General features: G+C 70.2%; 88 protein-coding genes, 1 other RNA gene and 6 pseudogenes. 34 read left to right on the plus strand and 61 right to left on the minus strand.

What is annotated here, in order from left to right; genetic code table 11:
* Positions 1–118: 118 nt before the first annotated feature.
* The 4 genes and pseudogenes from eda to KUM44_RS26115 all read right to left on the minus strand — a co-directional run.
* Entirely contained in the window at positions 119–754 is a 636-nt protein-coding gene (eda, locus tag KUM44_RS26100; RefSeq protein WP_217211623.1) for a bifunctional 4-hydroxy-2-oxoglutarate aldolase/2-dehydro-3-deoxy-phosphogluconate aldolase, read from the minus strand.
* An 85-nt stretch (positions 755–839) separates the two neighbouring features.
* Positions 840–1,622 carry a peroxide stress protein YaaA gene (yaaA, locus tag KUM44_RS26105; protein WP_217211625.1) on the minus strand — a complete coding sequence of 261 codons (783 nt, stop codon included), beginning with the start codon at positions 1,620–1,622 and terminating at the stop codon, positions 840–842.
* Positions 1,623–1,733: 111 nt separating this feature from the next.
* A pseudogene (locus KUM44_RS26110) lies at positions 1,734–2,111 on the minus strand (hypothetical protein); the annotation flags it as partial.
* Positions 2,102–2,296 (minus strand): annotated as a pseudogene (locus KUM44_RS26115) (MerR family transcriptional regulator); the annotation flags it as partial. The pseudogenes KUM44_RS26110 and KUM44_RS26115, both read right to left, overlap by 10 nt.
* A gap of 173 nt (positions 2,297–2,469) precedes the next feature.
* Here KUM44_RS26115 and KUM44_RS47270 point away from each other — a divergent pair.
* From KUM44_RS47270 to KUM44_RS26130, 3 genes and pseudogenes are all read left to right on the plus strand, one after another.
* Positions 2,470–2,529: pseudogene (locus tag KUM44_RS47270) on the plus strand (hypothetical protein); the annotation flags it as partial.
* Positions 2,530–2,643: 114 nt separating this feature from the next.
* An RNA gene (gene rnpB, locus KUM44_RS26125) (RNase P RNA component class A) lies at positions 2,644–3,046 on the plus strand.
* Between the two features lie 72 nt (positions 3,047–3,118).
* Positions 3,119–3,817 carry a DUF429 domain-containing protein gene (locus KUM44_RS26130; protein WP_217211626.1) on the plus strand — a complete coding sequence of 233 codons (699 nt, stop codon included), beginning with the start codon at positions 3,119–3,121 and terminating at the stop codon, positions 3,815–3,817.
* 51 nt (positions 3,818–3,868) lie between these two features.
* Here KUM44_RS26130 and KUM44_RS26135 read toward each other — a convergent pair whose 3' ends face one another.
* The 12 genes and pseudogenes from KUM44_RS26135 to KUM44_RS26190 all read right to left on the minus strand — a co-directional run bounded on the left by KUM44_RS26135 (position 3,869) and on the right by KUM44_RS26190 (position 15,959).
* Positions 3,869–4,585: a hypothetical protein gene (locus KUM44_RS26135; RefSeq protein WP_217211627.1), complete on the minus strand. Its 717-nt coding sequence runs from the start codon at positions 4,583–4,585 to the stop codon at positions 3,869–3,871.
* 40 nt (positions 4,586–4,625) lie between these two features.
* Complete coding sequence (locus tag KUM44_RS26140) at positions 4,626–5,132, minus strand: DotI/IcmL family type IV secretion protein (RefSeq protein WP_217211628.1); 507 nt, start codon at positions 5,130–5,132, stop codon at positions 4,626–4,628.
* An 11-nt stretch (positions 5,133–5,143) separates the two neighbouring features.
* Complete coding sequence (locus KUM44_RS26145) at positions 5,144–6,421, minus strand: MCE family protein (protein ID WP_217211629.1); 1,278 nt, start codon at positions 6,419–6,421, stop codon at positions 5,144–5,146.
* A pseudogene (locus KUM44_RS26150) lies at positions 6,418–7,727 on the minus strand (MCE family protein). The gene KUM44_RS26145 and the pseudogene KUM44_RS26150 overlap by 4 nt, the downstream one beginning before the upstream one ends.
* Positions 7,724–8,851 (minus strand): MCE family protein, encoded by a 1,128-nt coding sequence (locus KUM44_RS26155; protein WP_217211630.1) that lies wholly within the window; start codon positions 8,849–8,851, stop codon positions 7,724–7,726. Before KUM44_RS26155 ends, KUM44_RS26150 begins: the two are co-directional and overlap by 4 nt.
* Positions 8,848–9,936: an MCE family protein gene (locus KUM44_RS26160; RefSeq protein WP_254390131.1), complete on the minus strand. Its 1,089-nt coding sequence runs from the start codon at positions 9,934–9,936 to the stop codon at positions 8,848–8,850. The genes KUM44_RS26155 and KUM44_RS26160 overlap by 4 nt, the downstream gene beginning before the upstream one ends.
* Positions 9,933–10,985, minus strand: coding sequence for an MCE family protein (locus tag KUM44_RS26165; RefSeq protein ID WP_217211632.1), 1,053 nt, complete (start codon positions 10,983–10,985; stop codon positions 9,933–9,935). The genes KUM44_RS26160 and KUM44_RS26165 overlap by 4 nt, the downstream gene beginning before the upstream one ends.
* A complete protein-coding gene (locus KUM44_RS26170) occupies positions 10,982–12,247 on the minus strand; it encodes an MCE family protein (protein WP_217211633.1) in 1,266 nt (421 codons plus the stop codon). The genes KUM44_RS26165 and KUM44_RS26170 overlap by 4 nt, the downstream gene beginning before the upstream one ends.
* A gap of 8 nt (positions 12,248–12,255) precedes the next feature.
* Entirely contained in the window at positions 12,256–13,071 is an 816-nt protein-coding gene (locus tag KUM44_RS26175) for an ABC transporter permease (protein ID WP_048584423.1), read from the minus strand.
* Between the two features lie 11 nt (positions 13,072–13,082).
* On the minus strand, positions 13,083–13,853 hold the full coding sequence (locus tag KUM44_RS26180) for an ABC transporter permease (protein ID WP_217211634.1): 771 nt from the start codon (positions 13,851–13,853) through the stop codon (positions 13,083–13,085).
* Positions 13,850–14,797, minus strand: coding sequence for an ABC transporter ATP-binding protein (locus KUM44_RS26185; protein WP_217211635.1), 948 nt, complete (start codon positions 14,795–14,797; stop codon positions 13,850–13,852). Before KUM44_RS26185 ends, KUM44_RS26180 begins: the two co-directional genes overlap by 4 nt.
* 94 nt (positions 14,798–14,891) lie before the next feature.
* Complete coding sequence (locus KUM44_RS26190; RefSeq protein WP_254390132.1) at positions 14,892–15,959, minus strand: RNA polymerase sigma factor; 1,068 nt, start codon at positions 15,957–15,959, stop codon at positions 14,892–14,894.
* 357 nt (positions 15,960–16,316) lie between these two features.
* On the opposite strand from KUM44_RS26190, the gene KUM44_RS26195 reads away from it, so the two are divergent.
* Both KUM44_RS26195 and KUM44_RS26200 read left to right on the plus strand, forming a co-directional pair.
* Positions 16,317–17,837, plus strand: a complete 1,521-nt coding sequence (locus KUM44_RS26195; RefSeq protein ID WP_217211636.1) for a triacylglycerol lipase — start codon at positions 16,317–16,319, stop codon at positions 17,835–17,837.
* An 80-nt stretch (positions 17,838–17,917) separates the two neighbouring features.
* The gene (locus KUM44_RS26200) at positions 17,918–18,466 is read left to right on the plus strand and encodes a YciI family protein (protein WP_217211637.1); all 549 of its coding nucleotides are present in this window, start codon (positions 17,918–17,920) and stop codon (positions 18,464–18,466) included.
* 77 nt (positions 18,467–18,543) lie between these two features.
* On the opposite strand, the gene KUM44_RS26205 is transcribed toward KUM44_RS26200, so the two are convergent.
* Positions 18,544–19,110 carry a DoxX family membrane protein gene (locus KUM44_RS26205; protein ID WP_217211639.1) on the minus strand — a complete coding sequence of 189 codons (567 nt, stop codon included), beginning with the start codon at positions 19,108–19,110 and terminating at the stop codon, positions 18,544–18,546.
* Between the two features lie 146 nt (positions 19,111–19,256).
* Between KUM44_RS26205 and KUM44_RS26210 the strand changes: the two genes are divergently transcribed.
* Together KUM44_RS26210 and KUM44_RS26215 are read left to right on the plus strand one after the other, a co-directional pair.
* Positions 19,257–19,583 carry a nuclear transport factor 2 family protein gene (locus KUM44_RS26210; protein WP_217211641.1) on the plus strand — a complete coding sequence of 109 codons (327 nt, stop codon included), beginning with the start codon at positions 19,257–19,259 and terminating at the stop codon, positions 19,581–19,583.
* Positions 19,584–19,854: 271 nt separating this feature from the next.
* Complete coding sequence (locus tag KUM44_RS26215) at positions 19,855–20,841, plus strand: aldo/keto reductase (RefSeq protein WP_217211643.1); 987 nt, start codon at positions 19,855–19,857, stop codon at positions 20,839–20,841.
* 230 nt (positions 20,842–21,071) lie between these two features.
* Here the strand turns inward: KUM44_RS26215 and KUM44_RS26220 are convergent, their stop codons facing one another.
* On the minus strand, positions 21,072–21,869 hold the full coding sequence (locus tag KUM44_RS26220) for an SDR family oxidoreductase (protein ID WP_254390133.1): 798 nt from the start codon (positions 21,867–21,869) through the stop codon (positions 21,072–21,074).
* A gap of 193 nt (positions 21,870–22,062) precedes the next feature.
* Here KUM44_RS26220 and KUM44_RS26225 point away from each other — a divergent pair, with 193 nt between their 5' ends.
* Positions 22,063–23,703: an alkaline phosphatase gene (locus KUM44_RS26225; RefSeq protein WP_217211648.1), complete on the plus strand. Its 1,641-nt coding sequence runs from the start codon at positions 22,063–22,065 to the stop codon at positions 23,701–23,703.
* Here the strand turns inward: KUM44_RS26225 and KUM44_RS26230 are convergent.
* On the minus strand, positions 23,690–24,721 hold the full coding sequence (locus KUM44_RS26230) for a Gfo/Idh/MocA family oxidoreductase (RefSeq protein WP_308402723.1): 1,032 nt from the start codon (positions 24,719–24,721) through the stop codon (positions 23,690–23,692). The genes KUM44_RS26225 and KUM44_RS26230 overlap by 14 nt on opposite strands.
* A gap of 102 nt (positions 24,722–24,823) precedes the next feature.
* On the opposite strand from KUM44_RS26230, the gene KUM44_RS26235 reads away from it, so the two are divergent.
* The 3 genes from KUM44_RS26235 to KUM44_RS26245 all read left to right on the plus strand — a co-directional run bounded on the left by KUM44_RS26235 (position 24,824) and on the right by KUM44_RS26245 (position 28,501).
* Entirely contained in the window at positions 24,824–26,122 is a 1,299-nt protein-coding gene (locus tag KUM44_RS26235; RefSeq protein ID WP_217211652.1) for a multidrug effflux MFS transporter, read from the plus strand.
* Entirely contained in the window at positions 26,074–27,252 is a 1,179-nt protein-coding gene (locus tag KUM44_RS26240; RefSeq protein ID WP_217211653.1) for a serine hydrolase, read from the plus strand. Before KUM44_RS26235 ends, KUM44_RS26240 begins: the two co-directional genes overlap by 49 nt.
* Before the next feature lie 244 nt (positions 27,253–27,496).
* Positions 27,497–28,501, plus strand: a complete 1,005-nt coding sequence (locus KUM44_RS26245; RefSeq protein WP_217211655.1) for a small ribosomal subunit Rsm22 family protein — start codon at positions 27,497–27,499, stop codon at positions 28,499–28,501.
* Between the two features lie 106 nt (positions 28,502–28,607).
* Here the strand turns inward: KUM44_RS26245 and KUM44_RS26250 are convergent, their stop codons facing one another.
* Positions 28,608–28,802 (minus strand): DUF6243 family protein, encoded by a 195-nt coding sequence (locus tag KUM44_RS26250; RefSeq protein ID WP_217211759.1) that lies wholly within the window; start codon positions 28,800–28,802, stop codon positions 28,608–28,610.
* A 110-nt stretch (positions 28,803–28,912) separates the two neighbouring features.
* Between KUM44_RS26250 and KUM44_RS26255 the strand changes: the two genes are divergently transcribed.
* Positions 28,913–29,551, plus strand: a complete 639-nt coding sequence (locus KUM44_RS26255; RefSeq protein ID WP_217211656.1) for a TetR/AcrR family transcriptional regulator — start codon at positions 28,913–28,915, stop codon at positions 29,549–29,551.
* Positions 29,552–29,707: 156 nt separating this feature from the next.
* Positions 29,708–30,442, plus strand: a complete 735-nt coding sequence (locus tag KUM44_RS26260; RefSeq protein ID WP_217211658.1) for a bifunctional DNA primase/polymerase — start codon at positions 29,708–29,710, stop codon at positions 30,440–30,442.
* A gap of 147 nt (positions 30,443–30,589) precedes the next feature.
* Here the strand turns inward: KUM44_RS26260 and KUM44_RS26265 are convergent, their stop codons facing one another.
* From KUM44_RS26265 to efeO, 4 genes are read right to left on the minus strand one after another with little or no spacing between them, the layout of a single operon-like run.
* Positions 30,590–31,582 (minus strand): hypothetical protein, encoded by a 993-nt coding sequence (locus KUM44_RS26265; RefSeq protein WP_217211660.1) that lies wholly within the window; start codon positions 31,580–31,582, stop codon positions 30,590–30,592.
* On the minus strand, positions 31,542–32,414 hold the full coding sequence (gene efeU / locus KUM44_RS26270; protein WP_217211663.1) for an iron uptake transporter permease EfeU: 873 nt from the start codon (positions 32,412–32,414) through the stop codon (positions 31,542–31,544). Before efeU ends, KUM44_RS26265 begins: the two co-directional genes overlap by 41 nt.
* A 6-nt stretch (positions 32,415–32,420) precedes the next feature.
* On the minus strand, positions 32,421–33,695 hold the full coding sequence (gene efeB / locus KUM44_RS26275; RefSeq protein WP_217211665.1) for an iron uptake transporter deferrochelatase/peroxidase subunit: 1,275 nt from the start codon (positions 33,693–33,695) through the stop codon (positions 32,421–32,423).
* A gap of 9 nt (positions 33,696–33,704) precedes the next feature.
* Complete coding sequence (gene efeO, locus KUM44_RS26280) at positions 33,705–34,850, minus strand: iron uptake system protein EfeO (protein WP_217211667.1); 1,146 nt, start codon at positions 34,848–34,850, stop codon at positions 33,705–33,707.
* 242 nt (positions 34,851–35,092) lie between these two features.
* Between efeO and KUM44_RS26285 the strand changes: the two genes are divergently transcribed.
* Positions 35,093–35,737 (plus strand): PhzF family phenazine biosynthesis protein, encoded by a 645-nt coding sequence (locus KUM44_RS26285; protein WP_217211669.1) that lies wholly within the window; start codon positions 35,093–35,095, stop codon positions 35,735–35,737.
* Positions 35,738–35,747: 10 nt separating this feature from the next.
* On the opposite strand, the gene KUM44_RS26290 is transcribed toward KUM44_RS26285, so the two are convergent.
* Positions 35,748–36,395 (minus strand): heme oxygenase (biliverdin-producing), encoded by a 648-nt coding sequence (locus KUM44_RS26290; protein ID WP_217211671.1) that lies wholly within the window; start codon positions 36,393–36,395, stop codon positions 35,748–35,750.
* A gap of 117 nt (positions 36,396–36,512) precedes the next feature.
* Entirely contained in the window at positions 36,513–37,370 is an 858-nt protein-coding gene (map, locus tag KUM44_RS26295) for a type I methionyl aminopeptidase (RefSeq protein WP_217211673.1), read from the minus strand.
* Between the two features lie 58 nt (positions 37,371–37,428).
* On the opposite strand from map, the gene KUM44_RS26300 reads away from it, so the two are divergent.
* Positions 37,429–37,659 carry a hypothetical protein gene (locus KUM44_RS26300; protein ID WP_217211675.1) on the plus strand — a complete coding sequence of 77 codons (231 nt, stop codon included), beginning with the start codon at positions 37,429–37,431 and terminating at the stop codon, positions 37,657–37,659.
* Between the two features lie 12 nt (positions 37,660–37,671).
* Here the strand turns inward: KUM44_RS26300 and KUM44_RS26305 are convergent, their stop codons facing one another.
* Together KUM44_RS26305 and KUM44_RS26310 are read right to left on the minus strand one after the other, a co-directional pair.
* Positions 37,672–38,964, minus strand: a complete 1,293-nt coding sequence (locus KUM44_RS26305; RefSeq protein ID WP_217211678.1) for an MFS transporter — start codon at positions 38,962–38,964, stop codon at positions 37,672–37,674.
* Positions 38,965–39,151: 187 nt separating this feature from the next.
* Positions 39,152–39,754 (minus strand): hypothetical protein, encoded by a 603-nt coding sequence (locus KUM44_RS26310; RefSeq protein WP_217211680.1) that lies wholly within the window; start codon positions 39,752–39,754, stop codon positions 39,152–39,154.
* Positions 39,755–39,944: 190 nt separating this feature from the next.
* Here KUM44_RS26310 and KUM44_RS26315 point away from each other — a divergent pair, with 190 nt between their 5' ends.
* The 3 genes from KUM44_RS26315 to KUM44_RS26325 are packed head-to-tail and all read left to right on the plus strand — an operon-like array spanning position 39,945 to position 42,035.
* Positions 39,945–41,018, plus strand: coding sequence for an exo-alpha-sialidase (locus KUM44_RS26315; RefSeq protein WP_217211683.1), 1,074 nt, complete (start codon positions 39,945–39,947; stop codon positions 41,016–41,018).
* Between the two features lie 52 nt (positions 41,019–41,070).
* Positions 41,071–41,796 carry an NADPH-dependent F420 reductase gene (npdG, locus tag KUM44_RS26320; protein WP_217211685.1) on the plus strand — a complete coding sequence of 242 codons (726 nt, stop codon included), beginning with the start codon at positions 41,071–41,073 and terminating at the stop codon, positions 41,794–41,796.
* A 53-nt stretch (positions 41,797–41,849) separates the two neighbouring features.
* On the plus strand, positions 41,850–42,035 hold the full coding sequence (locus tag KUM44_RS26325; protein WP_217211686.1) for a hypothetical protein: 186 nt from the start codon (positions 41,850–41,852) through the stop codon (positions 42,033–42,035).
* A 6-nt stretch (positions 42,036–42,041) separates the two neighbouring features.
* On the opposite strand, the gene KUM44_RS26330 is transcribed toward KUM44_RS26325, so the two are convergent.
* A complete protein-coding gene (locus KUM44_RS26330; RefSeq protein WP_217211687.1) occupies positions 42,042–42,842 on the minus strand; it encodes a site-2 protease family protein in 801 nt (266 codons plus the stop codon).
* A 133-nt stretch (positions 42,843–42,975) separates the two neighbouring features.
* On the opposite strand from KUM44_RS26330, the gene KUM44_RS26335 reads away from it, so the two are divergent.
* The gene (locus KUM44_RS26335) at positions 42,976–43,662 is read left to right on the plus strand and encodes a DUF6578 domain-containing protein (protein ID WP_217211688.1); all 687 of its coding nucleotides are present in this window, start codon (positions 42,976–42,978) and stop codon (positions 43,660–43,662) included.
* An 8-nt stretch (positions 43,663–43,670) separates the two neighbouring features.
* On the opposite strand, the pseudogene KUM44_RS45695 reads toward KUM44_RS26335, so the two are convergent.
* The 6 genes and pseudogenes from KUM44_RS45695 to KUM44_RS26360 form a co-directional block, all read right to left on the minus strand.
* Positions 43,671–43,930 (minus strand): annotated as a pseudogene (locus KUM44_RS45695) (IS481 family transposase); the annotation flags it as partial.
* A 296-nt stretch (positions 43,931–44,226) separates the two neighbouring features.
* Complete coding sequence (locus tag KUM44_RS26340) at positions 44,227–44,613, minus strand: hypothetical protein (RefSeq protein WP_217211689.1); 387 nt, start codon at positions 44,611–44,613, stop codon at positions 44,227–44,229.
* Between the two features lie 791 nt (positions 44,614–45,404).
* Positions 45,405–46,631, minus strand: coding sequence for an MFS transporter (locus KUM44_RS26345; protein WP_217211690.1), 1,227 nt, complete (start codon positions 46,629–46,631; stop codon positions 45,405–45,407).
* A 179-nt stretch (positions 46,632–46,810) separates the two neighbouring features.
* Positions 46,811–47,872, minus strand: coding sequence for an endonuclease/exonuclease/phosphatase family protein (locus KUM44_RS26350; protein ID WP_217211691.1), 1,062 nt, complete (start codon positions 47,870–47,872; stop codon positions 46,811–46,813).
* A 188-nt stretch (positions 47,873–48,060) separates the two neighbouring features.
* Positions 48,061–48,690 (minus strand): TetR/AcrR family transcriptional regulator, encoded by a 630-nt coding sequence (locus KUM44_RS26355; protein WP_217211693.1) that lies wholly within the window; start codon positions 48,688–48,690, stop codon positions 48,061–48,063.
* Between the two features lie 111 nt (positions 48,691–48,801).
* Positions 48,802–50,388: an MFS transporter gene (locus tag KUM44_RS26360; RefSeq protein WP_217211696.1), complete on the minus strand. Its 1,587-nt coding sequence runs from the start codon at positions 50,386–50,388 to the stop codon at positions 48,802–48,804.
* 196 nt (positions 50,389–50,584) lie between these two features.
* On the opposite strand from KUM44_RS26360, the gene panB reads away from it, so the two are divergent.
* Positions 50,585–51,460 carry a 3-methyl-2-oxobutanoate hydroxymethyltransferase gene (gene panB, locus KUM44_RS26365; protein ID WP_217211698.1) on the plus strand — a complete coding sequence of 292 codons (876 nt, stop codon included), beginning with the start codon at positions 50,585–50,587 and terminating at the stop codon, positions 51,458–51,460.
* A 296-nt stretch (positions 51,461–51,756) separates the two neighbouring features.
* Here panB and KUM44_RS26370 read toward each other — a convergent pair whose 3' ends face one another.
* From KUM44_RS26370 to KUM44_RS26385, 4 genes are all read right to left on the minus strand, one after another.
* Entirely contained in the window at positions 51,757–52,488 is a 732-nt protein-coding gene (locus KUM44_RS26370; RefSeq protein ID WP_217211700.1) for an SDR family NAD(P)-dependent oxidoreductase, read from the minus strand.
* Between the two features lie 377 nt (positions 52,489–52,865).
* The gene (locus KUM44_RS26375; protein ID WP_217211702.1) at positions 52,866–54,806 is read right to left on the minus strand and encodes a protease pro-enzyme activation domain-containing protein; all 1,941 of its coding nucleotides are present in this window, start codon (positions 54,804–54,806) and stop codon (positions 52,866–52,868) included.
* A gap of 140 nt (positions 54,807–54,946) precedes the next feature.
* Positions 54,947–55,570, minus strand: a complete 624-nt coding sequence (locus KUM44_RS26380) for a DUF305 domain-containing protein (protein WP_217211704.1) — start codon at positions 55,568–55,570, stop codon at positions 54,947–54,949.
* Positions 55,567–56,229: a DUF3105 domain-containing protein gene (locus tag KUM44_RS26385; RefSeq protein WP_217211705.1), complete on the minus strand. Its 663-nt coding sequence runs from the start codon at positions 56,227–56,229 to the stop codon at positions 55,567–55,569. The genes KUM44_RS26380 and KUM44_RS26385 overlap by 4 nt, the downstream gene beginning before the upstream one ends.
* A gap of 165 nt (positions 56,230–56,394) precedes the next feature.
* On the opposite strand from KUM44_RS26385, the gene KUM44_RS26390 reads away from it, so the two are divergent.
* Positions 56,395–56,829 carry an Rrf2 family transcriptional regulator gene (locus tag KUM44_RS26390; RefSeq protein ID WP_217211707.1) on the plus strand — a complete coding sequence of 145 codons (435 nt, stop codon included), beginning with the start codon at positions 56,395–56,397 and terminating at the stop codon, positions 56,827–56,829.
* A gap of 18 nt (positions 56,830–56,847) precedes the next feature.
* Here KUM44_RS26390 and KUM44_RS26395 read toward each other — a convergent pair whose 3' ends face one another.
* Complete coding sequence (locus tag KUM44_RS26395) at positions 56,848–58,047, minus strand: globin domain-containing protein (RefSeq protein WP_217211709.1); 1,200 nt, start codon at positions 58,045–58,047, stop codon at positions 56,848–56,850.
* A gap of 319 nt (positions 58,048–58,366) precedes the next feature.
* Here KUM44_RS26395 and glnA point away from each other — a divergent pair, with 319 nt between their 5' ends.
* Entirely contained in the window at positions 58,367–59,728 is a 1,362-nt protein-coding gene (gene glnA, locus KUM44_RS26400; protein WP_062719336.1) for a type I glutamate--ammonia ligase, read from the plus strand.
* Positions 59,729–59,825: 97 nt separating this feature from the next.
* Here the strand turns inward: glnA and KUM44_RS26405 are convergent, their stop codons facing one another.
* The 4 genes from KUM44_RS26405 to KUM44_RS26420 all read right to left on the minus strand — a co-directional run bounded on the left by KUM44_RS26405 (position 59,826) and on the right by KUM44_RS26420 (position 63,162).
* Complete coding sequence (locus tag KUM44_RS26405) at positions 59,826–61,127, minus strand: hypothetical protein (protein WP_217211711.1); 1,302 nt, start codon at positions 61,125–61,127, stop codon at positions 59,826–59,828.
* A 179-nt stretch (positions 61,128–61,306) separates the two neighbouring features.
* On the minus strand, positions 61,307–62,047 hold the full coding sequence (locus KUM44_RS26410) for a VOC family protein (RefSeq protein ID WP_217211713.1): 741 nt from the start codon (positions 62,045–62,047) through the stop codon (positions 61,307–61,309).
* A gap of 132 nt (positions 62,048–62,179) precedes the next feature.
* Entirely contained in the window at positions 62,180–62,638 is a 459-nt protein-coding gene (locus KUM44_RS26415; RefSeq protein WP_217211714.1) for a VOC family protein, read from the minus strand.
* 2 nt (positions 62,639–62,640) lie between these two features.
* On the minus strand, positions 62,641–63,162 hold the full coding sequence (locus KUM44_RS26420; protein ID WP_217211715.1) for a pyridoxamine 5'-phosphate oxidase family protein: 522 nt from the start codon (positions 63,160–63,162) through the stop codon (positions 62,641–62,643).
* Positions 63,163–63,321: 159 nt separating this feature from the next.
* Here KUM44_RS26420 and KUM44_RS26425 point away from each other — a divergent pair, with 159 nt between their 5' ends.
* Complete coding sequence (locus tag KUM44_RS26425) at positions 63,322–66,321, plus strand: bifunctional [glutamine synthetase] adenylyltransferase/[glutamine synthetase]-adenylyl-L-tyrosine phosphorylase (protein ID WP_217211716.1); 3,000 nt, start codon at positions 63,322–63,324, stop codon at positions 66,319–66,321.
* 162 nt (positions 66,322–66,483) lie between these two features.
* Here the strand turns inward: KUM44_RS26425 and KUM44_RS26430 are convergent, their stop codons facing one another.
* A complete protein-coding gene (locus KUM44_RS26430) occupies positions 66,484–67,467 on the minus strand; it encodes a phosphatase PAP2 family protein (RefSeq protein ID WP_217211717.1) in 984 nt (327 codons plus the stop codon).
* A gap of 84 nt (positions 67,468–67,551) precedes the next feature.
* Complete coding sequence (locus tag KUM44_RS26435) at positions 67,552–68,586, minus strand: LacI family DNA-binding transcriptional regulator (RefSeq protein ID WP_308402724.1); 1,035 nt, start codon at positions 68,584–68,586, stop codon at positions 67,552–67,554.
* Positions 68,587–68,966: 380 nt separating this feature from the next.
* Between KUM44_RS26435 and KUM44_RS26440 the strand changes: the two genes are divergently transcribed.
* From KUM44_RS26440 to KUM44_RS26465, 6 genes are all read left to right on the plus strand, one after another.
* Positions 68,967–70,235 carry an extracellular solute-binding protein gene (locus KUM44_RS26440; protein WP_217211719.1) on the plus strand — a complete coding sequence of 423 codons (1,269 nt, stop codon included), beginning with the start codon at positions 68,967–68,969 and terminating at the stop codon, positions 70,233–70,235.
* Between the two features lie 109 nt (positions 70,236–70,344).
* Positions 70,345–71,349 carry a carbohydrate ABC transporter permease gene (locus tag KUM44_RS26445; protein ID WP_217211721.1) on the plus strand — a complete coding sequence of 335 codons (1,005 nt, stop codon included), beginning with the start codon at positions 70,345–70,347 and terminating at the stop codon, positions 71,347–71,349.
* Between the two features lie 13 nt (positions 71,350–71,362).
* The gene (locus tag KUM44_RS26450; protein WP_217211722.1) at positions 71,363–72,256 is read left to right on the plus strand and encodes a sugar ABC transporter permease; all 894 of its coding nucleotides are present in this window, start codon (positions 71,363–71,365) and stop codon (positions 72,254–72,256) included.
* 233 nt (positions 72,257–72,489) lie between these two features.
* A complete protein-coding gene (locus tag KUM44_RS26455; RefSeq protein WP_217211723.1) occupies positions 72,490–74,151 on the plus strand; it encodes a glycoside hydrolase family 13 protein in 1,662 nt (553 codons plus the stop codon).
* A gap of 137 nt (positions 74,152–74,288) precedes the next feature.
* Positions 74,289–74,843: a SigE family RNA polymerase sigma factor gene (locus tag KUM44_RS26460; RefSeq protein ID WP_308402725.1), complete on the plus strand. Its 555-nt coding sequence runs from the start codon at positions 74,289–74,291 to the stop codon at positions 74,841–74,843.
* Positions 74,836–75,504: a hypothetical protein gene (locus tag KUM44_RS26465; protein WP_217211724.1), complete on the plus strand. Its 669-nt coding sequence runs from the start codon at positions 74,836–74,838 to the stop codon at positions 75,502–75,504. The genes KUM44_RS26460 and KUM44_RS26465 overlap by 8 nt, the downstream gene beginning before the upstream one ends.
* Positions 75,505–75,534: 30 nt before the next feature.
* On the opposite strand, the gene KUM44_RS26470 is transcribed toward KUM44_RS26465, so the two are convergent.
* Entirely contained in the window at positions 75,535–75,678 is a 144-nt protein-coding gene (locus tag KUM44_RS26470; protein ID WP_217211725.1) for a hypothetical protein, read from the minus strand.
* Between the two features lie 237 nt (positions 75,679–75,915).
* Here KUM44_RS26470 and KUM44_RS26475 point away from each other — a divergent pair, with 237 nt between their 5' ends.
* From KUM44_RS26475 to KUM44_RS26485, 3 genes are all read left to right on the plus strand, one after another.
* Positions 75,916–77,343, plus strand: coding sequence for an alpha-amylase family protein (locus KUM44_RS26475; RefSeq protein WP_374202077.1), 1,428 nt, complete (start codon positions 75,916–75,918; stop codon positions 77,341–77,343).
* A 330-nt stretch (positions 77,344–77,673) separates the two neighbouring features.
* Complete coding sequence (gene pulA, locus KUM44_RS26480; RefSeq protein ID WP_217211726.1) at positions 77,674–83,100, plus strand: pullulanase-type alpha-1,6-glucosidase; 5,427 nt, start codon at positions 77,674–77,676, stop codon at positions 83,098–83,100.
* Between the two features lie 98 nt (positions 83,101–83,198).
* Entirely contained in the window at positions 83,199–83,555 is a 357-nt protein-coding gene (locus KUM44_RS26485; RefSeq protein ID WP_217211728.1) for a 5-carboxymethyl-2-hydroxymuconate Delta-isomerase, read from the plus strand.
* A gap of 104 nt (positions 83,556–83,659) precedes the next feature.
* Here the strand turns inward: KUM44_RS26485 and KUM44_RS26490 are convergent, their stop codons facing one another.
* The 5 genes from KUM44_RS26490 to KUM44_RS26510 form a co-directional block, all read right to left on the minus strand.
* Complete coding sequence (locus tag KUM44_RS26490; RefSeq protein WP_217211729.1) at positions 83,660–84,349, minus strand: TetR/AcrR family transcriptional regulator; 690 nt, start codon at positions 84,347–84,349, stop codon at positions 83,660–83,662.
* An 80-nt stretch (positions 84,350–84,429) separates the two neighbouring features.
* A complete protein-coding gene (locus tag KUM44_RS26495; RefSeq protein ID WP_217211730.1) occupies positions 84,430–85,452 on the minus strand; it encodes a PDR/VanB family oxidoreductase in 1,023 nt (340 codons plus the stop codon).
* Positions 85,452–86,348 carry a metal-dependent hydrolase gene (locus tag KUM44_RS26500; RefSeq protein WP_217211731.1) on the minus strand — a complete coding sequence of 299 codons (897 nt, stop codon included), beginning with the start codon at positions 86,346–86,348 and terminating at the stop codon, positions 85,452–85,454. The genes KUM44_RS26495 and KUM44_RS26500 overlap by 1 nt, the downstream gene beginning before the upstream one ends.
* 83 nt (positions 86,349–86,431) lie before the next feature.
* Complete coding sequence (locus tag KUM44_RS26505) at positions 86,432–88,357, minus strand: hypothetical protein (protein WP_217211732.1); 1,926 nt, start codon at positions 88,355–88,357, stop codon at positions 86,432–86,434.
* Between the two features lie 70 nt (positions 88,358–88,427).
* A complete protein-coding gene (locus KUM44_RS26510) occupies positions 88,428–88,937 on the minus strand; it encodes a tetratricopeptide repeat protein (RefSeq protein WP_217211733.1) in 510 nt (169 codons plus the stop codon).
* 100 nt (positions 88,938–89,037) lie between these two features.
* Here KUM44_RS26510 and KUM44_RS26515 point away from each other — a divergent pair, with 100 nt between their 5' ends.
* Positions 89,038–89,466, plus strand: coding sequence for a hypothetical protein (locus tag KUM44_RS26515; protein WP_217211734.1), 429 nt, complete (start codon positions 89,038–89,040; stop codon positions 89,464–89,466).
* Between the two features lie 68 nt (positions 89,467–89,534).
* Here the strand turns inward: KUM44_RS26515 and KUM44_RS26520 are convergent, their stop codons facing one another.
* The 8 genes from KUM44_RS26520 to KUM44_RS26555 form a co-directional block, all read right to left on the minus strand.
* Positions 89,535–91,091, minus strand: coding sequence for a DUF1996 domain-containing protein (locus KUM44_RS26520; protein WP_217211735.1), 1,557 nt, complete (start codon positions 91,089–91,091; stop codon positions 89,535–89,537).
* Between the two features lie 203 nt (positions 91,092–91,294).
* Positions 91,295–91,948 (minus strand): response regulator transcription factor, encoded by a 654-nt coding sequence (locus KUM44_RS26525; RefSeq protein WP_217211736.1) that lies wholly within the window; start codon positions 91,946–91,948, stop codon positions 91,295–91,297.
* On the minus strand, positions 91,933–93,225 hold the full coding sequence (locus tag KUM44_RS26530; protein WP_217211738.1) for a sensor histidine kinase: 1,293 nt from the start codon (positions 93,223–93,225) through the stop codon (positions 91,933–91,935). The genes KUM44_RS26525 and KUM44_RS26530 overlap by 16 nt, the downstream gene beginning before the upstream one ends.
* 53 nt (positions 93,226–93,278) lie before the next feature.
* Complete coding sequence (locus KUM44_RS26535) at positions 93,279–94,301, minus strand: SDR family oxidoreductase (protein ID WP_217211740.1); 1,023 nt, start codon at positions 94,299–94,301, stop codon at positions 93,279–93,281.
* A gap of 65 nt (positions 94,302–94,366) precedes the next feature.
* Positions 94,367–94,912: a winged helix-turn-helix domain-containing protein gene (locus tag KUM44_RS26540; protein WP_217211742.1), complete on the minus strand. Its 546-nt coding sequence runs from the start codon at positions 94,910–94,912 to the stop codon at positions 94,367–94,369.
* 340 nt (positions 94,913–95,252) lie between these two features.
* The gene (gene glnII, locus KUM44_RS26545; RefSeq protein WP_217211744.1) at positions 95,253–96,284 is read right to left on the minus strand and encodes a glutamine synthetase; all 1,032 of its coding nucleotides are present in this window, start codon (positions 96,282–96,284) and stop codon (positions 95,253–95,255) included.
* A 247-nt stretch (positions 96,285–96,531) separates the two neighbouring features.
* Positions 96,532–97,224, minus strand: coding sequence for a septal ring lytic transglycosylase RlpA family protein (locus tag KUM44_RS26550; protein WP_217211746.1), 693 nt, complete (start codon positions 97,222–97,224; stop codon positions 96,532–96,534).
* A 120-nt stretch (positions 97,225–97,344) separates the two neighbouring features.
* Positions 97,345–97,713 (minus strand): arsenate reductase family protein, encoded by a 369-nt coding sequence (locus tag KUM44_RS26555; RefSeq protein WP_217211748.1) that lies wholly within the window; start codon positions 97,711–97,713, stop codon positions 97,345–97,347.
* Between the two features lie 267 nt (positions 97,714–97,980).
* On the opposite strand from KUM44_RS26555, the gene KUM44_RS26560 reads away from it, so the two are divergent.
* Positions 97,981–98,307, plus strand: a complete 327-nt coding sequence (locus KUM44_RS26560; protein WP_217211750.1) for a hypothetical protein — start codon at positions 97,981–97,983, stop codon at positions 98,305–98,307.
* Between the two features lie 51 nt (positions 98,308–98,358).
* On the opposite strand, the pseudogene KUM44_RS26565 reads toward KUM44_RS26560, so the two are convergent.
* Positions 98,359–98,566 (minus strand): annotated as a pseudogene (locus KUM44_RS26565) (winged helix DNA-binding domain-containing protein); the annotation flags it as partial.

Below are 98,566 nucleotides of genomic sequence, written 5' to 3' on the forward strand. Positions count from 1 at the left end.
TCCTGCACACCTACAACCACCACCGCTGCCACACCGCACTCGGCGGCCACCCACCCATCACCCGCGTGAACAACCCTGCGGGTCAATACACCTAGGTCGTGTCCGCGACGTCCCGTCGTCAGACAGGCCCCAGCCCGGCGGCCTCGCGGGCCAGCGCCGTCACCCGGTCCCAGTCCCGCGCCGCCACGGCGTCCGCCGGGAGCATCCAACTCCCGCCCACGCAGCCGACGTTGGGAAGTGCGAGATAGTCGGGCGCCGTCGCCGGGCCGATCCCGCCCGTCGGGCAGAACCGGGCCTGCGGCAAGGGTCCGGCCAGCGACTTCAGATACGCCGTACCGCCCGCCGCCTCGGCCGGGAAGAACTTCATCTCCCGCACGCCGCGCTCAAGCAGCGCCACGACCTCCGACGTGGTGGACACCCCGGGCAGGAACGGCACCCCGGACGCCCGCATCGCCGCCAGCAGTACGTCCGTCCAGCCCGGGCTCACCAGAAAGCGAGCCCCGGCGGCTACGGAGGCGTTCACCTGGTCCGGCGTGATGACCGTGCCGGCCCCGACCACCGCGTCCGGCACCGCGGCGGCGATCTCCCGGATCGCGGCCGGCGCGGCGGGCGTCCGCAGCGTCACCTCGATCGCGCGGAGCCCGCCGGCGACGAGTGCCCGCGCGAGCGGTACGGCGTCGGAGACGTCCTCGATGACGACGACGGGCACCACGGGCGCGAGATCCAGCACGGAGGCGGGCAGGGGAGAAGCCATGGGCTCATCCTGCCGACGGTGAGCACTGTGCGCAAAGGTCGTTGCGCATGCTGCAATGTATGCCTCCCCCGGATCCCCGGTCCCGCTAGTGGATCTCCGTCACCAGCACGTCCAGCGTCCACGCCTTCCCGGCCCTGGCCGGTGCCTCCACCTCCACCTCGTACCCGAGGTCCCGCAACGCCTCCACCAGCGCGGCCGGATCCTCGGGCGCCGTCCCGGCCGTCAGCAGGCTCCGTACGATCCGCCCCTTCGTGGCCTTGTTGAAGTGGCTGACGACCTTCCGGGTCGGCGCGTGCAGCACCCGTACCGTCGCAGTCCGCCCGGCCACCTCGCCCTTCGGCTTCCACGCCGTCGCGTACGCCGACGACCGCAGATCCAGCACCAGCCCGTCCCCGGCAGCCTCGGGCAGCACCCGAGCCATCGGCTCCCGCCAGTGTGCGCCGAGCGCCCCGAGGCCCGGCAGCTTCACGCCCATCGAGCAACGGTAGGACGGGATGCGGTCGTTGACGCGCACCGCGCCCCACAGTCCCGAGAACACCAGCAGCGACCGGGCCGCCCGCCGCTTCGCCGCCGCGTCCAGCGACGCCAGGTCCAGCGCGTCGTACAGCACCCCGGTGTAGATCTCCCCGGCCGGCCGCGCGCCCGCCGTGAGCAGTTCGACGTTCTTCGCGACCTCCCCGCGCAGCCCCTCGCTCAGCCCGAGGACGTCCCGCGCCTTGTCCTCGTCGCCGCCGCACAGCGCGACCAGCTCACCCAGCACGGCCTGCCGGGCTTCGGTCAGTCCCGGCAGGGACAGCGACTCCAGCTTCAGCGAGGCACCCCGACCGGACGAGGCCTTCCCCTCGGAAGGCGGCAGCAGGACAAGCACACGTACTCCTTCGATCGAACTCCGACACAGAGGGTACGGCGTGATCCCAGGCATCCTTCTGGGGCTCCGCCCCAGACCCCGCTTCCCAAACGCCGGAGAGGCTGAGTTCTTTCAGCCCGTCCGGCGTTCGAGGACGAGGCCCGAAGGGACGACAGCGGGGGTCGGCGAAGGCGCGGTTCGAGCCCGCTTGACCGCTTCTACGAGGTCGGCGGCCTCGTCGGCGTGGAGGCGCACGAGGCGGACGTCCCGCCGGCGGCCCAGGAAGGTGAAGTGGGCGACGGGTTCGGTGAGTTCGAGCGTCACGGTCGTCTGCGCGCCGACGGCGAGGTCGAGCTCACCGTCGGCCCGCTCATGGGTGGTGCGCAGCTCGCGGCGTACGTGCGCGATGCTCGCCAGCGGTATGCGCAGATCGACGTACGCGGCGCGCCGGACGCGCAGGGAACCGGCGTCGAGGACGTGGGGCCGTACGACGGAGCGGCCTCCCGCACCTCCGCGAGCCCCAGTCCCAGCTCGGTCAGCCGCCGGATCCGCGCGAGCACGACCGCGTGTCGCAGCGTGTACTCCCGATAGCCGTTCGGCCGCCGCTCCGGTTCGGGCAGCAGACCCTGATGGTGGTAGTGCCGCACGGTCCGCGTGGTGACGCCGACGGTGGCGGCGAGTTCTCCGATCGGCATGGGATCAGTAGAGACGTTGACGTTGCGGCAGGGTCAAGCGGACGGCTCGCCGCCTGACGGCGGCGTCTGCCGTGTGCCACGATCGAGGAAACGGTTCCCGATCTCACGGACAGGTGATCGCCTTCGTCGCCTTCCTGGAACTGATCAAGGAGGCGGGCCCGACGCGGGCGACGGTGATCACATACGTCAACCCGGCGGTTGTGGTGGCGGCGGGCGCGCTCTTCCTGGACGAGCGGCTGCCACCGACGATCGCCGTGGCCTTCGCCCTGATCCTGACCGGCTCGGTGCTCGCCACAGCCGCGGCACCGAAGGGCCCGCCCGCCCGGTACCATGGTCGACACGGCAGACGAGCCGGGCGGACGGCCGCGTGGAGTCCCCCTAGGGGGCTTCCCGAGGAACGTCCGGGCTCCACAGGGCAGGGTGGTGGCTAACGGCCACCCGGGGTGACCCGCGGGACAGTGCCACAGAAAGCAGACCGCCGGGGACCTCGGTCCTCGGTAAGGGTGAAACGGTGGTGTAAGAGACCACCAGTGCTCAGGGTGACCTGAGCAGCTAGGTAAACCCCACCCGGAGCAAGGTCAAGAGGAGACATTCCGGTGTCTCTGCGCGGACGTTCGAGGGCTGCCCGCCCGAGTCCGCGGGTAGACCGCAGGAGGCCGGCGGCAACGCCGGTCGTAGATGGATGGCCGTCGCCCAGGGCTCCGCGAGGAACCCTGGGAACAGAACCCGGCGTACAGCCCGACTCGTCTGCCCTCACAGTGGCTCTCCCGCCCCTGCTTACGATGAACTTCCGCACCGGTCCTGCGCGAGAGGCGAAGCGGCATGGACGTCCTGGGGATCGATGCCTGTGGCAAGCAGGGGTGGGCAGGGATCAGGCTCGCGGACGGCGCGTACGCGGGCAGCCTGGTCGACCTCCGGCTCGATGCGTTGATCGAGCGTGCCGCCGGGGTGGTGGTGATCGCGGTGGACATGCCGCTCGGCCTGGTCGAGAAGGGCTGGCGAGCCGCGGATCTCGGGGCGAGGGCGGTCCTGCGAGTGCGGCGCAGCAGTGTCTTCCTTGTGGCTCCGCGGTCGGCCTGGCGGGAGCGGGACTACGTGGCGGCCGGCGATCGGTGCCATGAGCTCACCGGCCGTCGGCTCAGCCGGCAGGCGTGGGCGCTGGCTCCGAAGCTTCTTGAGGCCCGGGCCTGCTGGCTTGCCGATGCGCGGATCCATGAGGTGCACCCGGAGGTGTCCTTCCGTGCGCTGGCCGGCGGCGTGCCGTTGGCCTACACCAAGAAGACCTGGCGCGGCCAGAACGAACGCCGCTGCCTGCTGTCCGCGGCCGGGCTCACGCTGCCCGACGAACTCGGCGAGGCGGATCGTGTTCCCGCCGACGACGTTCTCGACGCCGCCGTCGCGGCGTGGTCGGCACACCGGATCGCGCTGGGCGTGGCGGGCCGGATTCCCGAGGTGCCCGAGGTGCCCGAGATGGCCGAGGTGGATGCGGAGGGCGGACGCGCGATCGAGATCCGGTACTGACCATCCGGTACGTATCGCGTATCGCGTATCACGTATCGCGTATAGGGGACCTCAGAGCGCGTCCACCGCGCTCACCTTCCAGCCGTCGTCCGTGTCGGCCATCGTCACCCGCACCCGGTTCAGGTCCACCCTGGATCCCGAAACCTGCGTGCTCTGCGTGACCTGGTTGATGAACAGCAGGACCACGACCTTGTCCGGGGACGCCGAGACCACGGAGGCCGCCGGGGAGCCGCCGGAGGCAGGGGCGGCGATCGTTGCCTTCACCACGCCGCGGTACTTCCTCGCCGTCGGCGCCACCACGGTCTTCGTGGTCTTGCCGTACTCGTCGCGGAAGTCGCCGGTCAGGTGGGCCCGGGCGCGGGTGAAGTCCCGGTCCAGGTGGCGGTAGTCGTACGACAGGACGATTGGGGCCGCCTCGCGTGCTGCCGCGACCGCCTCGGTGCGGGCCGTCTCGGTTCGTCGGGCCTCCCAGGAGTGCCAACCCAGTACGGCCACCGCGACCAGGCCCGCCACGAGCAGGACGGCGAGCAGGGCCGTGAGCACCCTTCGGCGGCGGGCCGTGCCTGGAGCCGTCGGCGCGTCATCGTCCTCGAAGGCCTCCGGGGACGGCTCCGGTGGGTCCTGCCAGCCGTTCTTCGGGGCCTCGATGAGAACGGTGCGTCCCGCGACGGTGGCCACCGGGTCCGGTTCGCGGTGGCTGCGTTCGGCTCGCTTGGCCGCCGCGCGGGCCGCTGCCGTCATCGTGCGGCGTGTGGTTGTCTTCGGCATCGTCGTACTCCTGAATGATGTTGCCCGGCGGTGGCGTGCGTCAGCCGACGAACTCGACATCCGACGTCAGCCAGCGTCCGTCCTTGTGGACCAGGTCCAGCTGGAGGCGGTATGTGCGCGCCTCTCCCTGAGGCACCGCCGTGTTCGTCACCTTGCTGTCCGCCACCACCAGGACGCGGGCCGAGTCCTCGTCGGAGCGGACGATGCCCGCCTCCAGGACCTGGCCTTCCGAGACCGACTTGTTCTGGTCCACCAACTGCGTCAGCTGCTTCGTCTGCGCCGCGAACTGCTTCTTGAAGTCGCCGGTCGCGCCCGACAGGACGTTCGCGCTGTCGCGGGCGTAGTGGCGGTAGTCGAGCGAGGTGAAGTTCAGCGCCGACTGGCGGGCCGCGGCCAGGATGTTCTGGCGGCGGTGGTCCGCCTCGCGCTGGTCCAGGATGCCGAGGCTGAGCCAGATCGTGAGCGCGGTGGTAACGACGGTCGCCGTTGCCAACCCCACCGACAGAACTCTTCTCATGCCATCGGGCCTCATGCCATCGGATCTCATGCCATCGGGTCTCATGCCATCGGACCAACGAGCAGCCATTGCCACGACTCCTTTCCGAACACGGCCCGCTGGCCGCCCGTCGAGCCGATCTCGACGCTTCTTCCGTCCGGGCCGGTGGTGGTGCCGGTCTCCGGGGCGTACGGGGTCACGTACGCGGCCCGGTCGGCGCCGCCGACCCCGGCCGACGCACCCGGCGCGTTCTGCGCGCCCCTCACCGACGACTCACTCCCGCGCGGCAGCGTGCAGCGGGCCTGCGTGTTCGCCTCGCGGGCGCTGGTGTCCGCGGGGTCGCGGCGCGCCGTGCCGTAGCCCTGGGTGCAGGCCGGCGGGTCGTCGGCGTTCACGACCAGGCCGAAGTGGGTCGTGCCGTCGCCCGGGACCACCGTGTAGCTGCCCGCGACCATCACCGGGAAGGTGACCAGCGCCTGTTCCACGCCGGGCAGGCGGGCCAGCGTCACCTGGCCGCCGCTGATCAGGTTCGCCAACAGGACCGACAGCTCGGGCCCGGCCGACTTCAGCAGCGAGTTCACCTCCTGCGCCGCCGGCCGCGCGTTGCCGATCAGCCGGCGCAGGTCACCGTCGCTCGCCTTCAACTGGGCGGTGAGGGCCGCCAGGTCGTGGGCGAAGGACTTGATCGACGAACCCTGGTCGGCCTGCGTCTTCAAGACTGTTCTCGAGTCCTCGATCAACGCGATCGTCTCCGGCAGCGCGTCGGACGCCGACTCGACCAGCTCGTTTCCCGAGTCCACCAGACGGCTCAGGTTCGGGCCGGTTCCCGCGAAGGCGTCACCCAACTCGTCGACCGTCACCCGGAGGTCCTCCTTGCCGACCGAGTTCACCAGGCGGTCCAGGCTCAGGACCAGGTCCGTCGCCGGCAGCGGTACGCGGGTGTTCCGACGCGGGATGCCGCTGCCGTCCAGCAGGTAGGGGCCGCGGGACGTGCGCGGTTGCAGGTCGACGTACTGCTCGCCCACCGCCGAGCGGTTCGCCACCACGGCCAGCGTGTCCGCGGGGATGCGAGCCGCGTCGTCCTCGATGTCGAGGGCGATCGAGACCCCGTCCCCGCCCGTCAGGTGCAGCGCTCCGACCCTGCCCACCGGAACCCCGCGATACGTCACCTCCGCGCCGGGGAAGACGCCCCCGGAGTCGGCGAAGTCCGCGCGCACGGTGTAACCGCGGTCCAGGACTTCGTCCACCAACCCCGTGTACTCGGCGCCCACGTACGACACCCCCACCGCGGTGATCGTGGCGAAGGCCAGCAGTTGGACCTTGACCGTACGGGTGATCACGGCTGGACCCCCTTCAGCATCAGCTCGGCGAGTTCGAGGTCGATCCCCTCGGGCCAGTCGCCCTCGGCCGCATGGGCGGCCGTGCACACCGGCGGGCACAGCGGGTCGCCGCCGCCCCCGGACGGGGCCGAAGGAGACGGCACGCTCGGACGGCTCGGCAACCCCGTGGGCGTCGGCACGCCCGGTACATCGGGCACATCCGGGAGATCCGGGAGATCCGGCACGTCCGGCAGGCCAGGGATCTCGGGAAGCCCGGGCCCCTGGGGCGGCCCGTCGCCGCCCCGGCCGCCGCCCGGCTCGTCCGTCAGGTTGCCGTAGATCCCGGCCAGATCGAGGTCCGCGGTGATGTGGAGGTTGACGTAGTCGCCCTTGATGGCATCCACCGCGTTGCGCGGGAACGGGTAAGTCGTCAGCAGCTCGAGGGAGTTGGGCAGGTCGGGTCGCTTCCCGCCTTGTTGAGCTGTTGCAGGATCGGGCGCAGCCGCTTGAGGTTGGCGACCGTGTCGTCGTGCGAGGCGTTGACCACCTTGGTACCCGTCGTCCCGAGCTTCGACAACGCGGTGAGCATGCGCGTCAGGTCGCGCCGCTGGTCGGCCAGGACCTTCAGGGCCGGTGGCATCGTGTCGACCGCATCGGCGATGGTCTCCTTCTCCTTGCCGAGCCGCTTGGCCAGCCGGTCCACGGCCTTCAGGGCCCGGACGATGTCCTGCCGCTGCTCGTCCAGGCCGCCCAGGAACACGTTGAGCTCCTTGAGCAGGGACTTCACCCGGTTCTCGCGTCCCTCCAGCGCCTTGTTCAGCTCCACGGTGATCGTCTTCAGCTGGGCCACTCCGCCGCCGTTGAGCAGGGCGGACAGCGCGGACAGCACCTCCTCGATCTCCGGGTTGCGGCCGCTGCGGGACAGCGGGATCACATCGCCGTCGGCGAGGCGGCCGACCGGTGCCGTGCCCACCGGCTTGGACAGCGCCACGTACTTCTCGCCGAGCATGCTGGTCTGGCGCAGGCCGGCGGTCGCGTTGCCGGGCAGCTTCACCGAGTCGGCGACACGGAGGCGTACGCGCGCGTGCCAGCCGACCAGCTCCACCTTCTCGACCGTGCCGACCGTGACGTTGTTGACCTTCACCGCCGACTGCGGCACCAGGTCCAGTACGTCACGGAACTCGACGGTGACGTGGTACGCGTCGCCGTCCGCTGCCGCACCGCCCGGCAGCGGGACGTCGTACCAGCCGTTGAACTCGCAGCCGGACAGGAGCACGGCCCCGACGGCCGCCCACGCGGCCGCCCCGCCCTTGCGCAGTATCCTCATGCGCTCGCCCCCAGGATTCCGCCGAGCGTCCGGTCGACCGTGCCCGTGGCCGCCGGGCCCTGCGGCACCTGAGGCAGGGAGTCGAACAGCTCTCGCAACTCCTCGCAGTCGGGGTTCTTGCCGCCCTCGTCGCCTGTCGTCCTGAGCACCGAGCACAGCATCGACGCCGGATCCTGCGCCTGATCGGCGTTGTTGCGGGTGTCGAGGGTGCCGGCCGAGGGGTTGTAGGCGTTGTTGAGGTTCGACATGCCGGTCGGGGCCACCTCCAACAGCTCCTCCAGCGCGGCCCGTTGGGTGACGAGGACCTTGGTCACCTTGCTGAGACCCTCCACGTTCGAGGTCAGCGACTTCTTGTTCTTCTTCACGAAGGCCGACACGTCGCCGAGCGCCGTGCCCAGGTTCTTCAGCGCCGCCGCCAGGTCCCCCCGCTCGCCCGCCAGCTGCTCGGCGACCTTCGCGAGGCTGCTGTTGAACGACCGCACGCTCTTGTCGTCGGCCGCCAGTGCCGCCGTGAAGACCTGGAGGTTCCGGATGGTGCCGAACAGGTCCGTGCGGCCGTCGGACAGGGTCGTGACCGCCTCCGAGAGGTCCTCGACCGTCTGGTGGAGATTCCTGCCCTGGCCGTCGAGGTTGTCCGCGCTCACTCCGAGCAGGCGGGACAGGGATCCGTCCTTGCCGGCGCCCTCGGGGCCGAGCGCCTCGGCCGTGGTGTGCAGGCTGTCGAAGACGCGGTCGAGTTCGACGGGGACGGCCGTACGCGACTCGGGGATCTCGTCCCCGTCCCGCATCACCGGGCCCTTCCGGTACACCGGCAGCAGCTGCACGTAACGGTCGCTGACCACCGAGGAGTTGATGATCGCGGCCTGTGCGTCCGCGGGGACCTTCCGGCCGGCCTCGTACTCCAGCTGGACCCGCACCCGGCCGCCCTCCGGCGTGATCTTCTTGACCTCGCCGATGCGGACGCCGAGCACACGGACGTCCGAGCCGGGGTAGATGCCGACCGTGCGCGGGAAGTACGCGGTGACACGGACCGGCTCGGGGCGCGGCCACAGGACGTAGGTGAGCGCAGCGACCAGGGTCAGCGCGGTCAGCAGGGCCGCGCGCTTCTTCCACCGGTTGCTCACTGCGCACCTCCGGTCCGTGTCCGCGGCACCACCGGAGCCGCGACCAGGTTCTGGACGTAGGAGTCGAACCAGCGGCCGTTGCCGAGGGTGTTGGTGAAGAGCCGGACATAGGGGGCCAGGAGCTTGATGCTCCGGTCCAGGCTGGACTGGTTCCGTTCGAGCATCCGCACCACGCCGTTCAGGCCCTTGAGCGCGGGCCCGATCTCCTTGTCGTTGTCCTGGACGAGGCCGGAGAGCTGGATGCCGAGGGCGGCGGAGCTCTTCAGCAGTTTGTGGATCGCCTCGCGCCGCTTGCTGATCTCCTTGAACAGCTTGTCGCCGTCCTTGACCAGCGTGGTGAAGTCCCCTGAGCGGTCGGCCAGGACGTCCGTGACGCCGTTCGCGTGGTCGAGCAGTTCGCGCAGCGCCTTGTCGCGGGAGGCCACCGTCCGGGAGATCTGCGACAGGCCCTTGATGGACGCCCGTACCTCTTCCGGCGAGTCCTCGAAGGTGGCGGAGATCGTGTCCAGGGCCTTCGCCACGCGGTCGGTGTCGACCTTCTCCGTCGTGGTGGTGAGGTCGCTGAAGGCCTGTACGACGTCGTACGCGGGAACCGTTCGCCTGAGCGGTATCTCGCTGCCGGGCGCCAGCCGGCCCCCTCCCTCGGGGTGCAGGGCCATGTACTTGGCGCCCAGGATCGTCTTGACCCGGATGGACGCGCCGGTCTCGGTGCCGAAGGCCGGCTCGCCCTTGATCTTGAAGGTGACCCTGACGTGGTCGCCGTCCAGGTCGACCTCCTCGACCTTGCCGACCTTGACCCCGGCGATGCGCACCTCGTCGCCCGGCTTGAGGCCGCCCGCCTCCGCGAAGGCCGCGCTGTACGTCTCGCCGTCGCCGATCAGCGGGAGCCGGTCGGCGTTGAACGCGGCCACCGTCAGCAGTGCGAGGACGGTGAGGCCGACGGCGCCGATGAGAACGGGACTGCGCTCGCGGAAGGGGCCGATGCGGGGGCGGCGGATGCGGGGGAGTCTGATCCGGGGGAGCCTGATCCGGGGCGGCTCCACGCGCACCTTGAACAGCGGCTCCGGGCGATGCTTGCGGCTCATGCCCCGCACCTCGCCCTCGCCACATGCAGATCGGGTGTGAGCACCTGCTGGGACCCGGACTTCGTCTTCGGCAGCACGATCCGGCCGTCGAAGTCACACAGGTAGAAGTTGAACCACGAGCCGTAGGACGCCGTCCCCGTCAGCTCGCCCAGCTTGTTCGGCAGCCGCTTCAGCACGCCCTCCACGGTCTTCTCGTTGTCGTTCAGCGTTCCGGTGAGCTCGGTCAGCTCGGCGATGTCGTCCTTCAGCGGCGGCCGCGCGTCCTGCAACAGCCCTGAGGTGGCCTCCGTCAGATCGCCGATGCTCACCAAGGACTGCCCGATGGGCTTGCGGTCGGCGGACAGGCCCGAGATGACCCGGCGCAGCTGCTGGAGCAGCTGGGAGAAACGGGCACCGCGCTTGTCCAGCGTCCCCAGCACGGTGTTGAGGTTGTCGATCACCGAGCCGATCAGCTTGTCGCGGCCGGCCAGCGTCGAGGTGAGCGACGCCGTGTGGACGAGCAGGCTGTGTACGGTGCCGCCCTCGCCCTGGAGCGTGCGAATGATCTCGGTGGCGAGCTGGTTGACGTCCTTCGGGCTGAGCGCGGCGAACAGCGGCTTGAAGCCGTTCAGCAGGGCGTTGAGGTCCAACGCCGGTTGCGTGCGGGACAGCGGGATCGTCGCGCCGGGCCGCAGCGGCCGGGTGCCGTCGCCCGCGCCCTCGGTGAGCGCGACGTACCGCTGTCCGACCAGGTTGCGGTACCGGATGACCGCGCCCGTGCCGGTGAGCAGCGGCCGGTCCTCACTGACCGTGAAGGTCACCTCGGCCAGGGTCCGGTCCTTGATCCGGATGCCCTCGACCTCGCCGACCCGCACCCCGGCCACCCGGATGTCGTCGCCCTCCTCCAGGCCGGTGACGTCGCTGAACACCGCGCGATAGCGATGCTCCGGGGTGAAGGAGATGTTCACGATGGTGGCGGCGAGCAGAGCCGTCGCCAGGATGGTCACCAGCGCGAAGAGGCTGAACTTGATGAGGGGAGCGGCGGTCTGCCGTGCGCCTGCGGTTCTCATGCGACGGTCACCGCCGTCCCGCGCGCCAGCGGTCCGAACAGCAGCGTCGCCACCGGCGGCACCTCGTCGGCGGGCACGCCCAGGACCGGGGCCACGAGCGAGCTGACCGCCCGCTGCTCGGCCCGGGTCGCGGAGACGCCCAGCGGGCCGCCCGCAGACGAACCCCCGGACTTCGAACCGTCGTCGAGGTGGGCGCCCGGTGCCGGTACCGGCGGATGCGGCAGATCACGGCAGTTGGGCCCCGACCGCTCGCCGTAGCGCGGCTCTTCGCCCGGTTCGTACGCCCCCTGCGGCCGTACGACCTCCAGCGTGATGTGCATCTTGCCGCCCCGGAACGCCTCCTCCGAGGCCTTCTCCTGCCGGACCAGACCGGCCAGCAGGCAGGGGTACTCGGGGGAGTAACGGGCGAACAGGTCCAGCGTCGGGCGGGAGACCCGGCCGAGGGTGATGAGCCGGTCGCCGTTCGCGTCGAGGAAGTCCTCGGCGGTTCCCGCGACCGTGGCCGTGGTCCTCAGCGCCGCTGCCAGCCGGTCCTTCTGCTGGACGATGGTGCGGCTGGTGGTGACGGTGTTGCGCAGGATCTCCATCAGGTCGGGCGCCGCGTCGCCGTAGATCCGGGCGACCTCGGCGAATCGGGCGATGTCCTCGGTGAGGGAGGGCAGATGGGGGTTGAGGCGGCGCAGGTAGGCCTCCAGGCGGGTGAGGTTGTCGCCGATGCGGTCGCCGCGGCCTTCGAGGGCGGTGGCGAACGCGGAGAGGGTGGCGTTGAGCTTGCCGGGCTGGACGGTTCGCAGCAGGGGCAGCAGGTCGTTCATCAGCTGCTGGACCTCGATGCCGGCCCTGGTGCGGTCCTGGGTGATGACGTCACCGGCGCGGATCGGGCGAGCCGACGAGGACTTGGAGTGCGCAGGCGGCACCAGGTCGACGTACTTCTCGCCGAACAGCGTCTTGGGCAGCAGCCGCGCGTGGACGTCGGACGGGATGTACTGGACGTGCTCCGGCTTGAGCGCGATGTCGAGCGTCGCCTTCGTCCCGTCGGCCCGCACCTCGCGCACCTCGCCGACCAGCAGGCCGCGCAGCTTGACGTCGGCCCGTGGGTCCAGCTGGTTGCCGAGGCTGTCGGCCTCCAGCGTGATCCGTACGACCGGCGTGAACGCCTGCCGGTAGACGGCCACGGACAACGACAGCAGCAACGCGAGTACGGCGAGAAACACGACGCCGTACAACCGCAGTCTCCACACCCTCGTGCGACGCACCCTCATCCGGCGGCTCACCCCGCGATCCGTACAGTCGTGTTGGCGCCCCAGATCGCCAGGGACAGGAAGAAGTCGAGAACGTTGATGGCCACGATCGAGGTCCGCACCGCGCGGCCCACCGCCACGCCGACGCCCGCCGGGCCGCCGCTCGCGTAGTAGCCGTAGAAGCAGTGCACCAGGATGATCAGCACGGCGAAGACGAGCACCTTGCCGAAGGACCACAGCACGTCGACCGGGGGCAGGTACTGCTGGAAGTAGTGGTCGTAGGTGCCGGCCGACTGGCCGTAGTAGCCGGTGGTGATGGTGCGGGCGGCGAGGTACGAGGACAGCAGGCCGATCACGTACAGCGGGATCACGGCGACGAACCCGGCGATCATCCTCGTAGTCACCAGGAACGGCAGCGAGGGCACGCCCATGACCTCCAGCGCGTCGGTCTCCTCGCTGATCCGCATCGCGCCGAGCTGGGCCGTGAAGCCCGCGCCGACGGTCGCGGACAGGGCGAGTCCGGCCACCAGCGGGGCGATCTCCCGGGTGTTGAAGTACGCCGAGAGGAACGCCACGAAGTTGGAGGTGCCGAGCTGGTTGAGGGCGGCGTAGCCCTGGAGGCCGACCTCGGTGCCGGTGAAGAAGGACAGGAAGGCGATCACGCCGACCGTGCCGCCGACGACGGCGAGCGCGCCGCGACCGAAGCTGACCTCCGCGAGCAGCCGCAGGATCTCCTTCTTGTAGCGGCGCAGGGTGCGGCCCGTCCAGGCCAATGAGCGGCCGTAGAAGGAGAGTTGGGTGCCCAGCGCTTCCAGCGAGCGCAGAGGGCGATCAAGAAGTCTCATCGGTTGGCCCCTCAACCCCTCTGCGGGACGACCTGGAAGTACACCGCGGTCATCACGAAGTTGGTCACGAACAGCAACATGAAGGTGATCACCACCGACTGGTTCACGGCGTCGCCCACACCCTTCGGACCACCCTTCGCGGTGAGTCCCTTGTAGGAGGCGACGATCCCCGAGATCGCGCCGAAGACCAGTGCCTTGACCTCGGCCGCCCACAGGTCGGAGAGCTGGGCGAGGGTGGTGAAGGAGGCGAGGTAGGCGCCGGGCGTGCCGTTCTGGAGGATGACGTTGAAGAAATAGCCGCCCGCGACGCCGACCACGGAAACCAGGCCGTTGAGCAGGACGGCCACCAGCATCGATGCGAGCACCCGCGGGACGACCAGCCGGTGGATCGGGTCGATGCCCAGCACCTGCATCGCGTCGATCTCGTCGCGGATCTTCCGGGCCCCGAGGTCGGCGCAGATCGCCGTGCCGCCGGCGCCCGCGATCAGCAGCGCGGTGACGATCGGCGAGGCCTCGCGCAGCACTGCCAGCACGGAGGCGGCTCCGGAGAAGGACTGGGCGCCGAGCTGCCGGGTCAGGCTGCCGATCTGCAACGCGATGACCGCGCCGAAGGGGATGGAGACGAGGGCCGTCGGCAGGATCGTCACGCTCGCGACGAACCACGCCTGCTGGATGAACTCCCTTGCCTGGAAGGGCCGCCGCGGGATCGTCCGCACGACGTCGAGCGCCATCGCGAACAGGCTGCCCGAGTGCCGCAGCGCTCCGATCGGTGACAGGCTCACGCGTCCACCACCGTCTCCTCGTGCAGCGCGGCCTCGCGCCGGGCGATGGCCTCCCAGCGCGGTGGCCGCGGGATGCCCGGCCCCGGCAGCAGGCGGGGAGTCAGAGTCCGACCGCCGGGGGACTGTGTGCCCTTGCCGTCGTCTCCGAGGGCGGCGAGCTCCTGCTCGACCTGGGCGGCGTCCTTCTCCTCCGCCATGCCGATCGGGCCCTGCATCCGGCCGTTCAGGAACTGCCGTACGACCGGCTCGCCGCTGGTCAGCAGCTCCTCGCGCGGCCCGAACATCACCAGCTCGCGGCGGAACAGCAGCCCGATGTTGTCCGGTACCTGACGGGCTGAGGCGATGTCGTGCGTGACGATCAGGAAGGTCGCGTCGATCTGGGCGTTGAGGTCGACGATGAGCTGGTTGAGGTAGGCCACGCGGACCGGGTCGAGGCCGGAGTCCGGCTCGTCGAAGAGGATGATCTCCGGGTCGAGCACGAGCGCCCGGGCGAGCCCCGCCCGCTTCCGCATCCCGCCGGAGATCTCGCCGGGCAGCTTCCCCTCGGCGCCGATCAGCCCGACCATGTCCATCTTCTCCAGCACGATGCGCCGGATCTCGCTCTCGGACTTACGGGTGTGCTCGCGCAGCGGGAAGGCGATGTTGTCGTACAGGTTCATCGAGCCGAACAGCGCGCCGTCCTGGAACAGCACGCCGAAGAGCTTCCGTACCTCGTAGAGGTCGTGCTCGCGCAGCCGCGTGATGTCCCGGCCCTGGATCGTGATCGAGCCGCGCTCCGGCTTCAGCAGTCCGACGAGCGTCTTGAGGAACACCGACTTGCCCGTGCCCGAAGGGCCGAGCATGACCGAGACCTCCCCGGCGGGCAGCGTCAGCGAGACGTCCTGCCAGATGACCTGGTGACCGAAGGACTTGGTCAGCCCTTCCACACAGATCTCGACACCCATCCGGGTCCACCCTTCAGCCCATGCCCGTGGAGAAGCTCTGACATCTGCTCTACGGGGAGGGGCGGGGTGTCCGTCGCTCGGGTCGCGGATTTTTTTACGGCAGTGAGGCCGCCGTCGGCAGGGGGAGTGCGGCGGACGGTGCCGCTGAGGGCTCGAGGGGCAGGTCAGGGGACTCGGACAGGTCAGCAGGGGGCGTCGTCAGTTCGGGGGTCCCGGGCAGCTCCGGGGTGCCGGGCAGTGCCGGGAGCTCCGTCACCTGCGGGACGTCCGGCGCGGACAGGACCGGCAGGGGGGACACCGGGAGCGGCGGCACCGGCACGTCCGGAAGCGGCGGCACGGACAGGGGCCGCAGCGATTCCGCCGCCGGCGACCCCGTTGCCGCCCTGCGCTCGGCCGTCGTCGCCGTGGGCTTGTTCGCCCGCGGAGTACGCCCCCCGTCAGCACTGTCGGGCTGCGGCGCCTCCGCGCCACCGGGCGAGGCGACGGCGGGCGGACGGGCCGGACCGCCGCCGTCGCCGCTGCCATCGAGGGCGTACGGCAGCACGAACCCCGCCACCGCCAGCGTCGCCGCCGTCGAAGCGACCGCCGCCGCCTGCACCTTGCCACCGCCCCGCGGCCGGCCCCACCCGACGAGGAACAGCGCGAACCCGAGGGTCGCGGCCAGCGACTGCCGCAGCGTCCGCCGAGCCCGGGCCAGCAGCGACTCGACGGTCCGGTAGCTCAGCCCCATCCGGACGGCGACCTGCCCGACGTCGAGGTCCTGCGACTTCAGCCGCAGCGCCTCGGCCTGCCGCTCGGGCAGCTCGTCGCTGCGCACCGCCAGCCACTTCGCCTCGGCCCGGTCGCACACCGCCTCCTCGACGGGCACGGGACCGGGGGCGACGAGGGTGGGACTGGTGCGCACCTCGGCCTCACGGTTCACCTGCCGATACCGGTCGACACACAGCCGCATCGTCACCGTCGTCAGCCACGCGGCCAGCCGCTGGTCGTCCAGATCGGGGCGTTCGGCGGCGCGCAGCATCGCCTCGTGCACCGCGTCCTCGGCGTCCTCCGCACTCATCGACCTGCGCCGGGCCACCTTGAGCAGTTGCTCGCGGTGGCTCCACATGCGCTGCCAACGGTCGTCGGACGCTTCCATCTCCGCAGCCGTGTCCGTCGCCATGAGGGGCCCCTTCGCGCTCACCCGCCGGTTTCGTTCCGTCCGGCGGGGCGCGACATTACCGCCGAGTATCAGCGGTTGTGGAGGGGGTGGCGGTCATCGAGTCCGCGCTGTTACTGGTCAGACGTGCTGCTACGGCGGTTTCCGGTCCCGCCCAGCGCCTCCTGCGCCCGCTGTCGCCGGAATCCTCCTCTTGTCCCGCACCACCGGACAAGCCGCTCCCCATGGGGGACGCGCCGACCGGCCGAGGGCTCTTCCGTCCCGCACGCCACCATTCGGCCTACCCCTGGAGGCCAGAGCCCCGGTCTTCATCTACTCAGGACTCAGGAGGAGTGAATCCAGGACAAACGGAGGCAAGCCGTGGACGACCCCCGCAGACTCCCCCTCGTCTACGTCCGCGGCTTCGCCGGCGGAACCCGAGGGATCGACAAGGCCGTGGACGACCCCTTCTACGGCTTCAACGAGGGCTCCGTGCACATCCGCGTCGGCGCGCACAATCAGCCGCACTTCCACCAGTTCGAGAGCCCGCTGCTCCGCCTCCTGCGCGAGGAGGGCTACGAGCTGCTCGTGAAGGGAAACCAGTCGGCCTATCTCTCCCAGCACGACGAGATCCCCGCCAACACCGTCTGGATCCACCGCTTCTACGACCGTTCGGCCACCACCTGGGGTGGCAGCCCCCAGGAGTACCGGCTGGAGACCGCTGCCGCTGACCTGCTCGATCTGATCGATCTGATCCTCGACAAGACCGGGGCGCCCGCGGTCATCCTCGTCGCCCACTCCATGGGCGGGCTGATCTGCCGGTGTCTGCTGCACAAGGTCCTGCCGGAACGGGGGCGGGACGCCGCCGGCTGTGTCGCGAAGTTCTTCACCTACGGCACCCCGCACGGAGGCATCACCTTCGACCTCGGCGGCGGGCTGCTGGAGCGGCTCCGGGACATGACCGGGGTTCAGGGTGCGGACATCTTCGGGCCCCGGCGGATGTACGAGTACCTCACCCCGCAGGCCGACTTCGACCCCGACGGGCCGCCCGAGGGGTGGGACGCCCGTCGGATGCCGAGCGGGCCGGGGGCGTTGCCCGTCGAGCGGGTCTTCTGTCTGGTCGGCACCGATCCGGGCGACTACGACGTCGCCTTCGGGCTGTCCTCCGCCGCCGTCGGGCCGCACAGTGACGGGCTCGTGCAGATCGAGCGGGCGTATGTGCCGGGGGCGCATCGGGCGTTCGTGCACAGGAGTCACAGTGGGCGCTACGGGATGGTCAACTCCGAGGAGGGGTACCAGAACCTGCGGCGGTTTCTCTTCGGGGACACCCGGATCGAGGCCTCGCTCGTCGACTACCGACTGCGCCGGGACGGTGAGCTCGTGTGGCAGGCCGAGACGCGGTTGTCGGTGCGTGGGCTGCCCGTCGTGATGCATCAGCGGCTCGCGGCCCACTGGTGTCCCATCCAGCTCGACGTTGGACCGGACGGGCAGGACGCGTCGACGACGGCCACGGCTGACGTGTCGCTCGCGACCACCTTTCTCAACAGTGGCCTGAGGCAGTCCGAAGGCGAGCCCATGCGGTTCATCCTCGATCTGCGGCTCATCTCCCTGCGCGAGCGGCACGGCATTCTCAGCCTCGGTGACCACCTGGAGCAGACCGCCGACTTCTCCGACACCCTCGTCATCGACGTGGGCACACCCGAGGCGGGCCCCGGTATCTGGGCCGCCTGGAACTCGGACATCGAGGGTGCCATCCGAGACCACGGCGTCGCCGGAGAACCCCGCGTCGACGAGGACCCCACCCCCGCCCGCTGGGTCGCCCACATTCCGCTCCCCACCACCGCCGCACCCCTCGTCGGCCCCGACGCGCGGATCCGGCTCGTCGCCACGCCCTGGACGTGAGCCGGCAGCTGGGTACGGGGTCACCCGGGGACGGGAAAGTCCGTTGAGTTGCCGCCCTGCGTCGGGAAGGCTCTGGTGGCATGGAGTACTTCTGCTACCACCGCGATCGGCCCGGCTCGGTCACCTCGCGCGGGGAACTGCTGGAGGCGCACTGGTCCTACATGGACCGGTACGCGAAGGAGCTGATCGCGCGCGGCCCCACCTTCGCGGATGACGGCGAGACGCCCACCGGCAGTGTGCACATCGTCGACCTGCCCGATCCCGCCGCCGCCCGCGCGTTCGCCTTCGACGAGCCGAACTACCAGGCGGGCGTGTACCGGGACGTGCTGCTGCGCCGGTGGTGCAATCTGCTGGGGCGCACCATGTGGGACTTCCCCGGTGGCCGCACCGGCGGCAACCGGTACCTGGTGCTCGGTCTCGGCGCGGGCGCGGCCGCCGACCTCGCCGTGCCGGCCGACCGGGACGAACTGATCGCGTACGGGCCCCTGCTGTCCGACGACGGCGCCACCTGGCTGGGTACGGCCGTGCTGCTGCGGGCCCCGGACCCGGACTCGGCACGTGCTGTACTGACTCCGGAGCGGTATGCCGACATCGAGGTCCATGACTGGGAGTTCGGCGGGCGGCGGTGACGGACCCACCTGCCTCCGCTTCCCGGCCGCCTGCTCCCTGAACGCCTGCTTCCCGAACCGCCTACTCGCCGAACCGCCTACTCCCCGAACAGTGCCTCCTGTTCGTCGAACAGCCCCGCCTGCTCCTCCTTCTCCGCCCGGTCCAGCCGCCGGTTCCGTGCCCCCACCACCAGCGCCGTCACAGCCGCCGTCGCCCCGAGCGCCGTCGGCACCATCCAGCCGCGGTCGAAGACATGGCCGAGGGCGTGGTCGAGGGAGAGGCGGCCGGGGCCGGCGATGGCGAGGCCGGTCGCGGCGAGGGCGAGGGTGGCGGCGTACTCGTAGCCGCCCTCCTGGTTGAAGAAGCCGTTCGGGGCGTGCACGGCGGCCGCGCCCGCCATGCCGCCGGCCGCCGCCGCACCCGCCGCCGGTGTCGCCAGGCCCAGCGCCAGCAGGGTGCCGCCGCCCGTTTCCGCGAGGCCCGCCGCCGTCGCGCTCGCCCTGCCCGGCTTGTAGCCGACCGACTCCATGAACTGGCCGGTCCCCTCGATGCCGTGCCCGCCGAACCAGCCGAACAACTTCTGCGCGCCGTGCGCGGCCAGCACCCCGCCGGCCCCCAGCCGGAGCAGCAGCAGGCCCAGATCACGTCGGTCGTAAGCACTCACGGTGACTCCCGGAACAGACAGCACGGTAGATGGCACGGGCAGGACGACCTCCCGTATATCCACCGTCGCACCGCCGACACCCACCCGGCCCGCTCTCGCCGCTGTTCGGGTGGCGGGCCGACGGAGGCGGTGTGAGTCTGACCGGTATGACGATTCAGACGTCCAAACTCAGCGACCCCGCCGTCCGTGCCTTCGTCACCGCCGTCAACGCCCATGACCGCGAGGGCTTCCTGAGCATCCTCGCGCCGGGCGCGACCATGGCGGACGACGGCACCGACCGCGACCTCGCCGACTGGATCGAGCGGGAGATCTTCGCCTCCAACGGCCACATGGAAGTCGACAACGAGTCGAACCGGGGCCGCGACCTTCTCACCCACTACCGCAACGACACCTGGGGCGAGATGCGCACCCGCTGGCACTTCGAGGTCGAGGACGACGGCAGGATCTCCCGCTTCGAGACCGGCCAGGCCTAGGCCCTGTCGTTTGGATCAGCCCGGCTGTGAGGCGCGGCTCCTTTCAGCCGACCCGAGCGGGGCCTGGTGCGTGCAGCTGCAAGGCGGAGGAGGGCGCCAACGCGGAGCGTTGGCAACCGACGACAACGCCGCAGATGCGCGTGCCAGGCCCCGCGACGCCGGGGTGATCCAAACGACAGGGCCGAGCTGACCGCCCGCATGGCCCGCATCCCGAAGAAGGCCTCACAAGCGCTTGCCCTCGTGTGCACTCCAACTCCTAATGTCCTCCCTCATGGAGACCAAGAGGACTTTGGGACGTACGGGCATCGAGGTCAGCGCCCTCGGCTTCGGATGCTGGGCCATCGGCGGTGAGTGGCAGTCCGTCGACGGGCAGCCGCTCGGCTGGGGCAAGGTCGACGACGAGGAGACCGTACGGGCCGTCCGGCGCGCCCTCGATCTGGGCGTCACCTTCTTCGACACCGCGGACACCTACGGCGCCGGCCACAGCGAACGCGTCCTCGGCCGTGCCCTCGGCAAACGCCGCGCCGATGTCGTCGTCGCCACCAAGTGGGGCAACGTCTTCGACGAGGACAGCCGCACCCTCACCGGCGCCGACGACAGCGTGCCGTACGCCCGCCGTGCGCTGACCGCGTCCCTGAAGCGCCTGGACACCGACTACGTCGACCTCTACCAGCTGCACCTCTCCGATGCCGACCCGGAGCGTGCCGCCGAGCTGCGTGAGGTGTGCGAGGAGTTCGTGCGGGAGGGGCTGATCCGCGCCTACGCGTGGAGCACCGACGACCCGGCCCGCGCCGCCGTGTTCGCGCGCGGGGAGCACTGTGCGGCCGTACAGCACATGGCGAATGTGCTCCAGGACGCGCCGGAGATGTTCGCGCTGTGCGAGGAGCTGCGGCTGGCCAGCATCAACCGCAGCCCGCTGGCGATGGGTCTGCTGACCGGCAAGCGCCGGACGGGGCAGGCCCTGGAAGCCGGGGACATCCGCAGCCGGCCGCCTCAGTGGCTGAAGGGCTTCGAGGACGGATCCGGCGCCGACCCGGACTGGCTGGCCCGAGTCGACGCGCTGAAGGACGTCCTCACCAGCGGCGACCGTACCCTCGGCCAGGGCGCTCTGGCCTGGCTGTGGGCCCGCAGCCCGCGCACCGTGCCGATCCCGGGGTTCCGTTCGGTCGCCCAGGCCGAGCAGAACGCCGGCGCGCTGGCGAAGGGGCCGCTCACGGCCGAGCAGGTGGCGGAGGTCGACCGGATCCTCGGACGGTGAGCGAGAGACGTAGGCGGCAGCCGTTCCACGCACCGGTGCGTACCTCGCGGTCCCACGCGAGGTCCACCCCCACCCGGTGTCATGGAACGGCTGCCGCATCCCCCCCTCGGAGTGGTCAGCGGAAGCTTTGTGCGTCAAGTGTGAAGCTATTGTGGAGGAGAGTCGAGCATATGCTCCTCACCGGTCGCAATGCACCGGACGGCAGAATTCCGCTTGTATAGGTTGACCGTTCAGCCGCGTCCCACGTACGGCATCGCCGTCGCCAGGACCGTCGCGAACTGCACGTTCGCCTCCAACGGCAGCTCCGCCATGTGCCGCACGGTCCGTGCCACGTCGGCCACGTCCATCACGGGCTCGGGCACCACCGACCCGTCGGCCTGGAGGGCGCCGGTCCGCATCCGCGCGGTCATATCGGTCGCCGCGTTGCCGATGTCGATCTGGCCGACCGCGATGTTGTGGGGGCGGCCGTCCAGGGACAGGGACTTGGTCAGTCCGGTCAGCGCGTGCTTGGTCGCCGTGTAGGCGACGGAGTGTGGCCGGGGTGTATGTGCGGAAATAGACCCGTTGTTGATGATCCGGCCGCCCTGTGGGTCCTGCTCCTTCATCTGCCGGTACGCCGCCTGTGCGCACAGGAACGCCCCGTTGAGGTTCGTGTCCACCACGTGCCGCCAGGCGTCGTACGACAGCTCCTCGACCGGCACCCCGCCCGGCCCGAACGTCCCCGCGTTGTTGAACAGCAGGTCGACCCGCCCGAACCGCTCCACGGTGGCGGCGAACAGCGCGGCCACGTCCTCCTGCCGTGAGACGTCCGTCCGTACGGCGAGAGCGGCCCCGTCCGGCACCAGTGCCGCCGTCTCCTCCAGCGTCTCGACGCGCCGTCCGGCCAGCGCCACCGACCAGCCCGCGTGCAGCAGCTCCGCCGCGACGGCGCGGCCGATGCCGGAGCCCGCGCCGGTCACCACGGCGATCCTCGCGTCCGTTTGCCTGTCATTCACTGGGGTTCGCCTCGCGATGTTCGCGCCGGTCATGCCGACCGACCTGCCTTTCTGCCGGGGGTCCGGGGGTTGTCCCCCGGGAAATGCAGCATGGGGCCGCAGCGTACGGGAGGGTCCGCCATCCGGAACTCATCCATCCGCCATCCGAGTGTTGTGTACGCGCCAAGCGAGTGTCGTCCCCGGCCACTCCAATGCCTCATGCATCCATCAGGCAGGGGAGGACCGGATGACCACCACCAGACACGCGCCCCAGCACGCCCCCGAACTGCGTGCGGCCGCCCGCCACATCGGCCGCCGCCGCTTCCTGACCGTCACCGGCGCGGCCGCCGCGCTCGCCTTCGCAGTGAACCTGCCGGCGGCCGGCGCGGCGAGTGCCGCCGAGCTCGACGCCCGCAGGATCGACAACGACCCCTTCACCCTCGGCGTCGCCTCCGGCGACCCGCTGCCCGACTCGGTCCTGCTGTGGACCCGTCTCGCCCCCGCCCCCTACCAGCCCGACGGCGGACTGCCGGCCCAACGGATCACCGTGCACTGGGAGTTGGCCCACGACGAGAAGTTCACCAGGATCGCCAGACGCGGCGCCGCCATCGCGTACCCGGAGTTCCACCACACGGTCCACGTCGAGGTCGGCGCGCTCGGCGCGGACCGCGTCTACTACTACCGCTTCCGCGCGGGCACCTGGATCAGCGAGACCGGCCGTACCCGCACCGCGCCCGCGACGACCGGCGCGGCGAGCTCACTGACCCTCGCGGCCGTCTCCTGCCAGGCGTACAGCGACGGCTACTACACGGCGTACCGCCATCTCGCGCAGGACGACGTGGACGTCGTCCTCCACCTCGGCGACTACCTGTACGAGTACGCGGTCAACTCCGTCGGCGGCTACCGCAACTACACCGACCGCACGCTCCCCGCCCTGTACAACCGGGAGACCGTGACGCTGGAGGACTACCGGCTGCGTTACGCCCTCTTCAAGTCCGACCCCGACCTCAGGGCCGCGCACGCCGCGCACCCCTTCGTCGTCACCTGGGACGACCACGAGACCGAGAACAACTACGCCGACGACACCCCGGAGAACAGCGTCCCGCCGGAGGAGTTCCTGCTGCGCCGGGCCTCCGCCTACCGGGCCTACTGGGAGAACCAGCCCCTGCGCCGCCCGCAGCGTCCCGTCGGCCCCGACATGCAGCTCTACCGGCGTCTGACGTGGGGCCGGCTCGCCCAGTTCGACGTGCTGGACACCCGGCAGTACCGCTCCAACCAGGTGTACGGCGACGGCGCCCAGATCCCCGGCCCGGACGTCGACGACCCGGCCCGCACGATGACCGGCGCGACACAGGAACGCTGGCTGCTCGACGGCTGGCGCGACTCGGCGGCGCTGTGGAACGTCGTACCGCAGCAGGTCACCTTCTCCCAGCGGAAGTTCGACCTGACCGCGCCCTCCCGGGTGTCGATGGACGCCTGGGACGGCTACCGCGCCTCCCGGCGCCGGGTGCTGGACGGGGCCCAGGCCGCCGGGATCGAGAACCTGATGGTCCTGACCGGTGACGTCCATGTCGGGTACGGCTTCGACATCAAGGACGACTTCGACGACCCCGACTCCGCCACGCTCGGCACGGAGATCGTCGCCACGTCGATCGCCAGCGGCCGCGACGGCACCGACAGGCCCGCCAACTGGGACACGTACATGCGGGCCAACCCGCACATGAAGTTCTACAACGGGCGCCGCGGATACGTGACCGTCGCGCTCGGACAGCAGCTCGCGCGGACCGAGTTCAAGACGGTGCCGTACGTGACCACGCCCGGGGCGCCGGTCACGACGGCCGCGTCCTTCGTCACGGAGGTGGGGGAGCCGGGGCTCACGCCGGCGTGAGCGCGGGCGCGAGGTCCTCGCCGGAACCCTCCTCGGGGGCCTCGCCCGGGTAGCGGACGCCGACCCGGTCCCGGATCGCGTCGAGCGTCCGCATCACGGCGAGCGTGCCGTCCAGCGGCACCAGCGGGGACTCCGTCTCGCCGGCCCGCAGGGCACGCATCACCTCGGCGGCCTCGTGCCGCAGGCTGTTGCGCGGCCCGTCCGCCGGGTCGGCCGTGAACTCCTCGGGGTCACGGCCGTCGCGGTGCAGGACGAAGCGGTCCGGGAAGAAGAAGCCGTTCGGCACGTCGATACGGCCGCCCGAGCCGGTCACCGACGCGGAGTTCGCCGTACCGCCCACGATGGAGCAGTGCAGCGAGGCCAGCGCCCCGCTGTCCCAGGAGAGCAGGGCACCCGTCTGGAGGTCGACGCCCTCGGGCGACAGCATCGCGCGCGCGGCGACGTCCGACGGCTCGCCGAGCAGCAGCTGGGCGAAGGAGACCGGGTACACGCCGAGGTCCAGCAGCGCGCCGCCGCCCTGCGCCGGATCGCGCAGGCGATGCGCGGGCGGGAAGGGACCGGCCAGCCCGAAGTCGGCCTGGACATGGCGGACGTCGCCGATCGCGCCGTCCGCCACCAGGGCCTTCAGACGCCGGACCAGGGGATTGCAGTACATCCACATCGCTTCCATCAGGAAGCTGCCGCGCGCCTGCGCCAGGGCGACCAGTTCCCCGGCCTCCCGCGCGTTCAGCGTGAACGCCTTCTCGCACAGCACGTTCCGCCCGGCCTCCAGGCACATCCCGGCCGCGGCGCGGTGGGCCGCGTGCGGGGTGGCGACGTACACGACATCGATGTCGCCGTCCTCGGCGAGCGCGTTCCAGTCGCCGTACGCCCGCGGAATCCCGAACCGCTCCGCGAACGCGTCCGCCGACGTCTGGGACCGCGAGGCCACCGCCACCACCTCGGCGTCCGGCAGATCGACGAGGTCCGCCGTGAACGCGGCCGCGATCCCTCCGGTCGCCAGGATCCCCCACCGCACGCTTCGCTCCGCCACTGCGGCCCGCCCCTCGCTCGTGTGACCCTCGGCACTGTGTACGAGCTGAGAGCATAGAGGGCGGATCAGTCGAAGGGGGAGGGGCGCATGGGCGACCGTGGGGGGCCGGCACAGGACGTGCCGCAGTCGGCGGCAGACACGGCGAAGCGACCATCCGTCCGTTCCCTGCGCCGCACAGGCCTCCTCGTCACCCTGATCCTCGGCGGCCTGACCGCCACGCCCCCGCTGGCGATGGACATGTACCTCCCCGCGCTCCCGGAGGTCACCCGCTCCCTGCACGCGCCCGCCGCGACCGTCCAGCTCACGCTCACCGCCTGCCTGGCCGGCATGGCGCTCGGGCAACTGGTGGTCGGCCCGATGAGCGACCGCTGGGGCCGCAGACGCCCGCTGCTGGCGGGCCTGGCCGTCTACGTCGTCGCCACCGCGCTCTGCGCCCTCGCACCCACCGTCGAGTCCCTGGTCGCCTTCCGGCTCGCGCAGGGCCTCGCGGGCGCGGCGGCGATAGTGATCGCGCGGGCGGTCGTACGCGACCTCTACGACGGCGTCGCCATGGCCCGCTTCTTCTCCACCCTCATGCTGATCTCCGGGGTCGCCCCGATCGTGGCGCCGCTCATCGGCGGCCAGGTACTGCGGGTGACGGACTGGCGGGGCGTGTTCGTCGTGCTCACGGTGGTCGGGGTGCTGCTCGCCGGTCTGGTCTGGCGAAAGCTTCCCGAGACCCTGGCGGCGCAGGACCGGCACGGCGGCGGCGTCGGCGAGGCCCTGCGTGCCATGCGCGGACTGCTCGCCGACCGCGCCTTCACCGGCTACACCCTGGCGGGCGGGTTCGCCTTCGCCGCCCTCTTCGCGTACATAGCGGCGTCCCCGTTCGTGATCCAGGAGATCTACGGCGCCTCGCCGCAGACCTTCAGCCTGCTGTTCGGACTCAACTCGGTCGGCCTGGTCGTCGTCGGCCAGATCAACGGCAAGGTGCTGGTGGGGCGGGTCAGCCTGGACCGGGTGCTGGGCGCGGGCCTGGCGATCGTCATCCTCGCCGCGACCGCGCTGCTGCTGATGTCCCTCGACGTGTTCGGCGAGGTGGGACTCGTACCCGTGGCCGCCGCGCTCTTCGTTCTGATGTCCGCGATGGGCGTCACCCTCCCCAACACCCAGGCCCTCGCCCTGCTCCGCACCAAGCACGCCGCCGGGTCCGCCTCCGCGCTCCTCGGGACGTCCTCCTTCCTCATCGGCGCCGTCGCATCGCCCCTCGTGGGCATCGCCGGCGAGGACACCGCCGTCCCGATGGCCGTCGTCCAACTGGCCGCAGCACTGGTGGCGCTGGCCTGCTTCATGGGAATGTGCCGTCCCTGGAACAGACGTACGGATACCGAGGGAGCAGAGAACTGAGCGCGCCGAGACTGCGCGGGGACACGCCGGAACGGGCCGGACTCGACCCCGAGGAGATCCGTCACCTCGTCCGGGAGGTCCACGACCTCACCACCGGACCGCGCCCCTGGGCGGCCGGGACCGTGCTGGCCGTCGGGCGGGGGCCGTACCTCGCCGTCGAGGAGGCGGCGGGCTGGGCGGTGCGGTACGCCTCCTACGACGAGGAGGAGGACGCCGGGGTGGAACTGCCGCCCCAGGCACGCGTCCCGATGACCACGGACACCCTCTTCGACCTGGCCTCCCTCACCAAGCTCTTCACCTCGGTCGCCGCCGTGCAGCAGATCGAGCGCGGCACGCTGGGCATCGACGCGCGGGTCGGCGCGTACCTGCCGGACTTCCGTGCGGCCGCCCGGCACGACGTCACGGTGCGCCAACTGCTCACCCACACCTCGGGGCTGCGCCCCGAACTCCCGCTGTACGACTGCGCCGACGACGCCGAGCGCCTCCAGATGCTGCGGGCGGAGCCGCCGGTCGGCGTACCCGGCACCTACTGCTACTCCGACCTGAACCTCCTGCTGCTCCAGCACGTCCTGGAACGCCTCACGAGCCGCACCCTCGACGTCCTCGTCCACGACGGCATCACCCGTCCCCTCGGCATGACCGCGACCCGCTTCGGCCCCTGCCCCGGCGCCGCGGCGACCGAGGACCAGCGACGGCCATGGGCCAAGGCGGACCGGGGCATGCTGCGGGGCGTCGTCCACGACGAGAACGCCTGGGCGCTGGGCGGGGTCGCCGGCCACGCGGGCCTCTTCTCCACCGGCCGCGACCTCGCCGTCTTCTGCCGAGCACTGCTGTCCGGCGGCTCCTACGGCCCCGCCCGCATCCTGGGCCCCGACTTCGTGGAACTGCTGCTGACCCCGCCCGGCCTGGGGTTCGGCGTCGACCAGCCGTGGTTCATGGGAGAGCTGGCGGGACGGGGAGCCGCGGGCCATACGGGGTTCACGGGGACCTCGCTGGTACTGGACCCGGTGACGGACACGTTCCTGGTCCTGCTGGCGAACACGGTGCATCCGCGCCGCAGAACGCCGCCGGACAGCGGGCCGCGGGCGGCGGCCGGGACGCGGGTGGCGCGGGCGGTCCGGGCCATGTGACGAACCGGGTGGTTTTCGCCCCCGCCGCCCCTACCCGTCCCGTCCTTCTGGGGCTCCGCCCCAGACCCCGCTCCTCAAACGCCGGAGGGGCTGAATTTCAGCCCGTCCGGCGTTTGAGGACGAGGCCCGGAGGGCCGACAGCGGGGGTCTGGGGGCGCAGCCCCCAGGGACGGGACGGGTAGGGGCGGCGGGGGCGAGGAAAGCCGGGTGCCGCCCATGCCGGGCGCGCTCGTAGAATCGCCGGGTGAACGACCCCGCATCCCCGGCAGATGCCCTGCGCAGCAGTCTGGCCACCCTCCTCGACGGCCTCCCGCCCCGCCAGGCCGCGCAGGCCGTCGACCGGCTGATCGCCAGCTACCGCGGGGCCACCCCCACCGACGCCCCGATCCTGCGCGACCGGGCCGACGTGGCCGCATACGCCGCGTACCGCATGCCCGCCACCTTCGAGGCGGTCCACGCGGCGCTGGAGGCGTTCGCCGACGCCGTGCCGGAGTGGGTGCCCGGCAGTCATGTCGACGTCGGCGGTGGGACCGGCGCCGCGACGTGGGCCGTCAGCGCGACCTGGCCCGGCGAGCGCGGCGTCACGGTGCTGGACTGGGCCGAGCCCGCCCTCGCGGCCGGCAGGGAGATCGCCGCGGCGAACCCGGCGCTGAGGGAGGTCCGGTGGCACCGGGCCCGCATCGGCTCGGCCCTCGCCCTGGACCCCACCGACCTCGTGACCGTCTCCTACGTCCTCAACGAACTCACCGCCGCCGACCGCACCGCCCTCCTCGACACCGTCGCGTCCGCCGCGCAGGCCGTCGTCATCGTCGAACCCGGCACTCCCGACGGCTACGCCCGTGTCATCGAGGCCCGCGACCGCCTCGTCGCCGCCGGCTTCCACATCGCCGCCCCCTGCCCGCACAGCGCCGCCTGCCCCATCGTCCCCGGCACGGACTGGTGTCACTTCTCGACGAGGGTCAGCCGCTCGTCCCTGCACCGGCAGATCAAGGGCGGCTCCCTCGCCTACGAGGACGAGAAGTTCAGCTACGTCGCCGCCACCCGCCTCCCGGTCACTCCGGCGCCCGCCCGCGTCGTCCGCAAACCCCAGATCCGCAAGGGCCAGGTCCTCCTCGACCTCTGCGAGACCGAACCCGCCCTGCGCCGCACCACGGTCACCAAACGGCACGGCGACCTCTACAGAGCGGCCCGCGACACGGACTGGGGCGACGCCTGGCCCCCGGCCGAGGACCGGGAGCCAGAGCTCTAGGGGTGTTTCGAAAGTCCCGCACAGCACCCGTGGCGCCCGGCACGTACCCTCGCGGGACTTTCAGAACATCCCAGGAGGCGGGGCGCCGGCCCACCTGGCGGGCCGGTCATGAGGACTCTTCGGCCGTGCCGTCCCCTCCCTGTCGTTTCTCCTGGAGCTTGCGCAGCAGTTCCTTCTTCTGGGCCTGGGGGTCGACGCCGCCGCCGATCCGGCCGTTCCGACCGCCGCCGCGCAGCGCCTTGCGGCCGAGGTTCCGGCGGGTACCGCCGACTCCGAGCATGTTTCCGCCGCTTCGGGCCATGGTGGGGCTCCTTTCACACTTCCTGGTGAACGAGACGTATCGTCTCTTTTCATCGACCCGCCCAGGATCCGGCGAGACGCTCCGTCTTGTCAACCTGATAAATTCGAGCCATGGCAGCTCAAAAGTCCGCTCAGCAGCCCGCACCCAACTCCACCCGCCGGAGCGAGAGGTCCCGTCGGGCCATCTACGACGCCGCACTCGCCCTCGTCGGAGAGGTCGGCTACCCCAGGACCACGATCGAGGGCATCGCCGCCCGCGCCGGCGTCGGCAAGCAGACGATCTACCGCTGGTGGTCGTCGAAGGCGGACGTCCTGCTGGAGGCCTTCCTCGACCTCAGCGAACAGGCGTCCCGGGAAGCCGGCCCGGAGTACGAGTTCGCCATCCCCGACACCGGCGACCTCGCCGCCGACCTCAAGGCCGTCCTGCGCCTCACCGTCGACCAGCTCAAGGACCCCCGCTTCGAGATCCCGGCCCGCGCCCTGGCCGCCGAGGGCGTGGTCAACGAGGAGCTCGGCCGGGTCTGCATGACCAAGCTGCTCGAACCCTCGCTCTTGCAGTACGTCGACCGGCTGCGCGCCGCCCAGGAGGCCGGCCAGGTCCGCCAGGAGGTCGACCCGCGCATCGCCCTCGAACTCTGGGTCTCACCCCTCGCCCAGCGCTGGCTCCAGTACACGGGCCCGATCACGTACGAGTACACCGACACCCTCGTCGACTACGCCCTGCACGGCATCGCCCCGCACGCACGGTAGAGATGTAAATCCCGCCAAAGGATCCCATTACCGCTGATCGATGTGCTGTGTGCACCTCGCCCCACCTGGCCCGGTTGTCCGCTAAGGCCCCCCGAAGCGCACGATGGTGGGACCATAGGGCATGCTGTTCCGCACGACAGCGAGGCGAGGGGATAGATGAGCGCGGAGTTGGGCGGCCGGACCGGCATGCAGGGCAAACTCTCCCAGTGGCTGCGCGGACGCCGCCCCAAGGACGCCACCGGCGACGGTGGCCGGGAGGACCTGCTGCTCGCCGCCGCGGCGGCGGGACTGCCCCTCGCGCCCGCCGCGCACCCCTCCGGCTACCGGTGTTCCTGTGACCGCGTCGGCTGCCCCACCCCGGCCCGGCACCCGGTGTCCTTCGCCTGGCAGACGCAGTCCACCACCGATCGAGGACAGATCGAACGGTGGGCCAGGCACCAGCCGCAGGCCAACTTCATCACCGCCACCGGCATGGTCCACGACGTGCTCGACGTGCCGGCCGAGGCCGGGCGCGAGGCGCTGGAGCGGCTGCTCGGCGCGGGCATCGAGGTCGGCCCGGTCGCCGAGAGCGACGACGGCCGCCTGCTGTTCTTCACCCTCACCCGCGGCACCCCCGCGGACGAGGACGAGTGGTGGCCCTGCGAGCTGGACTGCCACCCCGAGACCATGGACGAGCACCCGGGACTGCGCTGGCACTGCCGCGGGTCCTATGTCCTCGTACCGCCCGCGCAGCTACCCGGCGAGGGCCGGACCGTGCACTGGGTACGCGGCCTGGAGCACCCGCTGCCCGACCCCCTCAGCCTCCTCGAAACCCTCACCGACGCCTGCGCCCGCTATGTCGGCGAGGAGCCCGACCACGTCTCCGCGGCCTGGCCCCTGCGCCGCCACTAGACGCTCCGCTGGAAGAGCCGCGATGCGCCGTCGTGTGTCTGCGGCGCCATCGTGGCTGGTCGCGCCCAGGCGACGGAGCCGCACTCAAATCGATACAGGCCTGCGCCCCTTGGGGGCGCTGCCGAGCCGCCCCCGTCACGGCACTCGCTACTCGCCCTTCGCCGCCGTCATGCCCTGGGTCCGGCCGATGATCTGCACCTTGCCGGAGCCCTTCGGGTCCAGGGCCGCCCCGTTGGAGACGATCTCCACCGTCAGCGACTGCTTGATCTCACCGGTCGTCAGCGCCAGCACGGCCTTGTCCGGGGCGGGGACGGCGGCACCGGAGTGGGCCGTCTCCTTCTCGTAGTGGCGGGTGGTGAAGAACACCAGCGCCCCGCCGTCCTTCGTGCGCACCGCCAGCGGCGCGTAGTCCCCGCCCGTCAGCGGCTCGTCGATGTACTGCCGGACCAGGCCCGGCCGTTCGGCCTCCTTGGCCCGCTTGGTCCGCCATCCGCTGGTGTGGCGGCCGTCCGCGAAGGTGTTCCCGCCGTCCTTGAGATAGGCCGCGTAGTCCTTGCTCAAGTCCTCGGGCGCCACGGCCAGTTCGGTGGAGTTCGCGGGGACGGCCTCGGCCCAGCCGTCCTTGTCCGTCTTGAACTGCGGTACGTCGGCGGGGGCCATCAGCGTCAGATACGACGCCTCCCACGGCTCGGCCAGGCTGTTCCGGCTGAACACGAAGACCCAGCGGGCGGTCGCGCCCTTGTTGGCGGCCGCGTCGGCCACGAACCAGCGCGGCCAGCCCGCCTTCTTGGGGATCGTGAACTTGGTGTCCGACAGCTCCAGCGGGGTGTGCGCCGGGTTGCCGTCCGGGCTGAGCGCCTTGCCCGCCTTCAGCCGCGCCCCGTCGATGTCACCGAGGGCGCCGCTGACATGGTCGGCGTCCAGCGAACTGTCGTAGGCCTTGTCGGCCTCGTTGTACGCGGTGGTGAACTGCTGGAGGGCCTTGGCGGCCTCCGCCCTGGTGGCCGACGGGAGTACTTCCCTCTCCCCGTGGACCACCACGCATCCGCTTGCCGTCAACGACAAAGCGGTCAGCGATGCCGCTATCAGTGCGCTCCGGTCAAGCCTGCGGAGCTTTCGAGGGCCGCGATCCCTGCTCATCAGGTTCCTTCACCTTCCCCTTCCCGGAGGCGAACCCTACCGGGGCGAGGAAGAGCGCGAGTGTCGGGATCAGGTACAGCAGCCACACCGTGACCTGGAGGACCGTCGGGTCGGGCTGGAAGTTGAAGACACCCTTGAGCAGAGTGCCGTACCAGCTCGCCGGATCGACGGTGTCGCTGATGTCGAAGGCGCGGTCGCTCAGCCCCGGCAGCCAGCGCGCCTCCTGGAGGTCGTGGAAGCCGTACGCCAGCACGCCCGCCGCCACGACGACCAGCATGCCGCCGGTCCAGGTGAAGAACTTGGCGAGGTTGATGCGCAGCGCGCCGCGGTAGAACAGCCAGCCCAGGACGATCGCCGTGACGATGCCGAGGGCGGCGCCGACCAGCGGGCGCGGGCTGCCGTCGCCGGCCGCGCGCACCGACGCCCACACGAACAGGGCCGTCTCCAGGCCCTCCCGGCCCACGGCGAGGAAGGCGGTGGCGACCAGCGCGCCCGTGCCCATCTGAAGGGCGGAGTCCAGCTTGCCGTGCAGCTCGGCCTTCAGATGCCGGGCGGTGCGCCGCATCCAGAACACCATCCACGTCACCAGGCCCACCGCGAGCAGCGACAGGGAGCCGCCGAGCGCCTCCTGCGCCTCGAACGTCAGCTCCTGCGAGCCGAATTCGAGCGCGCAGCCGAAGCCGAGCGCCAGGGCGACCGCGACCCCGATGCCGATCCAGATGGGCCGCAGCGCGTCCCGGCGGTCCGTCTTCACCAGGTAGGCGATGAGGATGCAGACGACGAGGCTCGCCTCGAGCCCCTCGCGCAGGCCGATCAGGTAGTTGGAGAACATCGGCCCTCACGCCTCCTTGGAGAACAGCGTCCGGCCCCACCAGTCGCCGGAGTCGCGGACGCCGGGCGGGACCGCGAAGAGCGCCGAACCCACGTGCTGGATGTACTCGTTGAGCGCGTCGAGGGCCAGGTTGCGCTGGATACGGATGAACCCCGTGCGCGGGTCCCGCTGGTAGGCGAGGAAGAACAGGCCCGCGTCCAGGCGGCCGAGACCGTCGGTGCCGTCGGTGAAGGAGTAGCCGCGGCGCAGGATCGTCGCCCCGTCGTTGGAGGCGGGGTGCGCGAGCCGGACGTGCGCGTCGGGCAGCATCGCCTTCAGGAACGGCTCGTCGCGCTCCTTGGCCTTGCCGACCGGGGCGCCCTCGCCCTTGTCGCGGCCGAAGATGTCCTCCTGTTCCTGGAGCGAGGTGCGGTCCCAGGTCTCGATGTGCATACGGATGCGGCGGGCGACCAGGTAGGAGCCGCCGGCCATCCATCGCGGGCCGTCCTCCTCGCCCACCCACACGAACTTCTTCAGCCGGTCCGTCTCCGTCCCCGCGATGTTGCGGGTGCCGTCCTTGAACCCCATGAGGTTGCGCGGGGTCTGCGCCTCGGGGGTGGTCGACGAGGTCTTCCCGAAGCCGAGCTGGGACCAGCGGATGACGACCTTGCCCATGCCGATGCGGGCCAGGTTGCGGATGGCGTGCACGGCGACCTGCGGGTCGTCCGCGCAGGCCTGGATGCACAGGTCGCCGCCGCTGCGGTTCCTGTCGAGGTTGTCGCCGGCGAACTTCGGCAGCTCTTCGAGGGCTTCGGGGCGGGCGTCCGCGATGCCGAACGCCTCGCCGTACTTCTCGAAGAGCGACGGCCCGAAGCCGATCGTCAGCGTCAGCCGCGACGGCTTCAGCCCCAGCGCCTCACCGGTGTCGTCCGGCGGCGCCTCGGCCAGACCGCCGTACGCGCCCTCGCCGACCGCCTGCCCGGCGGTCATCCGGCGCGCGGCCGCCGTCCAGTCCTTCAGCATCTGGATGAACTGCGCACGGTCGTCGGTCTGCACATCGAATGCGGCGAAGTGCAGCCGGTCCTGCACCGGGGTGGCGATGCCGGCCTGCCGTTCGCCGTGGAAGTCGATCGCGGCGCCCGTGCCGGCGCCCACCGGATCCACGTCGTCGCCCGTGCGGGCCATCGCCACCGCGCCGCCGGCCGCGGCGGCACCGAGCGCGAGCCCGGCACCGCCCCAGCCGATCAGCGCACGCCGGGACGGGGACGGGGACGGTGAATTCTCGGTCGAGGTCTCGGCCATGGGGTGTCCCTACTTCACGACGACGGCGGCGGCGAGTTTGGACAGCGGCTCCGCGAGCGCGTTGACGCCGTCCGACAGCTCCTTGCGGCCGGCGTCGCCGACCTTGTCGTACGAGGTGAAGTCGTACGACGACTTGTCCGCCCGGTGCTTGTCGAGCAGCGTGTTCAGCGCGCCGAACTGCTTGTCGAGCTCGGTGACCAGCGCCTGGTCGTTCTCCTTGGCGACCGGCTTCAGCAGCTCGTAGGCCTTCTCGGCGCCCTCGACGTTGGCCTTGAAGTCGACCAGGTCGGTGTGCGAGTAGCGCTCCTCCTCGCCGGTGACCTTGCCGGTGGCGACCTCGTCGAGGAGTTCCTTGGCGCCGTTGGCCATGGAGGTCGGGGTGATCTCGGCCTTGCCGACCCGCTTCTGCCAGTCCTTCAGGTCGGTGATGAGCTGGTCGGCGAGGGTCTTGTCCTCAGCGGTGATCTTCTTGTCCTGCCACAGGGACTTCTCCAGCCGGTGCCAGCCGGTCCACTTCTGGCCGCTCTTCAGACCGTCCTCGCGGAGGTCGACCTTCGGGTCGATGTCGCCGAAGGACTCCGCGACCGGCTCGGTGCGCTCCCAGCCGATACGGGAGGGGGCGTAGGCCTTCTTCGCCGCCTCGATGTCACCGTCCTTGACCGCCTTGGCGAACGCCTCCGCCTTCGGCAGCGTCTCGTCGGCCTGCTCCTGCGCGTACTCGCGGTAGGCGGCGACGGCCTTGTCCAGCCGCGGGTCACGCTTGGCCGCCGTGCCCTTGCCGGTGGCCTTGACGGTCTGCCGGATGCCGTCGCCCTTCATGCCGGGCTTGCAGGCGATGGTGTAGTCGCCCGCCTTCACCTCGGCGGTGACGGTCTGCTTGGTGCCGGGTCCTATGTTCTCCCGCTCGGTGACGATGCGGTCGTCCGGGAAGAGGATGTAGACCTCGGTGACCTTGGAGCCTTTGTTCTCGATGGCGAGTTCGACGTGCCCGGCCGGGAACTCCTTCTTCGACACCTCGCACTTGTCGTCCGTGGAGGTCACGTTGACGACCCGGTCGCCACCCCCTGAACTGCCCTTCTCGGTGCACCCCGTGACGGCGGTCAGAGCCGCCACGGTGGTGGCGGCGACGACGGCGGAGAGTCTGGCGGGTCGCATGAAGGCTCCAGGGGATGGCCGGAAAGTGTGCGTGACGGGTCTCACATGGCAGGAAGGTGAGGCTCACCTAACGCACATAAGGATCGCCTAAGTGGCCAAAAACGCCGCCACGAGGGAGTCAAATGAAAGTCAAAGGTTGCGCCGCGGGGGTCACCAGCACCTCCGACAGCAACCGAGCAGCAACAACGGCGCCCCCGTGGCTCCGTGACGAACTCACCGCCCGCATGATGTTCAATGCCCCCGTGACTGACTACGACGTCCTCCGCGTCTTCTGCGGACCGACCGGCGGCTACGGCAACGAACTCGGTGTCGTCCGCGAGGGCTCCGTGATCCCCGAGCGGAGCGAGCGGCAGGCGTTCGCCGCGAAACTCGGGTTCAGTGAGACCGTGTTCGTGGACGACCCCGAGCGCGGAGTCATCGACATCTACACACCGACCCTGCGTCTGCCCTTCGCCGGTCACCCCTGCGTCGGTACGGCCTGGTTGCTCGACGTGCCCGAGCTGGTCACGCCGGCCGGTGTGGTGGGCGCGCGGCAGGACGGGGAGTTCTGCTGGATCGAGGCGCGGGCGGAGTGGGCACCGCCTAGGACCCTCCGCCGGTACGCGACGGCCGCCGAGGTCGACGATCTGGTCGTACCGCCGCCGGGGGAGTGGGTGTACGCGTGGGCGTGGGAGGACGAGGCGGCCGGGCGGGTGCGGGCCCGGGGCTTCCCCGGGAGGGGTGACGGCATCGAGGAGGACGAGGCCACCGGAGCGGCGGCGCTGCTCCTGACCGATCAGTTGGGCCGCGCCCTGAACATCACCCAGGGCGCGGGCTCCCAGATCCTCACGGCACCGCAGCCGGGAGGCTGGGTGGAGATCGGCGGCCGGGTGTTCCTGGAACGCTGACCGGAACCTCTCACGCGGACAGCGGGAACTCCTCGCCCAGCGCCCGGAACACCGCCGTGTTCAGAGCGAACGCCTTCTTGCACTCCGCCACGATCCGCTGCTTCTCCAGGTCGTCCGCGCGGACCCCGTCCAGCAGCTCGCGGTAACCCCGCTTGAACGCGGCCGGGTTGGAGATCTCCTCGAAGACGTAGAAGCGGACCCCGTCGCCCTTGCGCGCGAAGCCCCAGGTCCTCTCCGCCTTGTCGCGGATGATCTGGCCGCCGGAGAGGTCGCCGAGGTAACGGGTGTAGTGGTGGGCGACATAGCCGCCCGGCCAGTCCTCGGCGCACTCCCGCACCCGGTCCGCGTAGGCCTGCGTGGCCGGCAGCGCGGACAGTCCCGCGCGCCACCGCGGCCCCCGCAGATGCGCCAGGTCCCGCTCCAGCGACGCCAGCCGGAGCAGCTCGGGCCGGATGAAGGGTCCGGCCACCGGATCCGAGGCCAGCCGCTCGGCGTCGGCCTCCAGTGCCTCGTACACGAACCACAGCTGCTCGGTGTACCGCGCGTACGCGTCCACGCCCAGCCGGCCGCCGAGCAGATCGCTCATGAACGTCGAGGTCTCCGCCTCCATGTGCTGCTCGTGGGACGCGGTGCGGATGACGGTCGCGAAGGAGTCCATGGCACCCATTTTCTGAGGTTAGGCTTACCTAAGTCAATAGGTTTGCCGACGCCGTGTCGGTAAAAGCGTACAAAGAAAACCCGCCCTCCGCAGGGGGCGGGTTCCGGCGGCGCCCGGTCAGGGGAGGGTGAGGATCTCCGCCCCCGTCTCCGTCACCACCAGCGTGTGCTCGAACTGCGCGGTGCGCCTGCGGTCCTTGGTGACGACCGTCCAGCCGTCGTCCCACATGTCGTACTCGTGCGTCCCCAGCGTCAGCATCGGCTCGATCGTGAAGGTCATCCCGGGCTGGATCACCGTCGTCGCGTGCGGACTGTCGTAGTGCGGGATGATCAGGCCCGAGTGGAACGACGAGTTAATGCCGTGACCGGTGAAGTCACGGACCACGCCGTAGCCGAAGCGCTTGGCGTACGACTCGATGACGCGGCCGATGATGTTGATCTGGCGGCCCGGCTTGACCGCCTTGATCGCGCGGTTCAGGGACTCCCGGGTGCGCTCGACCAGCAGCCGGCTCTCCTCGTCCACCTCGCCGACCGGATACGTGGCGTTGTTGTCGCCGTGCACCCCGCCGATGTACGCCGTCACGTCGAGGTTGACGATGTCACCGTCGCGCAGCACCGTCGAGTCCGGGATCCCGTGGCAGATCACCTCGTTGACGCTGGTGCACAGGGACTTGGGGAAGCCGCGGTAGCCGAGCGTGGACGGGTAGGCGCCGTGATCGCACATGTAGTCGTGCGCCACCTTGTCCAGCTCGTCCGTCGTCACACCGGGCGCGATCAGCTTCGCCGCCTCGGCCATCGCCCGCGCGGCGATACGGCCGGCGACGCGCATCGCCTCGACGGTCTCCGGGGTCTGCACCTCCGGACCCTTGTACGGCGTCGGCGCGGGCTTGCCGACGTACTCGGGGCGACGGATGTTTCCGGGCACGGAACGGATGGGGGAGAGCTCCCCTGGGACGAGCAGCGACTGGCCAGACATGCAAGCGAGTCTAACCAGCGGGCATGGGGGAACATGTCGGTGGCGAGAGGAGCCGGACATGGCCTTGTTCAAGAAGCGCACGGTCGGCAAGCCGGGCGAGTGGTACTACTGCCTCGTCCACAAGAAGGTCGAGGAGGGGCCGGAGTGCCCCGCCAAGGACCGCTTCGGGCCGTACGCCAGCCGGCAGGAGGCCCAGCAGGCGATGGACCTCGCGCGCGAGCGCAACCTGGAGTGGGAGAACGACCCCCGGTGGCACGACGCCCCGGCCGGGCCGAGGGAAGACGACTGAGCGGCCTCCTGATCACCCCTCGGCGGGCGTCGGTGCGGCCGCTGCCGCCGCCCGCTGCTCCCGCAGCCGTACCGCGTGCTCGTTCGTCCGCGCGTCGTACGTCATGAGCTTCGGCAGACACAGCGCCAGCAGCCCCACCGCGCCCACGCACAGCAGCCCGCCCGACCAGACCGACGTCCGTACGCCACGCCAGGCGGCGACGCCGCCCACGTAGGTCTGGCCGAGCTGCGGGCCCACCGAGTACGACAGCAGCTCGATCCCGGCGAGCCGGCCGCGCAGCTCGTCCGGGATCGTCTGGTTCCACATCACCCCGCGGAAGATGCCGCTGACCATGTCGGCCGCGCCGCCGACGGTCAGGAACAGCAGCACCAGCCACACGTTCCCGGAGACACCGGCCGCCGCGATGGCCAGGCCCCACAGCGCGGCCGACACGACGACGGCCCTCCCGTGCCGGTGCACCCGCGAGGTCCAGCCGCTGGTCAGGCTCACCAGCATCGCGCCGGCCGGGACGGAGGCGTACATGAGACCGAGCGCCCAGGGAGCGTTCAACTCGTCCGCGAGGAAGGGCAGTACGGCGAGCGGCATCGCGAAGAGCATCGCCGCGATGTCGATGACGTAGGTGCCGAGGAGCTCCTTGCGGCTCCAGGCGTAGCGGGCGCCCTCGGCGATGGCCCTCAATGACGGCTTCGCGGCCTCGTGAGAGGCGGGGGAGGGGGCGAGGCCGACGACGAACAGGACGGACACGACGAAGGTCAGCAGGTCCGCGCCGTACGCCCAGCCGAGCCCCGCGTACGCGACGACCACGCCGGCCAGGGCCGGGCCCGCGACGCCGCCGACCTGCCAGCGCAGCGCGTTGAGCGAGGCGGCGGCCGGGAGGTGGTCATGGGCCACGATGCGGGGCAACAGCGCGTCCAGGGCGGGGCGTTGGACCGAGACCAGCGCGGAGGACAGGGCGGCGACGACGTACAGCGGCCAGATGGCGGGGCTCGGCAGCAGCGCGTTGACCAGCAGCGCCGCGCTCAGCACCGCCTGCCCGGCCTCCGTCCACACGATCAGCTTCCGCTTGTCCAACGCGTCGGCGAGCGCACCCCCGTACAGCCCGAACACGATCAACGGCACCAACTCCACGGCCCCGATCGCCCCGACCGCCGCCGCGGACCCCGTCAGCTCCTTGATCTGCACCGGCAGCGCGACGAAGGTCAGGAAGCTGCCGAAGGAGGACACGAGCCCCGCCAGCCACAACTTGCGAAAGTCGACGGACGCCCGCCAGGGGGTGAGGTCGGGGAGTACGGCACGGAGGTTCACGAGGGGCCATGGTCGAGGCGGGTTGTCAGCGGGGCAACTGGATTTTCGAGTGGGGTTCAAGTGGCGTGAGGGCAACGCCCCAGGGGCGCGGGGCTGTATCGATGTGCGGCTCCGCCGCGTGGGCGCGACCAGCCACACACAACCCGCACCGGCCGGACGACAAGAAACCACCCCCTCATCCGGCGTACTACCACCGCGGCGGTGGCGGCGCCGTCAAAGACTCCGCCAGCCTGGACAGACGGTCCCGAAACCGCCCCCGCCCCCGCCCGGAGGGCACCGCGTTCTCGCCGGCGGCCGCGCTCACCAGATGCTGCACGGTGTCCAGGTCCAGCTCCCCGCCCTGCGGCACGGCCAGTGCCTCGTGGGCCATGGTCGTCAGCTCCCCCTCGCCGGTGCCGAGGGCCAACACCGTCGCGCCGGCCCGTCGGACGTCGTGCACCCGCTCCAGGAGCGGCGCCCCGGGCTCGTCCGGCGACACCACCAGCAGGGTCTCCCCATGCCGTGCCGCGGCCAACCGGCCCAGGCCGACCGCCAGATGGGCCGGATCCGAGGCGCGCGCGGCATGCCGCACGAGTGTCGGGGCCAGCTCCGGCGTCCCCGACCACGCGGCCTCGTCCACCAGGTGGGCCGCCAGATGCCACGGCTCGTACTCCGGCGTCCCGACCAGCAGCAGCCCGCCCCCGTGCGCCACCGCGGACGCCCGCAGCGCCCCCGCGAACCGCCGGGTGGCCCCCAACCACTCGGTTCCGGCGAGTACTTCGCGCAACAACGCGACCCGTACGGCATCCATGCGACCGCATCCTGCCACAGGGCCTGTTCTGAGTCCCCCGCCTGCGCCCCGACGCCCGGCCCGCGCTCCGCGCGGACGACGGGGAACTCGGAACAGGCCCTGGCCGACCACTCGTGACCGGGAGTTCACCGCGAATTCGCCCGGCACGGGGAAGCAGTGGGCCCCGGCGGCCATGGCGAGGAGTCCGACGATGACCGAGACCACTGTTCCCTTCCGTGCAGGTCAGGAGGGGTATGCCTCGTTCCGTATCCCGGCCGTCGTCGCCGGCGGTGCGGGCACGGTGCTCGCCTTCTGCGAGGGCCGGGTCGAGTCCGCCGCCGACCACGGGCACATCGACATCGTGCTGAAGCGGTCCACGGACGGCGGCCGCACCTGGGGCCCGCTCGCGGTGGTCGCCGACAACGGCCGGCACCTCGCCGGCAACCCCGCCCCCGTAGTCCTCGACACCGGCCGCATCCTGCTCGTCCACGTCCGCAACCACGCCGGCGCCACCGAGGCCGCCATCCTGCGCGGCGAGGTCAGCGACGCCGACGGCCGCCGGATCTGGGTGCGGTACAGCGACGACGACGGCGTCACCTGGTCGAGCCCGAAGGAGATCACCGCGCAGGTGAAGCGGCCGGGCTGGCGCTGGTACGCCACCACCCCCGGCCACGCCATCCAGCTGAGCACCGGCCGGATCGTCGTCCCCGCCAACCACACGATCCCGCCCACCCCCGGCGACATCGGCAACGAGGCCAAGTACAACAGCGGCCACTGCTTGCTCAGCGACGACCGGGGCGCCACCTGGCGCATCGGCTACGTCGACGAGAACACCGACGGCTGCATCAACGTCAACGAGACCACCGCCGCCGAACTCCCCGACGGCCGCGTCTACTTCAACACCCGCAACGACTCCCCGTCCCCCGGCAACCGTGCCGACGCCCACTCCGCCGACGGCGGCGCGACCCTGGTGAAGCCCTTCCGCCCGCAGGCCGGCCTGTCCGCCCCCGTCTGTGAGGGCAGCGTCCTCCAGCTCCGCGACCCCGACGTCCTGCTCTTCTCCGGCCCCGCCGACCCGGCCGCCCGCGCCCTGATGACCATCCGCGCCTCCACCGACGGCGGCCTCACCTGGCGGTCCGCGCACACGGTGGACGGGCTGCCCGCCGCGTACTCGGACCTCGTACGGATCGACGGCGCGACGGTCGGACTCCTCTACGAGACCGGCGACTTCAGCGCGTACGAGACCATCGCCTTCCGGCGGGTACCCGTGACGGACCTCACCTGAGCCCTGCCGGAGGCAGGGTCGGCCGACGAGTCCGCCCACGTAAAGTCGGCCCATGACCTCTACCGACAGTGCACAGCAGTCCGCCGGGGCCCCCGCGAAGGCCCCGGCCAAGGACCCCTGGGACCTCCCCGACGTCTCCGGGCTGGTCGTCGGCGTGCTCGGCGGGACCGGGCCGCAGGGCAAGGGCCTCGCCTACCGGCTCGCCAAGGCCGGACAGAAGGTGATCATCGGTTCGCGGGCGGCCGACCGCGCCCAGGCCGCCGCCGACGAGCTCGGGCACGGCGTCGAGGGCGCCGACAACGCCGAGTGCGCGCGCCGCAGCGACATCGTGATCGTCGCCGTGCCGTGGGAGGGCCACGGCAAGACGCTGGAGTCCCTGCGCGAGGAGCTGGCCGGCAAGCTGGTCGTCGACTGCGTCAACCCGCTCGGCTTCGACAAGAAGGGCGCCTACGCGCTCAAGCCGGAGGAGGGCAGCGCCGCCGAGCAGGCCGCCGCCCTGCTGCCGGACTCGCGGGTCACGGCGGCCTTCCACCATCTGTCGGCGGTGCTGTTGCGGGACCCGGAGATCGACGAGATCGACACCGATGTGATGGTGCTCGGGGAGGTGCGGGCGGACGTGGAGATCGTCCAGGCCCTGGCCGGACGTATCCCCGGCATGCGCGGCATCTTCTCGGGACGGCTGCGCAACGCCCACCAGGTGGAGTCGCTGGTGGCGAACCTGATCTCGGTGAACCGGCGCTACAAGGCGCACGCGGGGCTGCGCGTCACGGACGTGTGAGGGATGGGGGACACTGGTCGCCGTAGCAGTGTCCCCCGAAGGAGCCGACCGAAATGCCCCGCCTCGCCATCTACGCCCTGATCGTCTGTCTTCTCTCCGTGGCCGCGGCGGTCGTGTCCTTCGCGCAGGGCAGCTTTCTGGGGGTCATCTGGGTGCTGCTGGCCGGGCTGTCGTCGAACATGACCTGGTACTACGTCAAGCGAGGCCGGGACGCCCGGAACGGTTCCGCGACCGGTTGACCGAGGTCACCCGCTCATCGAGCAGAGCTCGTTCGAGTCCCGCCAGAAGCGGAACAGGTCGTAACCGCAGTACGTCTCGAAGTCGCTGATGCCCAGGCCGCGCAGCACGGCGTCGATCATGTCGAAGAACACGCCGTTGATCTCCGGCACCCACAGCAGCGCGAACACGAACAGCAGGCCGAACGGGGCGAAGGGCTCCACCTGGCGCTTGATCTTCTGCGACAGCCAGGGCTCGAGCACGCCGTAGCCGTCCAGGCCCGGGACCGGCAGGAAGTTCAGGATCGCCGCCGTGACCTGGAGCAGCGCGAGGAAGGCAAGCGCGAACCGGAAGTGCAGGGGGACGCCGTCCAGCGCGTCCAGCCAGAACGGGGCGGTGCATACGACGGCGAAGAGCACGTTGGTCAGCGGACCGGCCGCCGAGATCAGACTGTGCCGCCAGCGCCCCCGGATCCGCCCGTGCTCGATGAAGACGGCACCGCCCGGCAGACCGATGCCGCCCATGATCACGAAGATGACAGGGAGCACGATGCTGAGCAGCGCGTGCGTGTACTTCAGCGGATTGAGGGTGAGATAGCCCTTCGCGCCGACCGAGATGTCGCCGCTGTGCAGGGCGGTACGCGCGTGTGCGTACTCGTGCAGACACAGGGACACGATCCAGGCGGCGGTCACGAACAGGAACACGGCCAGGCCGGCCTGCTCGGCGAACCCGGTCCAGGTCGCCCAGCCCGTCACCGCCGTGACGGCCAGGATGCCCACGAAGACGGGGCTGATCCGCCGGTCGCTGCGGCGGGTGAGAGCGGTGGTCATGAGGGCGGGCTCCTGAGGGACGGTGACGGGACGGAACGGGACGGGAGAACGGGGCGGCAGACCTGCCCGACCGTACCGGGCGTAAGGGGAAAACGTCTCGCGGTGGGTCAGTGGTTCCGGAGAGGGTGGGGGCATGGGGCTTTGGCATGTGTTCTACGAGGACTGGCAGATGGAGTGCTGCGGTACGCCGTTCCGGCTGGGAGACGAGGTGAGCTGGCCGCTGCTGCTCAGTGACGCCGCCGGGGTCCTGGGCGGCGGCTGGCACGACCAGCTCACCAGGATCGCCGGTCCGGTGGCGGACGTACCGGGCAAGGCGGGCGCGACCCGTGTGGTGCGCGGGGAGACGGGGCTCACGGTCGCGTTGCAGGAGGACCCGGTCGGCGTCGTCCCGGCTGAGGACCTGGGCGAGGTGACTCCCGGCGACCGGATTCACGCGGTCGGCCTGCTCACGGCCGAGTCCCACACCGGCGCCGACCTGCCCGCCATCCAGGGCCGGGTGCGCGCGATCCAGGTCGTCACGCAGGGCTTCGCCGAGACGGCGCCGGGTTCGGGCACCCGGGAGCCGGTCGCCGGGGAGCGGTCGCTGAGGTCGGTACGGGAGTGCCCCAAATGGTTCGCGGATGCCGACGCCGGCGTCCTCGTGACGCTGGAGGTGCCGGACACGGACTCCTGGCTGTCGTACGCCCTCCGGGAGAACCGCGGCATCCCCCACGAGGGCGCGGCACCGGGCGCCGAGACCGAGGGCCTGCCGCCCGAGACCCTGGCGGCGGTGTTGGAGATCCTCAGCAGGACACCGGCGGAAGGGCCGGAACGCTCCTAGGTGTACCAGTGGTCGTCCAGGGCGGTGTGCAGGTGGAGGTAGCCGTGGCCGGTGCGGGCCGGTTTCTTGCCGTCGCCGCCGGACCCAGGACCTTGTGGCCGCCGCCGTCGGGGATGCGGCCGAGTTTCCTGACCTCCACGTGGATGAGTCGGCCGGGCCGGGACCGTTCGTTGCGGCGCACGGGTTAGCCGGTGGCGCGGTCCACGGCGGCCAGGACCGGCATTCCGTGGCGCTTGAGAAAGCGCTGTGCGGTGGAGGCGGCCACGCCAGGAGGCCCAGTTCGTGAACTGTCGCCCCTCCGCCGGCATCGGCTGCGCGCCACAACGCCGAAGCCCTGCTCCAGGTCCGTCATGTCCGACGGATACCGTCGCATCCGAATCCGGATGTTCGGCCGCGTGCACATACGGCAACAGGGCCTCCCGGCACTGCTCGAAAAGGGATCGCAATCCCCGAGCTACCGAGAGGCCCTGCCTTCATGCGTATACCACCGAGAAATCACCCGGCCAGGAATCCTGTTCGACCCGGACGTCCATGACCGGCTGAGATACGGCTCCTAATAGGCGTTTAGTTGAACACCCAAAATCCGCCCTTGGTGCTGTGCTGGGCGATTTGATTGCCCCTCTTGTTGTAGGCAGTTGTGACGGTGTACCAGACTCCGGTGATACCCGATGTGCTGACCGGAATCGAGCCGACTGCGCCGACTGACGTGATGTTTACGCACTTCGTGGCCTTCGGGCCCGTCGGCCGCGGAATCGGCGGCGTGAAGAAGAGCTGGGCGCAAACCTTTCCGGCACCGTCGAGGTTGTAGAGGCCGACTCCCTGCACCTTCGATCCCGACTTGGTCGGTATGTGTCCGTCGACCTTCGTAGCTGCGGTCGCCGAAGTGGCGGTAACCGCAACGAGAGCAACGGATCCGATCGTTGCTGCCGCGAGCGTGCTCAGGCGCTTCATCTGTTCCCCTGTGATTGAGCGTCGCGATCCGGTCGTGATCGCATATGAATTATTGTGGGCGCGGCCAAGGGAGGTCAATGCGTTCAACCTCAAGTTTTCCTCAGGGAGTTGGGAGCCGTCGCGTGCGAAGGTGTCGCCATGGTGAACCCGTGGATTTCCGCAGTTCACGTGCGAGCCGCGAGCCGTTTGAGCACTTCGAAAGAAGTAACTGGTTGGACTCGACGGTCTCGTTCTGAGCCGATGGTTGGCAGCTGCCCGTTGGTGGGAAGTCGGGAAGGACAGGAATCCGAGTCCGAGTTGCGAGTGTCCATGGCGGCCGACGGCCGGCGGCTCTGCGCAGCCTTTTCCGTGGACAGGGCCACCGTCACAACAACCGCCCGGGTTCTTGTCGATTCGCGTGTCAGCCCCCACGACAACCACCGACAAACCACCGACAGCTCACCGACACGACCGACAGCACACCTAGGGCGTGTCCGACGGGTCCAGGCGTCGGGCACGCCGTGCACGCCCGAAACGAGAGAGCCCCGGCGCAGGCCGGGGCTCTCTCGTCTCACGGGACCGTTCGTGAGGCACCGGCCTCATTGTGGTTGCACCACGGCCCGTCGCATCTGTAATGACGATCAAGCACCCTGATAGCTCCCGCCTCTCGACCCATCGGACAGGCCCCAGGGGGCGCGGCGCTGTGTCGATATGCGGCTCCGCCGCGGGGCGCGACCAGCCATAACGGAGCAGCAGCCGACACACCACAGGCCGCGGCACATCCATGGTCGAGCGGCCCTTCCCGGAAGGGCTCAGTACCGAACAGCCTCGGCCCGCTCCGGAACATGCCCCGCAACTACTCGCTCCCGCGCCCTCAGCGGAGCGCCCCGCCGCCGGTCCACCGCGTACGCGACGGACGCGACCCCGAGTCCAAGCACGGCCAGCGCGGCCCCCACCAGCGCCGGAGACGTCACGCCGAAGCCGGCCGCGAGGGCGAGGCCGCCGATCCAGGCGCCGCCCGCGTTCGCGAGGTTGAAGGCGGCCTGGTTGGCGGAGGAGGCGAGGGAAGGGGCCGACGACGCCTTCTCCATCACCATCAGGTTGAGCGGCGAGCCGGTCACGAACGCCGCCATGCCGAGCAGCGTCACCGCCAGGGCCGCGCTCCACGCCGTGGACATCAGGAGCGGGAACAGGGCCAGGACCGCGGCCAGCGACAGCAGCCCCCCGAACAGCGTCCTGCGCATCGAGTGGTCCGCCAGGCGTCCGCCGAGCAGGTTGCCGACGGTCGCGCCCACCCCGAACAGGGCCAGCAGCAGCGTCACACTGGTATCGGCGTACCCGGCGGCGTCGGTCAGCATCGGCGTGATGTAGCTGTACGCGGCGAAGAGCGCGCCGAAGCCCGCGACCGTCGTGCCGAGCGCCAGCCAGACCGGCAGGGAGCGCAGGGCGGCCAGCTCGCCGCGCAGGCCGGCCGGCGGCGCGGCCGCGTGTGCCTCGCCGCGCGGGATGAGCAGGGCCAGCGCCGCCATCGCGGCCAGGCCGATCGTGCTCACGCCGAGGAAGGTCGCCCGCCAGCCCAGGTGCTGCCCCATCAGCGTGGCCACCGGGACGCCCGCGACGTTGGCCATCGTCAGGCCCAGGAACATCAGCGAAACGGAGCGGGCCTTGCGCTCCGGCGCGACCATGCTCGTCGCCACGACCGCGCCGACGCCGAAGAAGGCACCGTGCGGCAGACCGCTCAGGAAGCGGGCGGCCACCAGCCAGTCGTAGGCCGGGGCGAAGGCCGACAGAGCGTTGCCCGCGACGAACAGGGCCATGAGGCCGATCAGGACCGTGCGGCGCGGCATGCGTGCCGTGACCGCCGCCAGCAGTGGGGCGCCGATGACGACACCGAGGGCGTACGCCGAGACCAGGTGCCCGGCGGTGGGGATCGAGATGTCCAGGTCGTCCGCGACTTCGGGCAGGAGGCCCATCATCACGAACTCGGTCGTACCTATGCCGAAGGCGCCGACGGCCAGGGCGAGCAGGGCCAGGGGCATGAAAGAGCCTGTGCCTTTCAGGGGGTGGAGAGCGTGGTTCCGTACCTTGTATGTTCAGTTACGGAACAAAGCCTCTCAGGCCCAGTATTCCGGCAGCCGACGATCAGGTGACCGAGACCCGTCCGCGCGCGGTCGGCCCGTCGTCGACCGCGGGCTGACCAGGGGTTTTCAAGAGCGCGTCAGGACGCGGATGTGTCGACCTTCACACGCGCCGCCACCGGCAGATGGTCGCTCCCGGTCTCCGGCAGCGTCCACGAGCTCATCGGCTCGACGCCCCTCACCATGATCTGGTCGATCCGCGCCATCGGGAACGACGCCGGCCAGCTGAACCCCATCCCGCTGCCCGAGGCGCCCTGCGTCGAGCGCATCTGGGCGGTGACGGCGCGCAGCGCGCGGTCGTTCATCGTGCCGTTCAGGTCGCCGAGCAGAACGACCTTCTGCACCGGCTCGTCGGCGATGGCCTCCCCCAGCGCGTTGGCGCTCTTGTCCCGCTGCCGGGCGGTGAACCCGGCCTCCACCTTCACCCGCACCGACGGCAGATGGGCGACGTACACCGCGACCTGTCCGGCCGGCGTGGCCACCGCGGCCCGCATCGCGCGGGTCCAGCCCAGCTGGATGTCGACCGGCTTGACGCCGCTCAGCGGGTACTTGCTCCACAGCCCGACGGTGCCCTGCACCGTGTGGTACTTGTACGTCGCCGCCAGTGCCTTCTCGTACGTCGGGACCGCCGTCGTCGTCAGCTCCTCCAGGGCCACGACGTCCGCGCCGGACGCGGCCACGTCCCGGGCGGTGCCGGCCGGATCGGCGTTGTCCGCGTTGACGTTGTGCGTGGCCACCGTCAGGTCGCCGCCCGGGCCGGTCTTGTCCGTGAGCTGGCCGCCGAACAGGTTCAGCCAGACGATCGCCGGGAGCAGCACGGCGATCAGCGCGGTCGCGGACTTGCGCACCAGGGCCAGCAGAAGCAGCACCGGGATGCACAGGCCCAGCCAGGGCAGGAAGGTCTCGGTCAGGCTGCCGAGGTTGCCGATCGCGTTCGGGATCCTCGCGTGCAGCCCCATCACCAGGGCGAGGATCACCGCGAGGGCGGCCAGCACGATCCCGCGACGCCAGATACGAGGATCGCCGCGCCGGCCCGCCGCCCGGCCCTTCAGGCGGTCCGTCAGGCGCCGAAGCCCAGATTCCCGGCGCTCGGGCCCCGAGCCGCCGTTGTCCGTCTCCGTCACGTACGCCTGCTGCGCCATACCGTCGCCTCACTACCTGCCGTGCACACCGTCGTCCCCCCGCGCCCACAGAAACCCTAGGGGATGATCGGCTCCGTTCATGCCGTACTCATGACGGCCGTACGGGGGCGAGGACGTACAAGTCGCCTTCGGGAGTTCCGGTTGCGACGGGGGAAAGCGCGCTCTGTGACGAAACGCGCACACGCGAGCTACGGGGTGGGCGAACTGACGGGCCGTAGACCTTCGAGCAGGGCGTCGACCATCTGCTCCGCGAGCCCTTCCGGAAGGTCGGCGTCCGGCCGCATGACGGCACGCACCAGCATCGGGCCGAAGATCATGTCGTTCATCACGTCGACATCGAGGTCCGTGCGCAGCTCGCCGTTGGCCTGTCCGCGGCGCAGGATCGCGTGCTGCTTGCGGCGGCGCGGCTCGACGACGATCGCGTGGTAGGCGTCCCAGATCTTCGGTGCGCTCTTCATCTGCGCGATGACGTTGTGCAGGAGCACCGACGAACGGGTCATCAGACCACGCTGACGCAACTGCTCCAGCAGCGCCACGAGGTCGTCACGCACGGAGGTGCCGGGCAGTTCGGGGTCAGGGGGCTCGGCGGCGCGCACGACGTCGACGAAGAGCTCCTCCTTGCCGCTCCAGCGACGGTAGATGGTGGCCTTGCCGACGCCCGCGGTCCGGGCGATGCGCTCGATGGAGAGCTCCGCGAGCGGCACGCCGTCCTCCAGCAGCTTCAGGATGCCCTCCATGATGGCCCGTTCCACGGCCTCGCTGCGGGGGCGCCCCCTGACCGGGCCGTCGTGCCGGGGGTGGCTGTCGGCGAGGCTCACTTGGTTCGGTCCTTTCCCTGGGCTGTGCTGATTCTCCCCCCGGTTCTCCCCTTGGTCCTCCCCCCGTTACGACGAGCCGGGCACGCGGCGCCGGCCGGCGGCCTTGCGCTCCTACTCGGTGGACACCAACTCCTGCTTGTCCTCGGCCTCCTGAGAGGCCGTCGGCCGTCCCGGCAGGAACAGCGCCACGACCACCGCGCCGAGCACCGCGACGCCCGCGCCCCACAGGGCCGTGACGTGCATGGAGTGCAGGAAGGCGGCGTGGGCCGCGCCGACGAGGGACTCGCCCTTCGGGCCGAGCCGGTCCGCGAAGCCGAGCGTGGCCTCGATGGACTCGCCCGCGGTGTGCCGTACGCCCTCCGGCAGCACCGTGAGCCGGTCCTCGATGCCGCTGCGGTACGCCGTCGACATGACGGAGCCGAGGACGGCGATGCCGAGCGCGCCGCCGACCTGGCGGAAGGTGTTGCTGAGGGCGGAGGCGGAACCGGCCTTCTCGCGGGGCAGCGCCTGCATGATGACGACGCTGACCGGGGTCATGATGTGCGCCATCGCGGCGCCCATCAGGAAGAAGACGACCTCCAGGAGCCAGATCGGCGTGTCCGCCTCGAACGTGGCGAACGCGGCCAGGGTGAGCGCGATCAGCAGCATGGCGCCGGTGGTCGTGGCCCGGTTGCCGAACCGGTCGACGACGAGCCGGGCACGCGGCGCGAAGATCATCTGCGCGGCGGCGAGCGGCAGCATCAGCAGACCGGTCTCCAGCGGCGAGTAGCCGCGCACGCTCTGGGTGTAGAAGACCGAGAAGAAGGTCACGCCCATCAGGGCGAAGAAGACCAGCGCGATGACGCCGATCGCGGCCGAGAAGACCTTGTTGCGGAAGTACGTGACGTCGATGGACGGATGGTCGCTGCGCTTCTCGAACACGACGAAGGCGGCGAGGACGGCGAGCCCGGCGGCGATGGTCGCCAGCACCGTCACGTCCGTGAAGTCGGCGAGCCGGCCGCCCTTGATGATGCCGTAGACGAGAAGGACGAGCCCGACGACGGACAGCACGACGCCGATGGGGTCGATGCGGCCGGGGTGGGGGTCCCGTGAGTCCGGGACCAGCCACAGCATCAGCGCGAGCGCGAGCAGCACGATCGGCACGTTGATGAGGAACACCGAGCCCCACCAGAAGTGGTCGAGCAGCACACCGCCGGTGATCGGGCCGATGGCGATGGCGAGCCCGACGCCACCGGCCCAGATGCCGATGGCCTTGGGCTGCTCGTCGCGCTCGAAGACGTTCATGAGGACGGCGAGGGTGGCCGGCATGACGAAGGCGGCGCCGAGGCCCATCACCGCGCGGAAGGCGATCAGCTCGCCGGGTGAGCCGGAGAACGCGGCGAGGGCGGAGCCGATGCCGAAGACCGCGAGACCGCCCAGCAGGACCTTCTTCCTGCCGAGCCGGTCGCCGAGGATGCCCGCGCTGAACAGCAGGCCGGCGAAGACCAGGGTGTAGGCGTTGATCGCCCACTCCAGCTCGCTCTGGGTGGCGCCCAGGCCGGTCGGGGCCGGGGTCGAGATGGTCTTGATGGCGACGTTGAGGATGGAGTTGTCGAGGACGACGATCAGCAGGCTCAGCATCAGCACGCCGAGGATCGCCCAGCGGCGCCGGTGCACGGCTTCCGGTATGCGGGGGGCTGTGGCGGCGGGAGAAGTCATGCTGACGAAGGTACCCGCTTTACGATACGGAACCGTCTCGTATCTTAATTTCTTACCGAGAACTTACACGCGGCGGAAGGGGTCGGGGGGAACTCACACGGGGTGGCCTAGCCCTCCCTGGCACGAAGTGCCACCATGGAGGGGAGTCCGGGGACGCCGTCAGGGCGCCTCGAGATGACGTGAAGGAGCCGTTGCAATGACGCAGCTTTCGGCTGCCCAGACGCCTCAGGCGAAGACCTCCGACAGCAGCAAGGCGCTGTACGGGGGGAAGGGCACCCGCCGCATCACTGTTCGGGACATCGCCCTCGCCAAGGAGCGGGGCGAGAAGTGGCCCATGCTCACCGCCTACGACGCGATGACCGCGTCCGTCTTCGACGAGGCCGGCATCCCGGTCATGCTCGTCGGCGACTCCGCGGGCAACTGTCACCTCGGGTACGAGACCACCGTGCCCGTCACGCTCGACGAGATGACCATGCTGTCGGCCGCCGTCGTACGGGGCACCTCACGCGCCCTGATCGTCGGCGACCTGCCCTTCGGTTCGTACCAGGAGGGCCCGGTGCAGGCGCTGCGCTCGGCGACCCGGCTGGTCAAGGAGGCGGGCGTCGGCGCGGTCAAGCTGGAGGGCGGCGAGCGCTCGCACGACCAGATCCGCCTGCTGGTCGAGTCCGGCATCCCGGTCATGGCCCACATCGGCCTGACCCCGCAGTCCGTCAACGCCATGGGCTACCGCGTCCAGGGCCGCGGCGAGGAGGCGGCCCAGCAGCTGCTGCGCGACGCGAAGGCGGTCCAGGACGCGGGCGCGTTCGCGGTCGTACTGGAACTGGTACCGGCGGAGCTCGCGGCCGAGGTCACCCGCGTCCTGCACATCCCGACGGTCGGCATCGGCGCCGGTCCGCAGACGGACGCGCAGGTCCTGGTCTGGACGGACATGCTGGGCCTGACCGGCGGCCGCGTCCCCAAGTTCGTAAAGCAGTACGCCAACCTCCGCGAGGTCATGGGCAACGCGGCGAAGGCGTTCGCGGAAGACGTGGTCGGCGGAACGTTCCCGCTGGAGGAGCACTCCGTCCACTGAGCCATACCGGGCCCACAGAGCCACTGCGGCACCACCGCGACAGCCCGCCGATCTTCCCCCGTCGGCGGGCTGTCGCCTTCGCGCCAAACCGGCGCCGCTCTCGCGCAGCTGGTTGCTCCCCGTCGTGGTTCCTCAATTGATGGTTGCTCCGGGGGCGCGGCCCAGGGGGTGTTCTGAAAGTCCCGCACGGCACCCAAGGCCCCGCACGCACCCTCGCCGCACCGGCCAAAGGCCCAAGTAGCAGCCGCTTTTGCCGCGGCGGGCGCGGGCACCGCACGGGACTTTCAAAACAGCCCCTAGTCGACCACGAGGCCGGCGGTGAGGTTGAGCTCCGAGGCTGTCATCGTTCGGGCCCAGTCGGATGCGGCGAAGACCGCGGCGTTGGCGACATCGTCGTAGAGCGGGCGCCTGGTCAGCAGCGCTCCTTCAGCGGCCCGGTTCTCCTCGCCCGGCGCGGGAGAGCCGGGCGAGAGCAGCCAGGCGACGCGCACGCCGTGCGGGCCGAGCTCCGATGCGAGCTGCCGGCAGGCACCGGCAAGGGCGGACCAGGCGATGTGTGAACCGCCCAGGTCGGGGATGGCCTCGCGTCCGCCGCCCATGACCAGAATGACGCCGCTGCCTTTTCGGACCATGTGCCGCGCCGCTGCGGTAGCGGTGGTGAGGGTGGTCGTCACCGCCTTCGTGACGGGGCGGAGCACATCCGCCACGGCCATGTCGAGGAGCGGGATCCCCTGGATGTCGTCGTTGGACGTGGCGTTGAAGCAGATATCGATTCCGCGGCCCGGACTGCCCTGTGCGGCCACGGCGTCGGCATGGCGGGCAACGGCGTCGCGGTCCGTCGCGTCCAGCTCGGCGACATGCGCGGCTCCACCGTCGTCCCGGATACGCCGCGCGACCTCTTCGAGCGGCGGAACCGTCCTTCCGGTGAGATGGACGACGGCGCCCTCACGCGCGAAGCCGCGGGCGACCGCCGCCCCCACCGCTCCAGAACCGCCATGGACGATCGCCGTCCTGTCAGTCAGCAACATGACTCTCTCCTCGTGACGGAGGCAGCTGCCCGTGCGGACCCGAGCGAGGAGGAAAACTCATCGCACGTCGCCGGCGTCTTCCTCCGCCCCGCCCGTCGATCCGAACGAAACGCCCCGGGCCTTCTCATCGTCCGCCGCGGGAGCGAGCCTGCGCACCTGGGCGACAGCAGGGCCGCGCAGATGGCCGTGACGCTCATGGCGGCGCACCCCGCCGGAGCCGCCCGGGTGCCGACGAGGCCGGCGACGGGTCCGGCCACGAGCAGTCCGAGCGGGGCGAAGGCCGGCGAGCCGAACCAGTCACGTCGGGCCGCGCCACGACAGGGCGACGCGGGCCCGGCCTGTGCCGGCGCCGCGCCGCCCTTGACGTACCCGGCAGGTCAGCGGCGATACGACTCCACGTATCCGCCCGCCGGCGTCCCGACCCCGGTCACGTCGTCGTACCCCTTCACGGCGCTCAGCGAGCTGTCCTTGCCGACGCTGCGTACGGACGTGGCCAGGCCGCCCTTCGCGTCGTACCCGTTGACGAAGTCGACACGCGCCACCGCGAGCCCCGCCCCCGTCGGGTTGTCGGTGACGTCGTGGTACGCCTTCGACCCGTACCGCGCGTAGATCGACGGGTTGGCGAAACCGATCGGCTTCCCGCCGCTGGCCTCCTGCGCGAGGGCCTGGACGGCCGCGATGACCGGCGCCGCCAGCGAGGTGCCGCCGAGCCGGTACTCGTCGTACGCCTGCGTCCTTCCGTCCGGCATGGTCTGTGTCTGGCCCACCAGGAACCCGGTGTTCGGGTCGGCGATGGCCGCGATGTCCGGGACGACACGGTTGCCGTCCGCGTTGTTGGCCGTGGCCAGCGCGTCCGGCACGACGCCCTGCTGCCAGTCCGGCTCGGCGACGGTCCTGCTGGTGCCGCCGCCCGCGCCCGAGTTGAAGGCGCCGGGGAAGTCGGTCCAGCTCTTGCCGTCGGCCGACAGGACCGCCTTCTCGGTGCCCCAGCCGGTCTCCCACAGGTACGTGTCGCCCTTGCCGACCGCCAGCGAGGTCCCGCCGACCGCCGTCACCCACGCCGAACTCGCCGGGATCTCGACCTGCTTGGTCCCGCTGCTCGCGACCTCGTCGCCGTCGTCGCCGGAGGAGTAGTAGAAGCCGATGCCCTCGACCGCGCCGAACTGGAAGACCTGGTCGTAGGCGGCCGCGAGGTCGGGCGTCTGGGCGGCCTCCACCTCGCCCCAGGAGTTGGAGACGATGTCGGCCAGGTGGTTGTCGACGATCTTGCCGAGCGAGTCGAGGAGGTCCTCGTCGTGGCAGGAGGCGGCGCCCACGTACGTGATCTGCGCGCCGGGCGCGACCGCGTGCACGGCCTCGACGTCGAGGGTCTCCTCGCCGTACCAGCCGGCCGCCGAGCACTCCTTGGTCCGCGTGTACTTCGCCGGCAGGACCTGACGCAACTGACCTCTGGTGTAGGCCGCGTCGCCGTGCCTCTTCGCGTAGGTGGCCGCGTCGTAGGCGATGGTCGGGGAGGCGTACGCGTCGGTGATGGCGATGCGCACGCCCTTGCCGGTGCGCTTGCCGGCGCCGTACGCGGCGCGCAGCTGCTTGCCGGTGTAGCCCTTCACGGCGTACGGGATCTTCGTGCCGTACGCGTCCGGCAGCGTGCTCGCCACGTTCGAGCCGTGGTACGTCGAGAAGGGCCCGGAGTTGCGGAACACCGTCGCAGGCGGCGGGAGCCGGTCCTTGTGGCTCGCCAGGTGCGGGGCGTTGTCGAGGCCGGTGACGGTCAGGACGGCGTCCTTCAGCGCGTCCGGCACCGAGGGAGGCGTCGTCGGCGCGCGGTAAGTCCTCGCACCCTTGGCGTAGTTGTGCAGCTGGGTGCCGAACGCCTTCTCCGCCGCTGCCACATCGCCGGAGACGGCGACATAGTGCTGCGTGACGCCCGTGACCTTCAGGCCGGAGGAGGTCAACCACCCTTTCACAGCTGCGACTTGGGCCTCGCTGGCGCCGAAGCGTGCCCGGGCCCGGTCGGCCGGCAGGTACTTGCCGAACGACGCCGAGCGCGGGTCCGACACGGACTTCGCGTACGCGGCGAGGCCGGCCGCGTCCCGGCCCGCGAGGTAGACGCGTGCGGACACCCGTGCGCCGTCCGGGGCCGCGCCCTCGTCCGCCCTGGCCGTGGCCCACGCGGGCTTGGTCCCGGCGAGCCGGTCACGCCCCGGGTTGTCCGCGGCGTGCGCCGCCGGTATGCCGAGCGCCAGCGCGCCGGTGAGCAGAGGCAGTGTCGCCGCCAGACTCACGGAGGTGCGCAGCGCGGCACGTCGAGATCTCATGGAACCCCCTGTGCGATTCGTGTGCGAGTGGATCACCCGACGGTGGCCACTCAATCGCCGAACCGTTCACGCGAGGGGAATGCCCGGACCAAGAAGGTCCCAACTAACCTAATGACAACGCCATTTCACAGCCGCACGCGCTACGACCCCGGCTTCTCGCCCCGCTTCTTCAGCAGGTCCGCCATCAGGTCGATCTCCGACTGCTGCGCGTCCACCATGCCCTGCGCGAGCCGCTTCTCCACCTCGACGTCGCACTTGTCGACACAGCCCTCGGCCATGTGGATGCCGCCCTTGTGATGGGCCGTCATCAACTGGAGGAAGAAGACCTCCGCCTGCTTGCCGCTAAGGCCCTGAAGCTTCTTCATCTCCGCGTCGGTCGCCATCCCCGGCATCAGCGAGCCGTCGCCGGCGGAGGGCATGCCGCCCATGCCCATCCAGGTCATCGGCGGCTGCGCCGACACCTTCGGCAGCCCCCACAGATCCAGCCAGCCCAGCAGCATGCCGCGCTGGTTGGCCTGCGTCTGCGCGATGTCGTACGCGAGCAGGCGCACCTCCTTGTCGTCCGTGCGGTCCCGCACGATGTACGACATCTCCACGGCCTGCTGATGGTGCACCGCCATGTCCCGCGCGAACCCGGCGTCCGCCGAGTCGGCGTCCGGCGTATCGCTCGAACCGCCGTCCTCGGCGACGGCGTAGGTGAGCGCGCCGACCGCGACGAGCACGGCCGCCGCGGTCCCGGCGATCCAGCCGACGTGCTTCCTCACTCCGACAGACCACCCGTGCACGCCGCGCCCGGCTCGGGCGTCTGCTTGCCCTGGACGTACGTCTCGAAGAACTTGGCCACGTTCGGGTCGTCCGCGCCCGTCACGGTGCGCTGGTGCCCCCACGCGGTGAGCATGATCGGGTCCTTCTGCTTCTCGTCCGGGCTCATCAGCGTGTACGGCGTCTGCTTCACCTTCGCCGTCAGCTTCTCGATGTCGCTCTTGGACGCCTTGGAGGTGTACGTCACCCAGACAGCGCCGTGCTCCAGCGAGTGCACGGCGTGCTCGTTCTTCAGCTCCTTGGTGTAGACGTCGCCGTTGCAGTTCATCCACACCTGGTTGTGGTCACCGCCGACCGGCGGCTCCGAGGGGTACTTCACGCTCTTGGCGACATGGGTGCGCCCGAGCTTCCCCTCCCAGGTCCGCACGCCGTCCTCGCCGGTGACGAACTTGCCGGTGGTCTTCGAGTCGACCGCCTCGGCGCCGTCGTCGGACTGCGACCGGATGAGCACGACACCGCCGACGACGAGACCGGCGACGACCACCGTGCTGGCCGCGATCGTGAGGATGCGGTTGCGACGCTCACGAGCACGCTCGGCACGCCGCATCTCTTCTATTCGCGCTTGCCGCGAAGTGTTGCTCTTGTTCTTGGCGGAGCCCATGAGGCGTTGTCCTTCTGGCGAATGGGACGGTCGGGTCCGCTGATCGTAAGGGGGAAGGTGGGACGTCTCGTAGGGCGGGCGCGGGAAAGGCCGGGGGAAAGGCCGGATCGTTCCGATCCGGCCAATATTTTGAATCGTGGATGCGCATTATCTACGCTGCGGAACATGCGGCTGTTGCGCTCCACCGACCTGGCACTGCGCCTTCTGATGCGGCTCGCCGTCCTGGGGGACGCCACCCCGACGACCCGCGAGGTCGCGGCGGACATGGAGGTGCCGTACACGCACGCCGCCAAGGTCGTCGCCGAGTTGCAGCACATGGGCCTGGTGGACGCCCGCCGGGGGCGCGGCGGCGGGCTCTCCCTCAGCGACCGGGGCCGTACCGCGTCGGTCGGCGCGATCGTGCGGGCCTTCGAGGGCGACGGCGACGTCGTCGAGTGCGAGGGCGACCACCCCTGTCCGCTGCACTCCGGCTGCCGGCTGCGCGGCGCGCTGCGGCGGGCCCAGGAGGCCTTCTACGCCTCGCTGGACCCGCTGACGGTGACCGACGTGACCGCGGACCCCACGGGGCCGCTGCTGCTGGAGATCGGCCGGACGCCCTGAGACCCGGCTCGCCTCGGCTCAGCCCGCCTGCGCCAGCCAGAGGTCGGGCCCGAACACCTCGTAGTGGATGTCGGCCGGCGCCACACCCTTGCCGATCAGCTGCGTCCGCACCGCCCGCATGAAGGGCAGCGGCCCGCACAGGTACGCGCGCGTGCCTGCGGGTACGGCGATGCCGGCCAGGTCGACCAGGCCGGTGCGGTGGGAGGCCTCGGCGTCGTCGGCGTCCGCCTCGTAGAAGAAGTGGACGGACGCGTCCGCCAGCTTCTCCGCGTACGCCTCGTGGTCGGGGCGCAGGGCGTGCTCTGCGGGGGAGCGGTCGCCGTGCACGACGAGCACCGGGCCTTCGTGCCCGGTGTCCACCAGGTGCCCCAGCATCGCGACGATCGGCGTCACGCCGATGCCGGCGGAGGCGAGGAGCAGCGGGGCGGCGGCGCCCGTGTCGCCGAGGGCGAGATCACCGGAGGGCGCCGACAGGCTCAGCCGGCCGCCGACGTCCACGCGCGCGTGGAGGTGGTTCGAGACCTCGCCGTCGGGAGCCGCGTCGCCCAGAACCCGCTTCACACTGATCTGGCGTACGGGAGAGCCGGGGGCGGCGGAGAGGCTGTACTGGCGTATCTGCCGGGCCCCGTCCGGCAGCTCGACCCGGACGGAGACGTACTGCCCGGCCCGGAAGTCCGGCGCCGGGCGGCCGTCGGCCGGACGCAGCCGGAAGGTGGCGACGTCGGCGGTCTCCTCGACACGCCCCACGACCTCCCACTCCCGCCAACCGCTCCCGCCGCGCTCCTCGTACAGCCGCTTCTCGATCGCGACCAGCGCGTTCGCCATCAGCCAGTAGACCTCGTCCCAGGCGGCCGCGACCTCGGGCGTGACGGCCTCGCCGAGCACCTCGGCGACGGCGGCGAAGAGGTGCTCGTGGACGAGCGCGTACTGCTCCGCCGTGACGCCCAGGGAGGCGTGCTTGTGGGCGATGCGGCCCAGCATCGCGTCGGGCCGCTCGTCGGGGTGGTCCACGAGGTACGTCGCGAACGCGGCGATCGACCCCGCGAGGGCCTGCCGCTGGGTGCCGGCCGCCTGGTTGCCGCGGTTGAAGAGGTCGCGCAACAGGTCGGGGCGGGCGGTGAACAACCCGGCGTAGAAGCGCTCGGTGATCTCGCCGATGGCCCCGCCGACGACGGGAAGGGTGGCACGCACGGTGGCGGCGGACTGCTCGGACAGCATCGGGTCTCCTCAGGCTCGATCGGGCCGATCCGGTGCCACCATTAAAACTTGCATCCAAGATGCAAATTAAAGCGGGGTGGGTCCTGTGGGGCCGGGCATTACGGATGGCGGTCCGAGCAGGCAAGATGGGCGGCAGAGCAGTGCACCGGCACCACGGAGGGACACCTGCCGTATGCCGGGAGTTCGACCCGGGGTCGCTTCGGCGATCAAGGTGCGCAACGCGCCTGAAATGGTGTTGTGGTGTGATGCTCAGGTGCCCGACCGCCTCCCGCCGCACCGGAGACAGGCGGCCTGACCAGCAAGGATGGGGAAGCGCAAGATGGACAAGCAGCAGGAGTTCGTGCTCCGGACGTTGGAGGAGCGTGACATCCGGTTCGTACGCCTGTGGTTCACGGACGTGCTGGGCTTCCTCAAGTCGGTCGCCGTGGCCCCCGCCGAACTGGAGCAGGCCTTCGACGAGGGCATCGGCTTCGACGGCTCGGCGATCGAGGGCTTCGCCCGGGTCTACGAGTCCGACATGATCGCCAAGCCGGACCCGTCGACCTTCCAGATCCTGCCCTGGCGCGCCGAGGCCCCCGGCACGGCGAGGATGTTCTGCGACATCCTGATGCCGGACGGCTCCCCGTCCTTCGCCGACCCGCGCTACGTCCTCAAGCGCGCCCTGGCCCGCGCCTCCGACCTGGGCTTCACCTTCTACACCCACCCGGAGATCGAGTTCTTCCTGCTGAAGGACCGCCCGCTGGACGGCTCACGCCCACAGCCCGCCGACAACTCCGGCTACTTCGACCACACCCCGACCAACGTCGGCATGGACTTCCGCCGCCAGGCGATCACCATGCTGGAGTCGATGGGCATCTCGGTCGAGTTCTCCCACCACGAGGGCGCCCCCGGCCAGCAGGAGATCGACCTCCGCTACGCCGACGCGCTGTCCACGGCGGACAACATCATGACGTTCCGCCTGGTCATGAAGCAGGTGGCACTGGAGCAGGGCGTCCATGCGACGTTCATGCCGAAGCCGTTCTCCGAGCACCCGGGCTCCGGCATGCACACGCACCTGTCGTTGTTCGAGGGCGACAGGAACGCGTTCTACGAATCCGGCTCGGAGTACCAGCTCTCCAAGGTCGGCCGCTCCTTCATCGCGGGCCTTCTCCGCCACGCCGCGGAGATCTCCGCGGTCACCAACCAGTGGGTCAACTCCTACAAGCGCATCTGGGGCGGCTCCGAGCGCACCGCGGGCGCCGGCGGCGAGGCCCCGTCGTACATCTGCTGGGGCCACAACAACCGCTCGGCCCTGGTCCGCGTCCCGATGTACAAGCCCGGCAAGACGGGTTCCGCCCGCGTCGAGGTCCGCTCCCTGGACTCCGGCGCCAACCCCTACCTGGCCTACGCCCTCCTCCTCGCCGCCGGCCTCAAGGGCATCGAGGAGGGCTACGAGCTCCCTCCGGGCGCCGAGGACGACGTCTGGGCCCTCTCCGACGCCGAACGCCGCGCGATGGGCATCGAACCACTGCCCCAGAACCTCGGCGAGGGGCTGACCCTGATGGAGCGCAGCGACCTCGTCGCCGAGACGCTGGGCGAGCATGTCTTCGACTTCTTCCTGCGCAACAAGCGGCAGGAGTGGGAGGAGTACCGCAGCGAGGTGACCGCGTTCGAGCTGCGGAAGAACCTGCCGGTGCTGTAGGCGCGGATCGGATCGGTTTCCCGCCGATTCGGCGGATGGGGTCGACGGTCGCGGACCGTTGGCCCCGTCGCGCAGGATGACCGAGGCGCAGAAGCATCTACACGTCGGTGCTCGCTGCCCCGCCTCCCCGCCCCTCGATGTCCTCGGGGGGCTTCGTCTGCTCAGCTGCCGCTTGGCCGCCACCGGACGCCCTCTCGGACTTCCCCTGTTCAGCGGGCGCCACGCCCTCGCCCCCGGCCGGCCCGCCGCCCCCGGTGCCACCCCCGACGACGGGACCGCCGCCGGGCTTGCCTCCATCGGGTCCGCTGGGCCGCAGCGTGGGCTTTATCAACCTGTCGGTGCTGGGCGGCGGTGCATCGACGGCCCGCGCTGAACCGCGCACGTTGTCCAGAAGAAGATTGCCCTTTTTGTCGAGCAATCGCGTCAAGCTCTCCTGGCCGATCCCAAATGTCACGGCCCATGCGGCGATCTGGGCCCCGTTATCCAATGCCGAAAGCCCCGGGATGAATTCACCATGTATGAGAACCAATCCCAAAATGGCTGACAGGGCACCGATAGGGATGCGTAGAATAAGTAGGCTCATGGGCACCATGTACGGAACAGCGGATCCGCGTATATGGCGAATGGACGCGGCACCTGCCAGTGCTGCGGCTGCGGCACCCAGGGATGCTACAAGCAGTACGTTGTCACCGTCGGGCGGCCATCCGTCGACTGGGCAGACATATTTCGTGGCATTGGGGTTCTCGGCGGTGGGCGCGGGTGGTCGGAAGCAAAGTTTGTCAGCCAGTGCGGAAGGATTCTGATAGCCTGACAGGATCAGGAGGACCGCGAATGCAGAAAGTGCAAGGAAAGCGAGAAGCAGGATGTTGCGAAAATTTCGCACCCTGGCTATCTCTATTTCCTCTGTGTGATTGGCGGCGTGAAGGACGCCTGCGGCCAGATACCTGCCATCCACGCTCAGCATGTTGTTATTCTCGCGCAGATGCTCTTCAAGGAGCTTGAGGCGCGGATCCTCCTGCCCCAAGTGTTGAATGCCCTTGGCCAGAACAGAGGATCCTGCCCACCCGATTTCCTGCGCAGGTGTCAGCTTGAGGACGATCAATTCGGCTTCATGGATGGTGGCCAAGGTCCGATCTCTCGCGGACGCGCCAGCCCAGAGTGGCGGCCAATTATCCGTCGCCTGCCGCGCCCCATTCAAAAGCTGGTGTGCTTTGCGTGCGAGTTTTTTGTCGTGCTCCGACATTGCCTGCATATTTTCGACGCGGTCGAGCTCGGCTTGAACGGCTGCAATGTGAGCACTCGCACGCTGACGCCATGAGCCAATCTTCTTATGCGCAACTACGTCGTTCTTGTGCGATGGGTCGGCGCCTTCTCCGGGCACTGCATGTTCGTCACTCATTCGAATCACGATCCTGCTTGATTCAGGGAGAGATCACAGGAAAGGTGAAGTAGGAAGAGTGCAAGGCGTATGAGTTTCGGGGGCGTCGTCCGTAGCCCGACAGTCACCCATCATCCTGAATATTCAGTGGACCACAGACAGGTAGGAGGTGCAACTCAAGGATTGCTTCAGACAGTAATTCAGGACAGGGCGAGGACGCAGAACTCGTGGCCCTCCGGGTCGGTCAGGCACGTCCACGGGACGTCGCCCTGGCCGAGGTCGAGGTCGGTGGCGCCGAGGGCCCGCAGCCGGGCCACCTCCGCTTCCTTGTCGTCACCGGGGTACGGCAGCAGGTCAAGATGAATGCGGTCCGGCACGGTCTTCACGCCGGGCGTGCGGAGGAACTCGAGATACGGGCCGGCAGCCTTGGCGGAGCGCAACACCGCGTGATCGTCGGTGACCTCGTGCAGGGTCCAGTCCATCGCCTCACCCCAGAACCGGGCCATGGCCCGCGGATCCGCACAGTCGACCACCACCACGGCGATCGGCCCGGTGTCCCGGTGGATCCCCCGAGGCTCCAACACGCAGAACTCGTTGCCCTCGGGGTCCGCGAGGACCGTCCACGGCACTTCGCCTTGGCCCACGTTGACGGGCGTCGCACCGAGAGCCTTCAGACGGGCGACCAACTCCGCCTGGTGGGCGGCGGAGGTGGTGGCGAGATCGAGGTGCACACGGTTCTTCGTTGTCGTCTTGGGTTCCGATACCGGAACGACGTCGACGCCGAGGGCGACCGGGTCCGGCCAGACGAGGCCGCCGGCAGGTCCGACGTAGGTGGTCACACCGGGGCTGTAAGCACTCCAGCCGAGCGCCTCCGCCCAGAACCGGCCGACCGCCGAGGCGTCAAGAGCCTTTATGTTCACGTGAACAGGTCGCAGAGCCATGCCGGCGATCCTGTGCATGCACACAAAGACGTGGAGGTGCCGCCGCATGCGCGCTGAGCCAGCAAGTGACCGATGAGAGTGCCGCGGTGCCTCGGCACCGCGGCTTTCCCATGTCCCAGGACCCTGCCCGGCCTACTGCGCCTGCTGCCGCTTGGCGGCCAGATCCCCCAGCAGCCGGTGCAGCGGCTCAGTCGCCCGGCGCCGGTACTCCTGGATCGACCAGCCGTTGCCGTCGGGGTCCGTGAAGTACATGAACGTCGCACCGTCGTCGGGCGAGTACTGGACCGGCTCCGACACCTCAAGGCCGCGCTCCACCAGTTCCGCGTGGGCCGCCTTGATGTCGGCGACGCAGAGCTGGAGGCCCTGGTAGGAGCCGGGCTCGGGCTTGGTCTCGCCCTTGGTCAGGTCCCAGATGCTGTCGCCGAGCGCGATCGAACAGCCCGAGCCCGGAGGCGTGAGCTGGACGATGCGCATGCCGGGCATCACTTCCTGGTCGATGTCGACGTGGAAGCCGACCTTGTCCCGGTAGAAGTCGCGGGCCCGGTCGATGTCGCTCACGGGCAGCGGGATCACTTCGAGCGTGAAGTCCATCGCTAGTCCTCCAAGGAGAATCGCCAACGGGTCTGGCTGAACGGCTCACCCTTACCGAAGCCGAAAACCGTGCGAGGCGCCACCGAGTAGACGTAAGCGTGTCCCGCGCCGTGCCGGAAAGAGCCGTCGGCGACGTCGAAGTGCCAGAAGCTGCCGTACTTCGCCTCCCAGGCGGCGGCCAGTTCGCGCAGCCGGGCGTCGTCGGTGATCCGCACCGCCTCGCCCTCGACCACCACGTCGTAGCCCTTGTCCCAGGTGTTCGTGCCGGTCGTCAGGACCAGGTTCGGGTTCTCCGCCAGATTCCGCGCCTTGCGCTCCTCCGGTCCCGTGCAGAAGTGCAGCGCGCCCCGCGACCACACCGCGGGCAGCGGCGTCACGTGCGGGCGCCCGTCCGGTCGTACCGTCGAGATCCAGAACAGCTCGGCCTCGGCCAGCAGCTTCTCGGCCTCGGCCCACGGGATCGCCGTGGCCGCCTTGTCGCTGTAACGCGCATCCAGCCGGGTCTGCGGTTGCTTGTCGGTCATCGGGCGCCCTCCAGACATGTCGCTCGAATGTCCCTCGACCATGCTGACCGCGCACGCCGTCGGAACTCATCGGCGCCACTCCCAGGTACTCCGGTTAGGCTCGACCGCGTATGACCTTGATCGGGCGCCGTGGGGCCCCGATCGGACAGGAGGCCGAGCATGACGGCGCCGGGGCGCAGGAGCAGTACCTTCAGTCGGCTGCTGCGGCACGGATTCACCGACCCCTCGGCCGCCGAGCGGCTCCTGGACAGCGCCCAGGTCGCGCCGATCAGAAACGACCCGGTGCTCCTCGAGGCCCTGGGCGCCACCGCCGACCCGGACCTCGCCCTGCACGGTCTCGTACGGCTGCTCGAAGCACAGCCCGACCCCGTCGCCCAGCGGGAACTGCTCGACACGGTGATAGCGGCCAAGCCGTTGCGCGACCGGCTGCTCGGCGTGCTCGGCGCCTCCACCGCGCTCGCCGACCACCTCGCCCGGCACCCGAGCGACTGGCAGGCACTGGTCATGTACGAGCCGCGGGACCTGCACCCCGAGGTGGAGGAGTTCGAGCAGGGCCTCGCCGAGGCCACCGACCCGGTCTCCCTGCGCGTCGCCTACCGGCGCTGCCTGCTGTCCATCGCCGCGCGCGACGTGTGCGGCACCACCGACGTGGCCCAGACCGCCGCCGAACTCGCCGACCTCGCCACCGCCACCCTGCGCGCCGCCCTCGCCCTCGCCCGTGCCGCCGCACCGGAGGACGCCGCACAGTGCCGGCTCTCGGTGATCGCGATGGGCAAGTGCGGAGGCCACGAGCTCAACTACGTCTCCGACGTCGACGTCATCTTCGTCGGGGAGACCGCCGACGGCGCCGACGAGGGCAAGGCCCTGCGGTCGGCCACCAAGCTTGCCTCGCACATGATGCGGATCTGCTCCGAGACGACCGTCGAGGGATCGATCTGGCCCGTGGACGCCAACCTGCGGCCCGAGGGCAGGAACGGCCCCCTGGTCCGCACCCTCAGCAGCCACCTCGCCTACTACCAACGCTGGGCCAAGACCTGGGAGTTCCAGGCCCTGCTCAAGGCACGCCCGGTCGCCGGCGACATCGAACTCGGCGAGGAGTACGTCGCCGCGCTCCAGCCCTTGGTCTGGAAGGCCGCCGAACGGGAGAACTTCGTCGCCGACGTGCAGAAGATGCGGCGCCGGGTCGTCGAGAACATCCCGGTGGGCGAGCTCGACCGGCAGCTCAAGCTCGGCCCCGGCGGGCTGCGGGACGTCGAGTTCGCCGTCCAGCTGCTCCAGTTGGTGCACGGCAGGCACGACGCGTCACTGCGCAGCGGCACCACCCTGGACGCCCTCCAGGCACTCGCCGCCGGCGGCTACGTCGGCCGTGCCGACGCCGCGCAGCTCGACGACGCCTACCGCTTCCTGCGCTCCATGGAGCACCGCATCCAGCTCTACCGGCTGCGCCGGACCCACCTGGTGCCCGAGGACGACGCCGACCTGCGGCGCATCGGCCGCTCCCTCGGCCTGCGCGTCGATCCGGTCGCCGAGCTGAACCGTGAGTGGAAACGGCACGCCGGTGTCGTACGGCGGCTGCACGAGAAGCTCTTCTACCGGCCGCTGCTCGACGCCGTCGCCCAACTCGCCCCGGGCGAGGCACGGTTGAGCGCCGGGGCGGCCCGCGAGCGGCTGGTCGCGCTCGGGTACGCCGATCCGGCCGCCGCCCTGCGGCATCTGGAGGCGCTGGCCTCCGGGGTGACGCGGAAGGCGGCGATCCAACGGACCCTGCTGCCCGTGCTGTTGGGGTGGTTCGCGGACTCCGCCGATCCGGACGCCGGTCTGCTGAACTTCCGCAAGGTGTCGGACGCGCTCGGCAAGACGCCTTGGTATCTGCGGCTGTTGCGGGACGAGGGCGCCGCCGCCGAGAACCTCGCCCGTGTGCTGTCGGCCGGCCGGCTCGCTCCCGATCTGCTGATGCGGGCGCCGGAGGCCGTGGCGCTGCTCGGGGACGGGGACGGCGGAACCGGGCTGGAGCCGCGGTCGCGGCAGCACCTGGAGCAGGAGATCCTCGCCGCGGTGCGCCGCGCGGACGGCGCCGCGCAGGCGGTCACCGCGGCCCGTGGGGTGCGGCGGCGGGAGCTGTTCCGTACGGCCGCCGCCGACGTCGTCGACTCCTACGGCACCGAGACGAAGCCGGCCGAGGCCGACCAGGGGGCGCTGGTGGACCGGGTCGGGACGGCGGTGTCCGACCTTACGGCGGCCACGTTGGCGGGGACGCTGCGGGCGGTGGTGCGGGAAGGGTGGGGCGACACGCTGCCCACCCGGTTCGCGATCATCGGCATGGGGCGGTTCGGGGGGCAGGAGCTGGGCTACGGCAGTGACGCCGATGTGCTGTTCGTGCACGAGCCGCGGGACGGGGTCGACGAGCACGAGGCCGCGGTGGCGGCGAACCGGGTCGTGGAGGAGATGCGGCGGCTGCTACAGATCCCGAGTGCGGATCCGCCGTTGTTGATCGACGCCGGTCTGCGGCCGGAGGGGAAGTCGGGGCCGCTCGTTCGTACGCTGAAGTCGTATGCGGCCTATTACCGCCGGTGGTCTTTGGTGTGGGAGTCGCAGGCCCTGCTGCGGGCCATGCCGGTCGCGGGGGATCCTGAGCTGGGGTCCCGGTTCGTCGAGTTGATCGGTCCGTTGCGGTATCCGGCGGAGGGGCTCGGGGACGAGGCGGTGCGGGAGATCCGGCGGCTGAAGGCCCGTATGGAGTCCGAGCGGCTGCCGCGGGGGGCCGATCCCAAGCTGCACACCAAGCTCGGGCCCGGGGGGCTGTCCGATGTGGAGTGGACGGTGCAGCTGTTGCAGTTGCAGCACGGGTGGGCCGTGCCCGGGCTGCGGACCACTCGGACCCGGGAAGCTCTTGCCGCCGCCTGTTCGGCCGGGCTCATTCCGGAGGAGGAGGCGGGGATCCTGGACGAGGCGTGGGTGCTGGCCACTCGGGTGCGCAATGCCGTGATGCTGGTGCGGGGGCGGGCCGGGGACACGTTTCCCTCGGACAGTCGTGAGCTGGCTGCGGTGGGGCGGTATCTGGGGTACGAGCCCGGGCATGTGGGGGACATGCTCGATGGGTATCGGCGTACCGCTCGGCGGGCTCGGGGGGTCGTGGACGAGCTGTTCTACGGGGGCTGAGGCCGGGTACCTCCGGCGGTTGGGCCGGGATGCCTGCGGCGGCTCGTTGCGGTGGGTGGGGGCTGGTTGCGCCCGCGTGGCGGAGCTGTGAATGGATACAGTTCCGCGTCCCTGAGATGCCTGCGGCGGCCTGCGTGGGTTCGGTGGGGGTGCGCGTAGCGCCTACGCGTGGGTCGTGGGGCGGGGCCGCGCCGGGGGGTGTCCGTCCTCGGTCGGGCGGCTCGGTTCCGCTGAAAAGGGCTCGGCGTTGACGCCCGCCGCTGCGGGCGGACACCCCCCGGCACGGCCCCTTGCCGCCGTCGGCGACCGCGGGTGTGTTTGTGGTTGCGCCACGCGCCTCGGCAGGGCGTGCGGCAGCTTTCCGTACCAGAGGCGGGCCACCGTGTAGCCGAAGGCCAGGCAGATCAGGCCGCCCACCGCGTCCAGCCAGAAGTGGTTGGCCGTGGCCACGATCACCAGGAGGGTGGCTGCGGGGTAGAGGAGGCCCAGGACCCGGACCCAGGGGATTCTGGCCAGCGCGAAGATCGTCAGGCCCGACCAGACGGACCAGCCGATGTGCATGGAGGGCATCGCGGCGTACTGGTTCGACATGTTCTTCAGGTCGCCCGAGGCCATCGAACCCCAGGTGTCGTGGACCAGGACCGTGTCGATGAAGGCGGTCTCGGTCATCAGGCGTGGGGGAGCGAGCGGATACAGGTAGTAACCGATCAGAGCCACGCCCGTGGTGGCGAAGAGGACCAGTCTCGTTGCCGCGTAGCGGCCGGGGTGGCTGCGGTAGAGCCAGACCAGGACGGCCAGGGTGATGATGAAGTGCAGCGTCGCGTAGTAGTAGTTCATGCCGACGATGAGCCAAGTCACCGAGTTCACGGCGTGGTTCACCGACTGCTCGACGGCGATGCCGAGGTGGTGTTCCAGGTTCCAGAGCCAGTCCGCGTTGCGGAGGGCCTCCGCTCTTTGTTCCGGGACCGCGTTGCGGATGAGTGAGTACGTCCAGTAACTCACCGCGATCAGCAGGATCTCGAACCAGAGGCGGGGGCGGCGGGGGGTGCGCAGACGGCGCAGGGGGCCCCACCCCGTCTCGTCCGCGACGGGGGGAAGAGCGGCCGCTTCCCGGCCTTCCAGTGTCGTCACGGTCGTGTCACCCATGGGCACAGAGTCTGCCAGAAAAGACTTCCCCGACCGATCATCCTCCGGTCAGGGTCAGGACGCACGTTCTACGGGGGCCCCGTCCTAGGGATGGTTTCTGTTCCCCGGTGCCGAAGCCGTCGAACCGCGCACCACCAGCTCCGGCATGAACACGAACTCACTGTGGGGGGCCGGGGTCCCGCCGATCTCCTCCAGGAGCGTGCGTACCGCGGCCTGGCCCATCGCCGGGACCGGCTTGCGGACGGTGGTCAGGGGCGGGTCCGTGAAGGCGATCAGAGGGGAGTCGTCGAAGCCCACGACGGAGATGTCCCTGGGGACCTCCAGGCCGCGCTGCCGGGCCGCGCGTATCGCGCCCAGCGCCATCATGTCGCTCGCGCAGACGATCGCGGTGCAGCCGCGGTCCATCAGGGCCGTGGCGGCCGCCTGACCGCCCTCCAGGGTGTAGAGGGAGTGCTGGATCAGGTCGGTTTCGACGGTGTCCGGCGGCAGGTTCAGCTGGTCCTGCATGGTGCGGACGAAGCCCTCGATCTTGCGCTGGACCGGCACGAAGCGCTTGGGGCCGAGCGCGAGACCGATGCGGGTGTGACCGAGCGAGGCGAGGTGCGTGACCGACAGGGCCATCGCGGCGCGGTCGTCCGGGGAGATGAAAGGTGCCTGGACCTTGGGGGAGAAGCCGTCGACCAGGACGAAGGGGACGCCCTGGGCGCGCAGCCGCTCGTAGCGCTGCATGTCGGCGGTGGTGTCGGCGTGGAGGCCGGAGACGTAGATGATGCCCGCCACCCCGCGGTCGACGAGCATCTCGGTGAGTTCGTCCTCCGTGGAGCCGCCCGGCGTCTGGGTGGCCAGTACGGGGGTGTAGCCCTGCCTGGTCAGCGCCTGGCCGATGACCTGGGCCAGGGCCGGGAATATCGGGTTCTCCAGCTCCGGGGTGATCAGGCCCACCAGGCCCTCGCTCCGTTGCCGCAGCCGCACCGGACGCTCGTAGCCGAGCACGTCGAGTGCGGCCAGTACGGACTGGCGCGTGGTGGCGGCGACGCCCGGCTTCCCGTTGAGGACGCGGCTGACGGTCGCTTCGCTCACCCCCGCCTGAGCAGCGATGTCGGCAAGCCGTGTGGTCACGGCACTGGACTGTACCGGCCGAAAGTCGCCTTGCACACCAATCGGACGCCGGCGGCGACCTGTTGGCCGGCCTGGTCCGGGTTGCTGCGTCATCGCGCTCCCTTGTGAAAGTGGTGGCAAGAGCTTGCAGAGTCTTGCACAAGTGGTCCGCATGGCGCTCCACCCGTGGAAAGAAGCGTCTCACGACGGTCGCCGACTGGTCACGCACGGATAACTTCGGAGATCTCTTGCACTTTTTTTCTGCAAGGTCTTTCGTCGATCTTTCAACGCTGTTACGTTCACGTCGCCCGGCGGCCGCAACGGCGCAGTCGGCAAGACAGCAGGGTCAGGCAGACGGGGCCGGCCCTGCACAGACGGGCTTTCACCCTCAAGGAGAACTCATGCGGCGTGGCATAGCGGCCACCGCGCTGGTGGCGTCCCTCGCTCTCGCGGCGACGGCGTGCGGCGGGGACGACAGTGGCAGCGACTCGAGCGGGCCGGTCACCATCACCTGGTGGGACACCTCCAACGCCACCAATGAGGCGCCGACGTACCAGGCCCTGGTCAAGGAGTTCGAGGCCGCCAACAAGGACATCAAGGTCAAGTACGTCAACGTCCCCTTCGACCAGGCGCAGAACAAGTTCGACACCGCCGCCGGCTCCAAGGGTGCCCCGGACGTCCTGCGCTCCGAGGTCGGCTGGACCCCCGCCTTCGCCAAGAAGGGTTTCTTCGCGCCGCTGGACGGCACCGAGGCCCTCGCCGACCAGGCCAAGTTCCAGCCCAGCCTGATCGAGCAGGCCAAGTACGAGGGCAAGGTCTACGGCGTTCCCTTCACCACGGACACCCTCGCCTTCGTCTACAACAAGGAACTGTTCAAGAAGGCCGGCGTCGAAGCCCCCAAGACCTGGGACGACCTGAAGAAGGCCGCCGCCACGATCAAGGACAAGACCGGCGTCGACGGCTACTGGGGCTCCACCCAGGCCTACTACGCCCAGACGTTCCTCTACGGCGAGGGCACCGACACCGTCGACGCCGACGCCAAGAAGATCACCGTCAACGGCGCCGAGGCCAAGAAGGGCTACGGCACCTGGCTGAGCCTCTTCGACGGCAAGGGCCTGCACAAGGCCGACACCACCGCCGACGCCTACGCCCACATCCAGGAGGCGTTCGTCAACGGCAAGGTCGCCGCGATCATGCAGGGCCCCTGGGAGATCACCAACTTCTACAAGGGCTCCGCGTTCAAGGACAAGGCCAACCTCGGCATCGCCACCGTCCCGGCCGGTTCCAGCGGCAAGGCGGGCGCCCCGACCGGTGGTCACAACCTGTCGGTCTACGCCGGCTCCGACGAGGCGCACCAGAAGGCCGCGCTGAAGTTCGTGAACTTCATGACGTCGGCGAAGGCCCAGGAGACCATCGCCCTGAAGAACTCCACGCTGCCCACGCGTGACGACGCCTACACGGACAAGGTCAAGGCCGACCCGGGCATCGCCGGCTACCAGACGGTCCTCGCCGCCGCCCAGCCGCGCCCGGCGCTGCCCGAGTACAGCTCTCTGTGGGTCCCGCTGGACACCGAGCTGCTCAAGATCGCCGGTGGCAAGGAGTCCCTGGACAAGGGCCTGAGCACCGCCGAGACCGAGATCACCAAGCTGGTCCCGGACTTCAGCAAGTGACCCCGCGTGGCCGCCGGAGCGCCCTGATCATGGGGGGAGCGCTCCGGCGGCCACCGGCCTGTGTGCCGTACACCCCTGATCTGCCGAACTTCGAGAAGGTTGTCGAACCATGACAGTCGCCATCGACCGCGCGACCGGCAAGCGCCGCGGTGACCGCGCGCCGCGGCCCGGACTGGGCCAGCGCCTGAAGCACGGCTACCAGAAGCACTGGTACGCCTACGCGATGATCGCCCCGGTGGTGATCGTCCTCGGAGTGCTCGTCGTGTACCCGCTGGTGTACGGCTTCTACCTCACGCTCACCGACGCCAACAGCCTCAACAGCGCCCGCACGATCGGCGTCAACGAGATCGAGGCCACCTACAAGTTCATCGGCTTCGACAACTACGCCGACATCCTGTGGGGCGAGACGGCGTACGACCGCTTCTGGTCGCACTTCATCTGGACGGTCGTGTGGACGGCGGCCTGCGTCACCCTCCACTACACGATCGGCCTCGGCCTCGCCCTGCTGCTCAACCAGAAGCTGCGCGGGCGCACCCTGTACCGGCTGATCCTGATCCTGCCGTGGGCCGTGCCGACCTTCGTCACCGTCTTCGGCTGGCGGATCATGCTCGCCGACGGCGGCGTCGTGAACTCCTTCCTGGAGACACTCCACCTGCCGGCCCCGCTGTGGCTGGAGGACACCTTCTGGCAGCGGTTCGCCGCGATCATGGTCAACACCTGGTGCGGTGTGCCGTTCATGATGCTCTCGCTGCTCGGCGGCCTTCAGTCCATCGACTCCTCCCTGTACGAGGCCGCCGAGATGGACGGCGCCAGCAAGTGGCAGCAGTTCCGGTACGTCACCCTGCCGGGCCTCAGGTCCGTCAGCTCCACCGTCGTACTGCTCGGCATCATCTGGACCTTCAACCAGTTCGCGATCATCTTCCTGCTGTTCGGCAAGACCGCTCCGGACGCCGACATCCTCGTCACCTGGGCCTACCGCCTCGGCTTCGGACAGCAGCCACGTGACTTCGCGCAGTCGGCCGCCTACGGCATGCTGCTGCTGGCCATCTTGATCGTCTTCACCTCCTTCTACCGCCGCTGGCTGAACCGCAATGACCAGCAGCTCGCGATCTGAGGCAGGAGTCCCCATGAGTACGACCACTGTCGAGACCCCGCTGACGAAGCAGGAGTCCGCGACCACTGCCGGGCCGCGCAAGGTACGCCGCCGCGGCACGTCCCTCGTCTCGCACGGCATCCTCAGCGTGGCGAGCCTGATCGCGCTGTTCCCCGTGGCCTGGCTGCTCTTTCTGTCCCTCGGCCCGGACAAGGACGACTATCTTCACCCCGGCGGCATCTGGGGAAAGATGACGCTGGACAACTACACCTACGTCCTCCAGGAGACGAAGTTCCTCGACTGGCTGACCAGCACGCTCATCGTCACGCTGGGCACCACGTTGATCGGCGTCGTCATCGCCGCCACCACCGGCTACGCGGTCTCGCGGATGCGCTTTCCGGGCTACAAGAAGTTCATGTGGGTGCTGCTCGTGACCCAGATGTTCCCGGTGGCCGTCCTCATGGTGCCGATGTACCAGATCCTGTCCGAGCTCCAGCTCATCGACAGCTACCTCGGCCTCATCCTCGTCTACTGCACGACGACCGTGCCGTACTGCGCCTGGCTGATGAAGGGGTACTTCGACACGATCCCGTTCGAGATCGACGAGGCAGGACGCGTCGACGGGCTGACCCCCTTCGGCACGTTCGGGCGACTGATCCTGCCGCTCGCCAAGCCGGGCCTGGCGGTCGCCGCGTTCTACAGCTTCCTCACGGCCTTCGGCGAGGTCGCGTTCGCGTCCACGTTCATGCTGTCCGACACGAAGTACACGTTTGCGGTCGGTCTCCAGACCTTCATCAGTGAGCACGACGCGCAGCGCAACCTGATGGCCGCGACCGCGGTGCTCGTCGCCATACCGGTTTCCGCGTTCTTCTACTTCGTGCAGAAGAACCTGGTGACCGGGCTCACCGCGGGTGGCACGAAGGGGTAACGCGCCGTGGGGCGAGCTGTAGTCGGTTGTCTGCGGCACCGTCGTGGCTTGTCGCGCCCACGCGGCGGTAGCCGCAGATTGATACAGCCCCGCGCCCCTGAAAAGGGGCGCTCCGCCCCCCTGTACCCGAGGCGGTCGCGGTGTCCATCCGACCCCGCTGTCACCGCGGCCGTCTCGTCCTCACCGTTGTATGCCCACCTGACCCCATGAATCCGTTACGTACCAAGGACGCCATGAGCCAGCAGCACTCCGCCCTCGCCCCGGCCCCGAACCCCGCCAATGCCAAGCGCGGCGACTGGTGGCGGGACGCGGTGATCTACCAGGTCTATCCGCGCAGCTTCGCCGACAGCAACGGCGACGGCATGGGCGACCTGGAAGGCGTACGCTCCCGCCTGCCCTATCTGCGCGACCTCGGCGTGGACGCCGTGTGGCTCAGCCCCTTCTACGCCTCCCCGCAGGCCGACGCCGGCTACGACGTCGCCGACTACCGGGCCGTCGACCCCATGTTCGGCAACCTGCTCGACGCGGACGCGCTGATCCGCGACGCCCACGAGCTGGGGCTCAGGATCATCGTCGACCTCGTCCCGAACCATTCCTCCGACCAGCACGAGTGGTTCAAGCGGGCGGTCGCCGAGGGACCCGGTTCCCCGCTCCGGGACCGCTACCACTTCCGTCCCGGCAAGGGCCCGAACGGCGAACTCCCGCCCAACGACTGGGAGTCCATCTTCGGCGGCCCCGCCTGGACGCGCGTCGCCGACGGCGAGTGGTACCTCCACCTCTTCGCCCCCGAGCAGCCCGACTTCAACTGGGAGCACCCGGCCGTCGGGGACGAGTTCCGCTCGATCCTGCGCTTCTGGCTCGACATGGGCGTCGACGGCTTCCGTATCGACGTCGCCCACGGCCTGGTGAAGGCGGAGGGGCTGCCGGACCTCGGATCCCACGACCAGCTCAAGCTGCTGGGCAACGATGTCATGCCGTTCTTCGACCAGGACGGCGTGCACGCCGTCTACCGTCAGTGGCGCACGGTCCTGGACGAGTACGCCGGCGAGCGCATCTTCGTCGCGGAGGCCTGGACCCCGACCGTCGAGCGGACCGCGAACTACGTCCGCCCCGACGAGCTGCACCAGGCCTTCAACTTCCAGTACCTGTCGACGGAGTGGGAAGCCGAGGAACTGCGCCAGGTCGTCGACCGCACGCTGGAGGCGATGCGCCCGGTCGGCGCCCCGGCGACCTGGGTCCTGTCGAACCACGACGTCACCCGCCACGCCACCCGCTTCGCCAACCCGCCCGGCCTCGGCACCCAGATCCGCACGGCCGGCGACCGCGAGCTGGGCCTGCGCCGCGCCCGCGCCGCCACGCTCCTCATGCTCGCGCTGCCCGGCTCGGCCTACGTATACCAGGGCGAGGAGCTGGGCCTGCCGGACGTCGTCGACCTGCCCGACGAGGTCCGCCAGGACCCGGCCTACTTCCGGGGCGAGGGCCAGGACGGCTTCCGCGACGGCTGCCGCGTGCCGATCCCGTGGACACGCGAGGGCTCGTCGTACGGCTTCGGAAGTGGTGGCAGCTGGCTGCCGCAGCCGGCGGGCTGGGGGGAGTTGAGCGTCGAGGCGCAGACCGGTGTCGCCGACTCGACCCTGGAGCTCTACCGTGCCGCCCTCGCGGCCCGCCGTGCGCACCCCGACCTGGGGGCCGGCGACGAGGTGGAGTGGCTGCGGGCCCCCGAGGGTGTCCTGGCGTTCCGGCGCGGAGACTTCGTCTGCGTCGCCAACACCACCGGCGAGTCGGTGACGGTCCCCGCCCACGGCCGCGTACTGCTGACCAGCGGCGAGATCACCGAGGCGGACGGCGAGACGAAGGTGCCGTCGGACACGACCGTGTGGTGGACGACGGCCTGACGGCTGCGCAGTTTTGAGAGGGCCCGCTTCGGCGGGCCCTCTTGCTGTCCGCCGACTCCCGGACCGGACGGTGTTCCCCGCAGGGAACCCTCCGGGTGACCCAGGTCCTCAACCAAGTGAGACGTCATGAGTGCCGAGTGAGAGGCGAAGGGATGTGGAACGGCAGGGACGAGGCGTTCACGGCTTTCATGGCCGCACGCTACGGTTCGCTCCTTCGCACCGCCACGCTGCTCACCGGCGGCGTGCGTCCCCGGGCCGAGGACCTGGCGCAGGAGGCACTCCTGCGCACGTACCGGGCCTGGCACCGGATCGGGCGACTCGAAGCCGCCGAGGCCTACACCCGCACCACCATGGTGCGGCTCCTGGTCAAGGACCGGCGTCGGCGCTGGAACTCCGAGGTCCCCGCCGAGGACCTGCCGGAGCTCCCGGAACCCGGACACGAGGAGGAGGTGGCGACCGCCGTGGCCGTACGCGAACTGCTGCGCACCATTCCCCCGGCGCAACGGGCCGTGCTCGTACTCCGCTTCTACCACCAGCTCACCGAGCGGGAGATCGCGGACGTGCTGGGCTGCTCGCCCGGCACGGTCAAGAGCCGTGCCGCCCGCGCCCTCGCCGCACTGCGTGCCGAGGGGTTCTCCACCACCTCGGTACCCGACCGGGAGATCCCGGAGAGGGGGCACCCCGATGACTGACAAGCCGCTTCCCGACGAGCCGTTTCCGGAGGACGAGCGGGTACGCCTGCTCCTCATGGCCGCCGCCGAGGCGGAGGGCGGGATCGTCCCACCGGGCGCCGCCTTCACCGCCCGTGCGCGGCGCTCCCTCGTGCGCCGCCGCCTCGCCGTGGTCACGGCCACGTTCGCGGCAGGCGCGGCCGCGGCGGCCGGGGTCCTCCTCGCCAGTGGCGTGACGGGGGACGACGATCCGCCGCCCGCCTCCGAACAGTGTCTGAATGACACGGTACGGAACATCGAGGACCGCCAGGCGCAGGGCTACCGCCCGGTGTACGGCACCTTGCACGAGGACTGGATCCCGGTGGACGACGGAGTCACCAAGAGCTCCGGGTTCCGCTTCGACATCGAAGGCGCCCTCGCCGACGGCCGGGGCGTCCCGTCGAGCGGATCGGTCACGGTCTGGCACCCGGTGAACGAGGCCCAACTCCCGGAACCCGGACGGTACGTGCTCCTCCTCGACCGAGCGGACCGCCCCGACCGCGACGGCACGCCCCTCTTCCACCTGGCCCCGGAGCGGGCACTGCCCCTCGACACGGACGACCGCGTCGAGCTGCGGTGTGCCGACGGCAGCACGGGCTCCGTGCCGCGGGACCGGCTGCGCGCCGCGACGAACGGGGAGTGACCCGGGTCCACCGCGGCGCGCGGGCCTGGCTCACTTCCAGGCGTCGCCGGTCGTGTACGACCGGTTCGTGCCCGACTCCCAGGTCACGTTGCCGGAAGTCGTGGTGTCCGCCTGCGCGGAGCCGGCGGGCAGGGCGCGACGGAGGGCACCCAGGGGACGGTGTCCGGTCGTCATCTGCGGCTCCGTAGGCGATGTTCGGGATGCCGATCGGCGGTCCGGGCTTCAACCTCTGGTGAGCGTGACGGAGTTGAGGAAGGCACGTCAAGGTTACGGATGAAAGTACTTGCTATTACTTTCAACTCTCTTGCTGTAAACCTTTCGTGGCGGTACGGTCACGCCGACGCCCGGCAACGAAGCCGCGCCGCGGCGCAGGGGGGCCCGACTGAGCCGCATCCGCAAGGAGTTCAGCCTGTGATATCGAAGAGTCCGGCGCGCCCGAAGCGCCACAGGAAGCGACGCCGTACCGCCCTCGCCGCCGCGCTGACCGCGCTCTCCGCAGCGGGAGCCGCGGCCCTCATCGCGCCCGGCGGAACCGCCTCCGCCTCCCCGCCCGGCACCAAGGACGTCACCGCGGTGATGTTCGAGTGGAACTTCGCCTCGGTCGCCAAGGAGTGCACCAACACCCTCGGCCCGGCCGGCTACGGCTTCGTTCAGGTCTCCCCGCCCGCCGAGCACATCCAGGGCTCGCAGTGGTGGACCTCGTACCAGCCGGTGAGTTACAAGATCGCCGGGCGCCTCGGCGACCGTACGGCCTTCCAGAACATGGTCAACACCTGCCACGCGGCCGGCGTGAAGGTCGTCGTCGACACCGTCATCAACCACATGTCGGCGGGCAACGGCACCGGCACCGGCGGCTCGTCGTACACGAAGTACAACTACCCGGGCCTGTACTCGGCACCCGACTTCGACGACTGCACGAGTCAGATCAACAACTACCAGGACCGGCGGAACGTCCAGAATTGCGAGCTGGTGGGCCTCGCCGACCTGGACACCGGGGAGTCGTACGTCCGCGGGGCCATCGCCGGTTACGTGAACGATCTCCTCTCCCTCGGCGTCGACGGCTTCCGCATCGACGCCGCCAAGCACATCGACGCCGCCGACCTCGCCAACATCAAGTCCCGGCTGAGCAATCCGTCGGTGTACTGGAAGCAGGAGGTCATCTACGGCAGCGGAGAGGCCGTCCAGCCGACCGAGTACACGGGCAACGGGGACGTGCAGGAGTTCCGGTACGCCTACGACCTCAAGCGGGTCTTCAACAACGAGAACCTCGCCTATCTGAAGAACTACGGCGAGGGCTGGGGGTACATGAACAGCGGCGTCTCCGGTGTCTTCGTCGACAACCACGACACCGAGCGCAACGGCTCCACGCTCAACTACAAGGATGGCGCCAACTACACCCTGGCCAACGTCTTCATGCTGGCCTGGCCCTACGGCACCCCGGACATCAACTCCGGCTACGAGTGGTCCGACGCGGACGCCGGACCGCCCAACGGCGGCACGGTCAAGGCCTGCTGGCAGGACGGCTGGAAGTGCCAGCACAAGTGGCCGGAGATCATCCGCATGGTCGCCTTCCGCAACGCCACGCGCGGTGAGGCCGTGACGAACTGGTGGGACAACGGGGGCGACGCCATCGCCTTCGGGCGGGGCAGCAAGGGCTTCGTGGCCATCAACCACGAGTCGGGCTCGCTGAGCCGGACGTACCAGACGTCGTTGACTGCGGGGACCTACTGCAACGTCCAGGACGGCACGACTGTGACGGTGAACTCCAGCGGGCAGTTTACGGCCACGCTCGGTTCCAACACCGCCCTCGCGATCTACGCCGGCAAGTCGAGCTGCTGAGTTGCAAGTCGGCCAGCGCCCCTCGGTGGATTTCCCCGAGGGGCCTGATCGCAGGGTTTGCGAACGCGCTTGCTCATGGAGTGTGCAGCGGGAACCCACCCGAAGCCCAGCCGCTGCACGCGGCGGGGCGGGCGGGAAGCGCCCACGTTCACGTGGGTGAGGACGTCAAATGAACGACTTGCTGGCGTTCACGCAGATCAACTCCCCTGCTGAGAACGTTCGTGAAAGTTCTTACCGATGGTTTCAAGCCTCTTGCTGTAACACTTACGGCGGCGATACGTTTCGCGCGGGGTCGGACCCAAGAGAGCCGTAATCGCTAGGAGCCCATCTGTGATATCGAGATGGCCGTCGCCGTCGAGGCGTCGAACCGCCCATATCGGACGGGTCGCCGCGGTCACCGTGACCGCGCTGGCCGCAGCGCTCGTCCAGCCCCTCGCGGCGCAGGCGGACACCCCGCCCGCGCCCCCGTCCGACGCGAAGCTCGCTGCCGAGCCCGCCCGGCACGACGCCACCCGGGAGCAGTTCTACTTCGTCCTGCCGGACCGTTTCGCCAACGGCAGCACCGCCAACGACAAGGGCGGCCTGACCGGCACCCGCCTCACCACCGGCTACGACCCCACCGACAAGGGCTTCTACCAGGGCGGCGACCTCAAGGGCCTGACCAAGCGCCTCGACTACATCAAGGGCCTCGGCACCACCGCCCTCTGGATGGCCCCGATCTTCAAGAACCAGCCCGTGCAGGGGACGGGCGTCAACGCCTCCGCCGGCTACCACGGCTACTGGGTCACGGACTTCACCCAGGTCGACCCGCACTTCGGCACCAACAAGGACCTCGAAACCCTCATCTCCAAGGCCCACGCCAAGGGCATGAAGGTCTACTTCGACGTCATCACCAACCACACCGCCGACGTCGTCGACTACGAGGAGAAGTCCTACGACTACCTCGCCAAGGGCGCCTTCCCGTACCTGACGAAGGACGGCAAGCCCTTCGACGACGCCGACTACGCGGACGGTACCCGGAAGTTCCCGGCGGTCGACTCCGACTCCTTCCCGCGCACCCCGACCGTCCCCGCAGCGAAGAAGAACGTCAAGGTCCCGTCGTGGCTCAACGACCCGGCGATGTACCACAACCGCGGTGACTCCACCTTCGCCGGTGAGAGCTCCACGCACGGCGACTTCGGCGGCCTCGACGACCTGTGGACCGAGCGGCCCGAGGTCGTCAGCGGCATGGAGAAGATCTACCAGCGGTGGGTCAGGGACTTCGACATCGACGGCTTCCGGATCGACACCGTGAAGCACGTCAACACGGAGTTCTGGACCCAGTGGGCCACGGCTCTCGACTCCTACGCGGCCAAGAAGGGCCGCGACGACTTCTTCATGTTCGGCGAGGTCTACTCCGCCGACACGGACATCACCGCCCCGTACGTCACCCAGGGCCGCCTCGACGCCACGCTCGACTTCCCCTTCCAGGAGGCGGCACGGCAGTACGCCTCCCAGGGCGGCAGCGCGAAGAAGCTGGCCTCTGTCTTCGGTGACGACTACAAGTACACGACCGACAAGGCCAACGCCTACGAGCAGGTCACCTTCCTCGGCAACCACGACATGGGCCGCATCGGGTACTTCCTGAACCAGGACAACCCGAAGGCCACCGACGCCGAACTGCTCGCCAAGGACAAGCTCGCCAACGAGCTGATGTTCCTCAGCCGCGGCAACCCGGTCGTCTACTACGGCGACGAGCAGGGCTTCACCGGCGCAGGCGGTGACAAGGACGCCCGCCAGACGCTGTTCGCCTCGAAGACCGCCGACTACCTCGACGACGACCAGCTCGGCACCGACCGCACCCACGCGAGCGACGCCTACGACACCAGCGCCCCGCTCTACCGGCAGATCAGCGCCCTCTCCAAGCTCCGCAAGGCCAACCCCGCCCTCGCCGACGGCATCCAGACCGAGCGCTACGCCGCCGACGGCCCCGGCGTCTACGCCTTCTCCCGCACCGACGCGCGGACCGGCGCCGAGTACGTCGTCGCCTTCAACAACGCGGGCGAGGCGAAGACGGCGGCCTTCGCGACCGGTTCGGCCGGCATGACGTACAAGGGCCTCTACGGCACCGACGCCGCCCCGAAGAGCGACGCCGGCAAGAAGCTCACCGTCACCGTCCCGGCCGGCTCGGCGATCGTCCTCAAGGCGACCGGCAGGCCCGCCGAGCCCGCCGCCCGGCCGACGATCACCCTCGAGGCCCCGGCCGCCGGTGCCACCGGCACCGTGGAGATCGGCGCCGACGTCGACGGCGGACAGCTCAACCGTGTCGTCTTCGCCGCCCAGGTCGGCGGTGGCAAGTGGCGGACCCTGGGCTCCGCCGACCACGCCCCGTACAAGGTGACGCAGGCCATCGGGAAGGACGTACCGGCCGGAACGGCCCTGCGCTACAAGGCGGTCGTGATCGACTCGGCGGGCCGCACGGCGAGCGCGACGGCGGCCAGTACCACCGGCACCCCGCCCGCTCCCGAGGCCCCCTCCGCCTCCTCCCGCGACCACGCGATCGTCCACTACAAGCGCACCGACGGCGACTACGCGAACTGGGGCCTGTACGCCTGGGGCGACCTCGCCGACGGCGAGTCCACGAACTGGCCCGACAGCCACCCCTTCGTCGGCCGTGACGCCTACGGCGCCTTCGCCTACGTCAAGCTGAAGCCGGGCGCGTCGAACGTCGGTTTCCTCGTCATCGACAAGGACGGCAACAAGGACGTCTCGGCCGACCGCACGATCGACGTCACCAAGACCGGCGAGATCTGGATCGAGCAGGGCAAGGAGACGGTCCTCACCGAGAAGCCGGCGGCCGACTACCCGGCTCCGGACAAGACCAAGGCCGTCCTGCACTACCAGCGCGCCGACGGCGCCTACGACGGCTGGGGCCTGCACGTCTGGACGGGTGCAGCGAACCCCACCGACTGGTCGAACCCCCTCAAGCCGGTCAAGACTGACAGTTATGGCGCAGTCTTCGAGGTACCGCTCACCGACGGTGCCACCAGTCTCAGCTACATCCTCCACAAGGGCGACGAGAAGGACCTGCCCACCGACCAGTCGCTCGACCTCACGGCGAACGGCCACGAGGTGTGGCTGTTGAGCGGCCAGGAGAAGTACCTGCTCCCGCAGCCCGCCGGCTCCGCGGCCGCGCTCGACCTGACCACCTCCAAGGCGATCTGGATCGACCGGGACACGCTCGCCTGGAACGGCGCCGAAACGGCCGCCTCCACCCAGCTGCTGTACTCCCGCAACGGCTCGATCGAGGTCAAGAACGGCGCCCTGACCAGCGACGACGAGCGCTGGCTCCGACTGTCCAAGACCTCCCTCACCGACGCCCAGAAGGCGAAGTTCCCGCACCTGAAGAGCTACGCCGCCTGGACCGTCGACCCGCGCGACCGCGACCGGGTCCGCGAGGCCCTGCGCGGCCAGCTCGTCGCCTCCCAGCGCGCGGCCAACGGCGCCGTCCTGGCCGCGACCGGCGTGCAGATCGCCGGCGTGCTCGACGACCTGTACCCCGGCGCGACGAAGGCCGGCCTCGGGCCGACCTTCGCCAAGGGCCGTCCGACGCTCGCCGTCTGGGCGCCGACGGCCCAGTCGGTCAAGCTGGAGATCGGCGACTCCACCGTCTCCACCGTGGCGATGAAGCGGGACGACACCACCGGTGTCTGGTCCGTCACCGGCCCGCGGTCCTGGAAGAACAAGCCCTACCGGTACGTCGTCAAGGTCTGGGCGCCCAGCGTCCGCAAGGTCGTCACCAACAAGGTCACCGACCCCTACGCCGTCGCGCTCACCGCGAACTCCGAGCGCGGCCTGGTCGTCGACCTCGCCGACCGGTCCCTCGCGCCGAGCGGCTGGTCCACGTACACCAAGCCCAGGGCCGTACCGCTGAAGGACGCCCAGATCCAGGAGCTGCACATCCGGGACTTCTCGGTGGCGGACAAGACGGTGCCGGCGGGGGACCGGGGCACCTACCGTGCCTTCACCGACAAGCTCAGCGACGGCTCCAGGCACCTGAGGAAGCTGGCCGACGCGGGCACCTCGTACGTCCATCTGCTGCCCGCCTTCGACATCGCCACCATCCCGGAGAAGAAGTCCGAGCAGGCGACCGTCGACTGTGACCTTGCCTCCTTCCCGGCCGACTCCGGCAAGCAGCAGGAGTGCGTGGCGAAGATCGCCGCGAAGGACGGCTACAACTGGGGCTACGACCCGTACCACTACACGGTCCCGGAGGGCTCCTACGCCTCCGACCCCGACGGCACCGAGCGCACGGTCGAGTTCCGCGAGATGGTCAAGGCGCTGAACGAGGACGGCCTGCGGGTCGTCATGGACGTCGTCTACAACCACACGGCGGCGAGCGGCCAGGCGGACACCTCCGTCCTCGACCGGATCGTCCCCGGCTACTACCAGCGGCTCCTGGCCGACGGCTCGGTCGCCAACAGCACCTGCTGCTCCAACACGGCCACCGAGAACGCCATGATGGGCAAGCTGGTCGTCGACTCGATCGTCACCTGGGCCAAGGAGTACAAGGTCGACGGCTTCCGCTTCGACCTCATGGGCCACCACCCGAAGGCCAACATCCTCGCGGTCAGGAAGGCACTGGACGAGCTGACCCTCGCCAAGGACGGCGTCGACGGCAGGAAGATCATCCTGTACGGCGAGGGCTGGAACTTCGGCGAGATCGCCGACGACGCCCGTTTCGTCCAGGCCACCCAGAAGAACATGGCAGGCACCGGCATCGCCACCTTCTCCGACCGCGCGCGTGACGCCGTACGCGGCGGCGGCCCCTTCGACGAGGACCCCGGCGTACAGGGCTTCGCGTCCGGCCTCTACACCGACCCCAACTCCTCGAAGGGCAACGGAACTTCGGCGGAGCAGAAGGCCCGCCTGCTGCACTACCAGGACCTGATCAAGGTCGGCCTGTCCGGGAACCTCGCCGACTACCGCTTCACCGACACCGACGGCAAGGAGGTCAAGGGCTCCGAGGTCGACTACAACGGCGCACCCGCCGGCTACGCGGCCGCGCCCGGCGACGCCCTCGCCTACGCGGACGCGCACGACAACGAGTCGCTCTTCGACGCCCTCGCCTTCAAGCTGCCCACGACGGTGAGCGCCGCCGAGCGCGCCCGGATGCAGGTCCTCGCCATGGCCACGGCCACCCTGTCGCAGGGCCCGGCCCTCTCCCAGGCCGGTACCGACCTGCTGCGCTCCAAGTCCCTGGACCGCAACTCCTACGACAGCGGTGACTGGTTCAACGCCATCCACTGGCGCTGCGCCGACGGCAACGGCTTCGGGCGGGGGCTGCCGCCGGCGGCCGACAACGCGTCCAAGTGGCCGTATGCCAAGCCCCTTCTGAGCACGGTCAAGGTCGGCTGCGAGCAGATCGAGGGCAGCTCGGCGGCGTACCGGGACCTGCTGCGGATCCGTACGACGGAGAGCGCCTTCTCCCTCGACACGGCCGGGCAGGTGCAGTCGAAGCTCTCCTTCCCGCTGTCCGGGAAGGAGGAGACGCCCGGCGTGATCACCATGCGCCTCGGTGACCTCGTCGTCGTCTTCAACGCGACGCCCCAGAAGCAGGAGCAGAAGATCGCCTCGCTGGCCGGCGAGGGCTACCGGCTGCATCCGGTGCAGGCCTCGGGTGCGGACCCTGTCGTCAGGTCCGCGTCCTATGACGAGGCGACGGGCGCGTTCGCCGTCCCGGGACGCACCGTCGCCGTCTACACCAAGGCTGACTGACTCATGGGTGGGGGTGGGGCGGTCCGGTGGTCACACCGGGCCGCCCCACCCACGCGTCCGGTTAGGGTGAGCGCTGCTGACGTAGAACAGGAGTGCCCATGCCGCAGATCACCGTCGACTACTCGGACACGATCTCCCTGGACCGGGAGGGCTTCGCCCGGGACCTGCACACCGCGACCGTCGAGATCGCGGCGGCCAAGCCGGAGGCGTGCAAGACGCACTTCCGGCCCAGCCCGTACACGGCCTTCGGTTACGAGGACCCCGAGGAGCAGGGCCACGCGGTCGTCCACGTCACCCTCGGCCTGCTCGCCGGCCGTACGGACGAGACCAAGGAACAGCTGACCGAGGCCGTCCTGGACCTGCTGCGCAAGCATGTGGAGCACGACGGGGCCGTCCTGCACGCCTCCGCCGAGGTACGGGACCTCGACCCGTCCTACCGCAAGTTCGAACGCTAGGTCGTGTCCGCAAAGTCCCGTCGTCCGCCCGGAGGGCGGGCCCCGCGGCGTCGTGGTGGAGCGTGCCAGGCGTCGCGGGGCAGGCGGGACTTTGCGGACACGACCTAGGAAGCCAGCGAGATCAGCCGGCCGACCAGCTCGCTGAACGGGCCGTCGGCCGGCTCGTCCTTGAGCATGCGGCGCAACAGCGCGCCCATCTCCTCGTCCCCCGCGGCGCTGACGGCGGCCAGCGCCGCGAAGTCGTGCACGAGCTGGACCTCCAGTTCGGCGCGTGGGATGCGCCGGCCGTCCAGCCAGATCAGGGCCGTGGACTCGGCGAGGGAGATCCAGGAGCGGACGACCAGTTCCAGTCGCGCGGGCGGGTTCTCCACGTCCAGGTGCGAAAGGATTTGGACATACGCGGCCTGCCGTACGGAGTCGATGAGCGCGTTGGTCGCCGTCGACCCGACGGCCGGGCCGCCTCGCATCAGCGCCGAGAAACCGGGCCCGTGGTCGTCCACGAAGTCGAAGAACCGCCGCATCACCCGCAGCAGCCGCGCCCCCAGCGGCCCCTCGTGCGGCTCGACGAAGCGATCCGCCAGTTCGTCCGATGCCCGCTTCAACGCGGCTTCGTACAGGCTGAGTTTGCCGGGGAAGTAGTGGTAGACCAGCGGGCGTGAGATGCCCGCGGCCGACGCTATCTCGTCGATGGAGACGTCGTCGGGCGAGCGCTGGCTGAACAGTTCGAGGGCGACGCCGATCAACTGCTGCCGTCGCTCCTCGACTCCCATTCTTCGGCGTACCCCGGTAGTCATGCGAACACCTTACCGATCGATTCCGGCCCCGAACGGACCGGACCGATCACGGACGTTCACATGCCTCCTCGCCCTTCCCTTCACATGTCCAACACCAGGCGATCACTTCGCGCCCGCGACACACAGATCAGCATCGAGTCGGCCCGCTCCGCATCGGTCAGCAACTCGTCCCGGTGCTCCACCTCGCCCTCCAGCACCCGCTGTTGGCAGGTCCCGCAGAAGCCCTGCTCGCAGGAGTAGGCGGTGTCGGGCAACTCCGTGCGTACGGCGGCCAGTACGGTCGAGTCGGCGGGGACCGTCAACGTCCGCCCGCTGCGCCGCAGTTCGACCTCGAAGGCGCCGCCGGTCGAGGCGCGGGGTGTGAACCGCTCCAGATGGACGCGCGGGAACCGCTTCTCCACGGCGGCCATCAGCCCCGCCGGCCCACAGCAGTAGACGGCGGCACCTTCGGGCACGTCCCCGAGGAGCCCGTCCAGATCGGGCACCCCCTCCACGACGCTCACCCGGCCCCCGCCCAGCCTCTCGACCTCCTCCAGGAACGGCATCGAGGCGCGGTCCCGCCCGCAGTACAGCAGCCGCCACTCCACGCCCTCGCCCAGCGCCCGCAGCATCGGCAGCACGGGCGTGATCCCGATGCCGCCCGCGACGAACACGTACGACGAGGCCCGCACCAGCGGGAAACGGTTCCGCGGCCCCCGCGCCTCCAGCTCCGTCCCCTCCCGCACCTGCTCGTGCACCTCGCGCGAGCCGCCCCGCCCGTCCGGGACCAGCCTGGTCGCCACGGTGTACGACGAGCTGTCCTCCGGGTCCCCGCACAGCGAGTACTGCCGCACCAGCCCCGACGGCAGCACGAGGTCGAGATGCGCACCGGGCTCCCAGCCCGGCAGGTCGCGCCCCTCCAGCCGTAGTCGGACGACCCCCTCGGCGACCTCCTCGCGCGAGGCCACCAGCACGCGCAGCGCCCGCGACCGGGGCCGCCCGGAGATCGGCTCCTCCAAAGCGGGCATCGGCCACAGCGGCGAGGTCCGGATACGGCGTCGCATCGCCCGCTGGACCAGCAGAGCGGTCCCGGCGAGGACGGCGACCTTGCGCAGCTTCGGCATCAGGCGGCACCTTTCGCGGATTCCTGGGCCGTCCCGGCGGCCAGGGCGGCGGGGGAGGAGGCCAGATAGGCGACGGCCTGGGCGGTGGAGCCCTCCTGCGAGGGGTGGTACGCACGGCTCAGATACCGGGGGATGGATCTGAGCATGTCCCCGGTCGCCGGGAGCGTGCCCCGCCTGCCCCGGACGTAGAAGTCCCTGAAGGTGGCCCGGCCGTCGACGAGTGTCGGGTCGTTCGCCATGAAGAAGCGCGCCCCGCGCTGCCACAGGAAGACCAGGGCGGCGAAGGCCGTCGCCCAGGTCCGCACCCGGCGCCGGTAGTCGCCGTCGACGTGCATGAACAGGTCGAACGCCACCGACCGGTGCTCGACCTCCTCGGCGCCGTGCCAGCGCAGCAGGTCCAGCATGGTCGGGTCGGCGCCGCGCCGGTCCAGCTCCTCGGCGTTGAGAACCCAGTCGCCGAGGAACGCGGTGTAGTGCTCGATGGCCGCGATGATCGCCACCCGCTCCATCAGCCACCAGCGGCGTGCCCGCCCCGGCGGCAGAGTGCGGTCGCCGAGCAGCTTCTCGAAGAGCCAGTCGACCTGTGCGGTGTACGGCGTCGGGTCGAGCCCCTGCTCCCGCAGGTGCGGCAGCACCTCGTCATGGGCCTGGGAGTGCATGGCCTCCTGCCCGATGAACCCGATGACGTCCTCGCGGAGCCGCTCGTCCCGGATGTACGGCAGCACCTGCTTGTAGACATGCACGAACCACCGCTCGCCGGCGGGCAGGAGCAGATGCAGCACGTTGATGGTGTGCGAGGTGAAGGGATCGCCGGGGACCCAGTGCAGCGGGGTGTCGTCCCAGGAGAAGGACACCTTGCGGGCCTTGAGGGGTATCCGGTCCTGCGTGTTGGACATGGCGTCAATGTACTGACGGGTAGGACCGGGGAGAACCCTTGTGCAGCCCCTTATTTACATTCCCGTCAGCAAGTCGCGGGGTCCTACTTGAGCCCGTCGATGGAGCGCCCGCTCTTCAACGTGCCCTTCAACTCGGCCTGCGCACCCTGCTTCGCCCGCACGGCCAGCAGACTGCCATCGGAGCTGCCGCGCACCCCGCCCGCGGCCCGGATCGACTCCGTGTCCCCGGCGCCCGCCGCCAGCAGATACCAGCCGCCCGCCTGCGCCTTCCACAACACCCCCGCCAGCACATGCGGATCACGCGCCCCGCACGCCGATACGTTCTGCGCCTTCGCCGCCACCGTCGCGTGCGTCGCGCCCGGCGTCCGGAACTGGGCCAGCACCCGCTCGCCGCCGCCCCGCCAGGTCTCGGCACGCGAGCACACCCAGTCCGCGGCGCCGGTCCCGTCGGGCAGCTTGTGCCGGGCGTACGCCCAGGCGTTGACCGTGCGCACACCGGCCGAGCGCATCGCGCCCAGCCAGCAGGAGTACGGCGCCCAGGTGTGCAGTGCCTGTGTGGCGGACACGTCCTTGGTCTCGCCGGGGCGGCCGGTGGTGAGGCGGGCCGGGACCAGTTCGGCGAGGTCGGTGAGCAGCCGGGTACCGGTGCCGTCGGTCACCTGGAGGGCGTTCCACGACGAACACGCGCCGGGCTGCTGGGCGGCGGGGCTCGCCATCGGCGAGGTGACCCCCTCGGCCACCGTGAGGTCCATCGCCCCGGCGTCCGGCTTCAGCAGATCCCGCTCGGCCGCCTTCTTCACCCACGGCGCCATCAGATAGCGCACATTGCCGTCGGCCCGGCTCAGCACCACCGCGCTCGCCTCGGCCCTGGTCGCGTTGTCGACCCGGGAGAAGTCCAGGGCGGCACCGGCCGTGCCGTCCAACGGCTCGGCGTAGCGGGCGATGCGCAGACCGTCGTAGAGGATCACCACGCGCGCGTTGTCGACGGCCCCCGCGTACAGCAGTTGCGGTGCCCCGGACGGGCCGCCCGACGGGGTGCCGGGTGTCGCCGACACCGTGACCTTCTCGCCGGGGCGCGCCCACACCGCGAGCGCGCGGCGCAGCAGGGCCGAGTCGTCGGTGAGGTCGCCGCGCGCGGGCCACACGGAGAAGTCGGTACGGGCCGAGGACTGCCAGGCCAGCGCCGGGACCTTCGTCAACTGGGCCGGGTCGAGGGCCGCCTCGGCCGCCGGGTTCTGCGCGTACGAGGGCGCGGCGGGACCGTCCGGGCCCCAGCCCTCACCGGGCAGACCGAGCAGCGCCCCGCACACGAGGAGCGCGGCCCCGGCGGCGAGCGCCGCCTTCGTGTGCTGCCTGCGTCGCATCAGGTCGGTGGGCCGGGCCTGGAGCGAGCAGGGGTCGAACTCGGGGGAGTCGAGCAGCGCGTACTGCGCCGGGACGGAGTCGGCCTCCTCCAGTACGTCGGCCACGTCCTCGACGCCGGCCGCCGTCAGGACGTCGCGCACCTCGTCGTCCGGGAGCTTCTCCAGGCCACGCAGGACGTAGGCTGCCCGCGCCGGGCCGGACAGCCCCGACAGCCGCTGGTCCAGAGCGAGCTCGTCGGCGCCGCCCGACCGGGGGAAGAGGCGCAGGCCCCAGACCTGGGGCAGCAAAGGCGGCAACTGGGAACGCTTGGGCCAGGCAGGGCGGCGCAACGGCAGGCCCGCCTCCAGCGCCGTAGTGAGAACCCGGAGGCGCAGGAGGGCATACCCGGGGTCGCCCTCGCGTCCCGTCGACTGGGCCGGGATCGCGGGCGCCGACGCCCCCCGGCCCCGGGGCAGCGCACGCTGGGTGAGCGAGTGCGCGGTCACCACACGCCGGTTGCGGCCGAGACTCGGCGGCAGCACCAGATAGGCGAGCCGGACGAGACGCGGATAGTGCTCGACGAGCGCGGCCTCGGCCCGCTCGACATCAACGACCGCCTCGGCAGAGACGGGTCCGGGGCGCGGGGCGACATCCTGTGACTGCACGTTCAGCAGAACGAGCGAATGGTCAGTAGGTCACCGTCCCCCGATCACCCGGGCGCGGTCCGGTGCCGGGTCAGTCCTCGGACTCCACCAGCGCCCGGGCGTAGTTCGCCATCGAGCGCTGGTAGCGGGGCAGGTGCGGGGCAAGCGCACCCAGTACGAGGGACAGTCCCTCCCGATCCCGCCCGAGGCTCGAAAGACACAGCGCCAACGTCGCCCGTACCGCGTCGTCCAGCTCGTCGGAGGGCGTGTCAAGCTCGGGCGTCAGCAGCTTGACGCCCTCCTCCGCCAGCCCGATGTTCCGCAGCGAACTGGACAGCTGGATCTTGGCCCGCCGCCCCTTGTACCCGCTCACGTCGCCGAGCCCGCGCGCCAGGGCCTCCCGGTACAGCGGCACCGCCTTGTCGGAGTGCCCGGTGGAGTCCCAGGCGCAGGCCTGCTCGAAGGGGCCCAGCGGGCTGCCGTCCGGCAGTTCGGCGACGAGGGCGTCGATGACGGCGCGGAAACCGGCCGCGTCCTGCTCCGCGTAGGTGTCGAACGTAGACCACGCGGCGGTCACGCGATCCTCCCAGTCCTGGTTCATCGCGTCACTCTCGCACGGGAGGGCGAACACCGGCAGCGGTATTTTGAGCGCTCCGCCCGCGGGAGCCGTATCCACCGGGAGGCCCCTCAGGGAGGAAGACATGAAGGTGACCCGACCGATGCTCGTGGCGGCTGCTGCCGCGGCGGTGTTCGCGCTGGCAGGCTGCGGCTCCGGCGGTGACGGCGAGGCGGCCGTGCCCAAGACGGCCACCGGCAGTCTGGAGCACCTGGCCGCCGAGGCGAAGTGCGAGCCGAACATGCAGACCGACGCCGACGAGATCCGGCAGGCCATCTGCAAGACCGGCAAGGAGAAGTACATCCTCGTCACCTTCGCCACCGATCGTGGTCAGCGCGAGTGGATCAACTCGGCCAAGGACTACGGCGGGTACTACCTCGTCGGTCGCAAGTGGGTTGCCGTCGGCCATGAGGACGTGGTGACGTCGTTGCGGGGCGAGCTGGGCGGAGACATCGAGATAGGGACCGACCACTCCGGTCACTCGGACGAGCACTCCGCCTCGCACGAAAGCTGACCACACGGAAATCCGGACATGCGAAAGCCGGCGGTGGGAGATCCCACCGCCGGCTTCCTAATGTGGGGTCAGTTGCAGTCCTGACCCGAGTTGATGCACTGGACCACCTGGTTCATCAGGTCTTCGGACATGAAGTTGATGAAGTCGTTGTGGTCAGTGATCGGCTTGTGCAACTGCTCGGGGAAGCCGTCCACCGCGAACGGGTTCACGACCTGCCCGTTCTCGATCTGCGGGGCGGGAACGTCGTAGACGAGCTTGGCCTGCAGCTGGGGGATCGCCTGGAATCCGTTCGGGCAGCTGCCGTCCGCTTGGACGAAGGCAACGTGGTCACGGTGGTTGGCGCTGTCGGTGTTCTGTCCGTCCCAGCAGCTCTGGAAGTTGGACGTCCGCACCACGGAGCTGCCCTCGGGGCAGATCGGGTACTGCTCCGTCACCTGCCGGTCCTCGAAGCCGGTGCAGCTCCAGGAGGTGTTGGCGTTCGCGAGACCGTTGGTGAACGCCTTGGCGTCACCGGTGATGATGCGAAGGGCCGTCGGCATCGCCACGACCTCGCTCGCCTTGTTGCCCACGAACTTCAGCTCCGCCTGGGAGGCTCGCAGGACCTTGCCCACGTTGCCTTCCAGGCCGCCACCTGCCTCGTTCGCGTCCGCCTCCTGCGTACCGTCCTGCAGACGCAGCACCGGCCAGTAGTACGTGGACTTGTCGGCCTGGTTCTGGCAGCTGGTGTCGGCCTGTAGGAACTCCTGATCGCTGGTGAAGGCGTCGTTGTCCTGGTTGCCGACGTAGTCGTGGCGGTGGTGGGCGCCGTTGTCGACACCGGGAGCGACAATGATGTTGTCCGTGTTGGCGTTGCCGTTCTCGTTGGTGCCGCACTCGGTGGTGAAGGTACCCGTCGAGCCGGAGTCGCCGTTCGCGGCCAGACCGTTCTGCAAGTTACGGGAGTTGGGCTGGACGTCCTCGATCTTGACGAAGTCCTGCGCCACCGGGCCGTTGCCGGCCTGGCCTCCGTTGCCCTCGGGCACCGGGTCGAGACCGTTGTCCTGGCCCTGGCCCTGGTCCTGACCGCCGTCCTGGCCTTGGTCCTGACCGTCGTTGTTCTGGTCCTGGCCGTCGTTGTTCTGGCCGTCACCGTTGCCGTCGTTGACCTCCGGCTGCTCGGCCGGGACGCCCTGGCACTGGGCGAGCTGGTCGAGGCCCTGCGGTCGCTGGCCGCCGGCCCGGTTGATGTTGATACCGATCCGGTCGAGCGTGGCCACGCGCTTGGACTTCAGCGGGCCGAGGATGGCGTTGTTGACGAAGTTGGCGTCTCCTGCCTGAGCCTGACGCGTGTCGGCGAGACGCGCGTAGGCGTCCGTGATCTGTTTGTCGAGCAGCGCCAGCTCCTTGGCGACACCTTGACGCGCGCCCTGCGGGACGTCCTTCAGCTGCTGACCGACGTCCGGACAGTTGATCGTGGCGACCTGGGCGTTCGCGGACTTCGTCTGGTTCCACCCAGAGTTGTCCTCGTGCGCCGAAGCATAGAAATTGGCCCATACAAGCCCGCCCCCACCGAGCGCTAGGGCTGCCGATGCGGCTATGGCCTTGGTGGCCAGCGGCGTACGGCGTTTTCTCGTGTTGCGTCCCATGGAACTCCTCTGACTTCCTTTTTCGGGGCATCGAGGGCGCCCGACAGGAGTGAAGCGGCTCCCATTCATACGGAGGGCGCCCCAGAGGTGTTCAGCGGTCCCGGAAATAGTTGAAAGATTCGTGAGTGCGCTGTGCGCTCAACAGCCCCGGAAACACCGGGAGTTGTTGATCCCGTACGACGCGTGAATGGCCGGGTCCGTTTTCACCGGCCGTGGTCGAGATACGCGAGAACCGCCAGCACGCGACGGTTGTCGTCGTCCGACACCTCCAGGCCCAGTTTGGCGAAGATATTGGCGGTGTGCTTGGCGATGGCCCGTTCCGTGACGACGAGCCGGTCGGCGATGGCCGCGTTCGTCCGCCCCTGCGCCATCAGCTCCAGCACCTCCGTCTCCCGGGGCGTGAGCCGGGCCAGCGGCTGGTCGTCGGCCGCGCGCCGGGTCAGCAGCTGGTGGATCACCTGCGGGTCCATCGCGGTGCCGCCCGCCGCGACCCGCCGTACGGCGTCCACGAACTGGTCCGCGTCGAACACCCGGTCCTTCAGCAGATACCCCACCCCGCCACTGCCGTCGGCCAGCAACTCCCGCGCGTACAGCTGCTCCACATGCTGGGACAGCACCAGCACCGGCAGCCCCGGCTTCCGGCGACGGGCCTCCAGCGCGCACTGCAACCCCTCGTCGGTGTGGGTCGGCGGCAGACGTACGTCGACGACGGCGACGTCCGGCTCCAGCTCGGCCAGCGCCCGCGCCAGCTCGGGGCCGGTCTCGACGGCCGCCGCGATCTCGAAGTCGTAGGCCTGAAGAAGCCGGACGAGTCCGTCGCGCAGCAGGAACAGGTCTTCGGCTAGGACAACGCGCAAGGAATCTCCATGGTGACCATGGTGGGACCGCCCGCGGGAGAGCCGACGGCCAGGACGCCGTCGAATGTACCCAGTCGCCGCTCGACTCCGGCCAGCCCCGAACCGGCCCCGATCAGCGCGCCGCCCTTGCCGTTGTCGGTGACGGTGATGCGCAGCATCTCACCGGTGTGGTGCAGGTCGATCCAGATCCGGTCGGCGTCCGCGTGCTTGACGGCGTTGGTCAGCACCTCGCTGACCGCGAAGTACGCCGCCGACTCCACCGGCTCCTCCGCCCTCCCGGGCAGCTCCACGGTCACCTCGGTCGCCACCGGCAGTCGCAGGGCCAACGCCCTTACGGCGTCGCCCAGTCCGCGCTCGGCGAGCACGGGCGGGTGGATGCCGCGCACCAGGTCCCGCAGTTCGGCGAGGGCGTCGGCGGAGGACTGGCGGGCCTGGGCGAGGAGCTGCCTGGCCTTCTCCGGGTCCTTGTCGAGCAGCATCTCGACGGTGCCGAGGTCCATGCCCATCGCCACCAGCCGGGCCTGCGCCCCGTCGTGCAGGTCGCGCTCGATACGGCGCAGTTCGGCGGCGGAGGTGTCGACGGCGTCCCGCCGGGTCTCGGTCAGCACCCGTACGCGCTCCGCCAGTTCGCCCTGGCTGGAGCCGAGGACGGCCCCGGTGAGCCGGAAGTGGACCTGGAGCAGAGGCACGGTGAGGAAGTGCGCGAAGAAGAGCAGGACGAGGGCCAGCGCGCCGGCGCCGAACGCGGTCGCCTGATCCGTGACCGGCACGAAGCCGTACCAGTAGGTGCCGCCCATCGGATCCGCGAAGACCCGCCACAGCCCCGCCGTGATCGCCAACCCCTCCAGCGGATAGAGGAGCAGCACGGCCGGCAGCAGCGCGGTGACGAACCCCGCCGTCATGTCGACCGGCAGCCACCGCAGATCCCGCCAGGTCGCCGGGTCGCGCAGCATCCCGAAGGTCCGCGTCCACGGGTTGGCGCCCCACGGCGACGGCGACGGCGACGGAAACGGCCGGTAGGCCCGGGGAATCCGCACCCCGCCCCACTCGGCCGCCAGCACCCGCCGCCAGTCGGCGTACGCCCGCACCCCCGTCAGTACCCACGGCGTCGTCACGAGGCCGAGGCCGATGGGGATGAGCGCGAGGGACACGAGGGTCAGGGCGAAGCAGAGGACGGACCCCGGCAGCGCGACGAGAGCCAGCGCCAGCCCCCGCAGCGCCGCGACCCCCATGCCCCGTGCCCTCGAACTCCCGCCGCTTTTCGTGTCGTTGGTCATGACGCCAGTCTTGCCGAGGGCAGCGACGCCGGTCACGGGGGCCGGACCCCCGATCAGGAGGTGGTGTCAGCTACACCCCCCAGGCCTGCCAGCACCTTCGCCTCCACCTCCGGATCGAGCCCCTTCGACGTCCGGTCCGGCCGCATGGGCGCCGTGCCGCCGATGTCCGTCAGCCACCGCCAGGTGTCGGCGACGGTCTCCTCGACGGGCCGGCAGCGCAGCCCGGTCGCCAGTGCCCGGGACACGTCCGCGCTGTGCAGGGCGTCATGCAGATCGCTGCCCGGCGGCACCCACACCGGCAGCTGGGTCCACGGCTCGATGCCCGCGTCGAGGATCACCTCGGGCTCGGTCCACCGCAGTTCCGCCGTACCACCGACGGTCGCGACACAGGCGTCGAGCAGACTGCCCATGGTGGCGTGTCCCTGCGAGCTGACGAGGTTGTACGGGCCGCTCAGCTCCTGCTCCACCGCCCCCAGCGTCCACTCCGCGAGATCACGGACGTCGGCGTACTGGAGCGGCAGATCCCGTGGCCCCGGGGCCAGCACGGGTCCGCCGCGGGCGATCCGGCCCAGCCACCACGGCAGCCGGCCGACGTTCTCGTACGGCCCGAGGAGCAGCCCGGCCCGCACGAGCACGGAGTCCTGGTCCCCGAACTCCTCGACGACGGCGAGTTCGGCGCCCAGCTTGTCCTGCGCGTACTCGGTCTGCTCCGCGCCGGGCTCGGCGCCCGTCACCACCGGCGCGTCCTCGCCGAACCCCGCGGGCGGGGCCCACTCGTACACCGAGATGCTCGACACATACACATACCGCCCGGCGCGGCCCCGCAGCAGCCGCGCCGAGTCCCGTACCGCACGGGGCGCCGCCGACCAGGTGTCGACGACGGCGTCGAAGTCGCCCTCCGCCGCGAGGGCGGCCAGCCCGTCGGGCGAGGTGCGGTCACCGTGCAACGACCGCACCCCGGCCGGGGGTTCGTGCCGCCCCCGGTTGAAGACGGTCACCTCCCAGCCGCGCCCGAGGGCCGCCTCCACGACGGCCCGCCCCGCGAACTCCGTACCACCCAGAATCAGAAGCCTCATACCGACGACTCTGCACGCCGCGGGGCCCGGACGGAATGGGACTCTGCCGTCAGCAGAGGACGGGATCAGCGGCCGACCGGCGGGGTGTACTTGTAGCCGACCCGCCGCACGGTCCGGATCGTGTCCCGGTGCTCGGCGCCCAGCTTGTGGCGCAGCCGGGCGATGTGGACGTCGACGGTACGGCCGTCGCCCACATGCCCGTAGCCCCACACCGTGGTGACCAGCTGGTCGCGGGTGTGCACGCGATGCGGGTGGGCCACGAGATGGGCGAGCAGCTCGAACTCCAGGTAGGTGAGGTCGAGTTCACGCCCCTCGACGGCGGCGGTGCGCCGCACGGTGTCGACGGTGACGAGCGGATCGCCCGCCGCGCCGACGGGCGCCGCGACCGGCGGCTGCTGGTCGGCCGGGACGAGCACCAGGTAGCCGATCATCGGCGGCTGACCCGGCAGCGTGGGCAGGGAGTGCGGGGGAGCGGGCAGCCAGGTGGCACCCGGCGGCAGCAGGTCCGCCACGTCGATCACCTCGTCCCGGTCCACGGCGCGCAGATGATGCCGGGCACCGGTCGGGGAGGTGAGGGTGGGGGCGGTGGAGAGGGAACGAGTGGTCGCCATGAGAGGTCAGCTCTTTTCGCGCGAGAGGTCCGTGGGAGACGTACGTCGTTGCGCGCTGGCCGAAGGCCGGGAGGTTACGGCTTTACAGGGCCCGCGCGTTCACGCGCGGCAACACACCCGGTCGAAGTCGTGGTGCTGACGGGAAGGCCAGAAGGGCTCGAGGTCATGGCGACCTGTCGCGGAGTACTTCTGGAAGCTGGCCATGCCCCCATTGAAGCAGACACCGCTCATGGAAAGGAGCCTCCTCTCACTGCTCGGACGCCGACTCGGTCATCACATGGCAAAGGGGCGCCCACCGCGACGGTGGACGCCCCTTTGCGGAAGGCGGGAGCCGGGCGGATCAGACCTGGCCGGCCTTCTCCAGCGCGGAGCAGCACGTGTCGACGAGCAGACGCGTCACCACGTACGGGTCGACGTTGGCGTTCGGACGGCGGTCCTCGATGTAACCCTTGCCGTCCTTCTCGACCTGCCACGGGATACGCACGGAGGCGCCGCGGTTGGAGACGCCGTAGGAGTACTCGTTCCACGGGGCGGTCTCGTGCAGACCGGTCAGGCGGTCGTCGATGCCGGCGCCGTAGTTCTTGACGTGGTCGAGCGGCTTGGAGCCCTCGCCGAGCGACTCGGCCGCGGTGATGATCGCGTCGTAGCCCTCGCGCATCGCCTTCGTCGAGAAGTTCGTGTGCGCACCGGCACCGTTCCAGTCGCCCTTCACCGGCTTCGGGTCCAGCGTCGCGGAGACACCGAAGTCCTCGGCGGTGCGGTAGAGCAGCCAGCGGGCCACCCACAGCTGGTCCGAGACCTCCAGCGGCGCCAGCGGGCCGACCTGGAACTCCCACTGGCCGGGCATGACCTCGGCGTTGATGCCGGACAGACCCAGACCGGCCTCCAGGCAGTTGTCCAGGTGCGCCTCGACGACCTCACGGCCGAAGATCTCGTCGGCGCCGACACCGCAGTAGTAGCCGCCCTGCGGGGCCGGGAAGCCGCCCTTGGGGAAGCCGAGCGGGTAACCGTCCTGGAAGAACGTGTACTCCTGCTCGATACCGAAGATCGGCTCCTGGGCGGCGAACTTCTCCGCCACCTCGGCGAGCGCGGCGCGGGTGTTGCTGGCGTGCGGGGTGAGGTCGATGTTGAGGACCTCGCACAGCACCAGGATGTCGTCGCCGCCGCGGATCGGGTCGGGGCAGGAGAAGACCGGCTTGAGCACGCAGTCCGAGGCGTGCCCCTCGGCCTGGTTCGTGGAGGACCCGTCGAAGCCCCAGATCGGCAGCGAGTCGACACCGGCGGGGGAACCCGCCATGATCTTCGTCTTGGAACGAAGCTTGGCCGTCGGCTCGGTGCCGTCGATCCAGATGTACTCAGCCTTGAAGGTCACGGGCCACATCCTTCGGGGGTGGGTCTAGGCGCACTTGCGGGTGCTGCGGCGCAGCGGCACTGAGGCGCCGCACTGATGCCCGCGAGCCTGTCAACAGGCGATTTCCCGATCATTGCCCGAATGTGAACCCCGTGTTACCGGCCGATGGTGTGGCGAGCTTCACGCCAACCCGCGCACCAGCGGGGTCCCGTCACCCGTGGCCGCGGGCGGCGGGACCCCTGACACGTACGACGTGGCTACCGAAGCCTCACCCCACCTTCTCGATCACCGCCCGCCGGATCAGGAACTTGCCGGCCTCCCGCACCTGCTCGAACGCCGCGTTGTTGAGCAGCACGCAGCTGCCGGAGACCGAGGTGACCTCCACCGTCGTGGACTTGTTGTTGTCCAGGTTGGTGACCTTCAGCTTCGTACCGGCCGGGAACTGGTTGCTGGAAGCGGCCGGCGCCCCGCCCTCACCGGACAGCGTGACGGTCGACCCGTTGCAGACCTGCTGCCCCGAGGCCGCGGCACCGCCGCCGTCGTCCCCCGAGTTCCCCGCATTTCCGGCGTCCCCCGCGTCCCCGGCGTCCTGGGCACCTCCCGCCGGAGCACTCGGCGCTGCCGGCTGTGAAGCCTGGGAGTCCTGAGCCGACTCCCCGGCGACACACCCGGACGCCTCCTGCTGAACCTCGATCTGCGCGATCACGGCCTCGCGGTTGGCGATCCGCGCCTCGGACTGAGCGTCGGGATTGGCTCGCTGCCCCTCGATGAACCGCTGGTTGTTGCCGAGCGCGGTGGCGAGCCCCTGGCAGACACTCGAGTCCGCGGCGGACTTGACCGTCGGTGTCTGCGAGGCGTTCGAGGTGCTCGCCATGACGAAGGCACCGCCTCCCGCCACCGTCGCCGCACTCAGCAGCAGCGCGAGCTTTTTCTTCGTACTGACAGTTCTCCTACGCGACATGCGCGCCTCCTGAAGAGGTAGGGGAGCGTACGCCGCTATGTACGAGATACCGAACGAAGTTACTCAGTGGTCATAGGAGTCCGCTCAAGTAACCTACGTCACACCCGCCCTGAAGGGCCCTCAGTCGCCCTCGCGCGACAGCGCGTCCCGTACGGCGTCCTCGCTGCGCGCCACCACGGCCGTACCGTCCTGCGCCGTGATGATCGGCCGCTGGATCAGCTTCGGATGCTCGGCCAGCGCCCTCACCCACCGCTCCCGCGAACCCGCGTCCCGGGCCCACTCCTTGACGCCGAGCTCCTTGGCCTCGGCCTCCTGGGTCCGGGTGATGTCCCACGGCTCCAGCCCCAGCCGGTCGAGCACCTCCCGGATCTCGTCCTCGCTCGGCACGTCCTCCAGATAGCGGCGGACGGTGTACTCGGCCCCTTCGGCGTCGAGCAGCGTCAGGGCGCTACGGCACTTGGAACAGGCCGGGTTGATCCAGATCTCCATGCCGCTCACGGTATCCCGAGCCACCCGGACCGACCCCCGACCGGGCCGTCGGCCACCCTCCCGAGCCGACCGTTGTTCGAATTTCTCGCCACCTCAACCACACCTCACGACCCCGCCGTGACACGGCAACAATTTCGTTGCTGACCAGGCCATTTCAGCGAACGCTCACACCCCCAGATTGTCAGTGCCGGGCAGTAAACTGTAAGCAGTGTTCGAGAGCGTCGCCGGACAACCCGGCCGGCGCTCCACCGCGACAGGAGGATGCCTGTGCCCGCTGCCGCACTGAAGCAGAAGTCGGCCCGCAAGCCGCTGCCCACCCAGTCCACCGCGCAGCACCCGGTGCTGCTCGACCTGCCGTACGCGCCCGTGGAGAAGCGGCCGCTGCCGCCGGGCCGTCCGCGCGAGTGGTACATCACCCACAACCGCCGCCTCAAGGCCCTGCGCCTCGCGATAGCCCTCCTCGACACGGGCGTCTACATGCCCAACCAGGCCCGCAACGAGACGATCCGGAGCACCGCCGAGACGATCGGCGTCCACCCGCCGTCGGACACGACGTGCCACATGGTGCGGGCGCTCATGAGGTACTCCAGGTAAGCCGTGCGCCGGGTGCCCTGACCGCCCTGTCGGGGCACCCTCCCGCCGGCCCTACGCCGACAACTCCCGCTCCAGCGGCGTCCGGAACCGAGGCGTCACCCGAGCCGCCCCCACCCACCCCCGCAGCCGCTCCGACTCCACCGCCACCGCCGCTTCCACGGCCCGCCGCTCCACGCGCCCCAACTCCTCCAGCAACCGCCAGACGATCTCCCCGTCCCTGCGCTGAGCCCACCCGCCCACCACCCGCCCGTTCCACCAC

The organism is Streptomyces sp. AC550_RSS872, assembly GCF_019049285.1.
Taxonomy (GTDB): domain Bacteria; phylum Actinomycetota; class Actinomycetes; order Streptomycetales; family Streptomycetaceae; genus Streptomyces.

Coding starts and splice junctions, on each gene's coding strand:
- eda (WP_217211623.1), bottom strand. CDS start 754: ATGGCTTCTCCCCTGCCCGCCTCCGTGCTGGATCTCGCGCCCGTGGTG.
- KUM44_RS26130 (WP_217211626.1), top strand. CDS start 3,119: ATGGACGTCCTGGGGATCGATGCCTGTGGCAAGCAGGGGTGGGCAGGG.
- KUM44_RS26135 (WP_217211627.1), bottom strand. CDS start 4,585: ATGCCGAAGACAACCACACGCCGCACGATGACGGCAGCGGCCCGCGCG.
- KUM44_RS26140 (WP_217211628.1), bottom strand. CDS start 5,132: ATGAGATCCGATGGCATGAGGCCCGATGGCATGAGAAGAGTTCTGTCG.
- KUM44_RS26160 (WP_254390131.1), bottom strand. CDS start 9,936: ATGAGCCGCAAGCATCGCCCGGAGCCGCTGTTCAAGGTGCGCGTGGAG.
- KUM44_RS26165 (WP_217211632.1), bottom strand. CDS start 10,985: ATGAGAACCGCAGGCGCACGGCAGACCGCCGCTCCCCTCATCAAGTTC.
- KUM44_RS26170 (WP_217211633.1), bottom strand. CDS start 12,247: ATGAGGGTGCGTCGCACGAGGGTGTGGAGACTGCGGTTGTACGGCGTC.
- KUM44_RS26175 (WP_048584423.1), bottom strand. CDS start 13,071: ATGAGACTTCTTGATCGCCCTCTGCGCTCGCTGGAAGCGCTGGGCACC.
- KUM44_RS26185 (WP_217211635.1), bottom strand. CDS start 14,797: ATGGGTGTCGAGATCTGTGTGGAAGGGCTGACCAAGTCCTTCGGTCAC.
- KUM44_RS26190 (WP_254390132.1), bottom strand. CDS start 15,959: ATGGCGACGGACACGGCTGCGGAGATGGAAGCGTCCGACGACCGTTGG.
- KUM44_RS26200 (WP_217211637.1), top strand. CDS start 17,918: ATGGAGTACTTCTGCTACCACCGCGATCGGCCCGGCTCGGTCACCTCG.
- KUM44_RS26210 (WP_217211641.1), top strand. CDS start 19,257: ATGACGATTCAGACGTCCAAACTCAGCGACCCCGCCGTCCGTGCCTTC.
- KUM44_RS26215 (WP_217211643.1), top strand. CDS start 19,855: ATGGAGACCAAGAGGACTTTGGGACGTACGGGCATCGAGGTCAGCGCC.
- KUM44_RS26220 (WP_254390133.1), bottom strand. CDS start 21,869: ATGACCGGCGCGAACATCGCGAGGCGAACCCCAGTGAATGACAGGCAA.
- KUM44_RS26225 (WP_217211648.1), top strand. CDS start 22,063: ATGACCACCACCAGACACGCGCCCCAGCACGCCCCCGAACTGCGTGCG.
- KUM44_RS26235 (WP_217211652.1), top strand. CDS start 24,824: ATGGGCGACCGTGGGGGGCCGGCACAGGACGTGCCGCAGTCGGCGGCA.
- KUM44_RS26250 (WP_217211759.1), bottom strand. CDS start 28,802: ATGGCCCGAAGCGGCGGAAACATGCTCGGAGTCGGCGGTACCCGCCGG.
- KUM44_RS26255 (WP_217211656.1), top strand. CDS start 28,913: ATGGCAGCTCAAAAGTCCGCTCAGCAGCCCGCACCCAACTCCACCCGC.
- KUM44_RS26260 (WP_217211658.1), top strand. CDS start 29,708: ATGAGCGCGGAGTTGGGCGGCCGGACCGGCATGCAGGGCAAACTCTCC.
- KUM44_RS26265 (WP_217211660.1), bottom strand. CDS start 31,582: ATGAGCAGGGATCGCGGCCCTCGAAAGCTCCGCAGGCTTGACCGGAGC.
- efeU (WP_217211663.1), bottom strand. CDS start 32,414: ATGTTCTCCAACTACCTGATCGGCCTGCGCGAGGGGCTCGAGGCGAGC.
- efeB (WP_217211665.1), bottom strand. CDS start 33,695: ATGGCCGAGACCTCGACCGAGAATTCACCGTCCCCGTCCCCGTCCCGG.
- efeO (WP_217211667.1), bottom strand. CDS start 34,850: ATGCGACCCGCCAGACTCTCCGCCGTCGTCGCCGCCACCACCGTGGCG.
- KUM44_RS26290 (WP_217211671.1), bottom strand. CDS start 36,395: ATGGACTCCTTCGCGACCGTCATCCGCACCGCGTCCCACGAGCAGCAC.
- map (WP_217211673.1), bottom strand. CDS start 37,370: ATGTCTGGCCAGTCGCTGCTCGTCCCAGGGGAGCTCTCCCCCATCCGT.
- KUM44_RS26300 (WP_217211675.1), top strand. CDS start 37,429: ATGGCCTTGTTCAAGAAGCGCACGGTCGGCAAGCCGGGCGAGTGGTAC.
- KUM44_RS26310 (WP_217211680.1), bottom strand. CDS start 39,754: ATGGATGCCGTACGGGTCGCGTTGTTGCGCGAAGTACTCGCCGGAACC.
- KUM44_RS26315 (WP_217211683.1), top strand. CDS start 39,945: ATGACCGAGACCACTGTTCCCTTCCGTGCAGGTCAGGAGGGGTATGCC.
- npdG (WP_217211685.1), top strand. CDS start 41,071: ATGACCTCTACCGACAGTGCACAGCAGTCCGCCGGGGCCCCCGCGAAG.
- KUM44_RS26325 (WP_217211686.1), top strand. CDS start 41,850: ATGCCCCGCCTCGCCATCTACGCCCTGATCGTCTGTCTTCTCTCCGTG.
- KUM44_RS26330 (WP_217211687.1), bottom strand. CDS start 42,842: ATGACCACCGCTCTCACCCGCCGCAGCGACCGGCGGATCAGCCCCGTC.
- KUM44_RS26335 (WP_217211688.1), top strand. CDS start 42,976: ATGGGGCTTTGGCATGTGTTCTACGAGGACTGGCAGATGGAGTGCTGC.
- KUM44_RS26340 (WP_217211689.1), bottom strand. CDS start 44,613: ATGAAGCGCCTGAGCACGCTCGCGGCAGCAACGATCGGATCCGTTGCT.
- KUM44_RS26345 (WP_217211690.1), bottom strand. CDS start 46,631: ATGCCCCTGGCCCTGCTCGCCCTGGCCGTCGGCGCCTTCGGCATAGGT.
- KUM44_RS26350 (WP_217211691.1), bottom strand. CDS start 47,872: ATGGCGCAGCAGGCGTACGTGACGGAGACGGACAACGGCGGCTCGGGG.
- KUM44_RS26360 (WP_217211696.1), bottom strand. CDS start 50,388: ATGACTTCTCCCGCCGCCACAGCCCCCCGCATACCGGAAGCCGTGCAC.
- panB (WP_217211698.1), top strand. CDS start 50,585: ATGACGCAGCTTTCGGCTGCCCAGACGCCTCAGGCGAAGACCTCCGAC.
- KUM44_RS26370 (WP_217211700.1), bottom strand. CDS start 52,488: ATGTTGCTGACTGACAGGACGGCGATCGTCCATGGCGGTTCTGGAGCG.
- KUM44_RS26375 (WP_217211702.1), bottom strand. CDS start 54,806: ATGAGATCTCGACGTGCCGCGCTGCGCACCTCCGTGAGTCTGGCGGCG.
- KUM44_RS26385 (WP_217211705.1), bottom strand. CDS start 56,229: ATGGGCTCCGCCAAGAACAAGAGCAACACTTCGCGGCAAGCGCGAATA.
- KUM44_RS26390 (WP_217211707.1), top strand. CDS start 56,395: ATGCGGCTGTTGCGCTCCACCGACCTGGCACTGCGCCTTCTGATGCGG.
- KUM44_RS26395 (WP_217211709.1), bottom strand. CDS start 58,047: ATGCTGTCCGAGCAGTCCGCCGCCACCGTGCGTGCCACCCTTCCCGTC.
- glnA (WP_062719336.1), top strand. CDS start 58,367: ATGGACAAGCAGCAGGAGTTCGTGCTCCGGACGTTGGAGGAGCGTGAC.
- KUM44_RS26405 (WP_217211711.1), bottom strand. CDS start 61,127: ATGAGTGACGAACATGCAGTGCCCGGAGAAGGCGCCGACCCATCGCAC.
- KUM44_RS26410 (WP_217211713.1), bottom strand. CDS start 62,047: ATGGCTCTGCGACCTGTTCACGTGAACATAAAGGCTCTTGACGCCTCG.
- KUM44_RS26415 (WP_217211714.1), bottom strand. CDS start 62,638: ATGGACTTCACGCTCGAAGTGATCCCGCTGCCCGTGAGCGACATCGAC.
- KUM44_RS26420 (WP_217211715.1), bottom strand. CDS start 63,162: ATGACCGACAAGCAACCGCAGACCCGGCTGGATGCGCGTTACAGCGAC.
- KUM44_RS26425 (WP_217211716.1), top strand. CDS start 63,322: ATGACGGCGCCGGGGCGCAGGAGCAGTACCTTCAGTCGGCTGCTGCGG.
- KUM44_RS26430 (WP_217211717.1), bottom strand. CDS start 67,467: ATGGGTGACACGACCGTGACGACACTGGAAGGCCGGGAAGCGGCCGCT.
- KUM44_RS26440 (WP_217211719.1), top strand. CDS start 68,967: ATGCGGCGTGGCATAGCGGCCACCGCGCTGGTGGCGTCCCTCGCTCTC.
- KUM44_RS26445 (WP_217211721.1), top strand. CDS start 70,345: ATGACAGTCGCCATCGACCGCGCGACCGGCAAGCGCCGCGGTGACCGC.
- KUM44_RS26450 (WP_217211722.1), top strand. CDS start 71,363: ATGAGTACGACCACTGTCGAGACCCCGCTGACGAAGCAGGAGTCCGCG.
- KUM44_RS26455 (WP_217211723.1), top strand. CDS start 72,490: ATGAGCCAGCAGCACTCCGCCCTCGCCCCGGCCCCGAACCCCGCCAAT.
- KUM44_RS26465 (WP_217211724.1), top strand. CDS start 74,836: ATGACTGACAAGCCGCTTCCCGACGAGCCGTTTCCGGAGGACGAGCGG.
- KUM44_RS26470 (WP_217211725.1), bottom strand. CDS start 75,678: ATGACGACCGGACACCGTCCCCTGGGTGCCCTCCGTCGCGCCCTGCCC.
- KUM44_RS26485 (WP_217211728.1), top strand. CDS start 83,199: ATGCCGCAGATCACCGTCGACTACTCGGACACGATCTCCCTGGACCGG.
- KUM44_RS26490 (WP_217211729.1), bottom strand. CDS start 84,349: ATGACTACCGGGGTACGCCGAAGAATGGGAGTCGAGGAGCGACGGCAG.
- KUM44_RS26495 (WP_217211730.1), bottom strand. CDS start 85,452: ATGCCGAAGCTGCGCAAGGTCGCCGTCCTCGCCGGGACCGCTCTGCTG.
- KUM44_RS26500 (WP_217211731.1), bottom strand. CDS start 86,348: ATGTCCAACACGCAGGACCGGATACCCCTCAAGGCCCGCAAGGTGTCC.
- KUM44_RS26510 (WP_217211733.1), bottom strand. CDS start 88,937: ATGAACCAGGACTGGGAGGATCGCGTGACCGCCGCGTGGTCTACGTTC.
- KUM44_RS26515 (WP_217211734.1), top strand. CDS start 89,038: ATGAAGGTGACCCGACCGATGCTCGTGGCGGCTGCTGCCGCGGCGGTG.
- KUM44_RS26520 (WP_217211735.1), bottom strand. CDS start 91,091: ATGGGACGCAACACGAGAAAACGCCGTACGCCGCTGGCCACCAAGGCC.
- KUM44_RS26530 (WP_217211738.1), bottom strand. CDS start 93,225: ATGACCAACGACACGAAAAGCGGCGGGAGTTCGAGGGCACGGGGCATG.
- KUM44_RS26535 (WP_217211740.1), bottom strand. CDS start 94,301: ATGAGGCTTCTGATTCTGGGTGGTACGGAGTTCGCGGGGCGGGCCGTC.
- KUM44_RS26540 (WP_217211742.1), bottom strand. CDS start 94,912: ATGGCGACCACTCGTTCCCTCTCCACCGCCCCCACCCTCACCTCCCCG.
- KUM44_RS26550 (WP_217211746.1), bottom strand. CDS start 97,224: ATGTCGCGTAGGAGAACTGTCAGTACGAAGAAAAAGCTCGCGCTGCTG.
- KUM44_RS26555 (WP_217211748.1), bottom strand. CDS start 97,713: ATGGAGATCTGGATCAACCCGGCCTGTTCCAAGTGCCGTAGCGCCCTG.